Below are 113429 nucleotides of genomic sequence, written 5' to 3' on the forward strand. Positions count from 1 at the left end.
GACGGCCAGCCGAGCAGGTGATCGAAAATGACGACGATCACGGCGATCGCGCGTAGGCCCTCGATGTCGCCGCGAAAGGTGCGCGTGGCGGACTTGCCGCCCGTGCCGGTGGCTCCGGGCGCGGGTTGTCGCCGTTCCAGGGTGGACTGAACGGACATGTAGCCTCCGACTCGGATTGCGGAACTGGCACCTGTTTTCACCCGGCGACTTTTACCCGTCGACCGGACACGTGCTGCGATTATGACGTAATCTCAACTACCGAGGCAAACCCGACCGAATTATTTACCTGCCGGATACGACCTCACCCGTGCGCGTGAGACCGACGTATATACAGGAACGCCACATCGAGCCGCCCCACCCTGCCGACGAGCCTCCCACCTCCTCCGCGCAACTACAGTGATTGAGAAGCCTAGTTTTCGATCAGTATCAATCAGTTTCGACCCCTTTATGACCCCTCTGCTTGGGCCCGGCGCCCCCGTGCTCGCGTTCGACATCGGCGGCATCGACATCAAGAGCGCCCTGGTCGACGCCGACGGCCGCCTGCTCGGGGCGGCGCTGCGGGCGCGCGGGGTGCTGGCGGCGTCTGCGCCGGTCGCAGCATTCGCGCCTGCGGCGACCGCGCACTGTGCTGGCGCCCGCATGTCTCTTGAGGATCCGGCCCCCCACGAAAGCGAGTGACCATGAACCGTGCCGAACGGCTCGCCGATTCGGGGCAAGTCGAGGTCGATGACATCATCACCAAGCTCGGAGTGTCGGCCGCGACCGCGCGCCAGGGCCTCGACACCCTCGCCGAACAGCAGCTGCTCACCCGCACGCGCGGCGGTGCGATCGGGCAATCCGTCGCCTACGACCTGCCGGCACGCTACAAGCAGGAGCGTCACGCGCCCGAAAAACTGCAGATCGCCCGGGCGGCGAGCGCACTCGTGACCCGCGGCGACGTTGTCGGCCTCTGCGGCGGCACGACCAGCACGGCGATTGCCGGTGTGCTCAGTGCCCGCGCGGATATTGCGCAGGCCAGCTCGCACGCCGACCTCACGGTCGTGACGAACGCGATCAATATTGCCGCGCAACTCACGATGCGACCGCAGATCAAGACCGTGGTGACCGGCGGAGTCGTGCACGCGCGCTCCTACGAGCTGGTCGGCGCCTACGCTGAGTCGGTGCTCACCCAGGTGAGGCTTGATCTGGCGTTCATCGGGGTAAACGGCATCGACCCGGTCGTCGGTGCCACGGTGAACGACGAGCGGGTTCGCCCGGAAGGACGCCGCGAGGGCCGCATAGACCGGCAAGGGCGTGGACCCGGTCGCGAGCCCCCGCACAGGATCGGCCTTCGACTCGATCAGCCGGCGAATTTCTGTGGCTACCAGCTCCCCCGCGGCCTGCTTGCTCCGGGCCACGACGATCTCAGCCACGCGCACGCTCCTAAGTGATTGCTTCTGACTCAGGAGTAGCAAATTCAATCATGATTGGTCAGGAAAGCTGCACGGCACCCAAGGCCAGTACAGCGATCAGGGTCCAGGAGAGCAGCCCGACGGCGAGTGCGCGGCCGCCCGTGCGCAGAAGCGTGCCGAGATTGACGGCCGCGCCGAGGGCAAACAGCGCCATGGCCAGCAGTGCGGTTTGCAGCAGGTCGGCGGTCTCGAGCGCCTCGACGGGTAGCGGAACCAGCGTACGCACCAGCATCGCGACGATGAACCCCGCGACGAACAGCGGAACGATCGGTGGCCGCGTCGACCGGATGCTCCGGGTGGCTGGGCCGGGCACCCAAGTGTCACCGGCAGCGGGGTCGACCGAAGTGGCGGCATCCGCTTCGATCACGCCGAGACGGCGGCGCCGGGCGATGGACGCGACGGCCACGATCGGGGCGAGCATGAGCACGCGGGTGAGTTTGACGACGAGGGCGACAGCGAGGGCGGCCGAGCCGGCGATTTGTGCGGTCGCGACGACCTGGCCGACGTCGTGCACGCCGGCGCCGATCCAGTGTCCGAATTGCAGCGCACTGAGCCCAAGCGGATGCCACAACAGCGGCAATACGGCGATTGCAAGAGTTCCGCACAGGGTGACCAGCGCGATCGGGGTGGCGGTCTCCTCGTCTTTCGCCCTGACGACGCCGCTCATGGCCCCGATTGCGGAGGCGCCGCAGATGCTGAATCCGGTGGCGATGAGCAGGGGCTGATGACCGGGCAGGCCGAACCAGCGGCCAAGTCCGAGCGTGCCAGCGAAGGTGATGAGCACAATCGCGACGGTGGTGGCGATGGTCACCCAGCCGAGCGCCATGATGTCGACGAGGCTGAGCTTAAGGCCGAGGAGCACGATTCCGAGCTGCATGAACGGCTTGGTAGCGACCGCGAGGCCGGGTGCGAGGACTCCAGCCAGCAGGGGACGTGCGGCCGGGATCTGGCCGACGATGATTCCGAGCACAACGGCCACGGTGAGCAGCGGGAAGGCGGGCACGGCGGCGTGCACGCCCCAGGCCGAGACGGCGGCGAGGGCCGCCACGAGTACTCCCCGAAGCCACATTCAGTCGAGTTTACGCTCGCGCCCACGGGGTGTCCTGCACGGGGGCCCAGGCCCGGGCCCAGGTTCTAACCTGGGCCCACGTTCACGGGGTGGGCCCGGCCTGCGGGACGGCGTTCGAACGGCCCGCCCCAGGTTACGGAGCTGGGCCCATGATCAATCATGGGCCCAGTTTCTGGGCCCGGGCCGGGTCAGAAGTAGGGGCCCAGGCTATGACCATGGGCCCAGTTTCTAAGCTGGGCCCATGGACGGGGCCCGGGCCCCGTCCGAAGTACTACGGCCGACCGAGCCCGTGATAGGTCCACCCGGCGGCACGCCAGACGGCGGGGTCGAGCGCGTTGCGGCCGTCGATCACGGTTTTCGTTTTCACGAGCGAACCCGCCCAGACAGGGTCGAGGTGTCGAAACTCGGGCCACTCGGTGACGAGCACGACAGCATCCGCTCCCCGCAGTGTGTCTTCGAGGGACTCCTCGTAAGTAAGCTGCGGATGCCGCGCCCGCGAGTTCTCGATGGCCTCCGGGTCGGTCGCCACCACCTCGGCCCCCAGACCGCGCAGCTGCACGGCCACGTCGAGTGCCGGCGAGTCGCGCACGTCGTCGGAGTGCGGCTTGAAGCTCAGTCCGAGCACCGCGACCTTGGCGTTGTAGACCGTGTTGCCGAGGGCCTCGGTGGTCAGGTCGACGACGCGCTGGCGGCGACGCAGGTTGATTTTGTCGATCTCCTTGAGAAAAGCCACGGACTCGCCGCGACCCAGCTCTTCGGCGCGGGCGGTGAAGGCACGAATGTCCTTGGGCAGGCAGCCGCCGCCAAATCCAACGCCGGCACCGAGAAAACGGCGGCCGATGCGGCCGTCGTAGCCGATGGCATCCGCCAGCTGGGTGACATCGGCACCGGTGACCTCGGCGATCTCGGCCATGGCATTGATGAAGCTGATCTTGGTCGCGAGAAACGCGTTCGCGGCGACCTTGACGAGCTCAGCCGTGGCGTAGTCGGTGATGACCAGGGGGGTGTCGGCGGCGAGCGCCGTGGCGTAGATCTCGTTGAGCAGCTCGACCGCGTGCTCGCCGGGCGCGCCCGGGGCGACGCCGTAGACCAGGCGGTCGGGGCTAATGGTGTCCTGCACGGCGAATCCCTCGCGCAGAAACTCCGGGTTCCAGGCCAGCGACGCGCCACTACCGGCGGCGATGACCTCGGCCAGGCGGGCCGCGGTTCCCACCGGAACGGTGCTCTTGCCCACGACGAGATCGCCGTCGGCTAGATGCGGAATGAGCGACTCGATCGACGCATCGACATAACGCAGGTCGGCGCTGTAGCTGCCGGGTTTCTGCGGTGTGCCGACGGCGATGAAGTGCACCTGCGAGCCAGCGGCATCCGCTATATCGGTACTGAATCGCAGACGACCACTGTTCATGGCCGAGGTGAGAACCTCGGGAAGTCCAGGTTCAAAGAACGGGGGTTTGCCGATGGCAAGTTGCGCGATCTTGGCGGCGTCGACATCGATTCCGACGACATCGTGCCCCAATTCGGCCATAGCTGACGCGTGTACGGCGCCCAGGTAGCCACATCCAATGACAGAAATTCTCATATTATCCCTCTCGGTCCACCCAGAGCATAGCGGCAGTGGCAGATTGCCCCAATTCGCGGTCTCTTTCAGAGCGGATGTCCACGCGGCCCGGCCCGCGCGTCGGTCTACGGGTTCCCGAGACCGGCTTACGCCGTCCCGCCGGCGAGCAGAATGGGCGCACCGAAGGCGCCGGCCAGGCGGAACAGTTCGTGCGCGAGCCCGTCGGCCTCGGCGGTCGAACTGGGAATCTGGGAGCCGAACAGTACCCAGAGACTGGTCAGCCAGAGAGAGCCGACAGTGCGGGGCGTGCGCAGGTCGCGCAATCCAGACAGCAGGCTGGACAGTATCGTGCCCCCCTCCGCTCAGGGGCAACGCATTTCTTCGTCCATAATGTAGTCCCGCCCGGTTGGTTTGCCCAGCGGCACCGGCGAGGTCGCCGCCCGCCGCCATTCTGCTGACAAGCGGATGCCCCGGCTGGCCCTACGCGGTCCGCGCCAGCAGGTACGAGTTCAGGGCGTCGGTCACCGGCTGGTCGGCCGGGAACGGCTCACCGTCCAGGGCGACCACTGATACGGCGAGGCGCACGCTGGAGACAAGCCAGGCGGCATCCGCTTGACGAAGTTCATCGAGCGTGACGTCGCGGTATTCGACGGAAGCACCCTGCCCGCTCAGATACTCGAACATGCTCTGCTGCGTGGTTCCGTGCAGAATCGCGCCGCTCGGGGCGGGCGTGACGTATGCACCGTTGCTGCGCAGCACGACGCTCGAGGTCGGGCCTTCCATGACGAAGCCGTCGGTGGTGAGAAAGATGGTGTCGTCGGCGCCGCGGCGGTGGGCCTCGCGAATAGCGGCCATGTTCACCGCGTAGCTGAGGGTTTTGGCGCCCATCAGCAGCCAGGGGGCCTTCTCGGCGACCCCACGCGGGTAGCCGCGGTCGAGGGTCACGACGCGCACGCCGGTCGCGCGCACGGCACTGAAGTCCGCCGCGGCGACCGCGTGCAGCCAGGCGGTCGGTGCCGGGCCGTGCTCGACACCGCGGCTGAGCACGAACTTGAGCGCGATCTCACCGCGCTGCGGAACGCGCGCGACAGCGTAGGCGATCGCGGCGCGCCACTGCTCGGCATTCGGAACCGGGAGATCGCAGATGAGGGCTGAGTTGCGCAGCCGACTGATGTGCGGCTCAACCTCCTGCGGGTGACCGTCGACGACAGCGAGGGTCTCGAAGATTCCGTCGCCACGCTGCGTGCTCAGTTCGCCGACCCGCAGGGCCGGGGCGCTGGATTCCATCTCGTGGAACGTGTCGTCGAAATTCTTCTGCAGTGAATCGGCGGGGACGGGGTCGATCAGTAGCGTGAAGGGCAGTCTCATGCCCCGAGCCTACTTCGCGCGCATCAGGGCGCGTGCGGCGCGTCTCCGGCCGCTGCCCGATGAGGGGCCGTGTGGAAGCCAGAATTAGGACATTCTGCGACCCTTCACCGACGAGCGGCCGCGGCGAGACCGCTAACTCTGGAACGCGACGATCGGGGTGCTCGTGGGCTGGTCGGACCCACCGTTGGGTTCGACGGTGATCCCGACCTGATCGCCGGCGTGCATGGTGCCGTCGAGCACGCGCCAGGCGGTGCCGTTGCCGGTCGAGTCGAAGGTTCCGGCCGAGGCCGGGCCGTCACCGTTGATGTACCAGAGTTGATAGTCCTGATCGCTGGGCAGCGCGGGCAGGTCGTCAACGAGCACGGCGGAGATTCCGAGGGTGTTCGACCAGACCAGCGTCGCTTCCTGCCCCTCGGCCGTGAACGTCGCGGCACGCTGGGAGTCATCGGCCGCGTTGATCTGGGCGAGCCCGGCGGCCTGCTGCGACTCAAATTGGTAGTTGTTGAGGGTCTGGCCGAACAAGGATCCGCCGACGAACAGGGCTCCCGCCGCAGCAGCGGCCAGCAGATACCGCGCCGGCCGCTTGAACCAGCGCGCCTCGGCACGCTCGGTCGCCGACGAAAGGTGTGGGCGGGGCGCATCACCGGGTGCGCTGCCGGAGGACGGCGGCGTAGCGGGCGAGTCCGGAGTCGTCCCGGACGGTGCCGTCCCGGACGCGACCGGGGGAACGACGGGAGTCGTCTCGGAAGCGGAGGCGGCAGCATCCGTTGTGGCGGGGCCAGCGGCGCGCGGCAGTGGCGCGAGTTGCGGGGTCGACGCGAGCATCGACATGAGGTTGGCCTTGAGCGCGCTCGAGGGCTGGACCGGTGCCACGGCGAGGCCGAGGGCCACCGCGGTGTCGTTCAACTCGGCCGACTCGATGCGGGCCCGCTCGGATTCGGCCAGGTGCGCTTCGAACGCGGCCGTGTCGTCGGCGTCGAGGGCGTGCAGGGCGTAGGCGCCGGCGAGGTCGGCCGGGTGCTGCTCGTTGCGGCCGGTCATGATGCCACGCCCAATTCGTCGCGGAGGCGGATCAGTCCGTCGCGGAGCCGTGTTTTCACGGTACCCAACGGGATGTGGAGCATGTCGGCGACCTCGCTGTGACTGAACCCGCCGTAATACGCGAGGCTCACTGCCTGACGCTGCAACTGAGTCAATCGAGTCATCGCCTTCTCCACCCTCTCATGTTCGATTCGTACTTCAACGGTTTCGGCCACGTGATCGTAGGCAACGGCCAGGTCACGGATTCCGATTTTGGTATCGCGGTCACGGCCGGCCTGCGACGACCGAATTCGGTCGACCGCTCGCCGGTGTGCCATGGTGAGGATCCAGGTACTCGCCCCGCCACGCGTGGGTTCGTACCGCGTGGCCGACTGCCAGATCTCCAGAAAAATCTCCTGGGTCACTTCCTCCGACTGCGCGTGGTCGATGAGCAGACGCTTGACCAGGCCAAGCACCCGCGGGGCGATCTGGTCATACAGCTCTCCGAAGGCCGATTGGTCGCCGAGCGCTACTCGAGCGAGCAGCTCCTCCTTGGTGGCAGGGGCTGCCGATGCAAGATCTCCGGCGGAATCAGCTGTCATGAGATCTAGCATGTCAGGTCTCGTCCCGTTCCATGACTAGGGTTCGGTGCGAAGTCGCTAATAGATTGGTCAAGACGCGAAATAAGCTTCGAAACGGATGCCGGCGGCCGGTCTCATCGCGCCCACCGCGGGAATGCAGAAGGCCGGGCCGCAGAGCACCTCTCGGCGCGAGGCCGCTCGAAGCGGCGAATAATGGAACCCGGGATTACTGCGGCCCGACCAGACTCCAGTGTATTCGAGCCGGGCGGCCGGCGTCGAATGTTCGCCGTCGGCGCACAGGGGATTTTCGGGTTGCGGGGTGCGGGCCTCCGGGCCCCCCCCCTACGGAAGCGGGCCCACGATAGATCATGGGCCCACATTCCGGCCCGGGCCCGGCAAAAACAAGGGCGGGGACTACTCCAGGGAGTCGCGGCGCCAGAGGCGCGCGCAGGCCGCGAACTCGGCGGCGGTCGTGGAGAACCGCAGTGCTCGGGTCGTCAATTCCGAGGAGCGGTGCGGCTCGGTCAGCTCGAGGTCGTCGGCGATGCTCGTGGCGCCGAGTGCGGTGACCCGGCAATACGCCGCGCCGCGATCGAGCGCCACAGCGAAATCTCCCGTGAACAGGCCGCGCAGAATCTCATCGGCGAGCACGATGATCTCGGCCGGACCCGTCGGCACCGCGGCACCCGCGACGAGCGGATCGATCGTGGCGGCAGCATCCGTTCCCCGCTGGTACAGGTACGCACAGCCCTCAGGGTCCTGCCGAATCAGCATGCGGACGAGGTAGATGCGCCAGAGTGCGCCGGGCAGACTACGGGGAGTGGCCCGCGACCACAGCTCGGCGACTGCGTCGATGCCGTTTTCGTCGGTGTAGGCGACGAGGCGCTCGACCGTCGCCGGGTCGGGGTTGCTGCGCACCCGGTTGAGCAGGGCCTGCGCGGTCTCGTGCGCGACGCGGCTGATGTTCGCCGGGTCATCGCCGCCCTGGAATGCCTCGAATTTGTTCCCGGAGAACAGGGTGGGCTTGTGAAAGTTGTCGGCCACGGCGGGTTCTCCTTCGGGTTTAGATGGCTGGTTTTTGCTGCCCTCAACGCTACCCAGAAAAGCTGAGCGCGAATCCACGGTAGATTAGAACCTACGGGCCTCTAGCTCAGTTGGTAGAGCAAAGGACTTTTAATCCTTGGGTCGTCGGTTCGAGCCCGACGGGGCCCACAATGATCGCGCAGGTGGCGCGGCAAATGCGCACTGAATCCGCTGGATTCGGTGCGCATTTTGTGTTTCCGCCTCCCGTTTGCCTGCGGTTAGTGGGCCGCTCGGTGGCTACTTCAGGAAATCCGCCGCCACGGCACACTCACGCCCGCTGTATTGCTGGCCCAGCCACGACTGCGCGACCGGCTGTTCTGAATCAGCCACCGCAACCGAGACCGACGTGGTCAGCGGATGCTGCCGGGCGGCTTTCAGAGGTCGTAGCGGTGGCGGATATGACGGCGATCCGGGCTGGCCTGCCAGAATTCGACCTCGGCGGGGTGCAGCGCGTAGAGCTGCCAGTCGGGATTGGCCCGACCATCGGCTCCTGGCCGCTCTTCCCAGTCCAAAGCGGATGCCTCGGCCGTCAGCAGCGAAACCGCTCCGACAACGCGCACCTGCCGCCCGAGAGCCGGCCAGTAGAAGTTCATCGCCGCATGGGGGTTGGCGGCGAGCTCGCGTCCCTTGCGGGAACCGCGCGTGCTCGCGAACTGCCAGGCCCCGCCGTCAACGTTCTTCAGGATGAGCATGCGCGACGACACGCGGCCATCGGGGGTCGAAGTCGCGAGACTGAAGGCGTGCGGCTGCGGCACGCCCGCGGCGAGCGCGTGATCGAGCCACTGCAGAAACAGGTCGACCGGGTCGGCCGGTGCGCTGGACGGATCGAAAGCGGGCAGCAGGTCGGGAAAGTCGGGCAGGGCGCGCAGTCTGCGCCGTAAGGAGTCGCTCACGCCGCGAGCTTATCGTCATGGATGCCGACAGCAACAGCGAAGGAACCGACGTCGCCAACACCGGCCAAACTCGTACTCGCCTACCGCATGCGGCCGCTCGCTCGAGGTCAGCCGAAGACCGACGGCACCCGCAGTTCGCGCTGCACCAGCAGCGCGAGCTCGCGCAGCAGCACCTGGTCGACTTCGGCGAGCGCCCGCGGCTGGGGGTCGAACACGCACAGGGCGCCGACACGCTCCCCCGAGGGTGATTCGATGGGGAACCCGGCATAAAAGCGGATGCGTGGCTCATCCACCACGAGCGGGCTGCCGCTGAACCTGCCATCCGTTCGCGCGTCCTCGACAACGAGAGCACCGGTCCCCTCAATGGTGCGTGCACAGAAGGAATCGGCGCGCGGAATCTCCGTGGCGGCGAGCCCGACCCTGGCCTTGTGCCACTGACGGTCGCGATCGATAACACTGATCACCGCTGATTCGGTGCCGAAGAGCCGCTGAGCCAGGACAACCAGTTGGTCGAAACGGGCCTCTGGCGGGGTATCGAGAATGGCCAGGCCATCAACGGCCGCCTGCCGGGCGCGTTCCTGGCCGGCTGCATCCGTTTGACGCGGATCGGGGGGAGGCACGATACCGACACGCGCGGAGTCGAGGCTGTCGGCCAGGGCGTCGGCCAGGAGCACGGCCCAATCGCGGTAGTCGGCGGGGGTGCGGTGCCGGTCGGTTTCGACCGTCGCTGACGGCGAGAACGGTACGAACGTGGTGCGCGGGGCCCCGGCGGCCAGCCGTGCGGTGACCGCGTTGAGGTCGGTGGCCGAGCAATCGGCGATGCGCACGAGCGGACGTCGAAAGATCTCGATGCTGTGAACGGGCGGAATCCCAAGCAGAAATATCTGGGTACTGCGTGAGGTCTCGCGTTCCAGCTCCTGGAGCAGGGCGGTCAACCGCTCGCGCCATTCGGTGACGCTGGTCAGGTCGAGCGCTTCGTTGAGGCCGAGGATGACGACGACCGCGTCGAAACGGCCGAGCCGGGTGTCCGCAAGCGCCGTCAGCGCATTCTCGGCGGTCATGGTACGGCTGGCCAGGAGGTCGATGTCGACGCCGCGCCCGGTGCGTACCGAGAGTTCGCGGGCGAGCGAGCCGGGTAGGGCGAGCTGATGACTGAGCACCCCCCAGCCGACCGCGGGACCGCAGCCGAGGATCAGCACGCGGTCGCTGTCGATACCGGGGGCGTGGGCCTGCGGGGCATCGCTCGGGCGAGGCAGGTGGCGGTCCGCCCGTTCAGCGGATGCCGTCCAAATGCGCATCACCGGGCGAAGGGCCCACCGGACGAGGTCGTGCATGGGCGCCTTTCGGAACAGGACAAAAGATCATTCTGCCCCGAATGGATAAAATCCCATCATCTTGCCCCAGATTTGCAGCCAATTGGCGGCGAAACCCCCATCAGGGTTTTCTTGGGGTGTCTTCGAGAGAGCGCGCGGCAGTGCCGGCAGCCTCGACCAAGGCTGTTACGGCATCCGCTCCCAACCGGTGTTCGATGGTTTGCCCCCACGCGGAGACGATTTCACGAATGCGTGCGAGCCGCTGCCGGCCCCGATCCGACAAATGCACGGTAATGCGTCTACGGTCGGTCGCGGTTGGCAGGCGGAACGCCGAAGCCGAATCTTCCAGTGAGTCCACCGTTCGACTCAGGCTCGCATTTGCCATGCCGGACGTCTCCGCCAGCTCACCCATGGTCGGCGAGTCGAGGCGGTCCAAGGCTTCCAGAATTCGCCACTGATCCATCGTGGTGTTCTCTTCAGACAGGGCAACGCTCAGTCCGAGTGTGAGGCGCCGTTCCAGGTCAGCGAGGGCCCAGACGAGCTCGGCCAGGGGTGCCACGATTCCTAGCGCACGCGCCCCGCTCCCCAGCTGCTCGGCCATGGTACTCCTCCATGTTCGCGAAAAATAAGGTCCGGGATTCCCGCTACGTGATAATGGTCAGATGGCGCCCCAGGTCAGAGTAGTGCTCTCCAGTGAAGTTTTCCTGTGCGGTCCTACGCAGCAGACACTTCGGCTGGGACTGCTCGCGCCGTTGTCGGGCCTGATGGGCGTGGCCGGCCCAGCCATTATCAATTGCGCGGTTCTGGCGGCCGAAGAAGCGTGCCGTGCCTCGGGAACGACCATCGACCTCGTCCTGGTCGATGCCGGCAGAGCCCCGGAAGACGTCGCGCGCGAGGTGGATCTACTGGTGGGTGCCGGGCTCGTCGACGGGCTGGTGGGTACACACACTTCGAATATTCGTGTGGCCGTCGAGGCACGCGTGAACAATCAGGTGCCCTATGTCTTTACGCCGCCGCACGAGTTTGGGCGAGCGTCGGCCGGATCGGTATTTCTCGGCAGCGACCCGGCCGAGCATCTGCGTCAGCCGATTGCGTGGCTCGCCAAACACCGGCGGGTAGAACGATGGGCCCTCATCGGCAATGATTACGTCTGGCCACGTCAGGTACACGCTGCCGCCACTCGCGTCCTGCGCGATCTGCAGCAGCGCGTCGTCATGGACCGACTCGTGCCGATGGGACACGTCGACGTTGCGGAGCTCGTGGCCGCCGCACAGCGAGCACGGGCCGATGCAATCTTGGTCTCCCTGGTCGGCCGCGATGGCATCGAATTTCATCGCGGGGTCACCGAGCTGGATGCCAGCACGGCGTTCGTTCGACTGTGTACCGCTCTGGACGAGAGCTGTCTGGTCGCGGCGGGCGGCGACAGCAGCGGGGAGCTCTACACCGCAATGCCCACATTTCTGCTGCAGGATGATGACCGGCACCGCCGATTGCTCGAGTCGTACGTCGCTCGGTTTGGACTGACCGCACCGCTGCCCGGCTCCTACGCCGAAGGATGCTACGACGGCGTGCACCTGCTGGCCGCCATGTGTGAAAGTGGCTTGCTCACTACAAACACCGCGACCCAGGTGGCCGAGCGGCTTTTTTCAGACGCCAATCGGTCGGATTTTGCCCAGGCGGGAATCGATCTCAGACGTCGACCCATGAGCATGGCGCGGGCCAGCGGCACCGACCTAGAAGTTGTCAGAACACTGCGCCAGGTGTAGCATAAACAAAATTTCCACATGGAAATAATGACGGCTGTCGATGACGATAGGAAAACGCGTGAACAGCTCCACAACCCCGGGCACCTCTGCAAGTACCACGAGTGCGGGTATTGAACAATTTGGTTACAAGCAAGAGCTGAAGAGAACGCTGACGTTCAGCGATCTGATCATCTACGGCCTCATCTTTATGGTGCCCATCGCACCATTCGCCATCTTCGGCGGCGTCTTTCACGACTCGGGCGGAATGCCGCCGATCGCGTACATCATCGCCCTGGTTGCAATGATGTTCTCGGCGAATTCCTACTCGCAGATGGCCCAGGCCTTTCCGATGGCCGGTTCGGTTTACACCTACGCGGGTCGCGGAATCAACCGCCCAACGGGCTTCATCGCCGGCTGGATGATCCTGCTCGACTACATCCTCATTCCGACCCTGTTGTACTTTGTCGCGGCAATCGCGATGAATGGCATCATCAGCCAGGTTCCCATCTGGCTGTGGCTGATTGCCTTCGTTGCACTGAACACCGTGATTAACTACCTCGGAATCCACCTGGCCGCGGTTGTCATCCGGGTCATGCTGGTGCTCGAACTCCTCGTGCTGGCGATCTTCCTGGTCGTTGGCATCGTCGCAGTCTCGCAGGGCAAGGGTCAGGGTTTCAGCTTCGACGCGTTCTACAACGCTGATACCTTCTCCCTCCCGCTGCTGTTTGGCGCAGCATCCATTGCTGTGTTGTCCTTCCTCGGTTTCGATGGAATCTCCACCCTGGCCGAGGAAAACAGCGGAAGCAGCAAGTCCCTCGGTCGGTCCATGATCGCGGCCCTGTGCCTGCTGGGCGTCCTGTTCGTCGTGCAGACCTGGGTGGCCTCGATGCTGGTTGAAGACCCCGCAGCGCTCATCGCCAATGGCGACCCGGCCGGGGTGGCATTCTATGAAGCGGCCGCCGTCGCCGGCGGACCGTTCATGTATATCCTGACCGCTGCTTCGACGGCCATCGCCTGGGGTTTCGCCAATGCGCTCGTTGCCCAGGCGTCCACCTCTCGCCTGCTGTACGCCATGGCGCGCGATCGCCAGCTGCCGAAATTCCTCGCGAAGGTCAGCGAAAAGCACAGCGTGCCGGTCAACGCGACATTTCTGGTGGCCGGGATCTCGCTGGTGCTCGGATTATTCCTGACCCTCCTACCCGACGGCCTCGGCGTGATCGCGGCCCTGGTCAACTTCGGCGCCCTGACCGCATTCCTGCTGCTGAACGTGTCGGTGGTGTGGTGGTTCATCGTGCGGCAGAAGTCCCGGCGCTGGTTCGTGCACCTGGTCTTCCCTGTACTGGGCTTCGTGGTTCTCGCCTTTGTGCTCTACAACGCGCGAGTGTCGGCGCAGGTCGTCGGCGTGGCCTGGCTGATCATTGGAATCGTCATCGCCTTCGTGCTGTACAAGACCGGCCGGATGAAGGTCAGCACGGCCACGGAGCCTGCGATGGCGGATGCGCGGTAGCTCGATGGCTGCACACAAGCTCGCTCCGCTCCCCGAACAGTATTCCTATGTGTTCGGGGGTCGGGAGCCGCTGCTGAGCGTTCGCCCCGGCGATATCGTCGAGGTGAGCACGGAAGACTGCTTCGGCGGACGGGTCACGACGCCCACAGACGTTCCCAGCCAAATCGTGCCTTTTTCCGAGCTCAATCCTGTCTCCGGTCCGATCGAGGTGATCGGGGCTGAGCCCGGCGACCTGTTGGCCGTGCACTTTGTCTCCATCGTGCCGGCACGTTCCTACGCGATTTCGAGCACCTTCCCGCTCTTTGGTGCGCTCTCCGCAACGCACGAGACGGCGATGCTGCACGAGCCGCTGCCGGAGAGGGTCTGGTTTTACGACATCGATTTGGATGCCTGGACGGCCACCTTTCGTGCCACGAACTCGGATTACACGCTGGCTCTCCCGCTCGATCCCATGCACGGCACCGTCGGCGTTGCTCCCGCCAGCGGCGAGGTGCGGTTGGTCGTGACCCCATCCACCCACGGCGGAAACATGGATACCCCGGAAGCGCGGGCCGGAACGACGCTGTATCTTCCGGTGAATGTGGCCGGCGCGATGCTGTCGCTCGGTGACGGTCACGCCCGCCAGGGTGAGGGTGAGGTCTGTGGAACCGGCCTGGAGTCGGCGATGAATTCCGTCATCGCACTCGACCTGGTCAAGGGTGGCGCTTCGGCCTGGCCGCGGCTTGAGAACGACGAGTTCATCATGAGCACCGGGTCGGCTCGACCTCTGGAAGATGCCTTTCGGATCAGCCAGAAAGACCTCGTGAATTGGGCATCCGACCTCACCGGCCTAGACACGATGGATGCCTATCAGTTGGTCAGCCAAATGGGACTCGCACCGGCCGCAAACGTGTGCGATCCCAACTATACGATGGTGGCGAAGCTGCCCAAGTGGACCCTAAAGGACGCGCAAGCCTACGGCGGCGTTCACGGCCGCCTGCGCGCCGCGGCAGCGGAATACACCGCCGCTCGGTAGCGGGTCTCCGCCAGACCCGGGCCGCCAGTCGCTTAAAACAGCAGCGACACGGCCCGGGCCAGCGTGAAAATAACCAGACCGGCGAGGGCGCCGACGACGGTTCCGTTGATGCGAATGAACTGCAGGTCGCGGCCGACCTGTAATTCGATCTTCGCGGCGGTCTCGGCGGCGGGCCAGCGCTCCACGGTTTCGGTGATGACCCCGGCGATCTCATGGCGATAGTTGGCCACGACATAGCTGGCCGTGTCGGCGAGCCAGCGGTCGATGCGGGAGCCGAGCGCGGCATCCGTTGTCAGTCGTCGGCCGACGTCTTCGAGCGTCGAACGGATGCCGACCCGCAGCGCGCTGGCCGGGTCCTGGAGTGCCTCGGTGAGTGAGGCCTTGACCGCCGCCCAGGTGTCGCCGGCGAACTCGCGCAGTTTGGCGTTGTCGAGCACCTCGGCCTTGAGGGTTTCGACCCGGTTGATCATGGCCGGCTCGTACTGCAGGTCGTGCATGACCTCACTGAGGTAGTCGTCGAGGGCTTTTCGCACCGGATGCTGCCGGTCCTGTCGGGCGGACGCGACGAAGGCGAGCACCTCGCGGTAGGCCTTGTCGTCGACGAGTTTGTCGACGAATCCGGGCAGCCAGGTGGGCAGCCGCTGCGACACCACGCGGCCAAACGCCTGGGGGTGGGCGCGCAGCCAGCCGTCAGCGCGGTCGAGCAGCAGGTCGACGGCCGCGTGCTGCTGCCCACTGGTGACGAGGCGCTCACCCACCCGTCCGAGACTCGGGCCCCACTCGGGCTTGACCAGATGTTCGCGGGCGACGGACTCGATGAGGTTCTTGATGGCGTCGTCGCCGAGCAGGTTGAGGAGCCCCTGGCCGGCCACGGCGAGTTCGTCGGTGAGCTTTTCGGCGTTTTTCTCGTCACTGAGCCACGCGCCGAGGCGGCGGGAAGGGTGCACGGATTCGAGCTTGCCGCGGATAACCGCCTCGGAGAGAAAGTTGGTCTCGACGAACTCGCCAAGGCTCGCACCGATCTCGTCCTTGCGGTTGGCGATGATGTTGGTGTGCGGGATGCGCAGGCCGAGCGGGTAGCGAAACAGGGCGGTGACGGCGAACCAGTCGGCGATGGCGCCGACCATGCCGCCCTCGGCCGCGGCGCGCACGTATTCGAGCCAGGGGTAGCGTTCCTGCAGGGCGAAAGAGACCGTGAAGATGAGCGCCATGAGCACGAGCAGCCCGCCGGCGAGCCGCTTCATGCTGGTGAGCGCGGTGCGGCGGGCGGTGTCCTGCGGGGATTCAACGGGTGGTGCCGTTTCGATCTGGGCCATGGGTCAAGCCTGCCCGATTGTGCGGTGCGGTGTGCGCACATTTGGATGCGGCGTGCCACGGAATCTTCGGGGCGAACCCGGGTCGTGGGTTCTGGCGTGGTTCGCCGCGGCATCCGCTCGCCGAAGCGTGAGTTTCGTGCAGCGAACCGTGAGTCGTGACCCGATTTGACCAATCCAGCGACTCGAAACTTACGGCTCGGTGAGGCGGCGCACAGCGGATGCGTGAGCGCAACTTTAGGGATACCCTAAGGGGGTATCGATCGATTCAGTACCGAGGAAACTATGACGAACCCCAACGAGCACCACGGCACAATCACAAGTCCCGAGCACTCCGCGATGGACCATTCCGCCATGGACCACGGCGCCATGAACCACGCCGGGCACGGTGACCACGTCGGGCAGTTTAGGCGCTTGTTCTGGACCATGCTCGTGTTCGCTGTGCCCGTGGTCGGATTCAGCCACATGTTTTCGATGTTCGTCGGCTACGCGTTGCCGAACGTGGTGGGCATCAGCTGGATCTCCCCCGTACTCGGCACCGTCATGTACGTCTGGGGCGGCCGGCCGTTTCTGACCGGGGCTTTTTCCGAGCTGAAAACTCGCAAGCCCGGCATGATGCTGCTGATCGCGCTCGCGATCACGGTCGCGTTCCTCGCGTCCTGGGGCGCGAGCCTCGGCCTCATCGATGCCGAGCTCGACTTCTGGTGGGAACTCGCCCTGCTGATCGTGATTATGCTGCTCGGGCACTGGATCGAGATGCGGTCGCTCGCGCAGACAACCACTGCCCTGGAATCGCTCGCCGCGCTGCTGCCGGATGAGGCAGAGCGAGTTGAGGGCGACGCCATTGTGGTGGTCTCGCCGAGCGATCTGGTGCTCGGTGACCTCGTCGTGGTGCGGCCCGGCGGGCGCGTGCCCGCCGACGGAGAGATCACCGAGGGCACGGCCGACGTCGACGAGTCCATGATCACCGGCGAATCACGCCCGGTGCAGCGCGCTGTCGGCGACCAGGTCGTGGCGGGCACGGTCGCGACCGATTCCGCCCTGCGGGTGCGCGTGACCGCGGTCGGCGATGACACCGCGCTGGCCGGAATCCAGCGACTCGTCACCGAAGCGCAGGGCTCGTCGTCGCGGGCGCAGCGCATCGCCGATCGGGCAGCCGGGTGGCTGTTCTGGTTTGCGCTCGGCGCCGGAGTGATCACCGCGATCGTGTGGACCGCGCTCGGCCAGCCGCAGGATGCCGTGGTGCGCACCATCACCGTGCTCGTGATCGCCTGCCCGCACGCCCTCGGGCTGGCGATTCCGCTCGTGGTGTCGATCGCCACCGAACGCGCCGCGAAGGGCGGCGTGCTGATCAAGGACCGCCTCGCCCTCGAGAGCATGCGCCAGGTCACTTCGGTGCTGTTCGACAAAACCGGCACGCTCACCAAGGGCGAGCCCACGGTCAGCCACCTCGCCGTCATTCAAGCGGATGCCGCGGCTTCGGTTCCGATCACCGCGGACGAGGTGCTCGCCTGGGCGGCCGCGGTTGAAGGTGACAGTGAGCATCCGCTTGCCCGCGCCATTGTCTCGGCGGCGCGCACCCGCGGGCTGACCGTGCCGCGTGCGAGCGAGTTTCAGACTGCCGCGGCGGTCGGCGTGACCGGCCTGGTCGACGGGCGTCGGATCGGTGTCGGCGGGCCGAATATGCTCGATGAGCACGGGGCGGCGCCGCTGGCCGAGACCGATGCGTGGCAGAGTCAGGGTGCGATCATTCTGCACGTGCTGCGGGACGGTGAAGTCATCGGTGCGATCGGCCTCGCCGACGAGATTCGCGAGGAATCACGGCAAGCCGTTGACGCCCTGCACCGACAGGGCATCGAGGTCGTCATGATCACCGGCGATGCCGAGGCGGTGGCCCAGTCGGTGGCTGCTGAGCTCGGAATCGACCGGGTGTTCGCGGGCGTGCACCCGGAGGACAAGGCGCGCAAGGTCGCCGAGCTGCAGCACGAGGGCCGCCGCGTGGCGATGGTCGGCGACGGCGTCAACGACGCTCCAGCGCTCGCCCAGGCCGATGTCGGTATCGCGATCGGCGCCGGCACCGACGTGGCGATCGCGTCGGCTGGCGTCATTCTGGCGAGCGACGACCCGCGCTCGGTGCTCTCGGTGATCGAGCTGTCGCGGGCGAGCTACCGCAAGATGAAGCAGAACCTGTGGTGGGCGGCGGGCTACAACCTGCTCTCGGTTCCGCTCGCCGCCGGAGTGCTCGCGCCGATCGGGTTCGTGCTGCCGATGGAGATCGGCGCGCTGCTCATGTCGGTGTCCACCGTGGTCGTCGCGCTCAACGCGCAGCTGCTGCGTCGCCTCGACCTACGGCCGGAGTCGAGCGTACGCGAGCGCTAGCGGTCTCGAACAGTGGATGCCCGCGCATCCACTCACCGAGCCGTGAGTTTGCCGCCAGAATCGGGCCGAAACTCACGGCTCGGCGAGCTCGTCGGGCCGAAACTCACGGCTCGGCGAGCGACCGGGGCCCCCGACGTCGGGCTGGTTCGGGCACGCCGCGCTCATCCGGTGACCGGCCTCGATGCGCTGGCCCCAGAAGGTTCCGGCAATGATGAGGATCGCCCCGAGAGCGCCCATCAGGCCGAGTGTTTCGCTGCCGAGCGACACTCCCACGAGCACCGCCCAGATCGGTTCGGAGCCCATGAGCAGGCTGGCCCTGGCCGCCGAGGTGCGGCGAATCGCCCACATCTGGGCCAGAAACGCGAACACGCTGCAGGCCAGGCCCAGGTAGAGCACGCCGATCCAGGCGGTTACATCAAAAGTCGAAATCGCCGCGACCAGTCCGGCAACGTCGAATGCCGTGAACACGACCGCGCCGACGAGCGCCTGCAGCAGGGTAAGGGTGATGGTGCTGTCGCTCCGGCCGCGAGTGAGGTGGCCCATCATGGTCACGTGCAGGGATCGCACGAGTGCCGCCGCCAGAATGAGCAAGTCGCCCACATTCGGTTCGGCGAATCCGTTGCCCGAGACCAGCAGGGCGACGCCGACGACCGCGAGCACCGCCGCCACAAAGAACGGGCGCGGCAGCCAGCGCCGGGCCGCGACCGACTCCAGCACCGGTGTGACGATGATGGTGAGGCTGATGATGAGCCCGGCATTCGTGGCGGAGGTGAACGCGACTCCCTGGGTTTCCAGCCACAGGATGCTCGCCTGCGTCACCCCGAGGAGCAGCCCTAGCCCGAGCGCTCGCCGCGTTGGAAGCCGTTCGCGCCGCACGACCCAGACGATCAGCAGTGCCAGGGCCGCCACCAGAAACCGCAGGGCGAGCACGGCCGACACGCTCGCCTGCTCGGTGAGCACCTTCGCGCTCAGATAGCTGCCACCCCAGACCGCGGCCACGAGCAGCAGCACGAGGTCGACGCGGTACCGCCCGAGATCGTGCGGCAGGCGCGTACGTCGGTTAAAGACTGTGATCATGGGGCAATGCTGCTCGGCGACATCCGCGTTAGGCCGACAGGTCAAACCCGGTAGGACGGATGCCCCAGCGCACGACCCACTGCTCCCCCGGCTCCAGCCAGTGCAGGCCCGCACCGGAATTGAAGGCATCGGCGGGTGCCGTCATGGGTTCGATGGCGATCGCCTGGCCGCGAATCGGCTCGGCGCCGGCGGTGCTCACCGGAAAGATGCGCGGTGTGAACACCTGCACGTAGCGCATGTTCTCGTCGCCCCAGAGGGTGACGCGGCGGCCATCCGCTGCGGTGAGGGTGTGTTCGCCAGCACTTCCAACCCCGCCAAACCCATCGTCAAGATCGAGGTCGCCGACCGCGATGCCCGCGCGAAGGTCAAACCGGGTGTCGTCGACCGGGGTCTCGCCGGTCGGGTTGAGGCGGTCGTCCACGTCGAGGTGGGTCGCGGCATCCACTCTCACGACGAGGTCGCCGGTCGGTACGTCGCCAATTTTCAGATACGGATGCGCCCCCACGGCCACCGGCGCAGCCTCGGCGCCAACGTTGGTCACCCGGTGCGTCACGTTCAGGCCCTCGGCGGTGAGGGCGTAGGTCACCTCGGTCTCGAGGTGGAACGGATAGCCGGACTGGGGGAAGACGGTGGCGCCTAGCGTCACCGAGTCGCTCTGCCGGGACAGTTCACGATAGGCGGCAAAACGCAGCAGCCCGTGGATGGCGTTCTGCCGGGTCGGCTCGGTGAGCGCCAGTTGACGTTTGATGCCGTTCTGAGTCCACTGACCGTCACGAATGCGGTTGGGCCAGGGCACGAGGACGATTCCGGCTGCCATCGGTGGCTGCACGAACTCGTCGAAGGTCTCGACCAGGTCTATGCCATTCACGGAATATGCCCGCAGACCGGCCGCCACCTCCGTCACGACCGCTCGGGTCGTTCCGCTCGGTGTCTGCAGGGTCAGGTCATATTGGATTCCGGTGGGTGCGCGCATCCGATCAGCCTATGGCCGCGGCTGCGCCGCTTGGGCGAGCAAAACGCAGAGCCCGCCCTCGCGCAGCGCTTTCAGTGCTCCAGCGTCTGCAGCGGCATCGGTAATCAGGGTGTGGAAAGCGCTCAGCGGGCCGACCCGACCGAGGTGCACCTGGCCGAGCTTGGAACGATCAGCCACGACGATCACCCGCTCCGCCGCGGCGAGCATGAGCGCCTTGACCCCCGCCTCTGGGAGGTTGATGTTGGTCACGCCGCCGTCCAGATCGACGCCGTTGCAACCGATAAAGGCCAGGTCCGCGTGAATCTGGCTCAGCACCAGGCCGGCGAGCGGATCGACCAGGGAGTGCTGCAGCGGCCTCAGCGCCCCGCCGGTGACGATCACGGTAAATCGGGGGATGGCCTTTTCCAGTTCGAGGGCGATGCTGAGCCCATTGGTGATGATGACCACGTCGTGCAGGTCTTCTCGCGCAACCAGGGCGCGGGCGATGGCGTGGGTTGTCGTGCCGACGTCAAGAATCACGCTCTGCCCGCTCTGCACGAGGGCAGCCGCGATCTGGGCAATCTGCTGTTTGGGAACAACGGATGCTCCGAGCGCCTCCTCGAACGAGGGCTCACGTTCGGCCCGTTGACCCGCACCCGGGGACTGGGCCGGCACCGCTCCGCCGTGTACGCGCCGCACGCCACCCTGAAGCTCGAGGGCATCGAGGTCGGCCCTGGCGGTCACACCGGAAATGCCAAAGGCGCTGCGCAGCTCGCTCACCCGCACAAACCCGCGTTCGTCAACGAGTTGCTGTGCTTGCTCCCGACGAACGTGTGCGGGAAGTGGATCGGGTAGCGGGCTGCGCGTCTCGTCGTTCTCGATCATTCCCCCAGTATCACTTACTTACTTTTACTTTTCAATACGACATATTATGGTTTCGCTTGCGCAAATTTGATATTGTGGCAGTGCCATGACGAACTCAAAGCCCCGCCTCCCCCACTTTGTCGTCGACGAGACCATAGCCCGGCAATCCAGCACCCTGGCCGACGGTCGCGACCTTATCTATTTCGACGACCCCAACACCACCTTGTCGCCCGATCGCGCCCCCGATCTGCGGGAGCCCAGCGAACGCGCGACCACCGCGACGATGCGTCAGGACCCCCTCACCGGGGAATGGGTCTCGATCGCCGCCAACCGCCAAAACCGGGTTTTCCTCCCGCCGGCCACGCAAGACCCGCTCGCACCGCAGTCGCCAGGTAATGCGTCGGAGATCCCGAGCAATTACGACGTAGCCGTGTTTGAGAACAAGTCCCCGTCGTTTGGTCCACTGGTAGCGGATGCTCCCACGGATCTGGCCGATCTCGACCGCATCGGTATCGGTCGCACCCGCCGGTCCGTCGGCCGCTGCGAAGTGGTCTGCTTCAGCCCCGAAAACGAGGGATCCTTTGCGAGCCTGTCGGCAACCAGAGCTCGAACCGTGATCGAAGCCTGGGCCGAACGCACCCACGTACTGTCGCAGCTGCCGGGTATTGAACAAGTATTCCCGTTTGAGAATAGAGGCGAGCAGATCGGGGTGACCCTGCGGCATCCGCACGGCCAGATCTACTCCTACCCCTACGTCACCCCCCGAACGCAGCGCCTGGCCGACTCGCTCGAGAGCTATGGGCCCACCCTGTTCGCCGATATTCTGGCCAGCGAACAGGCCAGCGACCGGGTGATTCTCCGCGGCGAACACTGGACCGCGTTCGTGCCGTTCGCCGCGCGCTGGCCCATCGAAGTGCACATGCTTCCGCACCGCCAGGTACCCGACTTTGCAGAGACCACCCTCGCCGAACGCGACGAGCTGGCCGTGTTGTACCGTCGGCTGCTGCGCGGCATCGATGCGATCTACTCAACCCCGACTCCCTATATCGCCGCCTGGCATCAAGCACCGGTTCGGGTGCATCGCACGGACATCCGTCTAATGCTTCAGCTGACCAGCCCGAGGCGTGCCGAGGACAAGCTCAAGTTCCTCGCTGGCTCGGAGGCAGCGATGGGTGCTTGGATCGGCGATGTCACTCCAGAGGATGCCGCGGCCACGATTCGCGCAGCCGTCGCGCGAGCCGCCGAGGCGGACGCTGCCAACGAAACTGACGGAACACCCTCGTGAATGATCTGGATCGCGCCGCCCAGGCCGACTTCGCGAACCGCTTCAATCGCACCGCGACCGGACTGTGGTCGGCGCCCGGTCGAGTGAATCTGATCGGTGAGCACACCGATTACAACGACGGATTCGTGCTGCCTCTCGCCATCGACCGGCGCACCGTCGTTGCGCTGGCGACGAGGACCGACCGGGTTATTCGCGTGGCCAGTTCTTTCGCCGCCGAGACCGTCGCTGTGTCGCTCGACGAACTGGTTCCCGAAAACCTGAACGGCTGGTCGGCCTACCCGCTCGGCGTAGCCTGGGCGCTGGGACAGTTCGGAGCAGACCTCGCTGTTCTGCCGGGGTTCGACATCTATGTCGACTCCGATGTGCCGGTCGGGGCCGGACTCTCCTCATCGGCCGCGCTCGAATGCGCCGTCGCGGTCGCCCTCAACGAGGTCTGGGGCCTGAACCTCGATCGGCCGACCCTGGCACGGGTCGGCCAGCTCGCCGAGAACCGCGTCGTGGGCGCCCCAACAGGCATCATGGACCAGTCGGCGTCACTGCTCGGCCAGGTCGACGCGGCCGTGTTTCTGGACTGCCGGAGCCTCGCGGCCGAGGTGATCCCGCTCGGACTCAACCCGGCCGGCCTGGAACTGCTGATCATCGACACCCGGGTCAGCCACTCGCACGCAACGGGCGGTTACGCCGCGCGCCGCGCGTCCTGCGAGGCCGGCGCCCGCATCATGGGGGTGCCCGCCCTGCGCGATCTCAGCGTCGACGATCTCCCCCGAGCGCAGGCGCTGCTCGACGACGAAACCTTTCGCCGGGTGCGCCACATCGTCACCGAGAATCAGCGCGTACTCGACACCGTGCAGACCCTGCGAGTGAGCGGATGCGCCGCGATCGGCGATCTGCTCGATGCCTCGCACCGGTCGATGCGGGACGACTTCGAGATTTCAGCGCCGGAGCTCGACCTCGCCGTGGTCACCGCACGGGCGGCCGGCGCGATCGGTGCGCGCATGACCGGTGGCGGTTTCGGCGGCGCGGCCATCGCCCTGACTCCGACTGAATTCGTGCCCGCCGTACAGGCCGCCGTTCTCGCCGCCTTCGCCGCCCACGGCTTCACCACCCCCGACCTGTTCGTGGTGCACGCCGCCGATGGAGCCGCCCGCGACGGCAGTCCGCTCAACTAGCGGAACGAGCGCGGCGCTGACCCGGCGCCGCGGTGCTGTCGCGCACCACCAGGACCGGCTGGATGACCGGGATCAGCTCCGCGGGCTCGCCGCCCATCAGCCGCAGCACCCGGTCCACCGCCAGCCGGCCGACCTCGTTGAAGTCGAGCCGAACGGTCGTGAGGCCAGGTTGAAAATAGCGGGCCTCGCTCATGTCATCGAAGCCGACGACGCTCACGTCGCCGGGCACGTCGATCCCTCGTTCGGTGAGGGCTTTAATGACTCCGAGCGCCATCGCGTCGTTGGCCACCAGGACCGCGGTGATCGTGGGATCCTCGGCAATGGCCACTCCGGCCCGGTAGCCGGAATCGGCTGTCCAATCCTCGGTGCAGAACTCGGGATTGACCGTTCGGTGGCGCCGCGCGAGTTCGGACAGCCATCCGGCGCGCCGTGCCTCCGAAGCCATCCAGCCGGGTGGCCCGCCGACGTGCCAGACCGTGTCGTGCCCCAGATCAAGCAGGTGCCGGGTCGCCAGCTGTGCTCCCAGCGCATCGTCCATCGACACCGCCGTCGAACTCGCGGGTGAACCCTGCTCGAACCGTACGATCGCCACCTCGGGATCCAGCCCCAGCAATACCGGGGCGGCGGCCGTCATCGGCGCGAGCACGATGATCCCATCGACCGCATCGGCGACGAGCGTATCGAGCGCGGTACGGATGCCGGCCGAATCGATCCGGGGAATGGTCACCAGACTGGTCGTATAGCCGTTGCGCCGCGCCTCTTCGGCAACACCGAAGAGCACCAGGGCGGAACCGTGCACTGGAAGGGAATGGGACACCACACCCAGATTCATGGATCGGTTCGTGGCCAGGGCATGTGCGGCCCAATTGCGGTTGTACCGCAACTGCGCAATGGCCCGTTCGACGCGGTCCCGCACCTCGGCGCCCACGTTGCTGTGCCCGTTGACGACCCGGGAGACGGTTTGTTGTGACACCCCGGCGAGTTTCGCAACGTCGATCATGCGTACGCTCTGACCGCGCGGCCGAGGTTCCCTAGCCATGCGACTCCTCCCCTCCGAGGCGACAACCCCGGTCGCCCCATGTTAGCGCACCATGAATAGCGTCAGAAGGGCTCGAAAACCAAGCCGAACAGTCCTCTGACCAATTGTCGATCAGCGAAACCAGGGTAGAAATTGTCAATTGACAGGAAGTGATAGTGCGCTAACATTCAGTAATCGTGATCGGTCATCGACGGCGAGTATCTCGCGCACGTGACCGATCGCATCCGCATGCCGCCAAGGGAGTCGATCAGTGAGCACGACCGCAGAGCAATCGCGCGCAGACGCACCAGCCGGGACCGAGTCCTACGTCATCGGCATCGATTACGGAACACTATCCGGCCGCGCGGTCGTCGTGCGCGTCTCGGACGGCGCCGAACTCGGCTCGGCCGTGCTCGACTATCCCCACGCGGTCATGGACACCACCCTCCAGGCTACGGGCGCGAAGCTGCCACCGGAGTGGGCCCTGCAGGTTCCCCAGGACTACGTTGCCGTGCTGAAGAGCGCCGTTCCGGCAGCACTAGCCAGTGCGGGAATCGACCCGGCCCGGGTCATCGGCATCGGCACCGATTTCACCGCCTGCACGATGGTTCCGGTCATCACCGACGGTACCCCGCTCAACGAGCTGCCGGAGTACGCCGACCGTCCGCACGCCTACGTCAAGCTGTGGAAGCACCATTCTGCGCAGCCCCAGGCCGACCGCATCAACGATCTCGCTACCTCGCGCGACGAAAGCTGGCTGCCCCGCTATGGTGGGCTCATCTCCAGCGAATGGGAATTCGCCAAGGGATTGCAGCTCCTCGAGGAAGATCCCGAGTTATACGAGCGCATGGACCACTGGGTCGAGGCCGCGGACTGGATCGTCTGGCAGCTCACCGGCCGGTATGTGCGCAACGCCTGCACCGCCGGCTACAAGGGAATCTTGCAGGACGGCGAGTACCCGAGTGAGGAATTTCTCGGGGCGCTCAATCCGGCTTTCTCCCGGTTCGCCCTCGACAAGGTGACCCACGAGATCGGCCAACTGGGAGCATCCGCCGGCACCCTCACGGCCGAAGCCGCGGCTTGGACGGGACTACCCGAGGGTATTCACGTCAGCGTCGGCAACGTCGATGCGCACGTCACGGCACCGGCCGCGCGCGCCGTGAACCCAGGCCAGATGGTAGCCATTATGGGCACGAGCACCTGCCACGTCATGAATTCGGATCGACTCGCCGAGGTACCCGGCATGTGCGGCGTCGTTGACGGTGGCATCGTCTCCGGGCTGTACGGGTACGAAGCCGGCCAGTCCGGCGTGGGCGACATCTTCGCCTGGTATGTCAACAACCAGGTTCCCGAACGGTACTTTGCCGCGGCGGAGGCTGCGGGCCTGAGCGTGCACCAGTATCTGACCGAACTGATCAAGGACCAGCCGGTCGGCGGGCACGGCCTGATCGCCCTCGACTGGCACAGCGGCAACCGTTCGGTACTCGTGGACCATGAGCTCTCCGGCCTCGTGCTCGGCACGACGCTCACCACCCGACCGGAGGAGGTCTACCGCGCCCTGCTCGAAGCCACGGCGTTCGGCGCCCGCACCATCGTGGAAACTTTCAACGCCAGCGGAGTGCCGGTGACCGAGTTCATCGTGGCCGGCGGACTGCTCAAGAATGCGTTCCTCATGCAGACCTACAGTGACATTCTGCGGATGCCCATCTCCACGATTGACAGCGAGCAGGGGCCTGCACTCGGCTCCGCCATCCACGCCGCCGTGGCCGCCGGAGCGTATCCGGACGTGCGCGCGGCGGGCGAGGCCATGGGCAAGCTCAACCAGAACGTGTACACGCCCGATGCCGAGTCGGCCACGGCCTACGACCAGCTCTTCGCCGAGTATTCTCTGCTGCACGACTACTTCGGCCGCGGCGCAAACGACGTCATGCACCGACTCAAGGGCCTCAAACGCGACGCCGGCGCGGCGGCGTGACCACCTGCCTCGACGCCGCAATCACCTCACACTTCAACCGCTAGCAGCACAAGGAGCACTCAACCCATGCCTTCTCTCACCACGACCCTCGATCACGTAGAAGTCTGGTTTCTCACCGGCAGCCAGAACCTCTACGGCGAGGAGACGCTGCGGCAGGTCGCCGATCAGTCCAGAGCCATCGCCGACGCGCTCGGCGCGACCAGCGATATCCCGGTGAAAATCGTGTGGAAACCGGTGCTCAAGGACTCCGAATCGATCCGCCGGGCGGCACTCGACGCGAACTCCGACGACGCGGTGATCGGCCTGATCGCCTGGATGCACACCTTCTCGCCCGCGAAGATGTGGATCTCCGGGCTCGACGCTCTGACCAAACCGCTGCTGCACCTGCACACTCAGGCCAACGTGGAGCTGCCCTGGAGCGAGATCGACTTCGACTTCATGAACCTCAACCAGGCCGCCCACGGCGACCGTGAGTTCGGCTATATCCAGACCCGGCTCGGGGTATCCCGCAAGACCGTCGTCGGCCACGTCTCCAACCCGGCCGTGACTCGCACCATCGGCACCTGGACCCGCGCTGCCGCCGGCTGGGCGGCGAGCCGCAGCATGAAACTCGCCCGGTTCGGCGACAACATGCGCTACGTCGCCGTCACCGAGGGCGACAAGACCGAGGCCGAATTGCGCTTCGGGGTGCAGGTGAACACCTGGCCGGTCAATGAACTCGCCGAGGCAGTGCACGCGGCAACGGATGCCGAGATCACCGCCCTGATCGCCGAGTATGAAGAGCGCTACGACGTCGTTCCCGAATTGCGCACCGGCGGCGCACGCCACGAGTCGCTCCGCTACGGCGCCGCGATCGAGATCGGGCTCAAGTCCTTTCTCGAGGCCGGCGGCTTCAGCGCCTTCACCACGAGCTTCGAAGACCTCGGCGCGCTTCGCCAGCTGCCCGGCCTTGCCGTGCAACGACTGATGGAGCAGGGCTACGGCTTCGCCGGGGAGGGCGACTGGAAGACGGCCATCCTCGTGCGCGTGGCCAATGTAATGGGCGCCGGTCTCCCCGGCGGCGCGAGCCTCATGGAGGATTACACCTACGACCTCACCCCCGGGGCCGAACTCATCCTCGGCGCTCACATGCTCGAGGTGAACCCGGCGCTGGCGACCGAGAAGCCGACCCTCGAGATCCACCCGCTCGGCATCGGTGGCCGCGAGGATCCCGTACGCCTCGTCTTCAACGCTGCCCCCGGCACCGCGGTCGTGGTCGCGATGAGCGACATGCGCGACCGGTTCCGTCTCATCGCGAACGTCGTCGAGGTGGTCGAGCCCACCGAGGCACTCCCGAAACTCCCGGTCGGTCGCGCCGTCTGGCGTCCGGAGCCCGACTTCGCCACCTCAGCCGCAGCCTGGCTAACCGCCGGCGCCGCCCACCACACCGTCATGTCGACGGCCGTCGGCATCGATGCCTTCCAGGACTTCGCCGAGATCGCGCGCACGGAGCTCCTCGTGATCGACAAGTCCACCACCCTGCGCGACTTCACCCGCGAGGTGCGCTGGAACCAGGCCTACTATCGGCTGGCGCAGGGCATCTGATCCCGCCGGGCCGAGTTCGGTCCCGAACTCGGCCGCCAGCGGCCCTCGCGATCGGCCTCCCCAATTCCGGGGCGGGCCGCCTGCGCGTTGCGACGAGCGCGGGCCGCTGCCGGTCGCCGGCTCACCGCCCGGGCTCGCTGCCTCCCTGCCGCTGCGCCTCCCGGCCCCGCCTGCCTTGGTACTCGGCCGCCCCCGCTGCCCCGCTCTCTCGCCGCCCCCCCTGCCGCACTGCCTGCCCGGCCGCTCCCACTCCCCGCTGCCTGCCTCGTAGTCTCACTGCCTCGCCGCCTCGCCGCCCCGCCGCCCCGGGCTAGGCTGACGCGTATGACTGCTGACAGCGCCGCCCGAATCATCGTCCTGCCGAATACGCCGGCCCCGAGCATCGCCGAGAGCGCGTTCGTCGCTCCGGGCGCGGTGATCGTGGGTAATGTCACCCTCGCCGACCGGGCCAGCGTGTGGTACAACTCCGTGCTGCGCGCCGAACTGGAGCCAATCACGATCGGGGCCGGCTCGAACCTGCAGGACAACGTCTCCTGCCACGTCGACACCGACTTTCCGCTCACCCTCGGCACCGGCGTCTCGGTCGGGCACGGCGCCGTGCTGCACGGCTGCACGATCGAAGACAATGTACTGGTCGGTATGTCCGCGACCATTCTCAACGGCGCCGTCATCGGCACCGGATCCCTCGTCGCTGCCGGAGCCGTCGTGCTCGGCGGAACCGTGGTGCCGCCCGGATCCCTCGTGGCCGGCGTTCCCGCCAAGGTTCGACGCCCGCTGACCGACGACGAGATCGACAGCATCCGTCACAATGCGCAGAACTATTTGGAACACACCGAGCTGCACCGCGCCGCCCTCGCCCAGCCGTAACAAAACGGATGCCCCGCGCGGCCGCTACTGCCGGTAAATAGGCGACGCGCCGTACGAGGCGCACGACGGCAACGGCGTGTAGCGAAACTCACCGGCGTTAGCTACGGCCGGCCGAACCGTCGGCAGAGTCGCTACGCGGGCAGCGTTCACCGCGGCCCGCCGAGCCTCGTGGCCGCGCCGCTACGCGAGCAGCGACTGCTCGGCGGCCTTGACCACGTTCGAGACCAGCATCGCGCGGGTCATCGGGCCGACGCCACGCGGATTCGGCGACAGGTGCCCGGCGACCGCGGCAACATCGGGATGTACGTCACCGGTCAGACGGCCTTTGCCGGTGACTTCGTTGTGCACGCGGGTGATTCCCACGTCCAGGACGGCGGCGCCCGGCTTGATCCAGTCGGCCTGGATCAGGTGCGGCACTCCGACTGCGGCCACGACGATATCGGCACGGCGCACCTCACCGGCGAGGTCGACGGTCCGCGAGTGCGTCAGGGTGACGGTCGCATCGAGGCCCTTGCGGGTGAACAGCAGGCCAAGCGGGCGACCGACGGTGAGGCCGCGACCGACCACGACGACCTTCTTGCCCACGATCGGCACGTCGTAGCGGCGCAGCAGCTCGACGATTCCGGCCGGGGTGCACGGCAGCGGGGAGCGCAGTTCGCCCTCGATCCCGAGCACCAAACGCCCGAGGTTGGTCGGGTGCAGGCCGTCGGCATCCTTCGACGGATCGATCAGTTCGAGCATCGCGTTCTCGTTGTGGCCGACCGGAAGCGGCAGCTGAATGATGTAGCCGGTCACCTCGCGGCTGTTGTTAAGATCCTTGATGGCGGCACGCACGTCGGCACTGGTCGCCGAGCCGGGCAGGTCGATGCGAATCGATTCGATGCCAACCTCGGCGCAGTCGCTGTGCTTGCCTGCGACGTAGGTCTTTGAGCCGGGATCATTGCCGACCAGCAGGGTGGCCAGTCCGGGCACGACACCGTGCGCGCGCAGGGCCACGATGCGATCGCGAAGCTCAGCCTTGATATCAGACGCGGTCTTGACGCCGTCGAGTGTGATTGCCGTCATTTGCGGTTCCCTACTGTTGTGGTTCAGATCGGTATTGTCGTCCAGGTCACTCGGTCGGGGCCCGGGCCCCGTTCGCGGGCCCAGGTTATAACGTGGGCCCAGGGACGGGGCCCAGGCCCCGGACAAAGGTGCGGCGGGGGTGCATCGCGCTGGTCACTCGCAGGCGGGCACGAGAAGACGGATGCTGCCGGCCAGGCCGGCCGGCAGCATCCGTTCTCGAAGGAGCTACTGCTCCAGCCCGGAGTACAGCGGGAACGCCTGCGTGAGCGCTCCGACACGGGTGCGGAGCGCGGCGATGTTGGCGCCGGGCTTGAGTGCCGCGGCGATGACGTCGGCAACCTCGGTGAACTCGGCGTCGCCGAATCCGCGGGTGGCCAGGGCCGGCGTGCCGATACGTAGGCCCGACGTGACCATCGGCGGGCGCGGGTCGAACGGAACGGAGTTGCGGTTCACCGTGATGCCCACCTCGTGCAGGGCATCCTCGGCCTGCTGGCCGTTGATCTCGGAGTGGCGTAGGTCGGCGAGCACGAGGTGCACGTCGGTTCCGCCGGTGAGCACGTCGATGCCGTGCTCGCGCGAGTCATCAGCGGTCAGGCGCTCGGCGAGGATTCGGGCACCGCGCAGGGTACGCTCCTGACGTTCCTTGAACTCGGGCTCGCCGGCGAGCTTGAACGCGGTCGCCTTGGCGGCGATCACGTGCATCAGCGGGCCGCCCTGCTGGCCGGGGAACACGTTGGAATTGAGTTTCTTGGCCAGGGTCATGTCCCGCGAGAGGATGAAGCCCGAGCGCGGGCCGGCGAGGGTCTTGTGCACGGTGCTCGACACGACGTCGGCGTAGGGCACGGGCGAGGGGTGCAGGCCGGCGGCGACGAGCCCGGCGAAGTGGGCCATATCCACCCAGAGCAGCGCGCCGACCTCGTCGGCGATGGCGCGGAAAGCTTCGAAGTCGAGGTGACGCGGGTAGGCAGACCAGCCGGCGATAATGACCTTCGGCTTGCTCTCGAGTGCCTTGTCGCGCACGACATTCATGTCGACGCGGAAGGTCTCCGGGTCGACTCCATAGGCGACCGGGTTGTACAGCTTGCCGGAGAAGTTGAGCTTCATACCGTGGGTGAGATGGCCGCCGTGGGCCAGCTCGAGACCGAGGATGGTGTCGCCGGGGGTGGCGATGGCGGAGAGGACTGCGGCGTTCGCTGTGGCGCCGGAGTGCGGCTGCACGTTCGCGTAGGCGGCTCCGAACAGGCTCTTGGCCCGGTCGATGGCGAGCTGCTCGGCGACGTCGACGTACTCGCAGCCGCCGTAGTAGCGGCGTCCAGGGTAACCCTCGGCGTACTTGTTGGTGAGCACGGAGCCCTGCGACTGCAGCACGGCGCGCGGAACGAAGTTCTCGCTCGCGATCATTTCGAGGTAGTCGCGCTGGCGGCCGAGCTCCTGCTCGAGCACAGCGGCAATCTCGGGGTCAACGACCGAGAGCGGTTCGTTGAAGGTCGACTTCAAGACGGTAGCGGAATCAGGCACGGAGTTCTCCTTATATATGGATGTTGCGGCCCAGGCGTGCGGCCACTAACCGTGTCAGTCGCTCCCCAATGGTGACCCATCTTCGTGCTACGCCAGTTGCGACTCAACCATTATATCAGCGGATGCCGCCGCGCGCGTCTTTTCGTGGCGCTGGTCGGCGCGGCTCCGGTCGCGCGGCACTCGGCAGCCTCGCGGGCACCGCTAGCTCGGGGCGCCACGACCGCTAATGAGTGCCGCGAGCCACGCTGGGGCGAGCGGGCCGGGTCAGCGGGCAGCGCGGCGATCGCGCAGCTCGTCAACGATGAGCAGGTCGGGCCGCAGGTGCTCGGTCTCGTAGGCGGCCCGACCCACGAGGTGCGCGGCCATCGGCGCGGTCAGCGCCTGAAACACCACGATGGCGACCACGAGGGTGACGGTGCCGACCGAGAAATTGTTGATCGCGACATCCGCTGTCACGGCCATGAGCCCGAAGATCTGCGGCTTGGTCGCGGCGTGCAGTCGAGACAGAACGTCGGGAAAGCGAATCAGCCCTATTCCGGCGGCGAGGCACATCGCAGCGCCGGCGAGCACCAGAATAGCCGTCAGCACGTCGTGCAACAGGGCGCTCATGCGCTGTCCCTGGCCGGCAGAAAGCGGGCGACGCTGAGCGATCCGAGCACCGCGAACAGCGCCAGCACGAGCAGCACCGGCAGGGTGTCGGTGTGCCGGTTGAGCGCCATCTCCGCGGCGAGGGCGCAAATGATCGTCGCGACCAGCACATCGGAGGCGATGACCCGGTCCAGCACGCTCGGGCCGACGACGATACGGTAGACGGCCAGGAGCGCGCCGACCGCGAACATGATCGACGCGACGACGGCCACAATCTGCAACATCATGAGGTTCCCTTCAGGCGAGATGCGCGCCGATCTGCGGGCCGCACCCCGCGCATCCGTTCAACGTCTTCGCTTGAGCCGAACCCGCGCACGATGCGTCGCTCGGTGTCCAGCACCCGGCGGCGAAAACTCTCGATATCGCGAGCGCTCTGCATATTGAGCACGTGCAGGTAGAGGATCGACGATTCCCGGTCGATGTCGACCACGATCGAGCCGGGAACGATCGACGTGGCCACGGCGGTCCAGGTGAGAATGAGGTCGCTGCGGGTGCGCAGTCGAATCTCCAGAATGGCGTTCGACGTGACCAGGCGCGGCTTCACGGCCAGCCAGGACACGTCGATCGAGGCGCGCACAATGTCCAGGATCAGTCGCACGAAGAATACGACGGTGTGCAGCGGATGCAGCCGCCCACTCAGCTGCACCGGCACCAGATAAAACGCCACGGTAACGACGATGCCAACGACGAGCGCGATGAGCAGATTGAGCCAGGAGAATTCGCCCCAGAGCAGCATCCACAGCACGATCAGGGCGATCAACGGCGGAATCTGGTTGCCGACGGCGCCCCGCCGTTCGCGCGGCGTGGTCATCGGGAACCCCCCTCGAAGTTGGTGCCCACGTTGCTATCTTCGATTGAACCGGTACCGTTCGGGAACACGGCATCAATGTAGGTCGACGGATAGCTGATATTGGCGGCAGCTCGGGTGGCCAGGGCGAAGATCGGCCCGGCGAACACCGTCAGCCCCAGGGTCAGCACGAGCATGGAGGAGGTCGCGCCGACCATGAGCGGCGAGATCGTCTTCTTCAGCACGAGCCCAGCGTCCTGCGGGTCTTCCACGAGCTGCGCCGACATTGACGAGGTGTAGTCCTTCACCTGTTTCTTCGGCCGCCAGAACGCCAGGTTCCAAGCCCGGGCGAGGGCGTAGAGGGTCAGCAGCGAGGTGAGCGCGCCGACCCCGATCAGCACGTAGATGAGCGGGTCGGCCACGATCGTGCCGGCCTGAAACAGGGCGATCTTGCCGAGAAAACCGGAGAACGGCGGGATTCCGCCGAGGTTGAGCGCGCCGAGAAAGAACAAAATGGCCACCAGCGGCGACGATTTCAGCAGCCCGCCGAGCCGCGACAGCGAGGTGGTTCCGCCGACCCGATCGATCAGCCCGGCGGCCAGAAACAGGGTCGTCTGCACGGTGATGTGGTGCACGACGTAGAAGATGGTCGCGGCGATGGCGAGCGGGGTGCCGATCGCGATCCCGAACAGCATGTAGCCGATGTGACTGACCAGGGTGAACGACAGCAGCCGTTTGATATCGGCCTGGGCGAGCGCGCCCAAAATGCCCACCAGCAGGGTCAGCGCGGCGACGACCATGAGCGGCGTCGAGAACTGGTTGTCGGGAAAGAACAGCGTCTGGGTGCGCAGAATCGCGTACACCCCGACCTTGGTGAGCAGCCCGGCGAAGACCGCCGTGACCGGGGCGGGCGCGGTCGGGTAGGAGTCCGGCAGCCAGAACGACATCGGAAAGACCGCGGCCTTCACCCCGAAGGCGATCAGCAGCAACAGACCGAGAATCAGCTGAATATCGGCGGGGAGATCGGGCATCCGCTCGGCGATGAGGGCGAGGGTGACCGTGCCGGTGGCGCCGTAGATGAGAGCGATCGCACTGAGGAACAGCAGGGACGACACCAGGCTCACCACGATGTAGGTGATACCCACCCGGATGCGCGCTCCCGTACCGCCAAGGGTCAGCAGCACATAGCTGGCCGAGAGCAGCATCTCGAAACCGACGTACATGGTGAACAGGTCGCCGGCGACGAAGGCGTTGAACAGGCCGGCGGCCAGCACGAGGTAGGTCGGGTGAAAGATCGAGACGGGCGTTTCGAGGTCACCGTCGATGATGCCCTGGCCGACGGCGAACAGCAGCACGCCGAGCAGCATGAGCGCCGAGATGAGCAGCATGATCGCCGACAGTCGGTCGACGACGAGCACGATGCCCCACGGCGCGTCCCAGCCGCCGACCTGCACCACGGCCGGTCCGTGCCGGTCGACTAGGACCAGCAGTACGGCGCTCATCACGGTCGCCGCCCCGAGGCTGAGAACGCTCACGAGAACCTGCAGGCGGCGGCGCTGGCCGAGCATCAGGGCGACCGCCGCACCGAGCAGCGGCAGGCAGACGATCAGGGGAACCAGGGCGGTCATCGCGCGTTCCTCTCGTCTGAAGCGGATGCGCCGGCGCGGCCGGCAGCATCCGCTTTCGACGTGTCTTCATCGCTGGTGGCGCCGTCGCCGCGCTCGAACTCGTCGATGGACTCGGCGATGGCGTCGTCATCGTCGGAGGAGGAACGGAAGGTGGCGTCGGCGTCGCCGGCACTTTCGGTGGCGTGCTCGTCGGTAAGGGTGTCGCCCTCGTCGCCGAGCTGGGCCAGCCACCAGGACCGGTAGATGAGGGCGAGCAGCAGCGCGGTGATGCCGAAGTTGATCACGATCGCGGTGAGCATGAGCACCTGCGGAATCGGGTCGACCATGTCCTGAACGCTCGTGCCGGTGACGATCGGCGAGCTGCCGGGACGTCCGCTCATGATGAAGATGAGCAGGTTGGTGGCGTTGCCGACCAGCAGAAATCCGATCAGCACCCGGGTAAGGCTGCGTTCGAGCATGACGTAGACGCCGGCCGCGTACATGACGGCCATGACGATGACGAGGGTGAGGGAGGCGCTCATCGCGTGCCTCCTCCGTTCGGGATCTCGTGCAGGGGATGGATGTTCAGCCCTGCAGCCGTGTCGGTCGAGGGCTCGGCCGGGGCAGCTGTGTCATCGGGCGCGGGCCGCGGGCCGATTTCGTCGTTCTCGCTCTGCCGATCGATCTCGCTGCCGAGGCTGCGCAGAATGTCGTAGGTCAGGCCGATCACGACGAGGTAGACGCCGATATCGAAGATGGTCGAGGTGCCAAAGGACAGGTCACCGAGTACGGGCACTGTGGCGGTGAAGTAGGCCGATTCGAGGGGGATCCCGTCGAAGAACAGCGAGACGACAGCCATGCCCACGGCGAGGATGACGCCGAGGCCGAGGATCTTGCCCGGGTCGATCGGTGCGGCTTCGCTGAGTTCGTAACGCCCCCCGGCAAGGTAGCGAGCCACCAGGGCGAGGCCGGCGAGCAGCCCGCCAGCGAAACCGCCGCCGGGCAGGTTGTGGCCGGCGAAGAGCAGGTAGATCGACACGATCATGGCCGGGTGGAACAGCAATCGCACGAGCACTTCGATCAGGATCGACCGGTTGCGCGGGTCGTTCTTGCGCCCAGCGAGCAGGAACGCCTGCCGGGTGACGGCGTGCCCCTCGCTGGACAGCTCCGGGTCGGCCACGATGCGGCGCCGGTTGGCGCCCGCGCGCAGGCTGCGGGATTCCTTCAGGCGCGGCAGGACCGAGTAGCGGCCGGAGACGAACAGCAGGCTCGCGACACCGGTCGCGACGACGATGAGCACGGACACCTCGCCCATGGTGTCCCAGGCGCGAATGTCGACGAGCATCACGTTGACGATATTGTCGCCGTGCCCGTCGTCGACCGAGAGGCGCGGCAGGGCTCCGGCGATGCTCGCAAAGTCGCGGGCGCCGAGGGCGATGAAACCGATCGTGCCCATGACCAGGCCGACCAGGCTGCCGATCAGCAGGCGGCGTTTGCGGCGCACCGGTTTGTTGTGCTGGGCGATGTTCGCCGGCAGGCGGCGCAGCACGAGCACGAAGATCACCAGGGTGATCGATTCGACCAGGGCCTGGGTCAGGGCGAGGTCGGGCGCACCATGAAAGGCGAACAGGGCGACGAGGCCGTAGCCGGTGACGCCGGCGAGGATGACCGCGGTCATCCGCTGCCCGACCCGAGCCGCCATCACCGCGCAAATGGCCATGATCAGGGCAATCAATACCTGGCCTGGATAGTCCCAGAGCACGATCGTTTCGGGCCAGGTACGGTTGACGAACGCTGCGAAGCCGAGGGCGACCACGAACACGCTGAGAATCGTGCCGAGGTACTGCGGCAGCCCGCCCTGCTGGGCGAAGTGGGTGACCCGGGCGGCGACCCGGTCGACACTGCGGATGGCCTTACCATAGCCGCGGCTGGCGTCGATAACGTCGGGCACCCTCGCCTGCAATTTCGACACTCCTCGGCGCGCCCGGAACAGCAGCGCACCGAGCAGTAGAACGACGGCGCTGAGATACAGCGCCGGCTCGAACCCGTGCCAGAGCGCGAGATGGTAAGGCGGCTCGGTGATGCTGCCAGCGCCCGGCACGGTGTCGGCGTAGGGCGCGAGCAGCGGGTCGAGCAGCGCGGCGAACAGGCCGAGTCCAATCGTCGCGACGGTGAGCACGCCGGGGGCGAGCAGGGTGTCCCACGGGCTCGCGTGCAGCACGGTGTCCGGCTGTTCCCTGCGCGTTCCAAACGCACCCCAGAAGAAACGGATGCTGTAGGCCACCGTCAGCACGGATCCAACGGCCGTACCGATGAGGGCCGCGTAGCCCCAGCCGGATCCCCCGACGCCGGCATCGAACAGCGAGGTGAAGACGGCTTCCTTGGCGACGAAACCGAACAACGGGGGCAGCCCGGCCATCGACGCGACGGCGACGAGCGCGATCAGCGCGAGCGCCGGGGCGCTGCGGCCGACGCCGCTCAGTTTGCGCCAGTCCCGGGTGCCGGCGCGGTGGTCGATCACGCCGACGACGAGAAAGAGGGTGGCCTTGTAGAGGGCGTGCGCGAGCAGCAGGGCGGCCCCGGCGAGCGCGGTGTCGCGGGTATTGAATCCGATCGCGATCATGAGAAAGCCGAGCTGGCTGACCGTGCCATAGGCGAGCAGCAGCTTGAGGTCGTACTGGCGCAGCGCACGCCAGGCCCCGACGACCATGGTCCAGACGCCAAGCGTGACCAGCACCGGCAGCCAGCCAGCGCTGTCGGCGTAGCCGGGAGCGAGCCGGGCGACGATGTAGATGCCGGCCTTGACCATCGCGGCGGCGTGCAGATAGGCGCTGACCGGGGTGGGTGCGGCCATCGCGGCGGGCAGCCAGAAGTGGAACGGCACGAGCGCACTCTTGGAGAGCGCCCCGACCAGGATGAGCAGAATCGCCCAGGTACCCATCGTGCTGGTCACCGGGTTGGCGACGATATAGGCCAGGCTCGTGGTGCCGGAGGCGACCGAGATCATCACGACGCCCACGAGCATGACCAGGCCGCCGAAGGTCGTCACGATCAGGGCTTGCAGGGCAGCGCCGCGACTCTCCCGTTTATGGGTGTAATGCCCGATCAGCAGGTAGGAGAGCACGCTGGTGATCTCCCAGAACATGAACATGATCACCAGGTCGTCTGCGGTGACCAGGCCGTACATGGTGCCGGCGAAGGCCAGCAGCAGCGCCGCGAACCGGCCGAGACTCGGTTCGTCGTCGGTAAAGTAACGCGCGCAATAGATCAGTACGAGGGCACCGACGCCGGTGACCACGAGGGCGAGCAGCCAGGCCAGGGTATCGACCCGTAAGGAGAGGCTGATGCCGAGCTGCGGAATCCACGGAATGGACTGGGTCACGGCCCCACCCGCGGTGACCGTGGCGGTCTGGGTGAGCGTGTAGGCAAACGCTCCGGCCGGCAGCAGGGCGATCAGGTAGAAGACGCGGGTGCCGACGCGCCGGGTGAGCCACGGCGTGAGCACCGAGAGAACGACAAACGCGAGGAGGAATTGAACCATGCGGCCTCCAGGCTTGTCAGGTCGGGGTGTGAAGGTCTAGTCTACCCGCCGACAAGGGACGGTCTGCCGTCGGCGCCGCAAACGTGCAGCGGTCGCCTCCGGTGCGGTCCCCGTCCTGCACGAAGTCAGAGTGATGAAAACGTCAGGAGCGGCGGCTGCCGACCAGGTCGGTGACGACCACGAGCGTGAGCGCGACGACGAGCAAACCCACGTAGACCAGCGGCACGAACTCGAGCCCGACGGTCTCGATCAGCACCGCGCCGAGCAGCGCGCCGCCACCGATTCCAGCGTTGAATGCGGTGGTATAGAAGGCGGAGGCGGTGTCGCGAATCTCCGGGGACGCAGCGTGCAGCATTCGGGTCTGCATCAACGGTGGCAAGGTTCCGAAGGCCATTCCCCAGAGCACGAAAGCGGCGAGTGCGACCGGCAGAGTGGCACTGAACAGGGCGAGCAGGGTGACGCTCACAGCGCTGGCCGCCAGACCGAGCACGAGGCCGAGCGTCGGACGCGGACCAAAGACGGTGCCGACGAGCAGCAGCCCGATCGCCCCGGCGACACCGTAGGCGAAGAGCAGCGGTGCCAGCTGGCTCGCGGCGACGCCGAGACCGTCGAGCAGAAACGGCGCGATGTAGGTGTAGAAGCTGTAGTGGCCGACCATGGTGATGCCGGTGATGAAGCAGATCAGCACGACAGCGGGAATGGTTGCGTCGCGGCGACCGCCCTGGGGAGCGGATGCGGCGGCATCCGTTGTGGACGTGCTTGTGGAATGCCGGGCGACCGGGGGCAGGAACTTCCAGACCAGGGCGGCGCCGATCAGCATGAGCACGCCGAGGGCGACGAAGGAGAGGCGCCAACCGAGCAGGTGGCCGGCCGCGGTACCGAGCGGCACACCGAACACGAAGGCGAGCGTTCCGCCAGCGACGGTGATCGACACGGCGCGGCCGATTTGCGCCTTGGGCACGAGGTGGGCGGCGTAGGCACCGACCACCGACCAGAACAGGCCGTGGGCGACGCCGCCAAGCACCCGCGCCGCGACGACCAGCTCGTAGGTCGGCGCGATGGCGGTGAGCACGCTACTGAGCGCGAAGATGACGAGCACGATGATGATGAGTCCGTGCCGCGGAAACCGGCGGGTCAGGATCGCGACGGGCGCGCTCGTGACGACGACGGTGAACGCAAACCACGACACGAGCAGGCCAATCTGGCTCTCGGTGACGTTCAGGCTCTCGCTCATCTCCGGCAGCAGGCCGGTCGGCAGCATCTCGGAGGTGACCGACAGAAAAACGGCGGCGGCGAGGGTGATCAGGCCAACCCAGGGGAACGGCTGCGTGGCCTTCGCGGCAGGGGTGCGCGGCACGGTGGGCAGAAAGATGTTGGCGGTATTGGTCATGGATGCACTCATACTGGTGGCTCGGCGGGCGTCCGGTCGTTCGCACCGGAGCCGGCTGCGCGCCGACGTGCGCGCCCGGGGCCGGCTTGTTCAGCGCGACCACGTCGAGTGTACCGGACGGTGCCGGCGGGTCAACTGGGCGGGAAGGCGGCCAGTGCGTCGGGATCGAGCATGGCTCGGGCACACTCGATCGCTCGGGCCGGGGCTGCAGGTCAGCAGCATCCGCTCGCCGGCCCGGTATTCTGGTCGGATGACTTCTCCGCATCACTGGGTAATCACGCTGGTCTGTGCCGATCAGCCCGGAATCGTGCACGCCGTCACCGGCGCGATCGTGCAGGCGCACGGCAATATCTCGGAGAGCCAGCAATTCTCCAACGCCGACACCGGACGATTTTTCATCCGCCTGCAGGTGCAGTCCCCGGTGACCCGACCCGAACTCGAGGCGGCGCTCGCCCCGGTGATCGAGCGCTATGCGATGGCGTCGATCGTCGATGTCGTGGGGCGCCCGCTGCGCACGCTCGTGCTCGCGTCCTCGGCCGGGCACTGCGTCAATGATCTGCTGTTTCGCCAGCGCGGCGGCCAGCTTCCGGTGGAGATTCCGCTCGTTCTGAGCAATCACGGCACCCTGCGCGACCTGGTCGGGTTCTATGGCGTGCCGTTCGAATCACTGCCCATAACGGATGCGGCCAGCAAGGCCGACTTTGAAACTCGCGTCATCGAGGCGGTCGACGAACTCGATATCGAACTCGTCGTGCTCGCCCGCTACATGCAGATCCTCTCGCCGGAGCTGTGCGCACGGCTGGGCGGGCGCGCCATCAACATTCACCACTCATTTCTGCCCGGTTTCAAGGGTGCCAACCCGTACCGCCAGGCGCATGCCCGCGGCGTCAAGCTCATCGGCGCGACCGCACACTTCGTGACCGGCGACCTCGACGAAGGACCGATCATCGAGCAAAACGTCGTGCGCGTCGACCACTCTCGCACTCCGGCCGAGCTGGTGTCGATCGGGCAGGACGAGGAGAGCCGCACGCTGACCCAGGCGGTGAAGTGGTTCGCCGAGAACCGGGTGCTGCTCGACGGTGCCCGCACGATCATCTTCAAGTAGCCGGGGACGGGGCCCAGGCCCGGCCCGGCCTGAACCACCCAGCACCCTCGCGCGGCCCGGGCCCACCTTACGGTCCGGGGCCCATGATCTATCGTGGGTCCGCTTTCCGGGCCCGGGCCCGGAAAGCGACGGCACGACGGATCGGTAAGATTGACGAGTGACAGACACGCGCGCCCTGCCGAAAATCGGCCCCAACGACATGCTCCGGTTCGTGCTCGAACTCTTCGCCTTCATCAGCCTCGGCATCTGGGGCTTCCTGGCCTGGCCGCTTCCCTGGCCCGGGGTGCTGGTCGGACTCGCCGCCCCCGCCTTCGCCATTTTGGTTTGGGCACTGTTCCGCTCCCCCAAGGCGGTGTTCCGCCTCGACCCGTTCGGCAAGGCCTTCATCGAAATCGCCATCTTCGGCGCGGCCGCGATCGCCTGGTGGGACCTCGGATTCCCCATCATCACGGTGATCTTCGCCGTCGTCGCGACGGTCAGCGGCGTCATCTCCGGTCGCACAGAACTCCGCTAACCCGTTGCGCGAGAGCGCAAAAAGTGCCCGATTGAACGTGTCAAACGGGCACTTTTTGCGCTCTCGCGGGGCTAGGCCAACCAGGCCACCGCGGCGGCGACATCCGTTTCGGTGATGCCGTGGCCACCGGGGCGCAGCTCCGACTGCACCTTTGCACCGCGCTCCTCGAGCATGGTCGCGAGCTTCTGCACACTGCCGAGCGGAGCCATCGGGTCGGTTCGACCGTTCAGTAGCAACACAGCGGATGCGCTCAGATCTCCGGCAGCGACCCGCGCGTCGATCCCTCGGTCGGCGTCGAGCGAGGGGGCGAGCGGATGCATGCCGGAGAACGCAATCACGCGAGGCAGCACCGCCGGGTGCAGAAGCGCCGTCGCCAGGGCAATATTGGCGCCGTTGGAAAAGCCGACGGCAACAATCGGCCGGTCGCCGAGCGCGTAGGTGGCGCGCGCCCAGGTCAGAAACGCGGCGAGGTCGTCAGCGCGTCGGGCCACGTCCGCGGTGTCGAACACACCCTCGGACAGTCGCCGGAACCAACGATTCATGCCGTTCTCCTGCACCCGACCGCGCGGGGCGAGTATCGCAGCGGTGGGATCGAGCGCGCTGGCGAGCCCGGCGATCTCCTGCTCGTTGCCCCCGGTCCCGTGCAACATCAGCAGCACGCGGGCGTCGTCCGATCCCGGGCGAAACAGGTGCGGCCACTCGGCCTGCGGCATCGCGTCGCTCATTCGGTGACCGAGGCGGCGACCGGCGCGGCGACCGGCGCTGGAGCATCCACTACCCCCGGGTTGTTCTCGGGCGGCAGCACGATCGGCGCCACCGCGTTCTCGATGGCCTCGCGGCTCGGCTCGAGCCACGGCGGCAGCTTGAGCGAGCGACCAAGCTCGAGCAGCGGCTCGTCGATGTCGAAGCCGGGGGTGTCGGTGGCGAGTTCGAACAACACGCCGCCGGGTTCGCGAAAGTAGATCGAGGTGAAGTACTGGCGGTCCAGGATAGCGGTCACGCCGTAACCGCGGTCGGCGAGCTGTTCACGCCATTCGGCCTGGGTGGCGCGGTCCGGCACCCGGAAGGCCACGTGGTGCACGCTGCCGCCGGCGGTCAGGCCGGGGGTTCCGGAGGGGTCGGCGAGCACGTCGACGAGGTTTCCGGGCGCGCCATCGCCGGCACCAACGCGAGTGCGGCCATCCGTTTCAGAGATGACGTGCATGCCGAGGTCGTCCGTGAGCACCTGAACGGTCTTCGCCGGGTCGGCGACGGTGAGCACCGACGAGTGCTGCCCACGCACCGCGAATTCAGCGGGAACGGATGCGGAATCCCAGGGATTGCGCGGATCCACCGTTGAGGATGCCACCAGGTCGAGCTGAAGCCCGTCGGGGTCTCGCAGCGAGAGCCGCTCCTCGTGGGACGAGCGCCCGGTCACGGCGGATTCCACACCGAGCTTGGCGAAATGGTCCTTCCACCAGCCGATGCTGCCGGCCGGAACGGAGAACGCGGTCGTGGTCGACTGGCCGGCGCCGGTGTGGCCGCTGCGAATGCCGGTCCAGGGAAAGAAGGTGAGCAGCGAGCCGGGCCGGCCGGAATCGTCGCCGTAGTACAGGTGGTAGGTGCCCGGGTCGTCGAAGTTGACGGTTTTCTTGACGAGACGAAGTCCCAGCCCGGTCACGTAGAAGTCGATGTTGCGTTGTGGGGCACCGGCAATCGCGGTGACGTGGTGCAGTCCGGTGGTCTGTACGGTCATGAGGTCCTCCTAGCGAGTTTGATATTCATGCAAACGCATGAACTTGCCGCGGTATTCCCAACCCGACCACTCACGCGCGCTTTCCTGTGGCTATTTCGGGACATCGGCCACCGCCGCCCTGCGGGCGCCCCGCAATCATGCGGAAGTTCGGCGTACGGCATTGGCCTGTCCTGAATAAGCCACGCGCGCGCGACCGACCTGACGCCGCCCCATCGGACTCAGGCGGCGACGCGACGCTCGGACGGCATCCGCAGCGCATAGGCGGCGGCGATCAGCAGGAACACGGCGCCGACGGCAAATCCGGCCGAGAACGAAAAAGCGTCGACGAGCAGGCCGGCAACCAGCGGACCGACGATCGCACCGGCATCCGCGCACATGGAGAACACCGAGACCGGGCGGCCCCCGCGCGCCCCGGCCGCATCGCCGACCGCCGCGGCGGGAGCGGTGCCCATGAAGGCGGCGGCGACCCCGTAGACGCAGAGCAGACCGCCGAGCACCCAGATGTTCGGCGCAAACGAGATGGCAACGATCGCGAGCCCGGCCACAGTGAATGCCCCAATAATGGCAGGTTTGCGGCCGACGGTGTCGACAAACCGGGCAGCCGGCGCAAGAGCGAGCGCCTGGGCGACGGCTGCGGCAGCCAACGCGATCCCGGTCCACGAACTCGTCCCCCCGAGCACGACGACCACGAACAGTGGAATGAGGGTGGTGCGCACCCCGAGCGAGGTCCAGCCCTGCGCGAAATTCGCGAGGCAGGCCGCGCGAAAGCGCTCGTCCCGCAGCACGGTGCGAAACGGCGTGCGCACAGCGGATGCGTCGGCGCTGGCCAGCGCGCTGCCCCGGCCGCCCGAGCGCAACAGGAACAGCCCGACCAGGCCGGCCACGGTGAGGGTTCCGGCGTAGAAGAAGAAGGGTGCGGTCAGCGAGATGGTCGCGAGCAGACTTCCGATCGCCGGGCCGGCCATGCCGCCGATGAGGAATCCGCCCTGGTAGAAGCCGATCGCGCGGGCCCGGCGGCCCGGTTCGGCCGTGCGCAGCAACAGCGTCATGGCCGACACGGAGAACATGGCGGAGCCGATGCCGCCGGCCCCGCGCAGCAGCAACAGTTGCAGGTAGCTGTCGGCCGCCCCGACCAGTCCGCTCGAGAGTGCGACAATGCCGATTCCGACGGCGAGCACGGTTCGTTCCCCGGCCCAGTCGATCAGGCGACCACAGGCGGGGCTGAACACGAACCGCATGAGAGCGAAGGCCGAGACGACCGCGCCGACCTCGAGGTTGCCGACACCGAAGCTCTGCACGTAGACCGGCAGCACCGGTACGACGACGCCGAAGCCCACCATCACGAAGAAGGCGATGACGCCGAGCACGATCACGTCGCGGTTCAGCCGCGGTTTCGGGCTGACGCCCGGTTCGGGTACAGCGGATGCCCGGAGTCGCCCCCGCACCCATCCCGCCAGTCGCATCCCTACAGCCTAAACTGCCAAGCCTCGCAACCCGTTCCCGGCCCGGGCCCACCTTATGAAACCGGGCCCGGGCCCCGTCCAGAGTGCGGTCAGGGACCGGGCACCACTGCCGCGGGGGCTACCGCACGATCAGTAGCGAGCGCGACGCGCTCTTCGCGGCCGCGACCAGGTCGTTGCCGGCATACTGCCCGGCGACCTTGTAGAGGCCACGGCTGAGCTTCGGCAGCGTCACGCTGCCGCGACCGTTCTCATCGAGCGCCACCGTGAAGCGGCGCGTGTCGACCGTGATGGTGGCAGTGTCGCCCACTTCACCCTTGCTGGTGACCGTGATCGACGCGGTGACGCGACTGGAGAAGAACACGGCTCGGTGGTTGAGGCTCACCGCAACCTTCGCGGCGTACTTCAGCACGACCCCGGCCGAGGTCGCCGCTACGCTGGGCCCGTCCGGCACCGACGCAGTGACCAGCACGGTCAGTGTCGTTCCGGCGAGCGCCGCCGTAGGCTTGAACGTCGCCGAGGTCGCGCCGGCGATGTCGACTCCGTCGCTCTGCCATTGGAAGCCGAAGGTCAAACCCGCGGTGGTCCACTGGCCGGGGTCAGCCGTCAGCACCGAACCGATCTCGGGCGTGCCCGAAATGCTCGGCGCCACCGTGTTCAGTACCGGTTCGCTGCCTTCGCTCGCCGCGATGGCGAGAACCGTTGACGCCGAGCTGTCGCCATAGTCGACCACGCCCAGATACGGCGTGTTCGGCACCAGACCGGCCCAGCTCAGCGCGTACGTGATTGGCACACCCTGCGGCCCCTGAATCGTCGGCGGCGTCGCCGCGAACCCGTTCGTGGGCTCGCCAGACGAAACCGCGAACGTGTTCACGTCAAACGTGGTCGTGCCCGAGAAGACGTCCACGATGACCTGATAGAAGCCAGCCTCCGGGTCGCTCAGGTCGACATGCTCATCGGCGGACCCGGTGGCCGACTGCCAGCCGGCGATCGGGTTGCCACCCGGGCCGTCGAGCAGCAGCACGAACAGGTCGAGGTCGGAAGCATCATCCACGGCGTTCAGGTCGAACCGTGCCAGCCGGTCGCCCTGAATCTCTACCTCGTAGGCGAACTGGTCGCCGGTCGTGCCCGCATCGGTGTGCGGGCTGGACGGGTCGTCGGCGTTGTTCTGGTGCACCCCCTTGGCCAGGCCGCTGAGGTTCAGCGCCACCGGCTCCGACCCGCCGGGGGCGACGGTCACATCGACCGTGCCGTCCACGCCGGCGCCAGCCACCTCGGTCGGGGCAATGACGGTGACCGGACGAACCGCGATCGGGCTGTGCACGATGGAGAAGAAGTCGCCAGGGTCACCCGAGCCGCCATCGCCGTAACCCCAGTCCAGCGAGCCGGTGGCGAAGACGTCGAGCGGGGCATCCGTTCTGGTGAACGTCACCGTGTAGCTCTGCGTCTCACCGACACTCGTGAACGTCATCTCGGTTGGAGAAACGACCGCATCGATGCCGCCAATCTCGATCGGAGTGGCGGTGTAGGTGCCGACCTGGACGGCCGTCACCGTGCGGGTGATCGTCTCCGGCGCCGTGAGAGCACCGATCTGGATCGACGCCAGGTTCAGGTTGCTCGGGTCTATCGGTGCAACGCCGGCATCGAACCCGATCCCCTGCAGGTAGGCCAGCCAATCGGCCGGACCACTCTGGTAGATCAACCCCGGAAAGTCCATTGCCGACGGGGTGACTTCTCCGGCACCCTGCGCGAACGGGTCGGTCACGCGCACACCGGCGGAATCGACGGTGTCCAGCGCGGTCGTCATCATGACCGACTTGATCTCGGCGGGCGTCGCGAGCGGCCGCACCCCGAGATAGAGCGCGGCCAGGCCGGCGATGTGCGGGCTGGCCATCGAGGTGCCCGAGAGGAACTGGAACGTCGGGTTTTCCCCAGCCGCGTTGGCACCGTCGGCGAGAATTCCCACGCCGGGGGCCGCGATATCGGGCTTGAGCAGGTCACCGCCGTCGGCCAGCAACGGTCCACGCGAGGAGAATCCGGCAACCTGCGGCACCGGAGTCTGCTCGGCCGTCGTGTTGTCCGGAGTGAACGTGACCGTCGCACCGCCGGTCGCCGCGTAGGCGAAGATCGGGTCGAAGGCTGGCGCATCCAGGTGGATGCTCGGCACCGAGTGCTCGTCCGGGTCGACGTCGAGCGGGGTGCGGTTGACCAGCACCATTCCGCTGCCGCCGGCCCGCAGGACCTCGGCCGATTTGGCGACCCGGTCGTAGACGCCGCGCTCACAGAACACGATCGCGCCGGCCACCTTCGCAGTATCGAGCGAGTTCGGCGCGCAGAGCAGCGCGTCGGCCGGCTCGAAACCGTCGACCGACACGAGATCGGCCCGCACCAGGGAACCCGACAGCGGCGTCGCTCCCGGCTTACGGTCCACGGTGATCGACGCTCCGGCGTAGGCCGAACCGTTGCCAAGGGTGGCCGTGGCTTCGAAGGCCGGAATGGTGCTCGCCGCGACCGTGGTGATCCACGGGGCGACGTTGTCGACGGTCGACGGGCCAGGGCCGGCGTTTCCAGCGGATGCCGCCACAAAGATTCCCGCCGCCGCAGCTCCCAGAAATGCTTGGTCAAACGGTGAAAACGTGGTTTGAGCCGGGCTGCCGCCGATTGAGAAGTTGATCACGTCGACACCATCGGCGATCGCCTGGTCGAGGGCTGCCAGAATGTCGGAGCCGGCGCAGCCGTCATCATCCGCTGTCGTGGCATCGGGGCCGGACCAGCACACCTTGTAGGCCGCGATTTTGGCGGCCGGAGCGACACCCGAGATGGAACCGAAGTCGACGCCGTTGACGTTGGCGGCGACCTCGAAGTTGCCGCCGGCGGTGCTCGCCGTGTGCGAACCATGCCCGTCGCCGTCGCGCGGGGAGACGTACTCGCCGGTCGCGGCCGTGCCGATCTGGTCGGCGCCGAACCCGTCGAGGTAGTACCGCGCACTGACGATCTTGGTGCTGCAGTCGCTCGCAGCGAACTGCTCGCCGGTCTGGCAGGTGCCGGTGAAGGTGCTGCCGTCGGCCTTGTTCATGGTGATCGTGTCACCGTCGAGCCATGGCTCGTCGCCGGGCGTTGTGCCGAGCGCGTCGCCGGCGAATGACGGGTTTTCCGGCGCGATTCCCGAGTCGAGCACCCCGATCACCACGCCCCTGCCGGCTTTGCTCGGGCCACCCAGCTTGGACCAGACCCCGGTCGGGCCGCTCAACTGCAGATAGTCGGTCGACGACTCGGCGGTCATGTGCAGGAGGGTGTCGGGAACCACCGACACCACGTTCTTCTTCGCGGCGAGCGCCGCCGCCTGCTTACCGCTGAGCTCTGCCGAGAATCCGTTGAGCCCGAGCGTGTACGACGCCCCCACCGTGGCGTCAACGGATGCCGCCAGTTCACTCTGCAGGCGAGTCAGGTAGTCCCGGTAAGTTTCGGCCGAGCGACTCTGCGCGTCGAGTTTGGCGCCCAGGCCGGGCATCGTCGCCGAGAACCCGTTGACTCCGCCGCGATACAGGGCGACAGCATCGTCGCTCAGGGTCACAATGTAACGGCCCGCGGTGAAGTCCATCCGCTGCCCGCTGGGCGAGCCGATGCTTCCGGCGAGGCCGGTTGCGGCTGGCGCTGCCAGCGCGGGCGGCGCCCCGCCGACGAGTGTTGATGCGCCCACCAGGGCAATGGTGACGGCGGCGGCGATTGTGGCGCGGCGCCGTGTGCGCGATGTGAACGCTGGCTTCAGCGCAGCATCCGGCGACGACATCGTGCGCCTGAAGAAAGAACTCACGTGGGTGTCCAATCCGATAAGGGTGTGAGGTGGTCTCGTTCCACAACAGAAACAAAAACTGTTCCGATGCACAGTTCGCTCGTGACCGTAGCGCGCTCGGCCACCCCCGGATAGGGGCAGTCCCCAGGTCCCGCAGGCGGGGAGTCTGGGTCAGCTCTGCACGACCTCCGACGTTTCCGCAACGGCCGGCGCACTCGCCGGCTGACGCACCGCCGGCTCACCACCAGCGCGCAGATTCGGGTACCGCAGCGGGTGGGCATCCACTCGTGTACGCAAAAAGGACCCCGACCGAAAACGGTCGAGGTCCTTTGGGCTGGTTCGGGTTACGCCAGGCGGGTCTGCAGGTTCTCAGCGAGCGAGGCGAGGAATTCCTCGGTGGTCTGGTACGTCTGGTCCGGGCCGACCAGGAGTGCGAGGTCCTTGGTCATCTTGCCGCTTTCGACGGTCTTGATGACGACGTCTTCGAGGGTCAGGGCGAACTCAGCCAGGGCCGCGTTATTGTCGAGCTTCGCACGGTGGGACAAGCCGCGGGTCCAGGCGTAGATCGACGCGATCGGGTTGGTCGAGGTGGGCTTGCCGAGCTGGTGCTGGCGGTAGTGACGGGTCACGGTACCGTGGGCTGCCTCGGCCTCGACGATCTTGCCGTCGGGGGTGGAGAGCACGCTGGTCATGAGGCCGAGCGACCCGAAGCCCTGTGCGACGGTGTCGGACTGAACGTCGCCGTCGTAGTTCTTGCAGGCCCAGAGGTAGCCGCCCTCCCACTTCATGGCCGAGGCGACCATGTCGTCGATGAGGCGGTGCTCGTAGCTGAGACCGGCCGCTTCGTACGCCGTCTTGAATTCGGTGTCGAAGATGTCCTGGAAGATGTCTTTGAACCGGCCGTCGTAGGCCTTGAGGATGGTGTTCTTGGTCGAGAGGAACACCGGCACGTTGCGCTCGAGGCCATAGCTGAGCGTGGCCCGGGCGAAGTCGGTGATCGACGAGTCGAGGTTGTACATGCCCATGGCGACGCCGTCGCCGGGAGCTTCGAACACCTCGAAGGTCGACGGCTCGCTGCCGTCCTGCGGGGTGAAGGTCATGCTGAGCGTGCCCTTGCCCTTGAAACGAAAGTTGGTGGCCTTGTACTGGTCACCGTAAGCGTGACGGCTGATGATGATCGGCTTGTTCCAACCCGGCACGAGGCGCGGGATATTGGAGATGACGATCGGCTCGCGGAAGATGGTACCGCCGAGGATGTTGCGAATGGTACCGTTCGGCGAGAGCCACATCTTCTTGAGGCCGAATTCTTCAACCCGCGCTTCGTCGGGCGTGATGGTCGCGCACTTCACGCCGACGCCGTGCTTCTGAATGGCGTGGGCCGCGTCGATCGTGATCTGGTCGTTGGTTTCGTCGCGCTTCTGAATGGAGAGATCGTAGTACTCGAGGTCGATATCGAGGTACGGATGAATGAGCGTTTCCTTGATCGCGTGCCAGATGATACGGGTCATCTCGTCGCCATCGAGCTCGACAACTGTTCCCTCAACCTTAATCTTCGACAAAAATATCTCCTCTTTATTCAGTGTGGCCGTCACGACCACCGTCAAGCTTACTAGAGGCCGGCAACTATCTTGACATCGAGATAAATTTGCGAGATGAATTGCGGGGGTCAAACGCCCTCTCGACTACCGGCTACCCCGGACGCACGTTAGCCTGAACACATGGGTGAGCTGAAGCTGGAAGAATTATCTGCACGAAACATCGTCGCGGCCAACAATCTGAGCCTCAAGCCTGGCCAGGAACAATTCATTGCACCGGTCTCGTATTCGGTCGCCGCCTCGGTGATCAACCCGGCCACCTCGTGGCAGCGCGTGGTGCTCCTCGACGGCGTCGTCGCTGGTTTCATCCACGGCAACTTCGACCCGAACTCCGAGCACGAAGAATTTCGCGCCTGCATCTGGCGCATCAACGTCAACGCGGAGACCCAGGGCCAGGGCGTCGGCAAGTTCGCCGCGGAAGCCCTCGCCACCGAAGCCCGTGAACGCGGATTCGACCACGTCAACGTTATCTGGGAGCCGGGCACCGACGGCCCGGAGGCCTTCTTCCACCGGCTCGGTTTTGTCGATGTCGGCGAAACCCAGTTCGGCGAGGTCATCGGCTCCCTGCAGCTCTAATTTCTTTAGTGAGTGGGCCCGAGGACTTCGTCTCCCGGGTGCTCGGCGTGGTCGATTCGATCCCGCCGGGTCGGGTGATGACCTACGGCGGCGTGGCCGCGCAGCTCGGTTCCCGCGCCGCCCGTGCCGTCGGCCAGGTAATGGCCCGCTACGGCTCCGACGTGGCCTGGTGGCGGGTGATTCGCGCCAGCGGGCATCCGCCGATCGGTCATGCGGCCCAGGCGCTGCCGCACTACGAGGCCGAGCACACGCCGTTGCTGCGGTCTGCCGCTGCCAGCACCATCGAAGCGGATGCCGCCTACCGCGTCGATTACCGCGCCGCGCGCTGGTCACCGCCCACGTAGCGCGCTCGATTGCCGCGCCGCACGCTCGGCTCAATCACAGCGGTCGCCGCGCACATAACGGTGCCAGGCCCCATTCCTGGCCCGGCACCGGCATCTCGCGCTGAACCTTCAGCCTCGGTCGGTGACGCCCTGCTGCGCGGCCTGGGCACCCTGGATCAGGCAATCACCGCCGAGAAACTCGCCGCCGCCTGGCGGGTACTTCTGATGGAGGTGCCGGGGATGAATACCGAGCAGGCCTACAAACGGGCCAGACAGATGCGCGTCGAGCCAAAGATGCCTCCGGCGATCTCACCTGCGACGATCAGATCAACAAGTGGGTGGCTGCGGTTCGCGCCGACCCACCAGACAAATGTGCTTGCGGCGGCCATTCCGGCCAGCCTTCTTTGCCACCACCCCACAGTGACAGCAACGAGCTGAGCGTCGGGAACGTGAACCACGAGCCGCGAAATGCGGTGCGCCAGTTTGCCCAGCATTCCGTCGCTCGCAGCAGCAGCCGCCGCCGCCGCAACAATTGCGATGGCCACCCGTGTGCACGTCGTCAAATTGGTTAAATCGATCAACGAGAAAGTGCTCATATCTGTATGTCTATGTATGAAGTTATGTCGTGTCTAGCTAATACAAACTTCAGGACATAATCGTCATGTCGCCAGACGCATCTCCGAACCCCATGAATACCTCGGCCTCCTGCCCGACGAGTCCCGCCCTGCTCGACTACACAAATTGCCCGGCTTCGCGAGGCGCGGGAGCCCTGGCCGGACCCGAAGTCCCGCGCACTGGCTCAACTGCCGCGCAGCGTTCTCGACCGCCACCGCTGTGGTCTCGAAAGTCCCGCACAGTGGCGCATCTCCAGGGCAGCGCGTCGCAGCGCGCCATCGCCGAGCGGATGCCCACTGCCCGATTTCCCGTGCACTGGCGCAAGTCCCGCGCAATGGCGCAAGTCCCGCGCATTGGCGCAAGTCCCGCGCATTGGCGCAACCGTAGCGCGGCACAAACTCGTTGGCCGGGGCGACGAGGAGGCTCGTCGCCCCGGAGGCCCTTACACCAGGGAGTCGCGCCAGGCGGCGTGCATCGTCGCGAAGCGGCCGGTCCCCGAGATGAGGTCGTTCGGGGTGCCGTCTTCCACGATGCGGCCGTGTTCCATCACGAGTACCCGGTCGGCGATCGCGACCGTCGACAGCCGGTGCGCGATGATCACGGCCGTGCGATCGGCCAGAAGAGTCTGCAGCGCCTCCTGCACGAGGCGTTCGCTGGGAATGTCGAGCGACGACGTGGCCTCATCGAGGATGAGCACCGCCGGGTTCGCCAGAAAAGCCCGCGCAAACGAAATCAGCTGGCGCTGACCGGCCGACAGCCGCCCGCCGCGTTTGTTCACGTCGGTGTCGTACCCGTTCGGCAGGGTCTCAATGAAGTCGTGAGCACCGACGGCGGCCGCGGCAGCGCGAATTTCTGTCGCCGAAGCATCCGGTTTGCCGATGGCGATATTCTCGGCGACTGAACCACTGAACAGGTAGGCCTCCTGGGTGACCATGACGATCGCCCGGCGCAGGTCCTTGGGGTGCAGGTCGCGCAGGTCGACGTCGTCGAGCCGCACCCGGCCATCCGTTGGATCGTAGAAGCGGCTCATCAACTTGGCGAGGGTGGATTTGCCGGCTCCGGTCGATCCGACCAGGGCGATGGTCTGCCCGGCCGGAATGTCGAGGTCGAAGTGCGGGAGAATCTCCCGATCGACCTGATACGCGAACTGCACATTGTCGAATCGCACCCGCCCGCGAGCCTCCCAGAGGTCGACCGGGGCAACCGGATCGGGCACGCCCGGGCGCTCCTCGAGCACACCCGAGATCTTCTCGAGCGCCGCCGCGGCCGACTGATAGGAGTTGTAGAACATCGCCATCTCCTCCATCGGATCGAAGAACCGGCGGGTGTAGAGCAGCGTCGCGAGCAGCGCGCCGATGGCCAGCTGGCCGTCGGCCACCCGAAATCCGCCGACGAGCAGCACAGCCGCGACCGTCACGTTACCGATCAGCACGAGCCCCGGATCAAACACTCCGAACAGCTGAATCACGCGCGCGTTGACCATGCGGTAGCTTTCGACGAGTTTGCCGAACACCCTTTCGTTGTGCTTTTCGGTGCGAAACGCCTTCACCGCGCGAATGCCGGTCATGGTCTCGACGAAGGTCACGATCAGGCTCGCCGAGGCGACCCGGGACTGTCGAAACAGGCTCTGCGAGCGCACCTGGAACCAGCGGGTGAGAATCACCAGCGGTAGCAGCGCGCCGAGCAGCACGAGTCCGCTGGTGCCGTCGAGCAGCACGAGAGCGATCGCGGTGAACGACATATAGAGGATGCCCTGTACCAGCTGGTTGATGCCCGAGTCAAGCAGCTCCCGAATGGCGTCGAGGTCGCTGGTCTGGCGCGAGATGATGCGGCCCGAGGTGTACGACTCGTGAAACTCCAGGCTGAGCTTCTGGGTGTGCAGGAACACCCGCTTGCGCAGGTCGATCAGCACGGCCTGGCTCACGCGGGCGCTCAACACTGTGTACCAGGCGATGAGCAGCGCGCCGAGCACCCCGGCGACGAGATAGATGGCGCCGGTCGCGGCGAGCGGCATCCAGTCTTGCTTGAGCAATGCGGGCAAGCCTCGGTCGATGCCGAAGGCGATCAGCGCCGGGCCGGACACCTGCGCGGCGGTCGAGACGACCACGACCAGCATGGCAAGCACGACCTTGGCGCGCACCGGAAACAGCAACGAACCAAGCAGCCGCAGCGAACGAGCCCGAATCTGTTTGCTTTCGGCCTTGGTGAAGTCGTGGCGTTCCTCGCCCTTGACGCCGCTGACACTCACAGCGATCCTCCCGCTCGGTTCGATTCTCTGCGTTCTTCGTCTTCGAGGCTGGAGATGACGAAGGTGTAGTGCGGGCTGGTGCGCAGCAGCTCCGAGTGCGTGCCGACCGCAGTGATACGGCCGTTCTCGAGCAGCGCCACCCGGTCGGCGAGCATGACCGTCGACGGACGGTGCGCCACGATGAGCGCCGTGGTGTCGACGAGAACCTCGCGCAGTGCGTTCTCCACGAGCGATTCGGTGTTTACATCGAGCGCCGACAGGGGGTCATCCAAAATCAGAACGGATGGCCGCGCCGCGACCGCGCGCGCCAGCGCCAGGCGCTGCCGTTGCCCGCCGGACAGGCTCATGCCTTCCTCGCCGACCAAGGTGTCCACGCCGAGAGGCAGGTCGTGCACGAAACCGGCCTGCGCGATCTGCAGGGCCTGCGCGAGCGCGGCATCCGCTTCGGGAGTGTTTTCGGACAGGTCGGCACGCCCGAGCAGAACGTTGTCCCGGACGGATGCCGAGAACAACGTCGCATCCTCGAATGCCATGGCCAGGTGGCTGCGCAACTCCTCGCGACTGAGTGCCCTCACGTCGACGCCGTCGAGCGTCACAGCGCCTGCGGTCACGTCGTACAGGCGGGTCGTGAGCGCGGTCAGGGTGCTCTTGCCGGAGCCGGTGAGCCCGACCAGCGCCATGGTCTCCCCCGGTTCGAGCACGAGGTCGATGCCGTCGAGCAGGTCGGGAAAGCGCTCCGGCGAATCCGGGTAGCGAAAGTGCACGTTCTCGAAGGCGAGTCGGCCGAGCGGCGCGGCCAGGGTGGACGGCTTGTCGGGGTCGGTGATCTCGTTCGGGGTGTCGAGAATATCAAAGAATCGGTCGGTTGCGGTGCGCGAGTCGAAGGTCATCGACAGCAGAAACCCGATCGACTCCACCGGAAACCGCAGCACGGTTGCGGTGGCGAAGAACGCCAGCAGTTCGCCGCCGCTGAGGTCGCCCTGGCTGGTGAGCCAGACGCCGGTCACGAGGCAGAGCGCGAACGCCACGTCGGGCACGAGCAGCAACCAGAGCCAAATTCCGGCGATGGCGCGTGCCTTCTCGATCTCGGTTCCGCGCAGGCTTTCCGCCTGCGAGGCGAAGTTCTTCAGCGCAAACGAGCCGCGCCCGAACGCTTTCAGGACGCGAATGCCGTGCACCGACTCCTCGACGGCGGTCGCGAGGTCGCCGGCCTGATCCTGGCTGCGGCGCGCGATCACCGAGTACTTCTCCTCGAAGACGTAGCCGTAGATCCAGATCGGAATGGAACAGACGACGAAGATCACGCCGAGCAGCCAGTGCATCCAGAGCAGAATGGCGACGCCGACGACGATGGTGAGAAAGTTGACGACGAGCAGCACGAGTCCGAACGACACCCAGCGGCGAATGAGGTTGAGGTCGCTCACGGCCCGCGAGAGCAGCTGGCCGCTCGGCCAGCGATCGTGAAAACTTACCGGCAGGTCCTGCAGCCGGGCATAGAGGTGGTTGCGCATGCGCGCCTCGATGTGGGTGCCGGGGGTGAGCACAAACCAGCGGCGCAGGGCGATCATGATGGCCTCGAGCACACCGAGAGCGAGCACGATCCACACGGCTGGCCAGATCTGTGATGCGCTGTCGCCGTTGCCGACCCGGCTCAGCGGGCCGTCCACCAGCCAGGCCAGAACCTGTGGGATGGCCAGGGCTACGAGACCGGCGAGCAGCGCAGCCACCATGCCGAGGTAGATGCGCGGCAGGGCCGGCTTAGCGTAGGGGTAGAGCCGTTGCAGGCTGCGGAACGTGTTGGCCCGGCCTGCGGGGACGTCTGCTTCGGACGGCGGTACGAGTGGAGCGGTGGTGGTCATGGTCCAGTCCTGATGATGATGCGGCTGCGCCCCGCGCCCCCGAATTTCAGAGTGGGCGGTGCAGCGAATGACTGTGGTCGCCAGACCAAACAGTACCGGCGACAGGAAAATTGCAAACGACGACACTTATCGGCGCTACAAACGCGTCAGCGGGGTGCCCAACGGCCGTGATGAGTGGATGCTGACGGGACAAGATCGATGCCGGCGTCGGCACCAGGCCGAGCGCGACAAGAAGGTGGCTAGTCGACGAGGGACGCAGTTGCGGCGGGGACCGGGGCGCCGGCGCCAAAGTGAGCGCCGTCGTTCGCAATCAGTGCGAGCGTGATCGGTGCTGTCTTTGTCATGTCTGCCTCCTGGGCGCCTGAAAGTTATGTGTGTCTCATGCCCCCGGATCAGGCAGCCTTCCAGAATATGGGAAACCGGGGGCGGAAGGCAAGGATTTTCTGGTGCGGCAGCATCCGCTTGCCGCGCGTCGCCCACTCGGCAATTCACAGGTAGGTGTCCCGTAGTCTGGGTGCAACGTCTATCGCGGGCATGCCAATTTCTGTGCCATCGCGAGTTCCGGAAGGATTCTTCATGCTGCCCACCCTGTTCGGAATCGATTTTCTCGACTCTGAGTGGCTGATCCATTCGTTTGGATCGTTCGTGCTTCTGGGCGTTGCCGTGGTTGTGTTCGTCGAGACCGGCTTCATCGTACTGTCGTTCCTGCCGGGTGATTCGCTGCTGTTCACGGTGGGGTTGCTCACCGCGACCGGGGTGGTGCCGCTGCCGATCTGGGTGACCTGTCTGGTCGTATTCGTGGCAGCGTTCGCCGGCGATCAGCTCGCCTATGTCATCGGCCGAAAAGCGGGGCCAGCGGTCTTTTCGCGGGAGAAGAACCGATTCTTCAACCCGAAGAACGTCGAGCGCACCAACGCCTTCTTCGCCAAGCACGGCGGCAAGTCGATCATTCTGGCCCGTTTTCTGCCCATATTTCGGGCCTTCGTGCCGGTCGCTGCCGGCGTCGGCAAGATGCGCTACCGCAGCTTCGTGACCTACAACGCGATCGGGGCCTTCGCCTGGGGCGTCGGCCTCACCCTGGTCGGTTACTTCCTCGGCCAGTTCGCATTCGTCGCCAAATACTCCGAGTTCTTCATCATCGGCATCATTCTGCTCTCCGGCATTCCTATTCTCACGGAGCTGGCCAAGGCTGCCCGCACGACGCTCAAGGAGCGCCGGGCTGCCGCGCGGGTGCTGCCGACCATCCCAGCCGACCTGCGCGAGTAGTCGCCGGCGGCGCCGGCCGCAGGCCCGTTCGTGGCCGGAACCCGCGCCGTGCCCGTGGCCGCGCCCGTGGCCGTGCCCGTGGCCGCGCCCGTGGCCGCGCCCGTGGCCGTGCCCGTGGCCGCGCCCGATATCGGCAGCGGTCCGGTAATCGGCGTAGCGGCCACCCGTTTCGGGCGCAGTCCTGAATACGCCCAGGGACTGAAGAGGCTACCGGGCGGCGTGCAGGCGTGCAGCGGCGAGCATCTCGGCGGCCGCGAGCGTCGTGATCTCGCTCGCGCGGGCATCCGTGAAGATCTGCGTCAGCACGGTGCCGATAGCAGCGACGCGGGCCGTGATCTGGCCAAGGTCGGCGTTCGGCTCGCTCGCCATGGCGAGGTAGACGACTCCCCCGGCGTTGACGACGAAATCCGGTGCCCAGAGGATGCCTCGCGCGCCCAGCTGGTCCGCTCCGGCAGGCACCGCGAGCTGGTTGTTGGCGGCGCCGCACACGCCCAGCACGTTCAACTCCGCGATAACGCCGGACGTCAGCACGCCGCCGAGGCCGCACGGTACGAACAGGTCGGCGTGCACGCGGTGCGCGTCAGCGACCGACACCCAGCTCGCTCCGAGCTCTTCGGCCAGGGCGTGCTTGTCGGGGTTGATATCCGTGACGGTGAGCGTGGCCCCGGCCGCGGCGAGGGCTCGGGCCAGGCGTCCGCCAACCTGGCCGAGTCCGGAGATGACGAGGTGGCGGCCGCGTACCTCCCGGCTGCCGAAGAGCGCCTCCAGGGTGGATTCGATGCTCGCGTAGACGCCGGCCGCCGTTGCATCGGCCGGTTCGCCGACGCCGCCGCTCGCGGCGGGCAGCCCGCAGACATGGTTCGTGCGTTCGGCGACGATCGCCATGAGTTCGGCGCTCGTGCCGACGTCTTCGGCGGTCATGTACGCGCCGTTCAGGCTCTCGATCGCGTCGCCGAGGTCGAGCATCGCCAGGCGCTTCTCGGCATCGGTCAGCACGGTGCCGAGCGGCAAGTAGATGACCGATTTGCCGCCGCCGAGATTGAGGCCCGCGGCCGCGTTCTTGAGGGTCATGGCGGCAGAAAGGCGCAGGGCGTCGGCTACGGCGTCGGTCCAGGTGGCGTACTGCCACAGGCGCGCACCGCCGAGGGCCTGGCCGAGCCGGGTGGAATGAACGGCGACCGTGATCAGGAGCCCTGAGCGTTCTCCCGTCGTGATCAGCACTTTCTCGTGGGAAAGTGGAATCTGTGCGAGGGAATCGAGGGCGGCGGCTGGGTGCGTGAGGGTCATGGAAACTCCGTTGTGTCGGGCCTTGTGAGCCGAGTGCGGTGGCGCCGTTATGTGGCACCGCCTCGAACAGGATAACTGGCACGCGCAGCGGGGGGGAACACCTGCGCGGCCCGGGTACGCAAAAAGCACCCTGACTGCGAGATTCAGGGTGCTCTGCGCGCGCTCTAGTGGAAGAAGTGGCGCTCTCCGGTGAAGTACATCGAGACGCCGGCCGCGGTGGCTGCGGCGATGACTTCGGGGTCGCGCACCGATCCGCCGGGCTGCACGACGGCCTTGATTCCGGCGACGAGCAGAACTTCGAGCCCGTCAGCGAAGGGGAAGAATGCGTCAGAGGCGGCGACCGATCCCTCGGCCCGCTCGCCGGCGCGGCTCACGGCGAGGTGGCAAGAGTCGACCCGATTGACCTGGCCCATTCCCACCCCGACGGATGCCCCGGCATGCGCGAGCAGAATGGCGTTCGACTTCACGGAACGGCAGGACTTCCACGCGAATTCCAGGTCGGTGCGAGTAGCGGCATCCACTTCGGGGCCGGCCACGAGGGTCCAGCCGGCCGAGCTGAATTCTTCAAAGCTGTCGGTCTGCTGCACGAGCAGGCCGCCCGAGATCTGGTGCAGTTCGAGCGAGGAACGCTCGTAGTCGGCCGGCAGCTCGAGCAGGCGAATGTTCTTCTTCTGGGTGAGCAGCTCGACCGCAGCCGGCTCGAATCCCGGGGCGACGAGCACCTCGGTGAAGATTCCGTTGACCGTTTCAGCCATGGCGAGCGTGACGACGCGGTTCGCAGCGATCACGCCGCCGAACGCGGAGATCGGGTCGCAGGCGTGCGCACGCAGGTGGGCTGAAGCGATTCCGTCCGGCGCGTTGGGCTTGGCGATGGCGATTCCGCACGGGTTGGCGTGCTTGACGATCGCGACGGCCGGCTCGCTGAAGTCGAAGGCGGCCCGCACCGCGGAATCCGCATCGACGTAGTTGTTGTACGACATTTCCTTGCCGTGCAGCTGTCGGGCCTGGGCGATGCCGCGGCCCCCCTCGCCGACGTACAGCGCGGCGGCCTGGTGCGAGTTCTCGCCGTAGCGCAGAATTGCTTCGCGGGTGACCTCGATGCCGAGCCCCTCGGGGAACGGCGCCTCTTCCTCGTCCTCGTCGTCGTCGGCCGCCGCAAACTCGACGTCCTCATCGAGCGCCTCGACGTCGTCCTGCCACTGGTCGTAGACGTTTTCGGTGAACCAGGCCGACACGCTCAGGTCGTAATCGGCGGTGTGCTCAAAGGCGAGCGAGGCGAGCTTCTGGCGCAGCTTGAGGGTCGAACCGCCAGCAGCGACGGCCTCGATGATCTCACCGTAGCTGGCCGGGTCGACGACGATCGCCACGTTGGCGTGGTTTTTAGCGGATGCCCGCACGAGCGCCGGTCCGCCGATGTCGATCTGCTCGATCACATCAGCCGGTTCGGCACCGCTCAGGGCGGTTTCCACGAACGGATACAGGTTGACGACGACGAGCTGGAAGGCCTTGATGCCGAGCTCGGCCAGCTGCGCTTCATGGGTTTCGAGGCGCAGGTCGGCGAGGATGCCGGCGTGCACGCCCGGGTGCAGGGTCTTGACCCGGCCGTCGAGTGATTCCGGAAACCCGGTGACGGCCGACACGTCGGTGACGTCGTAGCCGGCGGCGCGGATCGTGGCCGCGGTGGATCCGGTGGAAACGATTTCGACGCCATCCGCTTTGAGGGCGGCGGCCAGGTCGAGCAGGCCGGTCTTGTCGCTCACGGAGATGAGTGCGCGCTCGATGGTGATCTGGTCCCGGTTACGGTACGTGCTGGGCGCGTTGGTGTGTCCACTCATGCTTTGGAGTTCTCCTTGAGGTTCATATGTCCGTTTGCGATGTCGAGCACGGCCTGGATGAGTAGGCGTCGTTCGACGATCTTGATGCGATTCTGCAGGGAAGTTTCGGTGTCGCCGGGCTCGATATCGACGCGTTCCTGGACGAGAATGGGGCCCTCGTCGACGCCGTTATCAACGACGATGATGCTCGCGCCGGTCTGCACGGCGCCGGCGGCGAGGGCGTCACGCACGGCGTGGGCTCCCGGAAATTCGGGCAGATAGGCCGGATGCGTGTTGATCAGGTTCGGCGACAGCGCGGCGACGACGCGCGGCGGCAGCAGTCGCATCATGCCGCTGAGTATGACCAGGTCGGGCTGCCACTGCTGAATCTGGGCGAGCAGTTCGTCGCCCCAGGCCGCCCGGTCTTTAAACGACGAGAAGGGAACGGAGAAGGCCGGGATTCCGAATTCGATCCCGAGCTCCAGCCCGTCGGCGTCGCGGTCGGCGCCGATCGCGATGACTCGCGCCGGAAATTCGGCGTCTTCGGACACCTCGAGCAGGGCTCGCAGGTTGGATCCTCCGCCGGAGATCAGCACGACAATAGACAGCACCGTTTGAGCTTACCGTTTGACCGGGAGCCCCGACGGGACTCGCACCCGGCCGGCAAGCATGCCGAGGGCCGCAGCGACACCGATTTCGGCTGCGGCGAGCGCGCCGACCAGCAGCGGATTCGGGCCGACCTCGACGAGGCGGCCGGGGCCCATCGCGCCGGCCGACCACCAGGAGAGCAGCCCGAGCAGCGCTCCGGCGACCACCCCCATGCCGAGGCCGGTGAGAATGTGTTCGATCGCACTTCGTTCGGCCACACGTCGCTCGGGCACATCGGGGAGAGCCAGCCGTTGCCGGGTCACGACCGCGAATGCGAAGCCGATCAGCACCGGAACGAGCAGCCCGATAAATCCGTAGGCCGGCGTGCCCTGCGGCAGCGCGCCGAAGATGGGCAGGCCGGGCAAGGTGCCCACCACGGTGCCGATCGGCGAGACACTGGTGCCGACTCCCATCGCGATTCCCGGGCCAATGAACCAGGCTGCGGCCCAGATGACGAGGTTGGGAATGAGCGCGAGCTGCGCGAGGGTGATCGTGGCGCCGCCGAATACCCCGGCCTGCACCGCCTCGTACAGCCCGATGATGGTCGCATAGTTGAGAGCGATAAGCACGGCCACGGTCGCGGCCGACACGATCAGCACCCCCGCGGCGGCAGCGGTTCCGCCGCGCAGGGACCCGGCGATCACGATGCGGGTGGTATGCGGCAGCTTTCGATACCACGAGCGGATGCGCCGGCTCACCGGATCCAGACGCTCCGCCACTTCCACGGTCTGGCGCCGCCCCAGTTCCGCCCCGACCACAACGCCGACCGCATAGATGAGCGTCGGCAGCAGAAGCCCCTGCAGCTGGTTGGGCGTGACCGTCTCCGAGACGGCGGACAGGGTCACCAGCGCGGCGAGGACGGCGTAGGTGCCCACGGCGACGCCGACGCCGGTCCAGCGGTGCGGGGTTTCGGCGGCGCGACGGCCGGTGTGCATGCCCATGAGTACGGAGAGCATGGCGAAGCCGAGCGGCACGACGGTGACCAGAAAAGGGGTGTCGGCACCCGCCAGGCCGAGCGCGGCCGCCACGTCCGGGCCGAGCTGCACCGTGAGGTCGACACCGTTGCCGAGCAGCCAGATATCGGCCGCGGCCCGCCAGAACACGAACCATTCGACGGACAGGCCGAAGTGGGCGGCCCAGAGTATGGTGAGCGGCACCATGGCGATGCCGATGCCGATGGCGACAACAAGTAATGCCTCAAGAGCGGCGAGCAGGGCGGTCGTTATGCGGTTCATCCGTTGTGAGCCTATATCGCCCCGGTGACAATGCTTGCCAAGGCCGCACGTAGAAAGGGGCCCGCCGGTCACCCGGCGAGCCCCTCAAACGTTCTACTTACAGTGCGGCAAGTGCCTCGCGCAGCAGGGTCGCAGCCTCGCTCGGCGTCTTGCCGACCTTGACTCCGGCGGCCTCGAGGGCCTCCTTCTTGCCCTGGGCGGTTCCGGCTCCGTCGGAGACGATGGCGCCGGCGTGGCCCATGGTCTTTCCCTCGGGGGCGGTGAAACCGGCCACGTAGCCGATGACCGGCTTCGTGACGTGCGCCTTGATGTACTCGGCGGCCTTTTCTTCAGCGTCGCCGCCGATTTCGCCGATCATGACGATGGCGAGCGTCTCCGGGTCGTTCTCGAAGGCCTCGAGGGCATCGATGTGCGTGGTGCCGATGATGGGGTCGCCACCGATACCGATCGCGGTGGAGAAGCCGAGGTCGCGCAGTTCGTACATCATCTGGTAGGTCAGGGTGCCCGACTTGGAGACGAGTCCGACCGGGCCTTTGACGGTGATATTGGCCGGGGTGATGCCGACGAGTGCTTCACCGGGCGTGATGATGCCGGGGCAGTTCGGGCCGATAATGCGGGTCTTGTTGCCCTTTTTGATGGCGTAGGCCCAGAACTCGGCCGAGTCCTGCACCGGGACACCCTCGGTGATGATGACGAGCAGCGGAATCTCGGCGTCGATCGCTTCGATAACGGCGTCCTTGGTGAACACCGGCGGTACGAAGATGATCGACACGTCGGCGCCGGTCTTCTCGACGGCTTCCTTGACCGTGCCGAAGACGGGGAGTTCGACGTTGCCGTGCACGACGGTGGTGCCGGCCTTGCGGGCGTTGACGCCACCGACGACCTGGGTACCGGCCTTGAGCATGAGGGCGGTGTGCTTGGTGCCCTCACCTCCGGTGATGCCCTGAACGATGACCTTGGAATCCTTGTTGAGGAAGATTGACATTGTTGTCCCTTACTTCGCTGCGTGGGCGAGTTCGGCGGCCTTGGCGGCGCCCTCGTCCATAGTGGCGGCCAGTGTTACGAGCGGGTGGTTCGCCTCGGCGAGGATACGACGACCCTCCTCGACGTTGTTGCCATCGAGGCGCACCACGAGCGGCTTGTTGGCGGCGCTTCCAAGCTCGGCGAGCGCGCCCACGATACCCTTGGCGACAGCGTCACAGGCGGTGATGCCGCCGAAGACATTAACGAACACGCTCTTGACCTGCGGGTCACCGAGAATAACGTCGAGGCCGGCAGCCATGACCTCAGCGGATGCTCCGCCCCCGATGTCGAGGAAGTTGGCCGGCTTGACACTGCCGAAGTTCTCGCCGGCGTAGGCGACAACGTCAAGGGTTGACATGACGAGTCCAGCGCCGTTGCCGATGATACCGACTTCACCGTCGAGCTTGACGTAGTTGAGGCCGGCGGCCTTTGCCTTGGCTTCGAGCGGGTCAGCCGCGGCAGCGTCCTCGAGGAGGGCGTGCTTGGGGTGACGGAAATCGGCGTTCTCGTCGATCGTGACCTTGCCATCGAGGGCGATGATGTCGCCCTCTTCGGTGAGGACGAGCGGGTTGACCTCGACCAGGGTCGCGTCTTCACCCGTGAATACGTCGTAGAGCTTGACGAAGACCGGAGCGACCTTGTCGACGAGCTCGGCCGGGAACTTTGCGTCGATCGCGATCTGCTTCGCGACGGCGAGGTCGATGCCGACCGCGGGGTCGACGGCCGTGTAGGCGAGCGCTTCGGGCTTCTCGACGGCGAGAATTTCGATCTCGACGCCACCCTCGTAGCTGGCGAGCGACAGGTAGGAGCGGTTGGACCGGTCCAGCAGCACGGAGAAGTAGAACTCCTGCTTGATGCGGGCGCCTCCCGCCACCATGACGCGGTGCACGGTGTGGCCCTTGATGTCCAGGCCCAGGATGCCCTGGCCTGCGGCCTCGGCGTCATCCGGAGTCTTGGCTACCTTGACACCGCCGGCCTTGCCGCGGCCGCCGACCTTGACCTGCGCTTTGACGACGACAACGCCGCCGAGCTTCTCGGCCGCTGCACGCACTTCGGCGGGGGTGTCGGCGATAATGCCCGGCAGAACCGGTACACCATATTCCTCAAAGAGGTCTCTCGCTTGGTATTCGTAAAGGTCCACGCTGCTCTTCCAATCCGCGTCGTGGCGATCACCTGCCGGTGCCGGTAGATCGCTACATGATGATGGGTAATTGAGATTGTTGGTGACAGCAGTCGTTGCCGCAAAATAGCTCGACATCAAGACATACCGACCATCTGAAACTCTATCGCGTGAATCAGGCGTCGGGTCGCACCCTGAATCCGCGTCCGCCCACGCCAACCGCCCGCGCAAGGCTAGCCACACCTTGCTGGACCAGGCCTCGACACCCTGCCTATCCTTACTCATGACCAATTTGTCTCACGTGGTGGAACCACACGCCGCCGGCCTTGCCTCACGGTTGAACTGGCTGCGCGCCGGAGTTCTCGGCGCGAATGACGGCATCGTCTCTGTCGCCGCCCTCGTCGTCGGTGTCGCCGCCGCGACCACGGATTCCCACGTCATCCTCATCGCCGGTGTCGCGAGCCTGCTCGCCGGGGCGATCTCGATGGCGCTCGGGGAGTACGTGTCGGTGAGCAGCCAGCGCGACTCCGAACGCGCCCTGATCGCGAAGGAAACCTGGGAACTTGAAAACGAGCCCGACGAGGAACTCGCCGAACTCGCCGGCTTCTACCAGGCCAAGGGCCTGTCGCCCCAGACTGCCCAGCAGGTCGCGGTCGAACTGACCGAGCATGATGCCCTCGGCGCGCACCTCGAGGTTGAACTGCACATCACCGAGCAGGACGTCTCTAATCCCTGGCACGCAGCATACGCATCCGCTATCGCCTTCACCGTCGGCGCGGCGCTCCCCCTGCTCGCCGTCCTGCTGCCCCCGGCCGAATGGCGCATCGCGGCCACCTTCGTCGCGGTGCTGATCGCCCTCGTTATCACCGGTTGGCTCAGCGCGCACCTCGGCAACAGCCCGAAACCGCGCGCGATCGCCCGAATTGTCATCGGCGGCATCCTCGCCCTCGCGGTCACCTATGTCATCGGTGCACTGATCGGCGGCAACGTCTAGCGCATCTAGGCTGAAACCATGTCTCGACAATCCATCGTCACCGCGGGTGTGCTCGACGCCGCCCTCGTGCTGTTGTTCGCCGCGATCGGTCGACTGAGCCACGGCGAGACCCTGGCCGGCCTGGGCGTGACTGCCTGGCCATTTCTCGGCGGGCTGATCATCGGCTGGCTGTTGCTGCGCGCCTGGCGCCACCCGCTCAGCGTGGTCTGGACCGGCCTCGGCATCTGGATCGCAACGGTGGCCGGCGGCCTCCTGCTGCGCCTCGCTGGCGGCCAGGGCGTTCAGCTCAGTTTCGCGATCGTCACGACCATCGTGCTCGGCATCTTCCTGCTCGGCTGGCGCGCCATCGCCGCGCTGGTGCGTCGCACTTCTCGCAAGCGGATGCCCGCCCCGGTCTGATACCCCAGCCGTCTCGTACCCCAGAGGTCTCGTTGACTCCTTCACTTGGCGGCGCGAGAGGCGGCATGGGCGGCCGGGAGTATTCTCGGCGCCAGGAGCCAGGACCGACCGCGACGCGCCTGTTTCGCCTGCCGCAGGATGATCTGGAGCATCCGCTTGACGTGATTGCCGGTGCCGATACGGACTGACGGTCAGTAGCTGTCGTCGTTGTCGAAGTCGATGTCGGGGTACAGGTCGGGGTCAAGATCAAGGTCGATACTGCGGTCATCCGCATCCGGCCCCGCCAAATCCTGGTCGTCGTTCTCCCGGTCCAAATCCCGGTCGAGATCGTCGATTTTCCGGTTCTCGTCGCTCCAGAACTCATTGGCATCGCTCATGATCTGCCTCTCTTTGACGTGAGCGCGGATATTTCGCAGGTCACGGCACCCCACGCCCATGGGGCTTCAAGCAGGGCGAGCTATCTGTCCGGGCCGGTCTACTCGGCACGGTGCAGCCCCGGTGTCGCGAGCAATTGGCCGTCGCGCAGCACGGCAAGCACGTCGATGGCGAACCGCGCGGTCATCTCGTTCAGCGTCGCTTCGCCGCCGGCCACGATCGCCGTCGCGAGCACATCTGCCGTGACAATGTCGGCGGCGAACACGCTTACCTGGCGAAACGGCGATAACTCCCCGTTCAGCGCCGTCCAGATGTGTTCGCCGCGTTCCGCGCTGCCCGACGTCGCTACCGCGCGAAGCGGATGCCGCAGCGGCACGCTGGCCAGCACGTCACCTCGGTAGGCCGGATTGACTATCGCCACGACCCACTCCGGATGCTCGGTGACCACTGCCGGAACGGCCACCCCGTGCCCGGTCGACATCGCGCCGTCGCCGAACTCCCACGCTCCAAACCGACCTTTCGGCTCGCCGCTGACCAGAACATCGCCGCCCGCATTTATGGACCAGTTGAGCAGACCCCGAGAGGTCAACGCCGCACCGGCCTCAGCTATCGCAAGAGCCTTCACCACCCCGGAGAGATCGATCACACCATCGGCGCGATGCGGTGTGAACACGCCATTGCTGCGGTCGCGCCAGGTCAGCGCGAGCGCGTAAGCGTCCCGCACACTCGCACTCGAATCCGTCAAACGGATGTCCCCACGCGCGATCCGGCTCAGCTCCGAGTCGTCCCGGTATAGGCTGAACCGCTCATCCCAGCGCCGAAACATCGCCTTGGCGAGTTCTGCGGCTTCGACCCGAGCGCTCTCCCCCACGGTGTGCGCATCGGAATCGGCCAGCCGCAGGCTCACCATCGTGCCCATCGTCTCGAAAGTCAGCGCTGGCCAGGTGCGATCGACCGATGCGCGGGCGGCCGTGCGGGCTGCCACACGGGCGGACTCCACCGCGTGCGGCAGCCCGGGCGCGGGACGCACCGGCGAGCCGGCGAGTGTGCGTTCGTGATCGGATCCGATGGCGGCCACGTTTAAAAGCCCGCCGTGTCGAGGGCTGATTGCAGGGACCGCAGGTAGCCCTGGGTCGTGTAGGTGGCGCCGCTGACGCTTTGCACGTTCGCGGACTGCGCGGCGAGCACCTCGGATCGCAGAATCGGCGCGGCCTGGTTGCTGATGGCGACCGATCGGCCGCCGCGGTTGGTCAGCTGCAGCGGAGTGACCTCGGTGATCGCGCCGTTGGCGATGGTCACCGACACCTGCATGTTGCCGAATTGGGTCTGCACCACCGCGCCGGTGAAGGTTCCGGACTGCGCGGCCGCTGACGCGGCAGCGGCTGTCGCGGCGGCCTGGGCTGTGGCGGCAGTGTTCGCCGCGGCGGTGGAGGCATCAGCGGCATCCGCTGCAGCCTGGGCTGACGCTGCAGTGTTCGCGGCGTCGGCCTGAGCCTTCGCCGCAGCTGCGGCATCAGCAGCCGCTTTGGCCGTGGCGGCGGCCTGCGCCGCGGCATCCGTTGTGGCGGTCACTGTCGCAGCCGTCGCGGTGCCGCCGGTGAAGGCGGTCAGGCTCTGCGAGACGTCGATCGCCTGGGAGCCCAGCTGCCAGCCTATGCCGACGATCGAGACGGAGGCCAGGGTGGCCAGGGCTACTGCACGTGCTCTCACCAGTCGAACCTTTCGTAGTGGATCTGCTTCTTGGGAACCCCGCCGGAACGGGCATCGCGCACGACGGCGTCGGTCCACGGCCGGGGGCCGCAGATATAGATGTCGCTGCTGGTCAGTTCCGGCACGATCTTCTTCAGGGTGATCCCGGCTTTGGCGGCATCCGCTGGCAGCCAGGTGCTGACTCCCTTGGGTCGTTTGCCGGCGATGACGCGCAGCTGCGCGCCGCGCACCCGGCAGAGGTCCGTCAGTTCGTCGACCAGGTAGGTGTCGCCGACCGAGTGCGAGCGGAGCAGCACGGTGGCGTGGCCCGGCGCGAACGAGACCGTTTCCAGCAGGGAGCGGATGGGCGCCACGCCGATGCCGGCCGCGATCAGCACGACCCGCGGCGACGTGCGGGCGTTTTCGGTGAACAGGCCATACGGGCCTTCGAAGCTCACCCGGGTGCCACGCGCCAGTTGGGGCAGCTGCCGGGAGGCGTCCCCGAGACCGCGCACGGTGACGCGCAGGCCCCGCCCGCTCGGGGCGGAGGACAGGGAAAACGGGTGTGCCTGCCACCAGAGTCCGTGCGCCCAGAACCGCCAAATGAAGAACTGTCCTGATGTCGCGCGCAGCTGCTCCAGCTTTCGTCCGGTCAGGGTGATCGAGACCACACCGGGTGCGACCTGCTCGATCGAAGCCACCCGAAGCTGGTGCCGCGCTGAGCGCACTACCGGCAGCAGGAAGCGAAACACGACGATGCTTCCGGCGACCGCAACGTACAGGGCCAGCCAGTAGTAACGGGCGATGGAACCCTCGCTGAGCAGGCCACCGACGCTTAACTGGTGCGGAATGGCGACGAGCACCGAGAGGTAGGCCAGCAGGTGCACAGCGTGCCAGGCCTCGTAGCGAAACTTTCGACGCACCACGACGAGCGAGGTCACGACGACGCCGATCATGAGCGCGAGGCCGAGAAAGGCGAGCGGCATGTCGGGCAGGCCTGTGAACATGTTCCAGGCCTCGATGAAAACATTCACATTTTCAGCGAGCGCGTAACCGGTGATGAGCAGCACGGCATGGCCGAGGATGAGGTAGAGGGCGGGCTTGCCGAGCGACTGGTGCACGGCCATCGCCTGATCGTGCCCGAAGGCGCGGGCGACCGGAGGCAGGCGCGCGGCCAGCACGAGCATCACGAGCAGCAGGTCGGTGCCGACCAGGCCCGCGACAATTCCGAGCGAGGTGAACACGTCGGCCGGGGTCGAAAAGCGGGCGGCTCCCCCGTCGGCGAGAAAGATGGCGATGACGATGGCGACCGACGCCACGCAGAGGATCTGCAGGGTGTCGGCCAGTCGCATCCGCTTTTTGTAGGCCGGATGCAGCAGCGCCGGGCCGGTGCGGGTGGTGCGCGTGTCGAGGCTCATGAATAGAGCATCGAGCCACTGCCCATCGATGGCCTATCGATGACCTGTGAACGGCCTGTGTGTCGTCTATGCCTCATTTTCGCGGGGTAAATGGGGGCGACGGCAGCTTTGAGTGAATCCCGACAGCCCCGTTATCGACTACCCCGGCAGCTCCGGTCGTCTCCGGGCCTGCGCGCGCACGAGCAGCACAATGACCAGGGCGACGACGCTGCCGAGTATTGTCTCCAACACGCGATCGACGAGCAACGCCGGCACCGGCACCGGGCTCGTGAGGTGCACCACGGTGAGGGCGAGCGGGGTCACGAACAGCAGGGCGGCGCCGTAGTGGCGGCCGATCAGAATCTCGGCACCGAACTGACCGAGCGCGACGACCAGAATGAGCACGGCGACCGGCGGGCCCGGCAACAGCACGAGCGCGGTCACAACGACGCCGAGGGTCGTGCCGATCATGCGGTGAAATGCCCGCGAGACGGAGTGCTTCGCGCCGGGCGGCGGCAAGACCGCAACGACACTGACCACGGCCCAATACGGATGCCCGACGCCCGCCACGAGCGCGACCGAACCGGCGGCGAGCGCGCCGGCCACGTTTTGGGCGATTGAGACCCCCACCTGAGCGTCGCGGATCGCACCGGGATGAACGCGCGCAGCCGCACCCGATAAGGCTCGTTGCGGCCGAACAGCGCCGTCAGCGAGTCGAACGCCGCTTAGGCGGCCCAGTCGCGCTGGCCGGTGAGGACGAGCACGCTGAGCGGCAGCGCCGCGGCGACCGCGGCCCGGGTAGCGACCTCGAACTGGAAGCCGCGCAGGGAGCGCGCCCACAGCCACAAGCTTTCGGGCTTGGCGGGCTAGGCGCTAGATCTTTTCGATTGGAGCGATCTTGATCAACAGCTTTTTGGCGCCCGCTGTGTCGAACTGCACGTGCGCGATGCGCTTGGTTCCTTCGCCGGTGACCTGGTTGACCCGGCCCTCGCCGAAGTCGTGGTGGCGGATGCGGTCGCCCGCCGCCAGTTCGAGGCTGCCGTTGTCGCGCACCGTTCCGGTGATCTTGTTCGCCCACTCCGTCTTCGGCTTGCCCGGCGGCAGGCCGGCCGGCTTCGCGCTGGTGCCGTAACCGCTGCGCCCGCCGTAACCGTCGCTCGAACTAGTCAAAGAGTTGCCAAAGCCACCAAAGCCGCCATCGCGGCGCGCGTTCAGAGCGCGCGGCTGGGTGCCGCCGCGCGAGTTGGCCATTCCCGGCGACTGCTTCCAGTCGATCAGCTCGGCCGGGATCTCCTGCAGGTAGCGGCTCGGCATCGCCACGTTGATATCGCCGAACTGGGCCCGGGTCATGGCAAGTGAGAGGTAAAGCCGCTTGCGGGCGCGGGTGATGCCCACATAGAACAGGCGGCGCTCTTCAGCCGGACCGCCCGGCTCGTTCGCCGACATCTGATGCGGCAGCAGCCCCTCCTCAACGCCGGTGAGGAACACGGCCTCGTATTCGAGGCCCTTCGCAGTGTGCAGCGTCATCAACGACACCGTTCCCGACGCGTCGTCGAGGTCGTCAGCGGCGGCCACGAGTGACACCTGGGTGAGAAAGTCGACAAGACCGCCGTCGGGGTTCTCCTTGTTGAAGTCCTTGGTCTGGGCGACGAGCTCCTCGATGTTCTCGGCCCGCACCTCGTCTTGCGGGTCACGGCTGCCCCGCAGCACGGCTAGCAGTCCGCTGCCGCCCAACAGAAACTCGAGCACGTCGGAGACGTTGGAGCCGCCGACCGGCACGCCGTCATCGGTGACCGACGTCGGCACAAGCAGGAGCGCGGCGGCATCGAGCAGTTCGGCCAGTTTGAGGATGGTGCCGGTCACCTTCGGGCCGAGACCCAGTGCGGCGCAATTGCGCATTGCCTGCCGAAAGGTGAGCTCGTTATCGTCGGCAAAGCTCGACAGTGCGGTCTCGGTGGCCGGGCCGATACCGCGCTTGGGGGTGTTCAGAATGCGGCGCAGGGCGAGTTCGTCGACCGGGTTGGCGACGGCGATGAGGTAGGCCAGGGCATCCTTGATTTCGGCCCGCTCATAGAATTTGGTGCCGCCGACCACCCGGTACGGTGTGGCCGAGCGCACCAGGATTTCTTCGAGCGCTCGGGTCTGCGCGTTGGTGCGGTAGAACACGGCCATGTCGCGGTAGGCCATGCCGGCCGCGTGCAGCACCTGGATCTCGTCGGAGACGAACTGGGCTTCGTCGTGCCCGGAATACGCCGTGAAACCGACGATTTTCTCGCCGTCGCCGCCCGCACTCCACAATTTTTTGTCGGTGCGGTCGAAGTTGTGGCCGATCACGGCGTTCGCCGCTGAGAGGATGTTCTGGGTCGACCGGTAGTTCTGCTCGAGCAGAATCACCTTCGCTCCGGGGTAGTCCCGCTCGAAGCCGCTGATATTGCGGGTGTCGGCGCCACGGAAGGCGTAGATGGACTGGTCGGAGTCACCGACCACGGTGAGCGAGGCGCCGGGAATGGCGCCACTGCCGTCGCGCAAATTGCGCACGTGCACACCGTCGTCTTCCATCTCCTGAGCGAGTTCGGCCGTGACCGGCCGGGTGAGCTCGTGCACGAGGGCGTACTGAGCGTGGTTGGTGTCCTGGTATTCGTCGACCAGCAGGTGCCGAAACCGCCGCCGGTAGAGCGCGGCGACCTTGGGGAACGCACGAAACAGGTAGACGGTCTCACCGATGAGGTCGTCGAAGTCGAGCGCGCTCGCGGCACGCAGCCGGGCGGAGTACTGCCGAAAAATCTCGACGAACATGACCTCCTGCGGGTCGCTCATGTTCGCGTTGCGGGCATAGGAATCGGCGTCGGCGAGTTCGTTCTTGAGCTTGGAGATCTTGGCGCCCGCCGATCCGGGCGTGAAGCCGTAGGTGTCGGCGTCGAGACCCTTGATGATGCGCTTGAGCGTGACCTTGCTGTCGGCCGAGTCGTAGATGCTGAAGGTGCTCGACAGACCGATCTTCTCGGCTTCGCGGCGCAGAATGCGCACGCAGGAGGAGTGGAAGGTGCTGATCCACATTCCGTCGGACGCTTGGCCGAGGATGGCGTGCACCCGCTCGCGCATTTCAGCGGCCGCCTTGTTGGTGAACGTGATCGCGAGAATCTGGCTCGGCCAGGCATCCCGCGTTTCGAGCAGGCTCGCCACCCGACGGGTGAGCACGCTGGTCTTGCCCGACCCGGCGCCGGCGATGATGAGCAGCGCCTGGCCGCGGTATTCGACGGCTTCTTTCTGCTGCGGGTTGAGCCCGTCGAGCAGCGGGCTCTGCTGGGCGCTGCCGGTGCCCGCATACCCATTGGAATCGAGAATGATCGGCGTGGCCGAGCGGCCGGCGGTGGCGGGCGCGGATTCCGCGTGAAGAGGTGTGATCATGTCGATTTCCAGTGTAGGCGAGGCCCCTGACACGCGGGCGGGTCGGGTTATGGAGTTTAGCGACGCCCCGACGATTACTGATCGAGTCAACTGGATGGATGATCGCAGGGGCGACAACCGTGAACCCCACCGCGCAGACGTTGACGAGGTCGAGCTTGTCGACGACATAAACGCGGAGGAGGACTATCTCCTTCTTCTCTTGGCCGCTTCCGCCACGCCCAATGGCCGCAACCCCTCCACGCCCCAGAAATCACCATTCAAACGCTTAGCTGAACGGTATTGATCTAAAACCCATGCGGCTCTCGTGGCTGGCCTGCCGCACATCAGGTGCGCGACCAGCGTGTCGAGGGCATGGGCAACATCACGGGTTGCAGTTGTCGCAAAAACGCGGGTCGGCGTAGCTTCGGTCGGTGAACTCGCGAGTGTGGCGATGCGGGCAGATGAGGCATCCATGAGTTTCAGCACGGGTCTCGTTCGTGGGCGCGGAGCAGTCGCTGCAGGGCAGTCCTGCCACCCGCTCTACCTTCCAGAAACCTGGGGTGCCGCAGGCTGGACACAGGGAACGTAGTTTCTGTGCGAGGTCTTCGGCCGCGAGACGGATGTTTTCCATACGCGTCGGATTGGCGTGGGCGCGCACGTCCGTTTCGAGAAACACGTGGCCGTTTTCCGATTGCGCCAGCGCCCACGCAAAGGTGTTTTCCAGTTCCGCCCAGGCGGCGATTCCCTTGCGGATGCGGGGGTCGTGCTCGCTTTCCGGGCGTACGACCACGTGGTGTTCGGGGAACCTCGATTTGAGGGCGAACGTTTCGGCGGCTGCCCAGTCCGCCGTCAGCAGGTGGGAGAAATTCGCTTTGCCTTGCGCCACGCCGACGACCTCCAAGTCGCGCTCACGGTCGATCCAGATCAGGAATTCAACGTTCCAGGGGAACATCCCCATGAACGGATCCTGACCAAACGACCCCTCGCTGGCAAGGCCCAGGGGTAATGCCGACAATTCCATGCCCACGCGCGCTTTCTTGCGTGCTGCCTCAAGCTGTGTGCCGGAGCGGGGGATATCGCGGGTGAAAGTACCGAGTAGATCCGTGTCGTAGCCCACGATGTGTTCGACCCGGCAACCAAGCTCCCGCTCCAACACAGGACCGACCACGCGCTCCTTACCATGTTGGGTCAGCAGAGCGACCCGTTTACCGGAGTAGATGGAGCTCGAGTCCGAATTCCCTGAATCATTGCAGACCACATCTCACCTGCCCTGCTGAGCACGAGCTGTTGGCACAGACTGTTCGTCGACCGGGCCACACCGCACGCGGCTGGCGGTTTCGACCGCGGTGGCTACTCACGGTTGACGGATCCAAGGGCTCTGAGAAGCTCACCAATTTGGTGGTGGCGTTCCAAGGGATGTCGAAGCGGTAAGTCTGGGTAGAGCTGATAACTGTTGCGCCGCCCGTCGCGTTGACGCGTGAGATAGCCATCTGCGACGAGTTCGGCGATTATTCGCTGGGCGGCGCGTTCGGTGATCCCCACTTCTACTGCGATATCGCGCAATCGCATGCCGGGGTCTTGAGAAACGCAGAGTAAAACGTGTGCGTGATTAGTAAGAAAGGTCCAGTCGGCCATCATCTCACCATAGCCGACACACGCTCCACAATGCACGCTATACTTAGCACGTATTGGTCAGCGTGCATTGACGGGGTTGGTCACCATGGAGTCGCGCCGCTTCTTCACACTTCGAGCAGAGTAAATAAGAGAGCCACAATGTGATCGATCCCATCATTCTCTTCTTCCTGCTCGGAGCCGTGGCCGGCCTCCTGCGTTCAGAATTGCGTCTTCCGGCGGCGATTTACGAGTTCGTCAGCATCGTGCTGCTGCTGGCCATTGGTCTCAAAGGCGGCGTGGAACTCGCCAGGCAGCCTTTCGCCAGCCTGTTGCCGCAGATGCTCGCCGTGGTGGCCATGGGTTTTGGCCTCACCCTGGTCGCGTTCCCGGTGCTGCGCTATCTGGGCCGTTTCAAGCGAGCGGATGCGGCCTCTATCGCCGCCCACTACGGTTCCGTGAGCGTGGGCACCTACGCCGTCGCCGTCGCCTACCTCGGCAGCCAGCAGATCTCGTTCGAAGAACACATGCCGCTGCTTCTGGTGCTGCTGGAAGTGCCAGCAATTCTGGTGGGAATTGTGCTCGCACGAGGCATCTCGCGCGAGACCCGGTGGAAGTCGATCGCCCATGAAGTGTTTCTGGGGAAAGGCATCGTGCTGCTCCTGGGCGGACTACTCATCGGCTGGGTAGCTGGCCCGGACGGGCTGTCGTCCATCCAACCGTTATTCGTGGACCTCTTCAAAGGAATTCTCGCTCTTTTTCTGCTGGAGATGGGCTTGATTATGGCCACACAGATGGGAAGCCTGCGCCGACACGGCCCCTTTCTGGTGGTCTTTGCCATCGCAATGCCGCTTTTTTCAGCGCTGGTGGGAACGTGGCTGGGGTGGTCTTTGGGCCTCTCCATCGGAGGAACGACCATCCTGGCAACTCTGGCGGCCAGTGCGTCCTACATCGCGGTACCGGCAGCCATGCGCATCTCTGTACCCGACGCAAACCCCACCCTCTCCCTGGCCGGTGCGCTCGGGATAACATTTCCGTTCAATGTCCTGATCGGGATCCCGCTGTACCACGCACTCGCCGTGTGGGCTCATACGTTCGCGAAAGGTTGAACCCGATGCAAAGCCATACCCGCAAGCTGTTGACCGTTGTCACCGAAGCCGCCCTCGAAAGCACTCTTGTCCGGGATATCGATCGGCTTCACGCCCACGGGTACACCATCACTGACGCTCGTGGCAAGGGGAGTCGTGGTACTCGCAACGCCGGCTGGGAAACAAATGGGAACATCCGCATCGAGGTGGTGTGCGACGCAGCGACGGCTGAAGAAATCGCCGCCCATTTTCAGGAGCATTACTACGACAACTACGCCATGATCCTCTTCGTGAGCGATGTCGAGGTACTCCGACCTGAGAAGTTCTGAGACCCCACTCAGGTTCCTCAGGTTTCGGTGACTGTCCGCTGAGTCTCCACAATCTTTCCTCAGGGCACCCATCTCGGGCGGCACCGAGCGATCCCGCATCCCGTCTCAACGCGCGTCGCCCGGCACTCGACAATTGTGCGAGACCGTCCCGTAACGGATTCGGCTCCCGGGCCACTCTGAGCCCTAAAGCACAGCGCAGCGCGCGCGTTTCACTTCGATTCGTGTTTGCGGTGTCTCGAAACCTACGCGTGTCGGAACACATGGATTACGAGACGCTGGCAGCCGCTCAGAACGCGTCGCGCACGTGCACGGCCAGATCCGGGTGGTCGGCGAATACCCCGTCGATGCCGGAGCCGAGAATGACGCGGAACTCCGACTGCCAGTGTCCGAAGTCGCCCTTGCGGGTACCGCTGCGAAAGGTTTTTGCCAGGAATTTGTTTTCCGGCCGCAGGGTCCAGCAGTAGATCTCGAGCCCGGCAGCGTGGGCTTCGTCCACCAGAGCGGATGCCCCGGTCACGTCACCCGCAGCATCCGTTTCGAGGATGAGCGATTTGGGCACGCTGATGCCATCGACGCCGATATCACTCGTGGCGGTACTGGAGCCCATACTGCTGCGGGACCCGCCAGCCGAGCGGCCAGCGGCGAGGCTCGCGAGCCCGTCGGCCGTGAGGTGGTCGGCGTAGCTGAGCGCGCCGGCGCCGTACTCCGCGACCTGGTCGACGGGGTACCCCTCGTCTTCGATCAGGAAGACGCGTTTGCCACGCACGCCCTGAGCCCGAACCTGGGCGAGCACGCTCGGTTCAAAGCTCTCCACGGTGAGCCGGTCGGTGTTCCAGCCGGCCGCGGAGACCTCGGCCGCGAACAGTTCGGGCAACGGCAGGTCGAGCCCTCCGAAATAGGTGGCGTGCTTGATCTCGGCGACGATCCCGAGCGTTCGGTTGGTCTGCTCGGCCGCGGCGTCGACGAGGTCGAACAGGTCGCGCAGGCGCAGAATCGGGTGCTGGTCGTCGAAGGTCGTATTGCTCTGTCGCAGGGCTGGCAGCCGTTCCCGGGCGCGCAGGGTGCGCAGTTCCTCCCAGGTGAAATCCTCGGTGAACCAGCCGGTGATCGCCTTGCCGTCAACGATTTTCTCGGCGCGGCGAGCGGCGAATTCGGCGCGAGTGGCGACATCCGTTGTTCCGGAGATTTCGTTTTCGTGGCGAATGACGAGCACGCCGTCGCGGGTGGCGACCAGGTCAGGTTCGACGGCGTCGGCGCCGAGCGCGAAGGCCAAATTGAAAGCTGAGCGTGTGTGTTCGGGCCGGTGGCCGCTTGCCCCGCGGTGGCCAATGACGATCGGTTGCATGGTGTCAGGCTAACCGCGCCAGCAGAACGGATGCTGGGGGCCGGCATCCGCTTGCAGCGAAATGGGTGCCAGATCACGGCTTGAATTGCTGCAAATCGGCTGATCCCCAGCACATTCGAATGCGCTCTCGGGTACCTTTAACGCAGTGCCGCACCAGGCGCTGCGTGTCGGTTCGCCCGCGCGCAACCGAATGACCCATCAGCTGATTGTGAGTACAGCAACCCATGGCATCCTCCAACCCCGCTTTCTCCCGCAACGAAGCGTTCGGCGCTCGTGGCGCAGTGGCGTCGTCGCAGGCCCTCTCTGACAACGATCTGCAGTCGATGTACAACCGGCCCGCCGCCGGTTCACAGGACACCGAACGCATGACCTACGAAGACACCATAACCAAGACCGGCCTCGGCTTCGCGCTGCTGCTCGTGGCGGCCATGATCTCCTGGGTCGCCACCCCGGTGCTGCCGTTCCTGTTCATTCTGGGTGCCATCGCCGGCTTCGTGCTCGGCCTGGTCAACACCTTCAAGAAGGAGCCGTCGGCTCCGCTGATCCTCGCCTTCGCCGGGGCCCAGGGCTTGTTTGTCGGTGGCATCTCCCGCTTCTTTGAAGACATCTACGGGGGCGTCGTGATGCAGGCGGTTCTCGCCACTCTCGTCGTGGTCGGCGTCACGCTCGCACTGTTCAAGAGCGGCAAGATTCGCGCCTCGAAGAAGGCCACCAAGATCTTCTTGATCGCCATGATCGGCTACGCCGCGTTCTCGCTGATCAACGTGGGAATGATGATTTTCGGCGGCAGCGATCAGGCCTTCGGCATGCGCAGTGCGAGCATCAGCATTCTCGGCTTCGACATCAAGCTCGGCATCCTCATCGGCCTGCTCGCGGTGCTGCTGGCCGCGTACTCGCTCGTGCTCGACTTCGATTTCATCCAGAAGGGCGTCAACAACCGCCTGCCGCGCAAGTACGGCTGGACCGGCGCGTTCGGCATTATCATGACCGTCGTCTGGCTCTATGTCGAGATGCTGCGCATCTTCGTGCTCACCCGCGAGTAGTAGCTTCCGCTTGATCAGGCGCCCTCGTTCTTTCGGAACGGGGGCGCTTTTTCGTACCCCGCGCACGCCACACTGTGGTTGGCTTGAGTAATGAGTTTCACAGACCTGCACGCGTTGCTCCCGCTTGAAGCCACCGGCATGACCGCAACGTTCGGCTACATCGGCAGCGCCATCGTGCTCCTCGGGCTGGCCTTTGTAGTCATCCGCGCTATCCGCAAATACATCAAGGCCCCCAAAGGCTAAACAAGCGGATGCCCGGTGCAAGAATATCCGTACATACCTGCATGCAAGCTTATTCTTCCATGCATGTCTGCAAGAGTATGCCTACATAGCTAGGGGCTACCCCCGGCCCCGCGAACGAGAGGCCTGAAATGAATACCGTGGCGGTGACGAAATTCCGCGACCTCGGCGCCGTGATCAAGGCCGTTCGCGAGTCCCGAGGCATCCGCCAAGACGACCTCGCTCAGGACCTCGCCATCTCCCGCCAATATTTGCAGGAGTTGGAGAAGGGGCGACCCAATCTCTATATCACCCGGCTCTTTCGCTCCCTGAACACGCTCGGCATCACCATCACCATTTCATACACTCTCAGTGACAAGACCGACGATCATGTCTGACGCACTGTCCGTCTTCCTCCACGAGGACTATCACGGCGTGGTGGAAACCTATCGGAGCGGCCGGCAGCACGACATGCACCGCATCATTTTCACTTGGGACAGCGACTACTGGCCTGGCTCGATCACCCTGACCGAATCGTTCGCGTCTCTTCCGGGTACTCGCCCAGACGCCACCTTGGTCTCCAACTTTTTCGGCGGCTATGCGCCGGACGGCAACCAGCGCGATTTGATTCCGATTGGCACGAGCCTCACGGTCGAGCCCACTCGACGCACATCCTCAAACCGCAACTGCAATCCCGGCCCGGGGGAATCTACAACGAGTTCTATAGCCATGAACTCGCCCGGCACATGGGGCTCTCTCAATTCAGCAGCGAGGTAATAACCCTGGGCCAGACCACGTTCTTGGCTATCGAACGATTCGACCGTCTGGTCTCTGGCCGAAACGTTACCCTCGTACATCAGGAGGATGTCACCCAAGCCCTGGGCCTGGACTGGCGCGACTCCGACGTAAAGTTTCAGGAGGCCCGGTCGCCCATGAACCAGAACAGGCCGAGCGCACTGCGCATCGCCGAGTTGACGGGAACCTTCCGGGAATCAGCGACTGCCACGACGCAATGGTTGCGGCAACTGGTTTTTCACGTTCTCATTGGAAACAAAGATGCCCACGCCAAGAACGTCGGGCTTATCCACGACAGTGATGGCACCAGCATCTCGCAAATTTACGACGCCGTTCCGAACCTCTTCCAGCGTGGCCGGATCAACTGGGATCTGGCGATGGCAATCGACAACGTGTTCGATCACCGCAAGATCACGGTCGAGCGGCTGGTCAATGAGGCTCAATCGTGGTCAGTGCTGCGTAGAGACGTCATCGAGTCCACCATCTACAGCACCATTCACAGGTTCCAAGAAGCGCAATCTGCGCTCACCGCTCCCGCCGGCATCGATCCCGGCGTTGTCGACGGGCTCTCGTGGAATGCCGCCAGACTCGCGGCCGGCACCGAGATCAGCCGGCCGAAGGAACGATGAGCCACGCTTGACCCCCCTCCCTCTGAGGTTGCGTGGAAGACCGGCAGGCTTTGGCGCCCTGGCAACGATGGCGGCCGAGATCGAGCCCAGAACGATGACGATTCCCGCTATCTGAATCGGGGCAAGGTGCTCTCCGGCGATCGCCCAGCCGAGCAGGATCGCAACGACCGGGCTCAGCAGGCCGAGGAAGGCAATGGTGCTCGCCGCCAGACGCGCAATGCCGTGGAACCAGGCGACGTAGGCGAATGCGGTGCCGACCACGGAGAGATACGCGTAGCCGAGGAGGTTGGGCGCGGTCAACGGCGTGGTCGGGAGGCCCTCGAGCAGGAGCAGGACGGGCAGGAGGCTGAGTCCGCCGGCGATGAGTTGCCACGAAGTTGTCGCGAGCAGCGGCGCGGGCTGCCCCCACTTCTTGGAGAGCACGATCCCGGATGCCATGCACAGCGTGCCGCCGAACGCGGCCAGAATTCCGATAGCGTCAAGCCTCGCCTGCGCTTGGAGCACGATGAGACTCACTCCGAAGGCTCCGGCCGCACCGCCCGCCAGCACGCGCCCGGTCAGGCGCTCGTGCATTACTCGACTGGCGAGCACTGCGACCACGAGCGGTTGCAGACCTCCGACGATGGCGGCCACTCCGCCGGGCAGCCGGTAGGCCGCAATGAAGAGCAGGGCGAAGAACGCCCCGATATTGAGCACGCCGAGCACCCAGGATTTCCACCACCAGTCGCCGTGCGGTAACCGGCGGCAGAGAATCAGCAGCAGCAGCCCTGCGGGGAACGCGCGCAGGAATGCTGCGAGCAGGGGCCGATCGGCGGGCAGGAACATCGTCGTCGTCAGATAGGTGGTGCCCCAGAGAATGGGGGCAAGGGCTGTGGTCGCCAACAGCAGGGATCGATTGCTAAGCACTTAGCTATTATAGCTAAGTGCTTAGCAATTGCTAGGCTGGAGCCATGGTAGACCAGGTTGATCGAATCCTTGAGCAGTGGAGCACCGAGAAGCCCGACCTCGATGTCTCCCCGATGGCCGTCATCGGCCGCTTGAGCCGCACCGCTCTGGCGATCGAGACCCGCCTGGCCGCGACCTTTACGCGGTACGGCCTGGACGCATCCTCTTTCGACGTGCTCGCCACGCTGCTGCGGAGTGGTGCGCCGTACCGGATCGCCCCGGCGGCGCTGGCCCGCGATGCGATGATCTCGACGAGCGCGGTGGCCCAGCGGCTGAACAAACTGCAGACGCGAGGTCTGGTCAGCCGCGAGGCGAACCCCGACGATGGCCGCGGCACTCTGGTCGCGCTGACGGATGCCGGTAAGCGGCTCATCGATACCGCCCTGGCCCCGCACGTCGAGACCGAGCGAGCCATCACCGCGATTCTCACCATCGAGGAACAGTCGATCCTCGTGGGGCTGTTGCAGAGGATCAACGCTGCGGCAACGCGCGATTAGCTCAGGTATCGCCCGAGCGAATCGAGCACGTCCTGCCATCCGTCGTAGAAGAATCCATCGCCCTTGGACCCGTCGCCACCGCGCAGATCGAAGGTCATGCTTGTGCCGTTGTCAACGGGCTCGATGGTGATCGTGACGATTGGACTGTCATCCGGTTCGCCGCGCGGCTCGCCCCAGGACTTTCTCCTGCTGACCGGCGCGTGCGAGTATCCGCCGCTACGGACGGCCAACATACACCAGGTCACCTCTCGCAAGCAGGGCAATGTCAACGTCTTGATGGGCAGGCTGGCGGATCAGGGTGTGGTCTACCGGCTACAAAAAGGTCTCTACGAATACACCGCACCGAAGTTTCACGGGTATCTGATTCGGCGACAGCGAAGCACGACCTGGACATGATGCCTCGTTCGATCAGCGGAGCGAACGCAGGTACCGCCTGCGCGCGACCAGTTGCGCGACGCGGAGCAGTGGGTAGAGAGCTCGCCACGGTTGCTGCGGCGCCGCTCTCGTGAGCGAACGCACGGTGAGTCGCACCTCGTCGCCACGGCGGTGCACGATGAACGCCTCCTCACCGCTGACCGGATGCCCGGGCAGGGTTCGATAGGCAAACCCGACCCGGTCCGGCTCATCGACGACGGCCACGACCTCCACCGGCTCGACAACGGTCAGGTTGAACAGGCCTGCAGTGACGATTACACGGTCGCCGGGCGACACCGCACCGGGTGAGTCAACCGCAAACCCGCTCGCGGTCTTCACCCGCCACCGAAGCACATCCCGGGCGGCGCGCTCCCAGACCGCGCCACCCCTCCCCACGACCGCCGACACTTCCGATCGGCGGAATCGTGGGTCGCTGGCCGGCCAGTCGCGAAGGTCAGGGCTGGTCATGATCGGCGTTCTGCCACGGGCCGCTCCCCCATCTCGTGGGCAGGACTGAGTGTGCGCGTCATCTGCCCAGTCAAGCGCATCGGTGCCGGCGACGGCGGTCAATACGTCAACCACCGCAGCACAATCCACCACGATCACGCGCCAGTCCGCTCCTGTAGCTGACCCAAACGCTCGGTTCGGGCGCTCGCGAGCGTCTCCAGTGCAGATACCTCTGCCCGCTCAGCCCGTCGGGCCGCACGATCGAGCACCTCACCAACGGTCGGCCGCGCCACCTCTCGGTCGAGGAGGGGGTGGCGGCATCCGCTTTGGTGCATGGCGAAGCGGATGATGCTGCTCCACGAGTGCGCGCTCGTCACCGTCGGCACGGAGACCTTCGCGCATCCGGTCGAAGTCGCCCGCGCGCTGCTCGCGCGACCCACCCGCTGAGCGCCGCGCGGTCGGGTCGGCCGCCGGTTCCGCCCGCCGCCCGGTAGGCCAGCGCCCCAGAAACGCATGAGCGCGCCCAAAACGGGTGGCCGTTTCGGGCGCGGCTACGAGCGGATGCGGGTGCCGGGCACACAAAAAGGGCCGGCTCACGAGAGCCGGCCCTTCTTTACTTGGGGATTACTCCCACTCAATCGTTCCCGGCGGCTTCGAGGTGACGTCCAGCACCACGCGGTTAACCCCGTCGACCTCGTTGGTGATGCGGTTCGAGATCTTGGCCAGCAGGTCGTAGGGCAGCCGGGTCCAGTCGGCGGTCATGGCGTCCTCGCTCGACACCGGGCGCAGCACGATCGGGTGGCCGTAGGTGCGGCCGTCGCCCTGCACGCCCACTGAACGCACGTCGGCGAGCAGCACGACCGGGCACTGCCAGATCTCGCGGTCGAGGCCGGCTGCGGTCAGCTCGGCGCGCACAATGGCATCCGCTTGACGGAGCAGGTCGAGGCGTTCCTGGGTGATCGAGCCGACGATGCGAATTCCGAGGCCGGGGCCGGGGAACGGCTGGCGCTGCACGATTTCGGCCGGCAGGCCGAGTTCGGCGCCGATCGCGCGCACTTCGTCCTTGAACAGGGTGCGCAGCGGTTCGACCAGTTCGAACTGCAGGTCTTCGGGCAGGCCGCCCACGTTGTGGTGGCTCTTGATGTTCGCGGTGCCGCTGCCGCCGCCGGATTCGACGACGTCGGGGTACAGGGTGCCCTGCACGAGGAAGGCGATCGGATCGCCGTCTGTTTCGGCGGCTTCCTTGATCAGTTCGGCCTGGGCCTGCTCGAAGGTGCGAATGAACTCGCGACCGATGATTTTGCGCTTGGTCTCCGGATCGCTCACGCCCTCGAGGGCGGTCAGGAACTGCTCGCGTACGTCGACCGTTACCAGACGGATTCCGGTGGCCTTGACGTAATCCTCTTCAACCTGGCGGCGTTCGTCCTGGCGCAGCAGACCGTGGTCGACAAAGACGCAGACCAGCTGGTCGCCGATGGCCTTGTGCACGAGGGCCGCGGCCACGGCGGAGTCGACTCCGCCGGACAGGCCACAGATAACCTTGCCGGTTCCGACCTGGGCGCGAATCTTCGCGACCTGCTCGGCGATGACGTTGCCGCTGTTCCAGTCGGCGTTGATACCGGCGGCGCGGTGCAGAAAGTTTTCAAGCACGTGCTGGCCATTTTCGGAGTGCTTGACCTCCGGGTGCCACTGCACGCCGTAGAGCCGCTTCTCGTCATTGGCGAACGCGGCGACGGGAGTCGACACCGACGAGGCGAGCACGGTGAAGCCCGCCGGTGCGGTGGCGACCGAGTCGCCGTGGCTCATCCACACCGTCTGGCTGTCGGGCTGGTTGGCCAGCAGCACGTTGCCTGCGTTGCTCACGGTGACCGGGGTCGAGCCGTATTCGCGGGCCCCGGTGTGGGCGACGGTGCCACCGAGGGCGGTCGCCATCACCTGGAAGCCGTAGCAAATGCCGAGCACGGGCACGCCGAGCTCGAAGATCGCAGCGTCGAAAGCTGGTGCGCCCTCGGCGTAGACGCTGGACGGTCCACCGCTCAAAACGATTCCGCGTGGGTTCTTGGCGAGCACTTCGGCGGCGGTGATGGTGTGCGGCACGATCTCCGAATAAACGGATGCCTCCCGCACGCGCCTTGCGATCAGCTGCGCATACTGCGCGCCGAAGTCGACCACGAGAACGGGGCGATCCAGCCCGGAGTCGGTGATGGGGGCATCCGCTGGAATGGTCATGCTTGGGCCTTCGCCTTCTCGGCAAGTGCCGCGGTCTTTTCGGTATTCTCGGCGAGGAAACGCTTCACCGTGCGAGCAACGGGAACCTCGACGATGAAGGACAGGGTGGGAACGACGCCACCGAGGGCGATGAGCACGAAGCGCCAGAACGGCCAGCGCATGAGGCTCCAGAGGCGAAAGTCGGCGAACAGGTAGAGCACGTAGAACCACCCGTGCGCGATTAGAACGCCGGTGCTGAGGTTGACCGCGGCGACCGTGTCGGTCGGAACGAGCGCGAGAAACCCCTGCGAACCGCCCATCTCGATCTCGTGGCCGAAGCCGTACTTGATGACCATTTCGATGCAGAGCAGCAGCAGGAAGACGCCGGTGATGGTCGATGACACCTGGTACAGCCGCAGCGCACCGGGAATTCTGGAGATATCGGCGGGCTTGGGTAGACGAGGCATGTGCCTAATTCTACGTGAGCGCAGTGAGGGCTTCGGCGTCTTCAATTTCGCGCTCAAGGGCGTCGCGCACCAGGCGGTACCAGAGGAAAACGGCGAAGCCGGCGAAGACGACCCACTCGATGGCATAGAAGATGTTCAGCCAGTTCAGCGACTGGTCGACTTCCGGCACCGGGGAATCGATCACATCAAGGCCGGGCGCTGCTTCGGCATCGACGATGTAGCCGGAATAGACCGACTCGTCGCTGAAATCGGCCCACAGATTGATCAGAGCGGATGGCGCGACCTTAGTCATTTCCATCGAGTCGCCCTCCGGGTCGGGCAACTCCGGGGCCTCCCCGGTGAGAAAGCGTCCGGTCAGCGTGACGGGAGCGTTCGACGGTTCCGTCGCCAATACCTCGATGACCGACTGGGCGGTGGCCCGGTCGGGAGCCCAGCCGCGCGCGACGGCGACGCTGGCGGCAGCATCCGTTTGAAAATGGCTGACCACCCAGAAACCATCGATGCCGCCGTTGAGGCGCGTGGTGATGAGCTGCTCATCGCCGGGCACCCAGGAGCCCGTCGTCGTGACCATTTGGCCGGTCGCGATCTGCGTCACCGTACCGTCGGGCTGCACGACATCGGCGAGCGGTTTGACCTGCTCAGTGCTGCGCTCCACGACCACGCCGGATTCGATGGCGCGCTCCAGCTGCCAGTGTCCGAGCAGGGCGAAGCCTGCTGCGACGCCGAGGGCCAGCAGCAGCGCGAGCACCCAGCGGGGGCGCAGCATCATTTTGATCACGAATAGTCACCTGTGTGGGTTTCTCGCCCGGGTTTGCGTGCCGGTCTGTCGGCGTCATCATCGGGATCTGGGGAGTGCTGACCGAGCGCGAAATCGGCCATTGAATCTAAGTGTTTCGCTTGGGTAACCGTAGCTTCCGTCGCTTGGGAATTGACCGAGTCACGTTTGGCTGCCCGCCGGGTGTGCTCGTCGGCGTCCGTGGCCTGGGCCGCCGTCGCCGCCTCGACGAGGGCGATCTCCTCGTCCCGCATCGGATTGCGCGATGCCTGTGGCGAAACGGATGCCGGCACGCGCCGGCGCAGTGCCGACCCGATCTTCTCCGAATTCGCCGCGAACAGCGGGCCGAGGATGGCCATGGAGAGCACGTACAGGCCGGCGAACGGTTGCAGGCGCGGGTCGAGCCCGGCCGACACCGACAGGGTCGCCAGAATCAAGGTGAACTCGCCGCGGTTGACGAAGATCGCGGCCGTATTGAGGGCTTCGCGTGGCCCCATTTTGTGCAGCCAGGCCAGCAGCGCGCCCGAGAGCAGACTGAGCACAAAGGTCATCCCGATGGCGATGAACACCACACCGATCACCGAACCGAACTGGGCGATATCGAGGGCGAGGCCGAAGTTGAGAAAGAAGAACGCCGCGAAGATATCGCGGAGGGGCACGGCGACACGTTCGATCTTGGCGCGGTAGCTGCTCGCGCCAAGCACGACGCCGATCAGGAACGCGCCGATGGCATCCGTCACGCCGATGATCTCGCCGATGCCGGCGAACAGCACGACCAGGCCGAAGAACAAAATGGTAAACAGTTCGTCGTCCTTGGTGCGCATGAGACGCGACACCACCCGGCCGCCCCAGCGGGCGAGAGAGAACATCGCGACGAGAAAGACGAACGCGATGGACAGCTGCAACACGATCGGCCAGATCTCGGTTTTGCCGCTGAGCACGACGGAGACGATGGAGAGGTAGATCGCGATGAAGATATCACCCACGACGGTCACGCCGAGGATCATCGGTGTCTCTTTGTTGGCCAGGCGGCGCAGTTCGATGAGCAGTTTGGTGATGATCGCGCTCGACGACGTGCCGGTCATACCGGCGATGACGAGGGCTTCGCGAGGGCCCCAGCCCACGAGCATGCCGAAGATGAAACCCGCGCCCATGTTGATGAGCACCCAGGAACCGCCGGAGATGATCAGCGTCTTGGCGTTGCCGAAGAATTCTTCCTGGTCGAATTCGAGGCCGAGGCTGAAGAGCAGCAGGATCAGGCCGAACACGGCGATGAGTTCGATATCGCCGGATTGGAAGTCGAGGGGGAAGAAGTCGGTGTTGGGGCTGGCGAGCACGCCCACGATCATGTAGATCGGGATGGTGGGGAGCCCGATCACCTTGCCCAGGCGGCCAAGAACGTAGGCGACGACGAGCAGGATGCCGAGAACGAGGAGGTCTTCGCCCACGTGCATCGCTTACCCCCCGGGTGGAGCGTCGACGGTCTTCGCCTTCACTTCACCGGTACGAAAGAACGCGAAGGCCTTGACGACCTTTTCCGGCGAGCCGGCGACGACGAGGGTGTCACCGGGGAAGACCTTGAAGTCGGCGGCGGGGGCCGGGTTGGCGGATTCGCCGCGCACCACGGCGACGACGGTGAGGCCCGCGATGCCACGGTCGGCCGGATTGCCCAGGGCCTGGCCGGCGATGTGGTCTTCGTAGTCGACGGTGAACCAGTCGATGCTGAGGCCCGGGATCTGGTCGAGGGCGCTGAGCGACTCGGTGATCTGGGTACCTCCGAGCAGCTCGGCGAGGGTGTGCGCCTCGTCTTCGTTAAGCCGCAGCGAAACCTTGCTCGCGTCCGGGCCGCCTTCATCATCGGCGAAGGTGATGAGGTCGCTGTGGCCAGATCGGTGGGCGATGACGCCGACCTTGCCACCGTCATCCGTGATGAAGGTGTGCAGTACCCCCACGCCGGGAAGTTTGACCCGCCGAACATCAACCATTGTCATGACTCCTGAGCTATAAGGGCAGTTCCCCCATTCTACCGGAGCCGCTTTTGCTCCAGCGCGCTCGGCACCACCCGCACGACTGCGCCCGAGCCGGGTGCCAGGCGCGGAGCGCCGCAGCCGCGCGCTAGGTGGTCACGACGATGTCGGGGGCTTCCAGGCGTACCCGGTCGGCGGACTCGTCGTCCGGTTGCTCCTGCGAAGCCCGCTCGGCGGCGACCCGGGTGAGGTAGAAGCCGACCTCACGGTCGATGCGCTCCTGGTCCCAGCCGAGCACGCCGGCCATGAGCGCTGCGGCGACCGGCGCAGCCGACACCCCGCGATCCCACGCCTCGATCGAGATGCGGGTACGCCGAGCCAGTACGTCTTCGAGGTGCAGCGCGCCCTCGTGCGAGGCCGCGTAGACCACTTCGGCGCCGATGTAGTCGTCGGCGCCGGGCAACGGTTCGGCGAGCGCCGGGGTGGCGCGAATGAGGTCGAGCAGCTCGTCGGTGAGGGTGCCGTACCGGTTGAGCAGGTGTTCGACGCGCACGGTGTGCAGGCCGAACGCCCTGGCGATCTTGCCGCGCTTGTTCCAGGCGGCTTGGTATCCCTCGGCCCCCAGCAAGGGGATGTCGTGGGTCGCCGACGCGGGAATGCGCCCGTCGAGAGCGGACACCGCAGCATCCACTGCATCTTTGGCCATGATGCGGTAGGTGGTCCACTTGCCGCCGGCGATGACGACGAGGCCGGGAACGGAATGCCCAACGAGGTGTTCGCGGGAGAGCTTGGAGGTCTCGTCACTCTCGCCGGCCAGCAGCGGACGCAGCCCGGCGTAGACGCCCTCGACATCTTCCCGGGTGAGCGGAACGCTCAGCACGGAGTTGATGTGCTCGAGGATATAGTCGATATCGGCGGCCGTCGCGGCCGGGTGCGCCTTGTCGAGGTACCAGTCGGTGTCGGTCGTGCCGATGAGCCAGTGTCGGCCCCACGGAATCACAAACAGTACGCTCTTCTCGGTGCGCAGCAGCAGACCCATCGCGCTCTGGAACCGGTCGCGCGGCACCACGAGGTGCACGCCCTTCGACGCCCGCACCTTGAAGGTGCCGCGTTCGCCGACCATGCGCTGGGTGTCGTCGGTCCAGACGCCGGTCGCATTCACGACCTGTTTGGCCCGCACATCGAAGCGTTCGCCGGTCTGCAGGTCGTGGGCGTGCACGCCGACGACGCGCTCCCCCACCTTGATGAATCCCTCGACCCGCACCCGGCTGGCGGCGTGCGCGCCGTAGAACGAGGCGGTGCGTACAAGCGAGGACACATAGCGAGCGTCGTCGACCTGGGCGTCGTAGTAGGTAATGCCGCCGACCAGGGCGTTGTTGGTCAGGCTCGGGATGAGCTTCTGCACCTGACTCTTCGACAGGTGGCGGTGATGCGGCACCCCGGGCGGGCGCCCCCCGGTGTACGAGAAGATGTCGTACAGCAGCATTCCGGCGCCGATGTAGAACCGTTCGGTGAAGCGTTTCTTGAGGGGATACAGGAACCGCACCGGCTTCACGAGGTGCGGCGCGATGCGCTGCAACAGCAGGCCCCGCTCGGTGAGCGCCTCCCGCACCAGACGAAAGTCCAGCTGCTCCAGATAGCGGATGCCGCCGTGCACGAGCTTGGACGACCGGCTCGATGTGCCTGAGGCCCAGTCCCGCGCCTCCAGAATGCCGACGCTCAACCCGCGCGTGACGGCATCGAGAGCGGCCCCGGCACCGACGATTCCGCCGCCGACCACGAGAATGTCGAGCTCTTTGTCTTTGAGCTTGGCCAGGGCCGCCTCGCGCTCCTCCGGCCCTAATCTCGAGGATCGCGTCACTGAATTAGTGACTGCTGAATTAGTCCCTGCTGAAATGTGCGGTACCGAATTGTGGGGGGCCATGACTACTCCTGTTCAGACTCCGTGTTCAAATTCAAGCGGCGTGTAGCAACAACGCTGTTGCAGTACTGAATTGTGGCGGGTGAATCTGGGTACCGGCGGAACGAGCTGACTTCGGTGTTGATCTAAACCGACGCCAGTTCTCACCGATATTGATTTAAGCTGACGTTAGTTCACTCGGTACGGCGCGACAACCACTTCAACCCGTTGAAATTCTTTGAGATCGGAGTAACCGGTGGTAGCCATCGACCGACGCAGCGCGCCGATCAGGTTGGCGGTGCCGTCGGCGACCGGAGCCGGACCGTAGAGGATCTCCTCGAGCGGCGCGACGGTGCCGACCTCGACGCGCTTGCCGCGCGGCAGCTGCGGATGGTGCGCCTCGGCGCCCCAGTGGAATCCGCCGCCGGGAGCATCCGTTGCCCGGGCGAGCGCTGTGCCGAGCATGACGGCGTCGGCGCCGCAGGCGATCGCCTTGACGATGTCGCCCGAGGCGCCCAGCCCTCCGTCGGCGATGACGTGCACGTAACGCCCGCCGGACTCGTCCATGTAGTCGCGGCGCGCGCCTGCGACATCCGCTACGGCTGTGGCCATCGGGGCGTGGATGCCCAGGGTCGCGCGGGTGGTCGACGCAGCGCCCCCGCCGAAACCGACCAGAACGCCCGCGGCTCCCGTGCGCATGAGGTGCAGGGCCGCCGTGTAGGTGGCAGCGCCGCCGACGATGACGGGAACGTCGAGCTCGTAGATGAACTTCTTGAGGTTGAGCGGTTCCTGGTTCTGCGAGACGTGCTCGGCCGAGACCGTGGTGCCGCGGATGACGAACAGGTCGACGCCGGCGGCAACGACGGTTTCGTAGAGTTCTTGGGTGCGCTGGGGCGAGAGAGCCCCGGCCACGGTGACTCCGCCGGCCCGAATCTCGGCCAGGCGCGCGGTGACAAGCTCCGGCTGGATCGGGGCGGAGTACATCTCCTGCATGCGCGCGGTCGCCTTATCGGCGGGCAGGCTGCGAATTTCGGCGAGCAACGGCTCGGGGTTCTCATGCCGGGTCCACAGCCCCTCGAGGTCGAGCACGCCAACGCCGCCGAGCTGGCCCATCATGATGGCCGTGGTGGGCGAGACGACGGAGTCCATCGGCGCAGCCAGCACCGGAATGGCGAACTGGTAAGCGTCGATGGTCCAGCCGACCGACACGTCCTCCGGATCGCGGGTGCGCCGACTGGGCACCACCGCGATGTCGTCGAAGGCGTACACGCGGCGAGCGCGCTTGGAGCGGCCGATCTCGATTTCCATGATTCCAGTTTAGAGGAAGCCACCGGCATCCCCTTTTCCAGCGGATGCCGTCACCCGGCATCCGCAGGCCGCCAGCGCGGGCCGCCTAGACAACGCGAGCGGCGGCCCGGGCCGGAACTACCGACGGTAGTTCGGAGCCTCGACCACGATCTGCACGTCGTGCGGGTGCGATTCCTTGAGCCCGGCCGGGGTGATACGCACGAACTTGCCCTTCTGCTTGAGCTCGGTGATCGTGCGCGCGCCCACATAGAACATGGACTGGCGCAGGCCGCCGATGAGCTGGTAGGCCACCGCGGCGAGCGGGCCACGGAACGGCACCTGCCCCTCAATACCTTCGGGGATCAGCTTCTCGTCGCTCGGAACATCGCTCTGAAAGTAGCGGTCCTTCGAGTACGACGTCTTCGACCCGCGAGTCTGCAACGCGCCGAGCGAGCCCATGCCGCGATACGTCTTGAACTGCTTGCCGTTGACGAACACGAGTTCACCGGGACTTTCCGTGCAACCGGCGAGCAGGGAACCGAGCATGACGGTGTCGGCGCCGGCCACGAGGGCCTTGGCGATGTCACCGGAATACTGCAGGCCACCATCGGCGATGACCGGAATACCGGTTTCGCGCGCGGCCAGCGAGGCCTGATATACGGCGGTGATCTGGGGCACGCCGACACCGGCCACGATGCGGGTGGTGCAGATCGAGCCGGGGCCCACGCCGACCTTGATGGCGTCGGCACCCGCGTCGATGAGCGCCTGGGCGCCCGAGCGGGTGGCGACGTTTCCACCGATCACATCGACGTCAGCGAAGGCCTTGTCCGACTTCAGACGACGAATGATGTCGAGCACGCCGGCGCTGTCGCCGTTGGCGGTGTCGACCACGAGCACGTCCACCCCGGATTCGAGCAGAGCGGTCGCGCGCTGCCAGGCATCACCGAAGAAGCCGATCGCCGCGCCGACGCGCAGGCGTCCGGCGTCGTCCTTGGTGGCGAGGGGATATTCCTCGCTCTTGTCGAAGTCTTTCACGGTGATCAGGCCGGTGAGCTTGCCGTTGACGTCGATCAGTGGCAGCTTTTCGATCTTGTGCTTGGCAAAGATCGCGAGGGCGTCTTCGGGAGCCATCCCGACCTTGCCGGTGATCAGCGGGGAGGTCGTCATGACCTCGCGCACCCGGGTGAGGGCCTTCTTGGCATGCGGCACGAAGCGCATGTCGCGGTTGGTGATGATTCCCACCAGGATGCCGTCACTGTCGACGACCGGCAGCCCGCTCACGCGGAACTGGCCGCACAGGGCATCAACCTCGGCGACGGTGGCGTCGGGCGAAGTGGTGACCGGGTTGGTGATCATGCCGGATTCGCTGCGCTTGACCAGGTCGACCTGTTCGGCCTGATCCCCGATCGACAGGTTGCGGTGCAGAATTCCGAGGCCACCCTCACGGGCCATGGCGATCGCCATGCGGGTCTCGGTCACGGTGTCCATGGCGCTGGAGAGCAGCGGTAGCGACACATCAATGCGCCGGGTCAACCGGGATTTGGTGACCGCCTCGCTCGGAATGACGTCGGTGTGCCCCGGCAGGAGCAGCACGTCGTCGTAGGTGAGTCCGGTGAATCCGAACGGATCTGGCTGATCCATGAAACCCCTTACCTGTAGCTGAAAAACTGAAAATTGTCCGGAAAATCGCGATACCACCCCACGGGACGTGAAGGGAATAGACCGGTCCTTCAATGTTAAGCGTGTTTGGGCTCATCACATTCCGCACACCATTGGCCAGCCGGTGCGGAGTTTCGAAACATATAGGACATAATCGGCAAATACTCTCAACAGAGAAGTTGGCATTAGTCACCCGGCGCCCGCCCGGTTACCCATCGGTCGGCACCAACATGGAGGTCCCGTGCAGCCCACACATACGGCTCAGAGATACGTTCCCAGGATGCTCGTGATCCTGTTTGTGACACTTCTCGCGGCCCTCACCATGGCCACCTTCTCGGCGGGCAGCGCGCACGCCGACGAGGTCGGCACCGAGTTCGATTTCACGATCTCCGGCAACGTGCAATTCGACGGGGAAGCCCTCGGCGACGTAGCGATCGCCGTGTCCGGCAACGGCTACGAGGCCGACACGGTAACGGATGCTGATGGCCGATGGGCCATCGGGGTTCCCGAAAAGAGTACCTATGAGGTCACCCTAGACGAAGAAACCCTTCCGGAGGGCGTCGTCGTCACCGAGGGCAGCAATGTGATCGAAACGGAGTTCGGGCTGACCGACCGTCGCTCGGTCAACTTCTTCCTCGGCGAAGGCGTCCGCAATACGGTGAGCTTCTTCGACCAGTTTGTGAACCGGTTCTTCAACGGCCTGAACTTTGGTCTACTGCTCGCCCTCGCGGCGATTGGCGTGTCGCTGATCTTCGGCACCACTGGGCTGAGCAACTTCGCGCACGCCGAGCTGATCACCTTCGGTGCGCTGATGACGCTGGTGTTCTCGGTCAACTTCGGATTGCCGATCTGGCTCGCCATTCTCATCGCCATTGCGTTGAGCGGCGCGCTCGGATTCAGCCTGGATGCGGTGCTCTGGAAACCGTTGCGCCGTAAAGGCGTGGCGGTGATCCCCCTCATGATCGTGAGCATCGGACTCTCGCTGGCGCTGCGCTACCTGTACCAGTATTTCTTCGGCGGCAGCACGAGTCAGCTGCCCGGCGCGGGCATGGCGGACCTCAAGTTCGGCCCGATCTCGCTCTCCCCGATCGACCTCGCGAGCATGGGCATCAGCATCGTGGTGTTGCTCGCCGTGGCCTACTTTCTGCTGCGCACCCGCATCGGCAAAGCCACCCGTGCCGTCTCCGACAATCCCAGCCTGGCTTCGGCCAGCGGCATCGACGTCGACAACGTCATTCGCATCGTCTGGGTGGTCGGGGCAGCACTGGCCGGGCTCAGCGGGGTGCTCTGGGCCTACTTCCGCCCGGGGGTCAGCTGGGACATGGGCTTTCAAATGTTGCTGCTCGTCTTCGCGGCCGTCACCCTGGGTGGTCTCGGTACCGCCTTTGGAGCCCTCGTCGGTTCCCTCATCGTTGGGCTCTTCGTTGAGCTGTCAACGCTCTGGCTTCCGTCCGACATGAAGATTGTCGGCGCCCTTGTTATTTTGATCCTGGTGCTGCTGTTTCGACCGCAAGGCATTCTGGGTCGTAAAGAGAGAATTGGTTAGGGGTTCACATGGACTGGGGAGCAATCTTTGGCAACGCAGCCGTCGAGCTGATTAGCCCGACCACTGCCGCTTACGCACTCGCCGCCCTCGGGCTCGCCGTGCACTTCGGCTACACCGGCCTGCTGAACTTTGGCCAGGCCGGCTTCATGGCCCTCGGCGCCTATGGTTACGCCATTTCCATCCTGACCTTCGGTTTTCCCGTCTGGGGCGCCTTTTTGGTGGGGGTGGGAGCATCCGTTATTTTCGCCTTGATTTTGGGTATTCCGACACTGCGACTGCGCGCTGACTACCTCGCGATCGTCACGATCGCCGCCGCCGAGATTGTGCGGCTGCTGTTCACGACGAACACCTTCGCCGCAGTGACCGGGTCGGCCAACGGCCTGAGCGGTTACAAGAACGAGTTCGCGGCGCTCAACCCGCTTGCCGAGGGCAGCTACGGATTCGGGCCGTTTGAGAACAACGCCTACGACACCTGGCTGCGCATCGTCGCCTGGTCGATCGTGATTCTCGCGGCGCTGTTCGTCTGGCAGATCATGCGCAGCCCGTGGGGCCGAGTGATCAAGGGCATCCGCGAAGACGAAGACGCCGTGCGTGCGCTCGGCAAGAACGTGTACGCCTACAAAATGCAGTCGCTCATTTTCGGTGGAGTACTCGGCACCATCGCCGGCATGATCTTCGCCCTGCCCCGAGCGGTCGTGCCGTCGAACTATCAGACCACGCTGACCTTCTTCATCTACGCCATCCTGCTGCTCGGCGGGGCTGCGACGGTGCTCGGCCCGATCATCGGTTCGATGATCTTCTGGGTGCTGCTGTCGTTCTTCTCCGGCTTCATCTCCCGGGCCGTCGAGGCCGGCTGGCTGCCGTTCATGACGGCCATTCAGGGCGGCCAGCTGCGCTTCATCCTGGTGGGACTCGCGATTATGTTAATCGTGATCTTTAGACCGCAAGGCATCTTCGGCAATAAGAAGGAGTTGGCTTTTGTCCGATAACGCTGTTTCGGCCGCTCCGCTCGAGCCGCCCGTTCCCACCCAGAAGCCGATCAAAACGACCGGCCTGCACATCGGCGAGGCCGAACCGGGCTGCCGCAAGGTCGACCCGATTCTCGTCGTCGACGGCGTGCGCCGCACCTTCGGCGGCCTGACCGCGGTGAATGTCAACCACGTCGAAGTTCCGCGCGGCGCCATCACCGCGCTGATCGGCCCCAATGGTGCCGGCAAGACCACCCTGTTCAACCTGCTGACCGGTTTCGACAAGCCCGACGCCGGCAAATGGACCTTCGACGGCCGCTCCCTGGCCGGCGTTCCCGCCTACCGGGTCGCCCGCATGGGCCAGATTCGCACGTTCCAGCTCACCAAGGCCCTGGGGCTGTTGACCGTCATGGACAATATGCTGCTCGGCGCCAAGGGCCAGACCGGCGAGAATATGTTCCGCGCGCTGATGCCGTTTCTTTGGCGCAACCAGGAGGAGGAGAACCGGGCCAAAGCACTCGATCTGCTCACCCGGTTCAAGCTCGATACCAAGAAGGACGACTACGCGGCGAGCCTCTCCGGCGGGCAGCGCAAGCTGCTCGAAATGGCCAGAGCGCTGATGAGCGACCCGACCCTGGTAATGCTCGACGAGCCAATGGCCGGCGTAAACCCGGCACTGACCCAGTCGCTGCTCGACCATATTTTGAACCTCAAGTCCCAGGGCATGACCGTTCTGTTCGTGGAGCACGACATGCACATGGTGCGGCACATCGCCGACTGGGTCATCGTGATGGCCGAGGGCCAGGTGGTCGCCGAGGGCGACCCGCACGAGGTCATGAGAAACCCGGCCGTGATCGACGCCTATCTCGGGCAGCACCACGACGAAGACATCGGCGAAGACCAGGCCGCCGAAGCCGAAAACGTCTCAGCCATAAAGGAGTTGCTCGATGACGAACGCTAATCCGCTGGCCCCGCCAGCACCGGCCGAGACTCGGGAAGCGGTCGTCGCGGTCAAGAACGTGACCGCGGGGTATGTGACCGGCGTGAACATTCTCAATTCCTGCTCGCTCACCGCCTACGAAGGCGAACTGATCGGCATCATCGGCCCGAATGGCGCCGGCAAGTCCACGCTGCTCAAGTCGATCTTCGGGCTGGTCAAGGTACGCGAGGGCGAAATTCTGCTCCGCGGCAACAACATCACCAACCTCAAGGCCAACAAGCTGGTCGCACAGGGTGTGGGTTTCGTACCGCAGAACAACAACGTCTTTCCCACCCTGACCATTCGAGAGAACCTCGAAATGGGCATCTTTCTCAAGCCCAAGGGGCTCGTGGAACGCTTGGAGTTCGTCACCGAGATCTTTCCAGAGCTCGGCAAGCGGATGTCCCAGCGCGCCGGTTCGCTCTCCGGCGGCGAACGACAGATGGTCGCCATGAGCCGCGCGCTCATGATGGGCCCGCACGTGCTGCTCCTCGACGAGCCGAGTGCCGGGCTGTCCCCGGTGCGCCAGGATGAAGCCTTTCTGCGGGTGAAGGAGATCAACAAGGCCGGAGTGACCACGATCATGGTCGAGCAGAACGCCCGCCGCTGCCTGCAGATCTGCGACCGCGGCTATGTGCTTGACCAGGGCCGGGACGCGTACACCGGCACCGGACGTGAGCTTTTGAACGACCCCAAGGTGATCGGCCTCTACCTGGGCACCCTCGGGCAGGATTAGCTCCCGAAATAACCCGTACCAGCCCGTGGCGGCGTCCGAGACTCTCTCGGGCGCCGCTTCTGTGTGTGGGCTTGCTGAGCGGATGCTGGCGGCCGGGTCGCCGCATGCGCTCGCGTGAATCAACGCGGTACGCAGAAGGGCCCCGACCGAAGCCGGGGCCCTTCAATCATTCAGCTAAACGGTGGAGCTAGTTGATGCGGGTGTACTTGTTGCCAGCATCGAACTCGTAGATGCCGATGCTAGCGCCGGTCGGGTCGCCGTTCTCGTCGAACGTGATCGGGCCGGAGAAGCCGTCGTAATCGACCTGATCGCCAGCTTTCAAGGCTGCAGCAGCCTCGGCGAAGTCGGTGACCTTGGTGCCATCACCGGTTCCGCCGGAGACCTGACGCAGGTAGCTCGCGATGGATTCACCCGACACGTCGTTGGCCGCGTAGGCGGCCAGGGCGATCAGGATCACGGCGTCGTAGGACTCGGCAGCGTAGCTGTAGTCGGTCAGCGTCGGGTCTACTTCGAGGAGGCGGGTGGTGAAGTCACCGAGCGAGGCGGTGTCGAGGCCGGGCAACGTGCCCTTGGAGCCCTCGATGAGGCCGGCTGCGAAGTCGGCGCTATAGTCGGCGACGTTTCCGTCGACGAAGTACAGCTTGTCGCCGGGAAAACCGGAACCGACGAGCGCCGGGACGATGACCTTGGCCTGGTCGAACGTGACAAGCGCGATCGCGTCGGGATCTGCCGCGGTCACTTCGGCGATCTGCGAGGCGAAGTTGGAATCGCCCTCGTTGAAGAGTACCTCCGCAACCACCTCGCCGCCGGCAGCGGTGAACGCGTCGCTGGTGTACTTGGCGAGGCCGGTTCCATAAGCATCGTTCAGCACGATCAGGCCGAGGGTGGCGTTGCCATCGTCAGCGATCTGGGTGCCGAGCACTTCGCCCTGCAGAACGTCAGACGGAGCCGTACGCCAGTACAGACCGTTGTCGTCGTAGGTCGTGAAGGCGTCCGAGGTGTTGGCCGGGGAGAACTGCACGACGCCGGCGCCGGTGATCTGGTCGATTATGGTTTTGGAGACACCAGAAGAGGCCGCACCGACGATCGCCGAGACGTCCTGCGACAGCAGGTCGGTCACCGAAACGGTGGCGGTGTCGGTCGTGGTGTCACCCGAGTCGCGGAAAATGGCTTCGACGGTAATGCCGAGGCCGGCCGCGTTGATGTCGTTGACAGCCAGCTGTACACCGGCTTCTTCGGGCGGGCCGAGGAACGCCAGTCCACCACTCTGAGGAAGGGCGGTGCCGATCTTCAGCGTCAGGTCGCGGTCACCGGCCTCTACCGTATTGAAGTCTGCGGCATCCGCCGACGGCGCCGCAGAATCACTGGGTGCCGTATCAGCGTCGTTGCTGCAGCCGGTGAGCAGAAGTGCGCTCACGCCGACGAGCGCGACACCGGTAACGAGGGTACGAACGGAGCGGGAGGCGGAGGCCTTCGCGAATACGCTCATGTTGCTCCTTGATAGATAACGAGAGGTAAGTCTGGTCAGCCGATTGACTGCCGTGGTGACAGATTAGGCAATCAACGGCACAGAAACCTACCTGTGCGTGTTACAACCGGGTAAAGCGATCAAATCGTTACGAACGGCGACCGGTCACACCCTGATAATCAATGGTTTGCTCCTGCCCCAGCGCATACACGCACTCGCCCCAGGAGAGGCAGACGGCCGTTCCCGAAATCACCTGCGGCCAGCCGGCATCGAGCGATGCGCCGCCGTCGTCCCCGGTGATCACGGCGGCCAGGGCGGCCGTGATCAGGCCGTCGTAGGCCTCCGCGCCGCCAGCGGTGGCGTTCAGTCCCGGGTCGGCGGTCTTCAGATGCGCGGTGAATGTCTCGTCTGCGGCGAGCGGTGTGCCACCGTTGGCGAAGTCACCCAGTGATACCAGAGCGGCGCTGCCAACGGAGCTGTGCGCATCCGCTGGCAGCGCGGTCGTCGCGTCCCACAAGACCAGGTCAACGCCGCGAGCGGCGAGGTCGGCGTAGGCGGCGGCGAGGTCACCGGCCGAGTTGCGATGCACGAGTTGGATCGGCTGCGTCGGCGTCGCCTGCTCGGCCAGGATGTCGCGCAGGGCGAGCTCGGTGCCTGCCACCTGCGCTGCGCCGCTCGCAGCATTGTCCCCGGTGGTGGGAAAGAGGGTGCCGATGCTCAAGGTTCCGTCACCGCTCGGAGCGGCCGTGACGACCGCGGCCGGGGTCGTGCTCGGCGCGGCCGGGGTCGTGCTCGGCGCGGCCGGGGTCGTGCTCGGCGCGGCCGGGGTCGTGCTGGTGCAGCCGGTGAGGGCCAGGGCGCCGAGCAGAACGACGACGGTGAGCGTGCGACGGGGCATCTAAAATCCTTTGGTACGAGCTGAGGTGACGTGTCGGTTCAGCGTATCGGCTGGGCCGGACGGGGGTTCGGAGCCAAGTCGGACGGTATTAGGCAGGCTCAAGCGAGCTGCGACGGGGTCCGCGGCCGGAGGCGACCATATCGACCATCAGTATGATCAAGGCCACCCAGACCAGGGCGAATCCGGCCCAGCGTTCGAGCGGCATCGCCTCTTTCAGAAGGACTACGCCGACGAGAAATTGAATGACCGGCGCGACGAACTGAATGAGTCCGAGTACCGTCAGCGGCAGGCGCCGGGCGGCGGCGGCGAAGAGCAGCAGGGGAACAGCGGTAATGACCCCGGCCGCGAGCAGGCCAGCCGTGTGCCAGCCGGAGACGGTGCCGAAGGTAAGGCCGGACATGCCGGAAACGACCAGAAGCTGAATGATGGCGACCGGGGCCAGCCAGGCCGTTTCGAGGGTGAGGCCGGTGACGGCGTCGACGTTCGGGCCGACGCGCTTCTTGATCAGCCCGTAGAAGCCGAAGGAGAACGCGAGGATGAGCGAGATCCACGGCAGCGAGCCGTAGCCGACCGCCAGCACGATCACGGCGATAAAACTGATGCCGATGGCCGCCCACTGCAGGCGGCGCAACCGTTCGCGCAGCACGAAGACGCCCAGAAGCACCGTGACGATCGGGTTGATGAAGTAGCCGAGGGCTGCTTCGACGACGTGCCCGGTGGTCGCGGCGATCACGTAGGTCTGCCAGTTGACGAAGATGAACGCACCGGCCAGGCCCATGGTCCAAACCAGACGCGGCTGCTTGAACGGACGCCCGAGCACGGTCCAGGTGCGGGTCACGGTAATGATCAGGGCGCAGAAAACGAGGGAGAACAGAACCCGCCAGGCCACGATTTCGAAGGCGCCGGAGGGGATGAGTAGCAGAAAGTAGAGCGGCAGCACGCCCCAGAGGCCGTAGGCCAGGCCGCCGAAGACGAGGCCGGTGCGGTGGGTGGCGCGAGCGGCCGAATCGGCCGGTGCGGCGGCATCCGTCATAAATATTCTCCCTACCGAGACACTAACTGCGCAAACAAAAACTCCCGAATGGCCAGGCCATCCGGGAGTTTCAGTCTAAAGACCAATTTCAGTCTGAAGGCTAGGTAGTGATGAAACCTACTTAGCGCACGACCACAGCGAGCACGTCGCGAGCGGAGAGGACCAGAAGGTCATCGCCGCCGAACTTGACCTCGGTTCCGCCGTACTTGGAGTAGATGACCTTGTCGCCGACGGCGATGTCGAGGGGAACGCGGTTGCCGTTGTCGTCAATGCGGCCGGGGCCGACTGCAACAACTTCGCCCTCCTGGGGCTTTTCCTTCGCGGTGTCAGGAATGACCAGACCTGATGCGGTGGTCTGCTCTGCGTCGACCTGCTTGATGACGATGCGATCCTCGAGCGGCTTGATGGAGACCGACACGGTTGACCTCTTTCTAAGACTTGGGTTAGCAGACTCACAGCGAGAGTGCCAAGTGAAGTTTAGGGGGGATGCTGGCACTCGCGCAACGTGAGTGCCAGATCGGGCCGTTTGGTACCGTTACAGAATGGATCGAACCGAGCTCGTTGAGCTGCTCTCCCCCGCGAGTTTACGGCTGCTGGATTCCCTGCCGCCCTACGAGGCAAACGGTGATGTGCTGAAGCTCGTGAGCGAGCTGCGCAAGGCCGGGCACGCCCCCGGGCTCGTGTCGGCCGTGTTGAGCCAGTCGCGACTGCGGGCGAAAGCCGTGGCCAAGTTCGGAGAATTTGCCGAGCGGATGCTGTTCACCGAGGCCGGTCTGGAACAGGCGACTCGGTTGCGGGTTGCCGCACTGCACGCCGGGCGATTCGCCGGGCTTGGAGCCGCCCTCGGCCGCGCGCCGCGGGTCGCCGACCTCGGCTGCGGCATCGGCGGCGACGCGATGGCCCTCGCCGCGATGGATCTACCGGTCGTGGCCGTCGACGCCGACGAGGTCACGGCCACGGTTGCGAGCTACAACCTGGCCCCGTTCCCCAATGCCTCCGCGTTGCAGGCCGACGCCGAGACGGTTGATCTGACCGATTTCGACGCGGTCTGGCTCGATCCAGCCCGGCGCACGGGCGGACACAGCAACACCAAGCGACTCACCCGCTCCGAAGATTACTCCCCCTCCCTCGACTTCGCCTACCTGCTGGCAACGACGCTGCCGCTCGGCATGAAGCTCGGTCCCGGCCATGATCGCGACCAGATTCCGGTCGACGCGGAGGCCCAGTGGGTGTCGGTGGATGGCCAGCTGGTGGAGATGGGACTGTGGTTCGGCGCTCTCGCCCGCCCGGGCATCCGTCGATCGGCGTTGCTGCTGACCCGGGATGGCGTGCAGGAGCTGAGCAACGATGCCGACAGCGAAGACGAGCCGGTCGGCGAACTCGGTCACTACGTCTACGAACCCGACGGCGCGGTCATTCGGGCGCGACTGATCGGCGATCTGGCCCGCTCGATGAAGGCCAGCATGCTGAGCGAGGGAATCGCCTACCTGACCAACGACACGCTGACGCCGACGCCGTTCGCAACCGCCTTTCGGGTGCTCGAAACGCTGTCGTTCGACGAGAAGAAGCTGCGGCTCGCGCTGCTCGAGCGCCGCATCGGAACGCTTGAGATCAAGAAGCGCGGCGTCGACGTTGATCCCGCGACGCTGCGCACCCGGTTGAAGCTCAAGGGGCCGGAAGTCGCGACGCTGATCTTGACCCGGGTGGCCGGACATCGGGTCGCGCTGCTCGTGGAGCGCGTGCGCTAACGGTCGGCCTCCAGCAGGGGCAGCACGGTCTGGCTGATGTAGACGAACCAGCCAGCCGCGAGCAGAATCCCGACGATGCCGCTCGCCAGGCCGCTGCTCCAGAGGGCACGCGCCCGATGCTCGGTGGTGCGCGCAATCAAGGCGAGGACGATCGCAACGAGCGCGACCGGCAGGCCGAACACTCCGAGTACGCCGAGCGCGAGCCCGATGAACCCGCAGACGACGGAGGCGACCGAGAGTCGGCGACGGCCGGTGATGCGCCGCACCTCCGCCTCGGTGTACGTGTACGGCACGAACTCGGTGGGCGCAGTGACGGTCGATTCCCAGCTGAGCTGGCCGCCCGGGGGCGCGGGGTCACGGGTGTAATCCCGATGCGTGTCGGAATCCTGGTGCGGTGTACTCATTGCTGTCCTCGTGCTGCGAACCGGGTGGGGTTAGTAGGGCTCGCTCACACCACTGTTGGCGATTCCGACGAGCAGCCCGATGGAACCAATGAGCACCAAAATTCCCACGACGAACCCGAGGTAGCCGACAATCAGACCACCGAGGGCGAGGCCGTAGCCCTTTTCGCCGGTCTTCTTGATCTGGCTCAGGGCGATGTGGCCGGTGATGATGCCCACGATCGAGATCGCGAGGATCGACGTGACGAGGGAGATGATCGACAGAACGTTGTACTTGTCCTGCGGGTTCTGCTGGCCATACGGGTTCTGACCGGTCGCGGGATTCTGGCCATACGCGGGAGCCTGGCCGTAAGCGGGGGGCTGCGTACCCGCCGCCGGATAGCTTGGATAGGCGGGCGCGGCGGGGGGCACGCTGGCACCGGCCGGATTCGAGTTCGTCGGGCCGCTGTTCGTCGGTTCGACGGGGGGCTGGGTGGGATCAGACATCTGCGGTCTCCTTCATAATTTCGTTCGGTGCTCGCCCTGCCAGATTATCCCGTTAGCGGGTACCCGGCGACTGGGCGTTACTCAAACCTGGATCTGCCCGACCGGCAGGGTGGAATCGGCGCCGAATTCGAGGGTCGAGGGCTCATGCCCGGCCATGATGAGTTGCGCGCCGAGGGCGGCGATCATGGCGCCGTTGTCGGTGCAGAGCGAGAGCGGCGGGATGCGCAGGACAACGCCGGCAGCATCCGTTCTCTCGGTGGCGACCTGGCGCAGTCGAGCGTTGGCGATGACGCCGCCGCCGAGCAGCAGCCGCGGCACGTCGTGGTCGGCGCACGCAGCGAGAGCTTTGGTGAGCAGAATGTCGACCACCGCCTCGCGAAAGCTCGCCGCGACGTCGGCTGTCGGCACGGGCTCGCCGGCGTCCTGGCGCTGTTCGACGAAGCGGGCGACCGAGGTCTTGAGGCCAGAGAAGGAGAAGTCGTAGCGGTGCGCGGCCATGTCCTTGGGCTGGCTGAGTCCGCGCGGAAAGCGGATGGCCTTCGGGTTGCCGAGGACTGCGACCCGGTCGATCTGCGGCCCGCCGGGGTAGGGCAGCGAGAGCAGCCGGGCGACCTTGTCGAAGGCCTCCCCGGCGGCGTCGTCGATGGTCTCACCGAGCAGCTCGACGTCGCTGACCAGGTCACGCACAAGCAGCAGCGAGGTGTGCCCGCCCGACACGAGCAGCGCGATCGTCGGGTACTCGAGTGGCTCGGTGTCGTTGGTATTGGAAGCGCCGCGCAGCAGGTCGGCGCCGACGTGGCCGACCAGGTGGTTGACCGCGTAAATCGGTTTGTCGAGAGCGACGGCGAGCGCCTTGGCGGCGCCGACCCCGACCATGAGAGCTCCGGAGAGCCCCGGACCGCAGGTGACGGCGATGGCATCGAGATCACTCAAGCGAATGCCGGCCTCGGCGACGGCCGCGTCAATGGCCGGCACGAGCTCATCGAGGTGGGCTCGCGCGGCAATTTCGGGCACGACGCCGCCGTAGCGGGCGTGTTCGTCCATCGAGCTCGCGATGGTGTTGGAGAGCAGGGTGGTTCCGCGCACGATGCCGATGCCGGTCTCGTCGCAGGAGGTTTCGATTCCGAGTACGAGCGGTTCTGATCGATTCAGGGCGGTGCGGTTCATGGTCGTCACGGATTCTCCGCGGAGGTGGGCACGGCTGATTCTGGGGCGGTGAGCATAGATTCCAATTCTGGAATATTCAGGCGCATGACGATGGCGTCGACGTTGTCGGGCTGGTAGTAGCCGCGGCGCACGCCGACCTCCACGAATCCGAGCCGATCGTAGAGACGCTGGGCGCTGGGGTTGTCGGCGCGCACTTCGAGAAACACCAGCCGGGCGCCGCGTTTGCGGGCCTCGGAGATGAGGGCCTGCATCAAGGTGCGTCCGAGGCCGTGGCCGCGGGCCGAGTCGGCGACGGCGATGGTCTGAATGTCGCCCTCGCTGGCTCCCTGCGGGGCGAGCAGTCCGGCGTAAGCCTCGATATTATCCGGGTCGTCCGGGGGAAAAGCAACAAGGTAATAGCAGGCGGGGTCGCCGAGATCCCGGGCCATCATCGGCTGTGACCAGGCATCGTTTTCAAAGATACTGGTTTCGAGGTGCATGATCGCCGCGAGGTCTGCCTCGTACGCACGGCGCAGCTGCCACGTCATCGGCTGACCCGCTTGGGTCCATTCGAGAGCGTGACGTCGGGTGAGCGCAGGTACAGCGGCTCGTTCGCGGCGAACGGGCGCCGATGGGCATAGTTGAGTTCGGCGACCAGACCGAGTTCCCCGGCCGACACCGTGGCGGCGTCGAGGCGCGGCCAGAGCGCGTGCTGCCAGGCGGGCTCGTCGAGTTCGGCCGGTTTGGCGAGTCCGGGTGGGCCGACGCGCACGGGCAGGCCGACGGCATCCGCTTCGCTGTAAGCACTCCAGTAGATTTCGCGGCGGCGAGCGTCGGTGACGACGACGAGCGGGCCGGTGTGGCCGCGACGGTAGTGGCCGTAGGCGATGGCGTCGTGGCTGATCACCGGCACGAGCGGCTTGCCGGCGCCGAGGGCGAACACGCGCGCCGAGGCGATGCCGACGCGCAGGCCGGTGAAGGGGCCCGGGCCCATGCCGCCGACCACGCCGGAGAGATCCGCCGGGGTGATCTTCGCGTCAAGGAGGCAGTCGAGAATGAACGGGCCGACGATTTCGGCATGGCGCATGGTGTCAGCCTCGCCGCGTTCGGCGATTATCCCGCGGTCAAGGTCGACCACGGCGACACTCGTGCCGGCAGAGGTATCGATGGCAAGTAGCACCCGCTCAGCCTAGCTTTGATGCGGCAGGCGCTGCGCGCGCGATCAGGTCAGCGGAGTCCCACAGGGCGCGTACCCCTGCTCGCCGACGGCGAGCACAATCTTGCCCAGGGAGGAGTTGGCGCGCATGAGCGTCTGGGCGGCATCGGCCTCGGTCCACGGCATGATCCGGTCAACGAGCGGCCGCAATTCCGGTGCATCGAGATCGACTTCCGCGCGCAGGGCGGCGACGAGAACAGCCTTGTCGCTGGTCGAACGGGTGCGAAAGGTGACACCGACGAGGGCAAGCCGTTTATAGGCGAGAGCCTCCAGATCGAGGACTCCTTCGGACCCGCCGAGGCGGCCCACACCGATCAGGCGACCGGCGATGGCTGCTGAGCGGATGTTCTCGGCCAAATACGGTCCGCCGACGTGGTCGACGATGACGTCGGCGCCTTGGCCGTCGGTGAGCGCCAGAACCTCGTCGGAGAACCCCGTCTCCCCCACCACAATGACATGGTCAGCGCCGACCGAGCGGATGAGCGGCGTGGTGTCAGTGTTGCGGGTCGTGCCGATTACGAGCCCGGCACCCAGGAATTTGGCCAGCTGCACACACTGCAGCCCCACTGATGAAGCGGCGGCGTGCACCAACACGATATCGCCGGGCTGCAGTCGGCCATGGGTGCGCAGGGCGTTGTGTTCGGTCATGAGGCCGAGAACGGCGGCGGCACCTTCCGCGTAACTCCACGCCTGCGGAATCGGAATGGCCAGGCGCGCGTCGACCACGATTTGCTCGCTCAGGCCGCCACCGACCAGGGTCATCACGCGATCGCCCACGAGAAGGTCAGTGACGTCCGAGCCCACCTCGATCACCTCGCCAGCGGCATCCAGCCCAACCACGGGCGGAGCACTTCCCGGCACAACCGGCTCATGGGTGCCGGCGCGCTGGGCCAGATCCGCGCGATTGACGGATGCCGCGTGCACGGCAATGCGCACTTCCGTCGGTCCCGGTACCGGAACGGATCGTTCACCCAAAACCAGCTGCGGTCCGGCGCTGCCTTGCTCGATCAGAATTGCTTGCATCAGTGGAAGTTTCCTTTCGTCGCCAGCGGGTCGGGCCTGCTCAGGCCCACCCGCTCGTTTCGTTTGATTATGGCTCAGGCACGTCTGGACAGGAATTCGCCCCAGCGCTTGGGGTGCTGCCCAAGTTTGTTTGACTTAGCACCACTCCGTGGGTAAGACTAAGTGGACTAGTCAGTTATTCACTTTCATTCCGCGGCGTTGCGGACACCAGAGTCATCGTGCTCCGGAGTCTGAACGCCAGACTCAGGAGATCAGCAATGAAGATTCGACGTTCGCGCAAAATTGGTCTATTCGCCGCTGCCATGCTTCCTGTGATCGCATTGACCGCGTGTTCAGCCGCCGACGACGGCGCCACTGCATCGGGCGAGTGCGGCGAGGTGAATCTGCGCCTGTCCCACCAGTGGCCGGATGCTTCGGGAGAAGACGGCGATTTCCGTTCGCTCCTCGCGGCAAACTTTGCGACCGACGTCGAGGCAGCGACGGACGGCCAGGTCAAGATTGAGATCTTCCCGAACAGCTCACTGTCGAAGGCAACCGAGCAGTACGACGCCATGGCTCAGGGCGCCATTGACATGTCGGTCTTTCCGCTCGACTACGCATCGGGCCGCGTTCCCGAATTCAGCGTCACCCTGATGCCGGCCCTCGTGCGCAGCCACGCGCAGGCTCAGGCCTGGCAGACCTCGCCCATCGGCGACAAGCTCGTCGAAACGATGGAAAAGAACGGCGCCAAGCCGTTGGTCTGGGTCTGGAACGCCGGCGGGATCGGAACCAAGGGAGACGCCGTGCAGACACCGGATGACGTGACCCCGGGCATGACCATGCGGGCCGCCGGCGGCTACGTCGAGCACATGCTCACCGATGCCGGTGCCGGCATCACGAGCCTCCCGTCGAGCGAGATCTACACGGCCATGCAGACCGGCGTACTGGACGCCGCCGTCACCTCGGCCGGTTCATTCGCCTCGTACAACTTGCAGGAACAGCTCTCGTCCTACACCTCGCCGACCGATAACACGTTCTGGTTCATGTTCGAGCCTTTGATCATCAGCACCGAGTCCTTTGACAAGCTGTGCACCGACCAGCAGGACGCCCTGGTCGAGGTCGGCGAAAGCCTGCAGGACTTCGCCTACGAGGCATCCGAAGCGGATGACGCCAAGGTCGACAAGCTCTTCGCTGAAGCCGGCGTCGACGTCGTACAAATGGACGATGCCGCCTTCGCCGAGTGGGAAGAGCTCGCGCAGCAGCAGTGGACCGACTTCGCCGCCGACGTTGACGGCGGCGACGAGCTGCTCGAACTCGCCAAGAGTGTCGACTTCGAGTGACGAACGCACAAGCCGCTCGCTGGAAGTACACCCTAGAATTTCGCTGGGCCAACGCAACCTCGAAGATCACCGGTTATCTGAGCGGTTTGGCGCTGCTCGCGGCAACGTTCACGATGATGCACGGCGTGGCCTCCCGCTACTTCTTCGGTCATCCCACGATCTGGCAAACCGAGTTCAGCATCTACCTGCTCATGTTCGTCACCTTCGTTGGGGCAGCTTACGGATTGCGCCACCACGCCCATGTGGGCGTTGACCTGCTGGTGCAGAGCGCCCCGCCACGCGTGCAGCTCATCTTGCGTCTGGTGTCGTCCGTGCTGTCCCTGCTCGTCATCATCGTCGTGGCGTACACCGCGACCGCTATGTGGTGGGAAGCCACCGAGGGCGGGTGGACGAGTTCCACCGCCTGGCGGGCTCCACTTTCGCTGGTCTACGCGATCCTGCCGCTCGGCATGCTGCTGATCGCCTGCCAGTACATCGCCTTCATCATTGAGGGCGTGCAGGGTCTGCTCGGCACGGTGAGCCTCGACCGGGTCGAGCTGCTGAGTCAGTTCAACCCCGAACTCGCCGACCTGCAGGCCGCAGCCGTCGACGAATCATCCCCCTCGCCGATCACGGCACCATCACTCACCGGGAGGTCCTGAAATGGAACCGTTGCTGCAGGGCGCCATTATCGCCGCCATCGCACTGGCTGCATTTCTGCTGGGTATGCCCATCGCATTCGCGCTGGGGTTCACCTCCATCGTGTCGATCTGGCTGTTCCTCGGGCCGAGCCAGGTTGATCTGTTCGGCAAGTTCGTCTTCGATTCGACCAACGACTTCGGGCTGCTGGCCATTCCGTTGTTCGTACTCATGGGCAACGTGTTCGGCGGGTCAACGGTCAGTAAACACCTGTTCGAGGCCGGTGAAGCCTGGTTGTCCCGCGTGCGCGGTGGGCTGGCCATGAGCAGCATCGTGGCCTCTGCGGTATTTGCGGCCATCTCCGGATCCAGCTCGGCCACCGCAGCGGCGATCGGCGGCGTTGCCGTTCCCGAGATGGAGAAGCGCGGCTACTCCCAGCGAGTCGCGGCCGGAGCAGTCGCCGCCGGCGGCACCCTCGGCATCCTCATTCCGCCGAGCGTCACCCTGATCCTCTACGGCATCGCCTCCGAGGAGTCCATCGGCCAGCTGTTCGCCGCCGGTGTCATACCTGGCATCATCATCACGGTCATGTTCTGCGTCTGGATTTACATCGCGACCGGAATCGACCAGCGCCGAGCCACCCGCATCGTCGAGCGCGAATTTGCGGTCGCGGCAGCGAGCGAAGCGGCGGCCGGCCGAACGATGACGCGAGAGGCGGAACCGAGCGGCACCGCAACATCCGTTCTGACCCGCCAGAGTGGGGATATCGTTGCCCCGACGTACAGCTGGCCGACCAAGTGGACCGCGCTGGTGAAGGTGCTGCCGTTTGTGTTCCTGATTGTGGCTGTGCTCGGCACGCTCTATGCGGGCGTCGCGACGCCGAGCGAGGCGGCAGCCGTTGGCGTCGTGCTGGTGTTGCTGCTCGTGGGCGTGGCCTATCGCGGCTTGAAGGGTAAGCAGTTTCTCAAGATTCTGCTCGACACGACCAACCAGAGCACGATGATTCTCATGATCACGGCCTTTTCCGGCGTGATCGCCCTGGTACTGAGCTTTCTGCGCGTGCCCCAGGAACTGGCCAGCATCGTCACCGAGCTGGACGTGAACAAATGGGTCGTCATGATCGTGATCAACCTCGTGCTGTTGGTGATGGGATTGTTCCTGCCGCCGGTGTCGATCGTCGTCATGGTCACCCCAATTCTGTATCCCCTGATCATGGGGCTCGGATTCGACCCGATCTGGTTCGGCATCATCATGACCATCAACATGGAGGTCGGCCTCATCACGCCGCCGGTCGGGCTGAACCTGTACGTGCTCAAGGGCATCCTGCCGCACATCGCGCTCAAGGACATCATCATGGGTTCTCTGCCCTACGTCGGTGTGCTCGGGCTGGCGATTGCGCTGTTCTCGTTCTTCCCGTCGCTGATCACCTGGCTGCCGGACCTTCTCTATTAGAACGGATGCTGTCATGACCGAAAACACCGTCGTCACCTTCGACCTGTTCAGTGCTCTTCTAGACTCGCGGGCCGGTGGTGCGGCGGTGTTTGGGCACCTGGCTGAGGCCGCGGGGTGGTCCCCTAGCGGCACCGAGATCTACGACACCTGGGATGCGCTCAACAAAACCGCCCAGCGGGATTGCCGGGACTGGGTACCCTACGTCGATCTCGCCGCGAGCGCCCTGGCCCGATGCTACGAGCGGCTCGGAATCGTCGGACGCCCGGAGCACGACTGGTCGGTGGTGCTCGAGTCGATGTCCGACTGGCCGCTGTGGCCAGACGTTGCGGAGGTCCTGCCCCAACTGGCGACGCGGTATCGCATCGGCGTGCTGTCCAACGTCGACACGGCCGTGTTCGCCCGCACCCGGGCGGCGCGGTTTTTCGAGGCCGAGCACGTTTTCACGTCGGAACGACTGGGCGTGTACAAACCCAATCCGGCCATCTATGACCGAGCTCAGCAGGCGTGTTCTGCCCTCGTGCATGTTGCCAGCTCGGCACGCGATGTGCGCGGTGCCCTCGAATCGGGGATCCCAGTGATCCGGCTGCGCCGCGACGGCCATCAGCTCGACCCTGCCGGCCCGACTCCGAGCCGGGAGGCTGCGAGTATGGCCGACCTTCAGACCTTGCTGGCCGATTTCTAGCCGCAACGACGTCGTACCCAACGAGTTCCATTGACTTGTGTGCGGAATCTGCGTAAGACTTACTGGACTGGTGAGTTGTTCACCAGGTAACCGTAGCGCTGCGGACAACTGAGTGATCAGTGCTCCTGAGCCGCCGCGCTCGACCCAAGGAGAGCACCCATGGCCATTCAAGGCTCACGACAAATACGTCCGCAAACGGCGGCGACCCTGCCCGCGGTCTGCGTTGTCGAGATCGAGGGGATCTAGACGTGGCCATAGCACCTCCCGATTCGAAGCCGAAATCGTCGGGGCTCTCGGCCCTGATGCGGCCGGTCAACTTGGTCGTGGAAAGATACATTCCGAGTGCGCTGGCGTTCGCCATCACGCTGACCTTCGTGGTGGCTATTCTTGCCTTGATCCTGACCGATGCCGGGCCGGTAGAGGTCATCAACGGGTGGGGTGATGGTCTTTCCGGCCTGCTGGCGTTCATGACGCAGATGGCGCTCATTCTCCTGCTCGGCCACACCCTGGCCAACACCGGGCCTGTGCGCAAGGCACTGGCCAGGCTCGGCGGCCTTCCGAAGACCGTTATTCAGGCCTACCTGTTTGTTTTTGTTATCGCCGCCGTTGCGTCGCTCATCTCCTGGGGGCTTGGCCTGGTGGTTGGCGTTTTGGTGGCTAAGGAAGTTGCCGAACAAGGACGGCAAAAGGGACTGAACCTGCACTTCCCCTTGCTGGTGGCCGCTGGCTATTCCGGATACGTCATCTGGCACATGGGCTATTCGGGTTCCGGTACGCTCACGGCGGCCACCGAAGGTTCGTTCATCGCCGAGCAACTGGGCCGCACCATTCCGATCAGTGAGACCATTTTTTCGTGGTGGAACATGACTGCTGCGGTCGTCACAATCCTCGTCGTGGCCCTCGCACTGGCCTTGGTCGCGCCGCGCCGTGGCGACAAGGTCATCGAATTGGGCTTCGATGCCCGGAACACCGACACAATCGACGATGAAGTCGTGACCCCGGCCGATCGCATCGACGCCAGCCGCATCCTCACTCTGCTGGTTGGCCTTGCCCTAACCGCATACATAGTCATCCACTATGTGCAGGGCGGTACGGCAGGCCTTGATATCGTCAATTGGACCTTCCTGGCGCTGATTTTCTTGCTCGTGCGTAATCCGTTTGAGCTGATTACGTTGGTCAAAAACGCGGCGTCCAATGTCGGTGAGATCCTGCTTCAATTCCCGCTGTACGCCGGAATTATGGGGATTCTGGCCACGACCGGGCTGATCACCGTCTTCTCAGACTTCGTCGTCAGCGTCGCCACGCCCGCCACGTTTGGCGTACTGGCGTTTCTCTCTGCCGGAGTTGTCAACTTCTTTGTGCCATCCGGCGGCGGTCAGTTTGCCGTGCAGGGGCCGATCATGCTCGACGCTGCGCAACGCCTGGGCGTCGACCCCTCGGTGGCTATCATGGCAATCGCCTACGGCGACCAGTGGACGAACATGATTCAGCCGTTCTGGGCGCTGCCCGTACTGGCCATTGCGGCCTTGAAGATGCGCGATATCCTCGGCTACACCATGGTCACCCTGATCGCCTCCGGACTCGTGTTCGGAGTAACGATGCTGCTGGTCGGCTCCGGAGCCTAATCCGAAGTTTCGAGCCTGTTGAGCTCCTCTCCCCCGGTCGCCGCGTGGGACAGGGGCTCAACAGTTCAGTCTGACCGCAAGGGCGACATAGAAATGCCCCGAGCCGGCGACCGGCACGGGGCACCTCTGCACGTGAGCTCTGGCTAGCGCACCTGCCGGCGAGCACATCCCGCGTGGTATCAGTTACGAGGTCAACGGGGCCGGTGCCTGCCGGGCGAACCCGGTTGCTTGCTCGAAGGCGTAGCCGACCTGCAGCAGTTCGAAATCCTCGCCGTGGTTCATTACCATCTGCATACCGACCGGCAGCCCGGAGTCACTGAACCCGGCCGGTACCGATAACGCTGGCAGCCCGGTCGCTGAAATCAGACAGGCCGAACGCATCCAGTCCAGGTAGGTCTCAAGCTCTGAGCCGTCGATCACGGTCGGAAACCGCAAGGATGCGTCAAAGGGAAGAACCTGCGTGCTCGGGCTGACGAACACGTCGTACCGGTCAAAAAAATCCTGCACGTGCATCTCTAACCGGGTGCGGGCCAGAGTCGTCTCGACCCAATCCCGGCTGGTGAGCGCCCAGCCTTTCTCTACGTTCCACCGCACTTCCGGCTTCACGATGGCGCCGTGTTCCCGCACAACGTCGCCGAGTTTCAGGGCGTATTCCATTGCGCGTACATTCGCAAAGACCATATCGGCCTCGCGCAAATCTGGCGCGGCCTGCTCAACCCGTGCACCTAGTTGTTCAAAAACGCCCAGCTGTTTCTCGAGCGTGCGGCGCACTTCCGGTTCAACCGGCACTCCGATGCCGAAGTCCGGAGAATAGCCGATACGGAGGCCGGTCAGGTCCCGCTCCAGCGGTTCGGTAAACCGGGCTGGCGGTACCGGGTTGGTGATCGGGCTGCGCGGATGAGCGCCGCCGATCACGGACATCATGAGGGCGATGTCGGATATTTCGCGGGCCATCGGGCCAACGCGGCCCAGCCACGTGAAAACGTCGGGCGAAGGCAGCATAGGAACGATTCCGGCGGAGGGCCGAAAACCAGCAATGTTGCAGAACGACGCGGGAATCCGAAGCGAGCCTCCCATATCACTGCCGTCGCCGAATGCTTGAATTCGCGCGGCGATCGCCGCTGCCGCACCGCCGCTGCTGCCGCCGGCGCTGAGGCTGGTGGCATACGGGTTAGTCGTCGTGCCGAACACCTCATTGAAGGTGTGTGATCCGGCCGCGAATTCGGGCACATTCGACTTGCCGGTCGTGACGACACCGGCGCTCTTCAGTCGTTGGACAATGAGATCGTCAAAGTCGGGGACGTTGTCCTGGAAGACAGGCGAACCGTGGGTCGTGCGCAGCCCCTTGGTGTTGTGCGTGTCCTTATGGGTCATCGGAATACCATGCAGCGGCGGAAGGTCGACCCCCGACACGGTGAGTTCGTCCGCTGCGGTGGCCGCTGCGAGCGCGGCTTCGCGGTCAAGGGTCACGATGGCGTTGATCGCTGGGTTGACCGCATCAATTTGCGCCAGGTGCGCGTCGAGGGCTTCGCGGGCGGAGATTTTCCGGCCGTGGATTGCCGACGCTAGGCTCCGTGCGGACAGATTGTTGATTTCATTGTCCATGGATGGTCTCCTTGAGTTTGGCCTGGTGGCTGAGGTGCAATCATGACGCAGGTGCCCGCGGCTGCGTCGGCCGAGCCGAGAGCTCGACCCGGCCGGGGTCAGGCGGTGTGGTGCAGGAAGGAACTCACCCGTCGGCTGAATTCCTGTGGGTCGGAGGCGAGTCCCATCGGCGCCTGCCGGGCCGGCTGCGCCAGTGGACGAAGCCCGAGGTCAACGGCAGCCTTGGCAGCGCGCAGCGATGCGGCCGAAACAGTGCTCCAACTGTCTAGCAACGCGGCGAGCTCGGTATCGATCTCATCCTCGGGAACGAGGGTCGTGACCAGGCCGATCCGCTCAGCCCGCTCAGCGGACAGCAGGTGAGTGCCGAAGAGCAGCGCCTTCGCGTGCGACGGCCCTACTCGCAGCGACAACCGGTTCGCGAACGAAGCCGGTGCCAAAATGCCCAGCCGGGCGATCGGCATGCCCAGGCGAGCCGTGCTGCTGACCAGCTGCAGATCGCAGGACAGCGCCAACTGGCATCCGCCACCGGTCGCCACACCCTCCACGACGGCGACCGTGGGCACCGGCAAATTCTCCACTGCCTGCAGGGCGCCCTCAATCGCGGCAAAACTCTGGCTGACGTCGGCGGCGGACGCGCTCTCCCACTCCCGCAGGTCGTTGCCGGCGCAGAACACGGGCCCGGTACCGCGCACGACCACCGCACGCAATTCTGGGCGCTCGGAGAGTGACTGTGCCGCCGCTTCAAGCTCCCGC

The 113429-nt window shown here is 65.7% G+C and carries 107 protein-coding genes, 1 tRNA gene, 2 pseudogenes and 1 riboswitch (2 of these 111 cut by a window edge); of the genes and pseudogenes, 38 read left to right on the forward strand and 72 right to left on the reverse strand.

Going from position 1 to position 113429, the window contains the following annotated elements; translation table 11 throughout:
- Positions 1-158, reverse strand: the beginning of a protein-coding gene (locus tag E3O11_RS02470; protein WP_092449694.1) for an acyltransferase family protein. 2059 nt of this gene lie to the left of the window's left edge; only the first 158 of its 2217 coding nucleotides appear in the window; it begins with the start codon at positions 156-158; the stop codon falls past the left edge of the window.
- Between the two features lie 289 nt (positions 159-447).
- Between E3O11_RS02470 and E3O11_RS02475 the strand changes: the two genes are divergently transcribed.
- Together E3O11_RS02475 and E3O11_RS02480 are read left to right on the forward strand one after the other, a co-directional pair.
- Positions 448-678, forward strand: coding sequence for a hypothetical protein (locus E3O11_RS02475; protein WP_092449692.1), 231 nt, complete (start codon positions 448-450; stop codon positions 676-678).
- Between the two features lie 2 nt (positions 679-680).
- Positions 681-1430, forward strand: a complete 750-nt coding sequence (locus E3O11_RS02480) for a DeoR/GlpR family DNA-binding transcription regulator (RefSeq protein WP_134495387.1) — start codon at positions 681-683, stop codon at positions 1428-1430.
- 40 nt (positions 1431-1470) lie between these two features.
- Here E3O11_RS02480 and E3O11_RS02485 read toward each other — a convergent pair whose 3' ends face one another.
- From E3O11_RS02485 to E3O11_RS02510, 7 genes are all read right to left on the reverse strand, one after another.
- On the reverse strand, positions 1471-2520 hold the full coding sequence (locus E3O11_RS02485) for a YeiH family protein (protein ID WP_092449690.1): 1050 nt from the start codon (positions 2518-2520) through the stop codon (positions 1471-1473).
- 271 nt (positions 2521-2791) lie between these two features.
- Positions 2792-4102, reverse strand: a complete 1311-nt coding sequence (locus tag E3O11_RS02490; protein WP_092449688.1) for a UDP-glucose dehydrogenase family protein — start codon at positions 4100-4102, stop codon at positions 2792-2794.
- A 125-nt stretch (positions 4103-4227) separates the two neighbouring features.
- Positions 4228-4404 (reverse strand): hypothetical protein, encoded by a 177-nt coding sequence (locus tag E3O11_RS17470; protein ID WP_166787467.1) that lies wholly within the window; start codon positions 4402-4404, stop codon positions 4228-4230.
- 157 nt (positions 4405-4561) lie between these two features.
- Entirely contained in the window at positions 4562-5449 is an 888-nt protein-coding gene (locus E3O11_RS02495; protein WP_092449686.1) for an aminodeoxychorismate lyase, read from the reverse strand.
- 132 nt (positions 5450-5581) lie between these two features.
- Positions 5582-6490, reverse strand: a complete 909-nt coding sequence (locus tag E3O11_RS02500) for an anti-sigma factor (protein ID WP_092449684.1) — start codon at positions 6488-6490, stop codon at positions 5582-5584.
- The gene (locus tag E3O11_RS02505; RefSeq protein WP_241979004.1) at positions 6487-7071 is read right to left on the reverse strand and encodes a sigma-70 family RNA polymerase sigma factor; all 585 of its coding nucleotides are present in this window, start codon (positions 7069-7071) and stop codon (positions 6487-6489) included. Before E3O11_RS02505 ends, E3O11_RS02500 begins: the two co-directional genes overlap by 4 nt.
- Positions 7072-7464: 393 nt before the next feature.
- Positions 7465-8094, reverse strand: coding sequence for a DNA-directed RNA polymerase subunit beta (locus E3O11_RS02510; RefSeq protein WP_092449680.1), 630 nt, complete (start codon positions 8092-8094; stop codon positions 7465-7467).
- Positions 8095-8189: 95 nt separating this feature from the next.
- Here E3O11_RS02510 and E3O11_RS02515 point away from each other — a divergent pair.
- Positions 8190-8262, forward strand: a tRNA-Lys gene (locus E3O11_RS02515).
- A 245-nt stretch (positions 8263-8507) separates the two neighbouring features.
- On the opposite strand, the gene E3O11_RS02520 is transcribed toward E3O11_RS02515, so the two are convergent.
- The 3 genes from E3O11_RS02520 to E3O11_RS02530 all read right to left on the reverse strand — a co-directional run bounded on the left by E3O11_RS02520 (position 8508) and on the right by E3O11_RS02530 (position 10940).
- The gene (locus E3O11_RS02520; protein ID WP_092449678.1) at positions 8508-9026 is read right to left on the reverse strand and encodes a pyridoxine/pyridoxamine 5'-phosphate oxidase; all 519 of its coding nucleotides are present in this window, start codon (positions 9024-9026) and stop codon (positions 8508-8510) included.
- Between the two features lie 107 nt (positions 9027-9133).
- Complete coding sequence (locus E3O11_RS02525; RefSeq protein ID WP_092449676.1) at positions 9134-10360, reverse strand: GAF domain-containing protein; 1227 nt, start codon at positions 10358-10360, stop codon at positions 9134-9136.
- A gap of 100 nt (positions 10361-10460) precedes the next feature.
- A complete protein-coding gene (locus E3O11_RS02530; RefSeq protein ID WP_092449675.1) occupies positions 10461-10940 on the reverse strand; it encodes a MarR family transcriptional regulator in 480 nt (159 codons plus the stop codon).
- A 61-nt stretch (positions 10941-11001) separates the two neighbouring features.
- Here E3O11_RS02530 and E3O11_RS02535 point away from each other — a divergent pair, with 61 nt between their 5' ends.
- Genes E3O11_RS02535 through E3O11_RS02545 form a run of 3 tightly spaced genes read left to right on the forward strand, consistent with a single transcriptional unit; the run spans position 11002 to position 14606 of the window.
- Entirely contained in the window at positions 11002-12105 is a 1104-nt protein-coding gene (locus tag E3O11_RS02535) for an ABC transporter substrate-binding protein (protein WP_092449673.1), read from the forward strand.
- Between the two features lie 58 nt (positions 12106-12163).
- Positions 12164-13591 carry an APC family permease gene (locus E3O11_RS02540; RefSeq protein ID WP_233195464.1) on the forward strand — a complete coding sequence of 476 codons (1428 nt, stop codon included), beginning with the start codon at positions 12164-12166 and terminating at the stop codon, positions 13589-13591.
- A 4-nt stretch (positions 13592-13595) separates the two neighbouring features.
- Positions 13596-14606 carry an acetamidase/formamidase family protein gene (locus E3O11_RS02545; RefSeq protein ID WP_092449799.1) on the forward strand — a complete coding sequence of 337 codons (1011 nt, stop codon included), beginning with the start codon at positions 13596-13598 and terminating at the stop codon, positions 14604-14606.
- A gap of 32 nt (positions 14607-14638) precedes the next feature.
- Here the strand turns inward: E3O11_RS02545 and E3O11_RS02550 are convergent, their stop codons facing one another.
- Entirely contained in the window at positions 14639-15922 is a 1284-nt protein-coding gene (locus E3O11_RS02550; protein WP_092449670.1) for a DUF445 domain-containing protein, read from the reverse strand.
- 282 nt (positions 15923-16204) lie between these two features.
- On the opposite strand from E3O11_RS02550, the gene E3O11_RS02555 reads away from it, so the two are divergent.
- Positions 16205-18298 carry a heavy metal translocating P-type ATPase gene (locus E3O11_RS02555; RefSeq protein WP_092449668.1) on the forward strand — a complete coding sequence of 698 codons (2094 nt, stop codon included), beginning with the start codon at positions 16205-16207 and terminating at the stop codon, positions 18296-18298.
- Between the two features lie 72 nt (positions 18299-18370).
- Here E3O11_RS02555 and E3O11_RS02560 read toward each other — a convergent pair whose 3' ends face one another.
- Genes E3O11_RS02560 through E3O11_RS02570 form a run of 3 tightly spaced genes read right to left on the reverse strand, consistent with a single transcriptional unit; the run spans position 18371 to position 21212 of the window.
- Positions 18371-19375: a DMT family transporter gene (locus E3O11_RS02560; protein WP_092449666.1), complete on the reverse strand. Its 1005-nt coding sequence runs from the start codon at positions 19373-19375 to the stop codon at positions 18371-18373.
- Between the two features lie 28 nt (positions 19376-19403).
- Positions 19404-20348 (reverse strand): aldose 1-epimerase family protein, encoded by a 945-nt coding sequence (locus E3O11_RS02565; RefSeq protein WP_092449664.1) that lies wholly within the window; start codon positions 20346-20348, stop codon positions 19404-19406.
- 9 nt (positions 20349-20357) lie between these two features.
- A complete protein-coding gene (locus E3O11_RS02570; RefSeq protein ID WP_092449662.1) occupies positions 20358-21212 on the reverse strand; it encodes a DeoR/GlpR family DNA-binding transcription regulator in 855 nt (284 codons plus the stop codon).
- 85 nt (positions 21213-21297) lie between these two features.
- Here E3O11_RS02570 and galT point away from each other — a divergent pair, with 85 nt between their 5' ends.
- Together galT and galK are read left to right on the forward strand one after the other, a co-directional pair.
- Complete coding sequence (galT, locus tag E3O11_RS02575) at positions 21298-22476, forward strand: galactose-1-phosphate uridylyltransferase (RefSeq protein WP_092449660.1); 1179 nt, start codon at positions 21298-21300, stop codon at positions 22474-22476.
- A complete protein-coding gene (gene galK, locus E3O11_RS02580) occupies positions 22473-23645 on the forward strand; it encodes a galactokinase (RefSeq protein WP_092449658.1) in 1173 nt (390 codons plus the stop codon). The genes galT and galK overlap by 4 nt, the downstream gene beginning before the upstream one ends.
- Here galK and E3O11_RS02585 read toward each other — a convergent pair.
- Positions 23638-24684: a LacI family DNA-binding transcriptional regulator gene (locus tag E3O11_RS02585; RefSeq protein WP_307725685.1), complete on the reverse strand. Its 1047-nt coding sequence runs from the start codon at positions 24682-24684 to the stop codon at positions 23638-23640. The two genes, galK and E3O11_RS02585, sit on opposite strands and share 8 nt — an antisense overlap.
- 250 nt (positions 24685-24934) lie before the next feature.
- On the opposite strand from E3O11_RS02585, the gene araB reads away from it, so the two are divergent.
- The 3 genes from araB (at position 24935) to E3O11_RS02600 (ending at position 29089) form a co-directional block, all read left to right on the forward strand.
- On the forward strand, positions 24935-26638 hold the full coding sequence (araB, locus tag E3O11_RS02590) for a ribulokinase (protein WP_092449654.1): 1704 nt from the start codon (positions 24935-24937) through the stop codon (positions 26636-26638).
- A gap of 66 nt (positions 26639-26704) precedes the next feature.
- The gene (gene araA / locus E3O11_RS02595; protein WP_092449652.1) at positions 26705-28222 is read left to right on the forward strand and encodes an L-arabinose isomerase; all 1518 of its coding nucleotides are present in this window, start codon (positions 26705-26707) and stop codon (positions 28220-28222) included.
- A 324-nt stretch (positions 28223-28546) separates the two neighbouring features.
- Complete coding sequence (locus E3O11_RS02600) at positions 28547-29089, forward strand: gamma carbonic anhydrase family protein (protein ID WP_092449650.1); 543 nt, start codon at positions 28547-28549, stop codon at positions 29087-29089.
- Positions 29090-29252: 163 nt separating this feature from the next.
- Here E3O11_RS02600 and E3O11_RS02605 read toward each other — a convergent pair.
- From E3O11_RS02605 to E3O11_RS02645, 9 genes and pseudogenes are all read right to left on the reverse strand, one after another.
- A pseudogene (locus tag E3O11_RS02605) lies at positions 29253-30154 on the reverse strand (bifunctional methylenetetrahydrofolate dehydrogenase/methenyltetrahydrofolate cyclohydrolase); the annotation flags it as partial.
- A gap of 225 nt (positions 30155-30379) precedes the next feature.
- Complete coding sequence (gene glyA, locus E3O11_RS02610; RefSeq protein WP_277871251.1) at positions 30380-31672, reverse strand: serine hydroxymethyltransferase; 1293 nt, start codon at positions 31670-31672, stop codon at positions 30380-30382.
- Positions 31673-31693: 21 nt separating this feature from the next.
- Positions 31694-31782: riboswitch (ZMP/ZTP riboswitch) on the reverse strand.
- Between the two features lie 154 nt (positions 31783-31936).
- Positions 31937-32281 carry a monovalent cation/H(+) antiporter subunit G gene (gene mnhG, locus E3O11_RS02615; RefSeq protein ID WP_092449645.1) on the reverse strand — a complete coding sequence of 115 codons (345 nt, stop codon included), beginning with the start codon at positions 32279-32281 and terminating at the stop codon, positions 31937-31939.
- A complete protein-coding gene (locus tag E3O11_RS02620; protein WP_233195173.1) occupies positions 32278-32547 on the reverse strand; it encodes an MrpF/PhaF family protein in 270 nt (89 codons plus the stop codon). The genes mnhG and E3O11_RS02620 overlap by 4 nt, the downstream gene beginning before the upstream one ends.
- Positions 32544-33131 (reverse strand): Na+/H+ antiporter subunit E, encoded by a 588-nt coding sequence (locus E3O11_RS02625; RefSeq protein WP_092449643.1) that lies wholly within the window; start codon positions 33129-33131, stop codon positions 32544-32546. Before E3O11_RS02625 ends, E3O11_RS02620 begins: the two co-directional genes overlap by 4 nt.
- The gene (locus tag E3O11_RS02630; RefSeq protein WP_092449641.1) at positions 33128-34735 is read right to left on the reverse strand and encodes a Na+/H+ antiporter subunit D; all 1608 of its coding nucleotides are present in this window, start codon (positions 34733-34735) and stop codon (positions 33128-33130) included. Before E3O11_RS02630 ends, E3O11_RS02625 begins: the two co-directional genes overlap by 4 nt.
- Positions 34732-35256 (reverse strand): sodium:proton antiporter, encoded by a 525-nt coding sequence (locus tag E3O11_RS02635; protein ID WP_092449639.1) that lies wholly within the window; start codon positions 35254-35256, stop codon positions 34732-34734. The genes E3O11_RS02630 and E3O11_RS02635 overlap by 4 nt, the downstream gene beginning before the upstream one ends.
- Positions 35253-38255: a Na+/H+ antiporter subunit A gene (locus tag E3O11_RS02640; protein WP_092449637.1), complete on the reverse strand. Its 3003-nt coding sequence runs from the start codon at positions 38253-38255 to the stop codon at positions 35253-35255. The genes E3O11_RS02635 and E3O11_RS02640 overlap by 4 nt, the downstream gene beginning before the upstream one ends.
- 142 nt (positions 38256-38397) lie before the next feature.
- Complete coding sequence (locus E3O11_RS02645) at positions 38398-39645, reverse strand: MFS transporter (RefSeq protein ID WP_092449635.1); 1248 nt, start codon at positions 39643-39645, stop codon at positions 38398-38400.
- Positions 39646-39895: 250 nt separating this feature from the next.
- Here E3O11_RS02645 and purU point away from each other — a divergent pair, with 250 nt between their 5' ends.
- Together purU and E3O11_RS02655 are read left to right on the forward strand one after the other, a co-directional pair.
- Positions 39896-40750 (forward strand): formyltetrahydrofolate deformylase, encoded by an 855-nt coding sequence (gene purU / locus E3O11_RS02650; RefSeq protein ID WP_092449632.1) that lies wholly within the window; start codon positions 39896-39898, stop codon positions 40748-40750.
- A gap of 157 nt (positions 40751-40907) precedes the next feature.
- Entirely contained in the window at positions 40908-41264 is a 357-nt protein-coding gene (locus E3O11_RS02655; RefSeq protein WP_233195169.1) for a YrdB family protein, read from the forward strand.
- A gap of 71 nt (positions 41265-41335) precedes the next feature.
- Here the strand turns inward: E3O11_RS02655 and E3O11_RS02660 are convergent, their stop codons facing one another.
- The 5 genes from E3O11_RS02660 to E3O11_RS02680 form a co-directional block, all read right to left on the reverse strand.
- Positions 41336-41989, reverse strand: coding sequence for an alpha/beta hydrolase (locus E3O11_RS02660; protein WP_092449630.1), 654 nt, complete (start codon positions 41987-41989; stop codon positions 41336-41338).
- Complete coding sequence (locus E3O11_RS02665; protein WP_092449628.1) at positions 41986-42999, reverse strand: ring-cleaving dioxygenase; 1014 nt, start codon at positions 42997-42999, stop codon at positions 41986-41988. Before E3O11_RS02665 ends, E3O11_RS02660 begins: the two co-directional genes overlap by 4 nt.
- A gap of 218 nt (positions 43000-43217) precedes the next feature.
- Positions 43218-44462 carry an MFS transporter gene (locus E3O11_RS02670; protein WP_092449626.1) on the reverse strand — a complete coding sequence of 415 codons (1245 nt, stop codon included), beginning with the start codon at positions 44460-44462 and terminating at the stop codon, positions 43218-43220.
- Positions 44463-44580: 118 nt separating this feature from the next.
- Positions 44581-48273 (reverse strand): S8 family serine peptidase, encoded by a 3693-nt coding sequence (locus tag E3O11_RS02675; protein ID WP_241991189.1) that lies wholly within the window; start codon positions 48271-48273, stop codon positions 44581-44583.
- Positions 48274-48596: 323 nt separating this feature from the next.
- Complete coding sequence (locus E3O11_RS02680) at positions 48597-49811, reverse strand: NADP-dependent isocitrate dehydrogenase (protein WP_092449622.1); 1215 nt, start codon at positions 49809-49811, stop codon at positions 48597-48599.
- 159 nt (positions 49812-49970) lie between these two features.
- On the opposite strand from E3O11_RS02680, the gene E3O11_RS02685 reads away from it, so the two are divergent.
- Both E3O11_RS02685 and E3O11_RS02690 read left to right on the forward strand, forming a co-directional pair.
- On the forward strand, positions 49971-50423 hold the full coding sequence (locus E3O11_RS02685; protein ID WP_092449620.1) for a GNAT family N-acetyltransferase: 453 nt from the start codon (positions 49971-49973) through the stop codon (positions 50421-50423).
- Between the two features lie 8 nt (positions 50424-50431).
- Positions 50432-50767 (forward strand): MGMT family protein, encoded by a 336-nt coding sequence (locus E3O11_RS02690; protein ID WP_373866153.1) that lies wholly within the window; start codon positions 50432-50434, stop codon positions 50765-50767.
- Positions 50768-51003: 236 nt separating this feature from the next.
- On the opposite strand, the gene E3O11_RS02695 is transcribed toward E3O11_RS02690, so the two are convergent.
- The 3 genes from E3O11_RS02695 to E3O11_RS02705 all read right to left on the reverse strand — a co-directional run bounded on the left by E3O11_RS02695 (position 51004) and on the right by E3O11_RS02705 (position 55468).
- Positions 51004-51342 carry a hypothetical protein gene (locus E3O11_RS02695; protein WP_092449616.1) on the reverse strand — a complete coding sequence of 113 codons (339 nt, stop codon included), beginning with the start codon at positions 51340-51342 and terminating at the stop codon, positions 51004-51006.
- 461 nt (positions 51343-51803) lie between these two features.
- Positions 51804-53609: an ABC transporter ATP-binding protein gene (locus tag E3O11_RS02700; protein WP_092449614.1), complete on the reverse strand. Its 1806-nt coding sequence runs from the start codon at positions 53607-53609 to the stop codon at positions 51804-51806.
- Positions 53606-55468 (reverse strand): ABC transporter ATP-binding protein, encoded by a 1863-nt coding sequence (locus tag E3O11_RS02705; RefSeq protein ID WP_092449612.1) that lies wholly within the window; start codon positions 55466-55468, stop codon positions 53606-53608. Before E3O11_RS02705 ends, E3O11_RS02700 begins: the two co-directional genes overlap by 4 nt.
- 576 nt (positions 55469-56044) lie before the next feature.
- Between E3O11_RS02705 and E3O11_RS02710 the strand changes: the two genes are divergently transcribed.
- Positions 56045-56734 (forward strand): DedA family protein, encoded by a 690-nt coding sequence (locus tag E3O11_RS02710; RefSeq protein ID WP_092449610.1) that lies wholly within the window; start codon positions 56045-56047, stop codon positions 56732-56734.
- Positions 56735-56941: 207 nt separating this feature from the next.
- Here E3O11_RS02710 and E3O11_RS02720 read toward each other — a convergent pair whose 3' ends face one another.
- The 6 genes from E3O11_RS02720 to sucC form a co-directional block, all read right to left on the reverse strand.
- Complete coding sequence (locus E3O11_RS02720) at positions 56942-58021, reverse strand: Glu/Leu/Phe/Val dehydrogenase dimerization domain-containing protein (RefSeq protein ID WP_092449608.1); 1080 nt, start codon at positions 58019-58021, stop codon at positions 56942-56944.
- A 164-nt stretch (positions 58022-58185) separates the two neighbouring features.
- Complete coding sequence (purH, locus tag E3O11_RS02725) at positions 58186-59856, reverse strand: bifunctional phosphoribosylaminoimidazolecarboxamide formyltransferase/IMP cyclohydrolase (RefSeq protein ID WP_092449606.1); 1671 nt, start codon at positions 59854-59856, stop codon at positions 58186-58188.
- Positions 59853-60446, reverse strand: coding sequence for a phosphoribosylglycinamide formyltransferase (gene purN / locus E3O11_RS02730; RefSeq protein WP_092449603.1), 594 nt, complete (start codon positions 60444-60446; stop codon positions 59853-59855). Before purN ends, purH begins: the two co-directional genes overlap by 4 nt.
- A gap of 9 nt (positions 60447-60455) precedes the next feature.
- On the reverse strand, positions 60456-61718 hold the full coding sequence (locus E3O11_RS02735; RefSeq protein ID WP_092449601.1) for a cell division protein PerM: 1263 nt from the start codon (positions 61716-61718) through the stop codon (positions 60456-60458).
- Positions 61719-61815: 97 nt separating this feature from the next.
- The gene (gene sucD / locus E3O11_RS02740; RefSeq protein ID WP_092449599.1) at positions 61816-62703 is read right to left on the reverse strand and encodes a succinate--CoA ligase subunit alpha; all 888 of its coding nucleotides are present in this window, start codon (positions 62701-62703) and stop codon (positions 61816-61818) included.
- A gap of 9 nt (positions 62704-62712) precedes the next feature.
- The gene (sucC, locus tag E3O11_RS02745) at positions 62713-63882 is read right to left on the reverse strand and encodes an ADP-forming succinate--CoA ligase subunit beta (RefSeq protein ID WP_092449597.1); all 1170 of its coding nucleotides are present in this window, start codon (positions 63880-63882) and stop codon (positions 62713-62715) included.
- Positions 63883-64144: 262 nt separating this feature from the next.
- On the opposite strand from sucC, the gene E3O11_RS02750 reads away from it, so the two are divergent.
- Positions 64145-64855, forward strand: coding sequence for a VIT1/CCC1 transporter family protein (locus tag E3O11_RS02750; RefSeq protein ID WP_092449594.1), 711 nt, complete (start codon positions 64145-64147; stop codon positions 64853-64855).
- A gap of 18 nt (positions 64856-64873) precedes the next feature.
- Positions 64874-65254: a DUF3054 domain-containing protein gene (locus tag E3O11_RS02755; RefSeq protein WP_092449592.1), complete on the forward strand. Its 381-nt coding sequence runs from the start codon at positions 64874-64876 to the stop codon at positions 65252-65254.
- 191 nt (positions 65255-65445) lie between these two features.
- Here E3O11_RS02755 and E3O11_RS02760 read toward each other — a convergent pair whose 3' ends face one another.
- The 7 genes from E3O11_RS02760 to E3O11_RS02785 all read right to left on the reverse strand — a co-directional run bounded on the left by E3O11_RS02760 (position 65446) and on the right by E3O11_RS02785 (position 72123).
- Positions 65446-65631 carry a hypothetical protein gene (locus tag E3O11_RS02760; protein ID WP_134479509.1) on the reverse strand — a complete coding sequence of 62 codons (186 nt, stop codon included), beginning with the start codon at positions 65629-65631 and terminating at the stop codon, positions 65446-65448.
- A 98-nt stretch (positions 65632-65729) separates the two neighbouring features.
- Positions 65730-66707 carry an FAD:protein FMN transferase gene (locus tag E3O11_RS02765; protein WP_241991234.1) on the reverse strand — a complete coding sequence of 326 codons (978 nt, stop codon included), beginning with the start codon at positions 66705-66707 and terminating at the stop codon, positions 65730-65732.
- Between the two features lie 2 nt (positions 66708-66709).
- Complete coding sequence (locus E3O11_RS17990; protein ID WP_233195163.1) at positions 66710-67339, reverse strand: FMN-binding protein; 630 nt, start codon at positions 67337-67339, stop codon at positions 66710-66712.
- A complete protein-coding gene (locus E3O11_RS02775) occupies positions 67336-68736 on the reverse strand; it encodes a ferredoxin reductase family protein (RefSeq protein ID WP_241991233.1) in 1401 nt (466 codons plus the stop codon). The genes E3O11_RS17990 and E3O11_RS02775 overlap by 4 nt, the downstream gene beginning before the upstream one ends.
- 138 nt (positions 68737-68874) lie before the next feature.
- Positions 68875-69345, reverse strand: coding sequence for an FUSC family protein (locus tag E3O11_RS02780; RefSeq protein ID WP_166787468.1), 471 nt, complete (start codon positions 69343-69345; stop codon positions 68875-68877).
- A gap of 95 nt (positions 69346-69440) precedes the next feature.
- Positions 69441-69563, reverse strand: a complete 123-nt coding sequence (locus E3O11_RS18395; RefSeq protein ID WP_277871252.1) for a hypothetical protein — start codon at positions 69561-69563, stop codon at positions 69441-69443.
- 25 nt (positions 69564-69588) lie between these two features.
- Positions 69589-72123: an ATP-dependent helicase gene (locus tag E3O11_RS02785; protein WP_092449586.1), complete on the reverse strand. Its 2535-nt coding sequence runs from the start codon at positions 72121-72123 to the stop codon at positions 69589-69591.
- Between E3O11_RS02785 and E3O11_RS02790 the strand changes: the two genes are divergently transcribed.
- On the forward strand, positions 72122-72406 hold the full coding sequence (locus E3O11_RS02790; RefSeq protein ID WP_092449584.1) for a hypothetical protein: 285 nt from the start codon (positions 72122-72124) through the stop codon (positions 72404-72406). The two genes, E3O11_RS02785 and E3O11_RS02790, sit on opposite strands and share 2 nt — an antisense overlap.
- A 78-nt stretch (positions 72407-72484) precedes the next feature.
- Here E3O11_RS02790 and E3O11_RS02795 read toward each other — a convergent pair whose 3' ends face one another.
- Together E3O11_RS02795 and E3O11_RS02800 are read right to left on the reverse strand one after the other, a co-directional pair.
- A complete protein-coding gene (locus tag E3O11_RS02795; protein ID WP_241994619.1) occupies positions 72485-73270 on the reverse strand; it encodes a DUF6671 family protein in 786 nt (261 codons plus the stop codon).
- A gap of 182 nt (positions 73271-73452) precedes the next feature.
- A complete protein-coding gene (locus E3O11_RS02800; protein ID WP_092449785.1) occupies positions 73453-73737 on the reverse strand; it encodes a helix-turn-helix transcriptional regulator in 285 nt (94 codons plus the stop codon).
- Positions 73738-73877: 140 nt separating this feature from the next.
- Between E3O11_RS02800 and E3O11_RS02805 the strand changes: the two genes are divergently transcribed.
- Positions 73878-74822 carry a sodium-dependent bicarbonate transport family permease gene (locus tag E3O11_RS02805; protein WP_092449580.1) on the forward strand — a complete coding sequence of 315 codons (945 nt, stop codon included), beginning with the start codon at positions 73878-73880 and terminating at the stop codon, positions 74820-74822.
- 5 nt (positions 74823-74827) lie between these two features.
- Complete coding sequence (locus E3O11_RS02810) at positions 74828-75130, forward strand: P-II family nitrogen regulator (RefSeq protein WP_092449578.1); 303 nt, start codon at positions 74828-74830, stop codon at positions 75128-75130.
- 286 nt (positions 75131-75416) lie between these two features.
- Here E3O11_RS02810 and E3O11_RS02815 read toward each other — a convergent pair whose 3' ends face one another.
- The gene (locus E3O11_RS02815) at positions 75417-76475 is read right to left on the reverse strand and encodes a glycerophosphodiester phosphodiesterase family protein (RefSeq protein WP_092449577.1); all 1059 of its coding nucleotides are present in this window, start codon (positions 76473-76475) and stop codon (positions 75417-75419) included.
- A gap of 224 nt (positions 76476-76699) precedes the next feature.
- Here E3O11_RS02815 and E3O11_RS02820 point away from each other — a divergent pair, with 224 nt between their 5' ends.
- The 5 genes and pseudogenes from E3O11_RS02820 to E3O11_RS18645 form a co-directional block, all read left to right on the forward strand.
- Positions 76700-77518, forward strand: a complete 819-nt coding sequence (locus tag E3O11_RS02820) for a Bax inhibitor-1/YccA family protein (RefSeq protein ID WP_092449575.1) — start codon at positions 76700-76702, stop codon at positions 77516-77518.
- A 90-nt stretch (positions 77519-77608) separates the two neighbouring features.
- The gene (locus E3O11_RS17475) at positions 77609-77761 is read left to right on the forward strand and encodes a hypothetical protein (RefSeq protein ID WP_158251615.1); all 153 of its coding nucleotides are present in this window, start codon (positions 77609-77611) and stop codon (positions 77759-77761) included.
- 128 nt (positions 77762-77889) lie between these two features.
- On the forward strand, positions 77890-78135 hold the full coding sequence (locus E3O11_RS02825) for a helix-turn-helix domain-containing protein (protein WP_092449573.1): 246 nt from the start codon (positions 77890-77892) through the stop codon (positions 78133-78135).
- Entirely contained in the window at positions 78128-78514 is a 387-nt protein-coding gene (locus tag E3O11_RS17480; protein ID WP_166787460.1) for a hypothetical protein, read from the forward strand. The genes E3O11_RS02825 and E3O11_RS17480 overlap by 8 nt, the downstream gene beginning before the upstream one ends.
- Positions 78445-78972: pseudogene (locus E3O11_RS18645) on the forward strand (HipA domain-containing protein); the annotation flags it as partial. The gene E3O11_RS17480 and the pseudogene E3O11_RS18645, both read left to right, overlap by 70 nt.
- 9 nt (positions 78973-78981) lie before the next feature.
- Here E3O11_RS18645 and E3O11_RS02835 read toward each other — a convergent pair.
- The gene (locus tag E3O11_RS02835) at positions 78982-80067 is read right to left on the reverse strand and encodes a DMT family transporter (RefSeq protein WP_092449569.1); all 1086 of its coding nucleotides are present in this window, start codon (positions 80065-80067) and stop codon (positions 78982-78984) included.
- A 44-nt stretch (positions 80068-80111) separates the two neighbouring features.
- Here E3O11_RS02835 and E3O11_RS02840 point away from each other — a divergent pair, with 44 nt between their 5' ends.
- The gene (locus tag E3O11_RS02840) at positions 80112-80603 is read left to right on the forward strand and encodes a MarR family winged helix-turn-helix transcriptional regulator (protein ID WP_092449567.1); all 492 of its coding nucleotides are present in this window, start codon (positions 80112-80114) and stop codon (positions 80601-80603) included.
- On the opposite strand, the gene E3O11_RS02845 is transcribed toward E3O11_RS02840, so the two are convergent.
- From E3O11_RS02845 to guaB, 10 genes are all read right to left on the reverse strand, one after another.
- On the reverse strand, positions 80600-80836 hold the full coding sequence (locus E3O11_RS02845) for an SRPBCC domain-containing protein (RefSeq protein ID WP_092449565.1): 237 nt from the start codon (positions 80834-80836) through the stop codon (positions 80600-80602). The genes E3O11_RS02840 and E3O11_RS02845 overlap by 4 nt on opposite strands.
- 175 nt (positions 80837-81011) lie before the next feature.
- On the reverse strand, positions 81012-81485 hold the full coding sequence (locus E3O11_RS02850; protein ID WP_092449783.1) for a DUF1990 family protein: 474 nt from the start codon (positions 81483-81485) through the stop codon (positions 81012-81014).
- A gap of 603 nt (positions 81486-82088) precedes the next feature.
- Complete coding sequence (guaA, locus tag E3O11_RS02855) at positions 82089-83693, reverse strand: glutamine-hydrolyzing GMP synthase (RefSeq protein ID WP_092449563.1); 1605 nt, start codon at positions 83691-83693, stop codon at positions 82089-82091.
- Entirely contained in the window at positions 83690-84139 is a 450-nt protein-coding gene (locus tag E3O11_RS02860) for a DUF3817 domain-containing protein (RefSeq protein WP_092449561.1), read from the reverse strand. Before E3O11_RS02860 ends, guaA begins: the two co-directional genes overlap by 4 nt.
- 10 nt (positions 84140-84149) lie before the next feature.
- The gene (locus E3O11_RS02865; RefSeq protein ID WP_170851562.1) at positions 84150-84908 is read right to left on the reverse strand and encodes an SURF1 family protein; all 759 of its coding nucleotides are present in this window, start codon (positions 84906-84908) and stop codon (positions 84150-84152) included.
- Positions 84909-84913: 5 nt separating this feature from the next.
- Entirely contained in the window at positions 84914-86368 is a 1455-nt protein-coding gene (locus E3O11_RS02870) for a cation:proton antiporter (RefSeq protein ID WP_092449557.1), read from the reverse strand.
- A 3-nt stretch (positions 86369-86371) separates the two neighbouring features.
- A complete protein-coding gene (locus tag E3O11_RS02875) occupies positions 86372-86905 on the reverse strand; it encodes a cation:proton antiporter regulatory subunit (protein ID WP_233193339.1) in 534 nt (177 codons plus the stop codon).
- Positions 86906-87029: 124 nt separating this feature from the next.
- On the reverse strand, positions 87030-88742 hold the full coding sequence (locus tag E3O11_RS02880) for a glycerol-3-phosphate dehydrogenase/oxidase (protein WP_092449555.1): 1713 nt from the start codon (positions 88740-88742) through the stop codon (positions 87030-87032).
- 228 nt (positions 88743-88970) lie between these two features.
- Entirely contained in the window at positions 88971-90089 is a 1119-nt protein-coding gene (locus E3O11_RS02885) for a GuaB3 family IMP dehydrogenase-related protein (protein ID WP_092449554.1), read from the reverse strand.
- 117 nt (positions 90090-90206) lie between these two features.
- The gene (gene guaB / locus E3O11_RS02890; RefSeq protein WP_092449553.1) at positions 90207-91709 is read right to left on the reverse strand and encodes an IMP dehydrogenase; all 1503 of its coding nucleotides are present in this window, start codon (positions 91707-91709) and stop codon (positions 90207-90209) included.
- Positions 91710-92007: 298 nt separating this feature from the next.
- Between guaB and E3O11_RS02895 the strand changes: the two genes are divergently transcribed.
- The 4 genes from E3O11_RS02895 to E3O11_RS02910 are packed head-to-tail and all read left to right on the forward strand — an operon-like array spanning position 92008 to position 95956.
- Complete coding sequence (locus E3O11_RS02895) at positions 92008-93273, forward strand: branched-chain amino acid ABC transporter permease (RefSeq protein ID WP_092449551.1); 1266 nt, start codon at positions 92008-92010, stop codon at positions 93271-93273.
- A gap of 8 nt (positions 93274-93281) precedes the next feature.
- Complete coding sequence (locus E3O11_RS02900; RefSeq protein WP_092449549.1) at positions 93282-94262, forward strand: branched-chain amino acid ABC transporter permease; 981 nt, start codon at positions 93282-93284, stop codon at positions 94260-94262.
- A gap of 49 nt (positions 94263-94311) precedes the next feature.
- Entirely contained in the window at positions 94312-95202 is an 891-nt protein-coding gene (locus tag E3O11_RS02905; RefSeq protein ID WP_233195182.1) for an ABC transporter ATP-binding protein, read from the forward strand.
- Positions 95189-95956, forward strand: coding sequence for an ABC transporter ATP-binding protein (locus E3O11_RS02910; protein ID WP_092449545.1), 768 nt, complete (start codon positions 95189-95191; stop codon positions 95954-95956). The genes E3O11_RS02905 and E3O11_RS02910 overlap by 14 nt, the downstream gene beginning before the upstream one ends.
- A 187-nt stretch (positions 95957-96143) precedes the next feature.
- Here the strand turns inward: E3O11_RS02910 and E3O11_RS02915 are convergent, their stop codons facing one another.
- From E3O11_RS02915 to groES, 4 genes are all read right to left on the reverse strand, one after another.
- The gene (locus E3O11_RS02915; protein WP_092449543.1) at positions 96144-97445 is read right to left on the reverse strand and encodes an ABC transporter substrate-binding protein; all 1302 of its coding nucleotides are present in this window, start codon (positions 97443-97445) and stop codon (positions 96144-96146) included.
- 127 nt (positions 97446-97572) lie between these two features.
- Positions 97573-98322 (reverse strand): hypothetical protein, encoded by a 750-nt coding sequence (locus E3O11_RS02920; RefSeq protein ID WP_092449541.1) that lies wholly within the window; start codon positions 98320-98322, stop codon positions 97573-97575.
- 88 nt (positions 98323-98410) lie between these two features.
- On the reverse strand, positions 98411-99355 hold the full coding sequence (gene rarD, locus E3O11_RS02925; protein WP_092449538.1) for an EamA family transporter RarD: 945 nt from the start codon (positions 99353-99355) through the stop codon (positions 98411-98413).
- Positions 99356-99476: 121 nt separating this feature from the next.
- On the reverse strand, positions 99477-99773 hold the full coding sequence (gene groES, locus E3O11_RS02930; RefSeq protein WP_092107311.1) for a co-chaperone GroES: 297 nt from the start codon (positions 99771-99773) through the stop codon (positions 99477-99479).
- Between the two features lie 124 nt (positions 99774-99897).
- Between groES and E3O11_RS02935 the strand changes: the two genes are divergently transcribed.
- The gene (locus tag E3O11_RS02935; protein ID WP_092449536.1) at positions 99898-101103 is read left to right on the forward strand and encodes a class I SAM-dependent methyltransferase; all 1206 of its coding nucleotides are present in this window, start codon (positions 99898-99900) and stop codon (positions 101101-101103) included.
- Here E3O11_RS02935 and E3O11_RS02940 read toward each other — a convergent pair.
- The 6 genes from E3O11_RS02940 to E3O11_RS02965 form a co-directional block, all read right to left on the reverse strand.
- The gene (locus E3O11_RS02940) at positions 101100-101507 is read right to left on the reverse strand and encodes a hypothetical protein (protein ID WP_092449534.1); all 408 of its coding nucleotides are present in this window, start codon (positions 101505-101507) and stop codon (positions 101100-101102) included. The genes E3O11_RS02935 and E3O11_RS02940 overlap by 4 nt on opposite strands.
- Before the next feature lie 30 nt (positions 101508-101537).
- Complete coding sequence (locus tag E3O11_RS02945) at positions 101538-101990, reverse strand: DUF4190 domain-containing protein (RefSeq protein WP_092449532.1); 453 nt, start codon at positions 101988-101990, stop codon at positions 101538-101540.
- 81 nt (positions 101991-102071) lie between these two features.
- Entirely contained in the window at positions 102072-103157 is a 1086-nt protein-coding gene (gene tsaD / locus E3O11_RS02950) for a tRNA (adenosine(37)-N6)-threonylcarbamoyltransferase complex transferase subunit TsaD (protein WP_092449781.1), read from the reverse strand.
- 5 nt (positions 103158-103162) lie between these two features.
- On the reverse strand, positions 103163-103684 hold the full coding sequence (rimI, locus tag E3O11_RS02955) for a ribosomal protein S18-alanine N-acetyltransferase (RefSeq protein WP_092449530.1): 522 nt from the start codon (positions 103682-103684) through the stop codon (positions 103163-103165).
- Positions 103681-104316: a tRNA (adenosine(37)-N6)-threonylcarbamoyltransferase complex dimerization subunit type 1 TsaB gene (gene tsaB / locus E3O11_RS02960; RefSeq protein WP_092449528.1), complete on the reverse strand. Its 636-nt coding sequence runs from the start codon at positions 104314-104316 to the stop codon at positions 103681-103683. Before tsaB ends, rimI begins: the two co-directional genes overlap by 4 nt.
- Positions 104317-104358: 42 nt before the next feature.
- Positions 104359-105375, reverse strand: coding sequence for a zinc-binding dehydrogenase (locus E3O11_RS02965; protein WP_092449526.1), 1017 nt, complete (start codon positions 105373-105375; stop codon positions 104359-104361).
- Positions 105376-105632: 257 nt separating this feature from the next.
- On the opposite strand from E3O11_RS02965, the gene dctP reads away from it, so the two are divergent.
- The 5 genes from dctP (at position 105633) to E3O11_RS02990 (ending at position 111071) form a co-directional block, all read left to right on the forward strand.
- Entirely contained in the window at positions 105633-106694 is a 1062-nt protein-coding gene (gene dctP, locus E3O11_RS02970; RefSeq protein ID WP_092449524.1) for a TRAP transporter substrate-binding protein DctP, read from the forward strand.
- Positions 106691-107335 carry a TRAP transporter small permease gene (locus E3O11_RS02975; protein WP_092449523.1) on the forward strand — a complete coding sequence of 215 codons (645 nt, stop codon included), beginning with the start codon at positions 106691-106693 and terminating at the stop codon, positions 107333-107335. Before dctP ends, E3O11_RS02975 begins: the two co-directional genes overlap by 4 nt.
- Position 107336: 1 nt before the next feature.
- On the forward strand, positions 107337-108764 hold the full coding sequence (locus E3O11_RS02980; RefSeq protein ID WP_092449521.1) for a TRAP transporter large permease: 1428 nt from the start codon (positions 107337-107339) through the stop codon (positions 108762-108764).
- Positions 108765-108777: 13 nt separating this feature from the next.
- The gene (locus E3O11_RS02985; RefSeq protein WP_092449520.1) at positions 108778-109446 is read left to right on the forward strand and encodes an HAD-IA family hydrolase; all 669 of its coding nucleotides are present in this window, start codon (positions 108778-108780) and stop codon (positions 109444-109446) included.
- Between the two features lie 302 nt (positions 109447-109748).
- Positions 109749-111071, forward strand: coding sequence for a short-chain fatty acid transporter (locus E3O11_RS02990; protein WP_092449518.1), 1323 nt, complete (start codon positions 109749-109751; stop codon positions 111069-111071).
- Positions 111072-111254: 183 nt separating this feature from the next.
- Here E3O11_RS02990 and E3O11_RS02995 read toward each other — a convergent pair whose 3' ends face one another.
- Positions 111255-112676: an amidase gene (locus tag E3O11_RS02995; RefSeq protein ID WP_092449516.1), complete on the reverse strand. Its 1422-nt coding sequence runs from the start codon at positions 112674-112676 to the stop codon at positions 111255-111257.
- Between the two features lie 98 nt (positions 112677-112774).
- Positions 112775-113429, reverse strand: the 3' portion of a protein-coding gene (locus tag E3O11_RS03000; protein ID WP_092449514.1) for an enoyl-CoA hydratase/isomerase family protein. It continues 107 nt past the right edge of the window; the window shows 655 of its 762 coding nt (coding positions 108-762); its start codon lies beyond the right edge, outside the window; the stop codon is at positions 112775-112777.

It is taken from the genome of Cryobacterium levicorallinum, from assembly GCF_004402405.1.
GTDB lineage: Bacteria > Actinomycetota > Actinomycetes > Actinomycetales > Microbacteriaceae > Cryobacterium > Cryobacterium levicorallinum.

What these genes read in the sequence shown, in the direction of transcription:
- E3O11_RS02475 (WP_092449692.1), top strand. Translation starts at nt 448, where the DNA reads ATGACCCCTCTGCTTGGGCCCGGCGCCCCCGTGCTCGCGTTCGACATC.
- E3O11_RS02480 (WP_134495387.1), top strand. Translation starts at nt 681, where the DNA reads ATGAACCGTGCCGAACGGCTCGCCGATTCGGGGCAAGTCGAGGTCGAT.
- E3O11_RS02485 (WP_092449690.1), bottom strand. Translation starts at nt 2,520, where the DNA reads ATGTGGCTTCGGGGAGTACTCGTGGCGGCCCTCGCCGCCGTCTCGGCC.
- E3O11_RS02490 (WP_092449688.1), bottom strand. Translation starts at nt 4,102, where the DNA reads ATGAGAATTTCTGTCATTGGATGTGGCTACCTGGGCGCCGTACACGCG.
- E3O11_RS02495 (WP_092449686.1), bottom strand. Translation starts at nt 5,449, where the DNA reads ATGAGACTGCCCTTCACGCTACTGATCGACCCCGTCCCCGCCGATTCA.
- E3O11_RS02500 (WP_092449684.1), bottom strand. Translation starts at nt 6,490, where the DNA reads ATGACCGGCCGCAACGAGCAGCACCCGGCCGACCTCGCCGGCGCCTAC.
- E3O11_RS02505 (WP_241979004.1), bottom strand. Translation starts at nt 7,071, where the DNA reads ATGACAGCTGATTCCGCCGGAGATCTTGCATCGGCAGCCCCTGCCACC.
- E3O11_RS02525 (WP_092449676.1), bottom strand. Translation starts at nt 10,360, where the DNA reads ATGCACGACCTCGTCCGGTGGGCCCTTCGCCCGGTGATGCGCATTTGG.
- E3O11_RS02530 (WP_092449675.1), bottom strand. Translation starts at nt 10,940, where the DNA reads ATGGCCGAGCAGCTGGGGAGCGGGGCGCGTGCGCTAGGAATCGTGGCA.
- E3O11_RS02535 (WP_092449673.1), top strand. Translation starts at nt 11,002, where the DNA reads ATGGCGCCCCAGGTCAGAGTAGTGCTCTCCAGTGAAGTTTTCCTGTGC.
- E3O11_RS02545 (WP_092449799.1), top strand. Translation starts at nt 13,596, where the DNA reads ATGGCTGCACACAAGCTCGCTCCGCTCCCCGAACAGTATTCCTATGTG.
- E3O11_RS02550 (WP_092449670.1), bottom strand. Translation starts at nt 15,922, where the DNA reads ATGGCCCAGATCGAAACGGCACCACCCGTTGAATCCCCGCAGGACACC.
- E3O11_RS02555 (WP_092449668.1), top strand. Translation starts at nt 16,205, where the DNA reads ATGACGAACCCCAACGAGCACCACGGCACAATCACAAGTCCCGAGCAC.
- E3O11_RS02560 (WP_092449666.1), bottom strand. Translation starts at nt 19,375, where the DNA reads ATGATCACAGTCTTTAACCGACGTACGCGCCTGCCGCACGATCTCGGG.
- E3O11_RS02565 (WP_092449664.1), bottom strand. Translation starts at nt 20,348, where the DNA reads ATGCGCGCACCCACCGGAATCCAATATGACCTGACCCTGCAGACACCG.
- E3O11_RS02570 (WP_092449662.1), bottom strand. Translation starts at nt 21,212, where the DNA reads ATGATCGAGAACGACGAGACGCGCAGCCCGCTACCCGATCCACTTCCC.
- galT (WP_092449660.1), top strand. Translation starts at nt 21,298, where the DNA reads ATGACGAACTCAAAGCCCCGCCTCCCCCACTTTGTCGTCGACGAGACC.
- E3O11_RS02585 (WP_307725685.1), bottom strand. Translation starts at nt 24,684, where the DNA reads ATGGCTAGGGAACCTCGGCCGCGCGGTCAGAGCGTACGCATGATCGAC.
- araA (WP_092449652.1), top strand. Translation starts at nt 26,705, where the DNA reads ATGCCTTCTCTCACCACGACCCTCGATCACGTAGAAGTCTGGTTTCTC.
- E3O11_RS02600 (WP_092449650.1), top strand. Translation starts at nt 28,547, where the DNA reads ATGACTGCTGACAGCGCCGCCCGAATCATCGTCCTGCCGAATACGCCG.
- mnhG (WP_092449645.1), bottom strand. Translation starts at nt 32,281, where the DNA reads ATGAGCGCCCTGTTGCACGACGTGCTGACGGCTATTCTGGTGCTCGCC.
- E3O11_RS02620 (WP_233195173.1), bottom strand. Translation starts at nt 32,547, where the DNA reads ATGATGTTGCAGATTGTGGCCGTCGTCGCGTCGATCATGTTCGCGGTC.
- E3O11_RS02625 (WP_092449643.1), bottom strand. Translation starts at nt 33,131, where the DNA reads ATGACCACGCCGCGCGAACGGCGGGGCGCCGTCGGCAACCAGATTCCG.
- E3O11_RS02630 (WP_092449641.1), bottom strand. Translation starts at nt 34,735, where the DNA reads ATGACCGCCCTGGTTCCCCTGATCGTCTGCCTGCCGCTGCTCGGTGCG.
- E3O11_RS02635 (WP_092449639.1), bottom strand. Translation starts at nt 35,256, where the DNA reads ATGAGCGCCTCCCTCACCCTCGTCATCGTCATGGCCGTCATGTACGCG.
- E3O11_RS02640 (WP_092449637.1), bottom strand. Translation starts at nt 38,255, where the DNA reads ATGGTTCAATTCCTCCTCGCGTTTGTCGTTCTCTCGGTGCTCACGCCG.
- E3O11_RS02645 (WP_092449635.1), bottom strand. Translation starts at nt 39,645, where the DNA reads ATGACCAATACCGCCAACATCTTTCTGCCCACCGTGCCGCGCACCCCT.
- purU (WP_092449632.1), top strand. Translation starts at nt 39,896, where the DNA reads ATGACTTCTCCGCATCACTGGGTAATCACGCTGGTCTGTGCCGATCAG.
- E3O11_RS02660 (WP_092449630.1), bottom strand. Translation starts at nt 41,989, where the DNA reads ATGAGCGACGCGATGCCGCAGGCCGAGTGGCCGCACCTGTTTCGCCCG.
- E3O11_RS02665 (WP_092449628.1), bottom strand. Translation starts at nt 42,999, where the DNA reads ATGACCGTACAGACCACCGGACTGCACCACGTCACCGCGATTGCCGGT.
- E3O11_RS02670 (WP_092449626.1), bottom strand. Translation starts at nt 44,462, where the DNA reads ATGCGACTGGCGGGATGGGTGCGGGGGCGACTCCGGGCATCCGCTGTA.
- E3O11_RS02685 (WP_092449620.1), top strand. Translation starts at nt 49,971, where the DNA reads ATGGGTGAGCTGAAGCTGGAAGAATTATCTGCACGAAACATCGTCGCG.
- E3O11_RS02695 (WP_092449616.1), bottom strand. Translation starts at nt 51,342, where the DNA reads ATGAGCACTTTCTCGTTGATCGATTTAACCAATTTGACGACGTGCACA.
- E3O11_RS02705 (WP_092449612.1), bottom strand. Translation starts at nt 55,468, where the DNA reads ATGACCACCACCGCTCCACTCGTACCGCCGTCCGAAGCAGACGTCCCC.
- E3O11_RS02710 (WP_092449610.1), top strand. Translation starts at nt 56,045, where the DNA reads ATGCTGCCCACCCTGTTCGGAATCGATTTTCTCGACTCTGAGTGGCTG.
- E3O11_RS02720 (WP_092449608.1), bottom strand. Translation starts at nt 58,021, where the DNA reads ATGACCCTCACGCACCCAGCCGCCGCCCTCGATTCCCTCGCACAGATT.
- purH (WP_092449606.1), bottom strand. Translation starts at nt 59,856, where the DNA reads ATGAGTGGACACACCAACGCGCCCAGCACGTACCGTAACCGGGACCAG.
- E3O11_RS02735 (WP_092449601.1), bottom strand. Translation starts at nt 61,718, where the DNA reads ATGAACCGCATAACGACCGCCCTGCTCGCCGCTCTTGAGGCATTACTT.
- sucD (WP_092449599.1), bottom strand. Translation starts at nt 62,703, where the DNA reads ATGTCAATCTTCCTCAACAAGGATTCCAAGGTCATCGTTCAGGGCATC.
- E3O11_RS02750 (WP_092449594.1), top strand. Translation starts at nt 64,145, where the DNA reads ATGACCAATTTGTCTCACGTGGTGGAACCACACGCCGCCGGCCTTGCC.
- E3O11_RS02755 (WP_092449592.1), top strand. Translation starts at nt 64,874, where the DNA reads ATGTCTCGACAATCCATCGTCACCGCGGGTGTGCTCGACGCCGCCCTC.
- E3O11_RS02760 (WP_134479509.1), bottom strand. Translation starts at nt 65,631, where the DNA reads ATGAGCGATGCCAATGAGTTCTGGAGCGACGAGAACCGGAAAATCGAC.
- E3O11_RS02775 (WP_241991233.1), bottom strand. Translation starts at nt 68,736, where the DNA reads ATGAGCCTCGACACGCGCACCACCCGCACCGGCCCGGCGCTGCTGCAT.
- E3O11_RS02790 (WP_092449584.1), top strand. Translation starts at nt 72,122, where the DNA reads ATGTCGATTTCCAGTGTAGGCGAGGCCCCTGACACGCGGGCGGGTCGG.
- E3O11_RS02785 (WP_092449586.1), bottom strand. Translation starts at nt 72,123, where the DNA reads ATGATCACACCTCTTCACGCGGAATCCGCGCCCGCCACCGCCGGCCGC.
- E3O11_RS02800 (WP_092449785.1), bottom strand. Translation starts at nt 73,737, where the DNA reads ATGGCCGACTGGACCTTTCTTACTAATCACGCACACGTTTTACTCTGC.
- E3O11_RS02810 (WP_092449578.1), top strand. Translation starts at nt 74,828, where the DNA reads ATGCAAAGCCATACCCGCAAGCTGTTGACCGTTGTCACCGAAGCCGCC.
- E3O11_RS02815 (WP_092449577.1), bottom strand. Translation starts at nt 76,475, where the DNA reads ATGCAACCGATCGTCATTGGCCACCGCGGGGCAAGCGGCCACCGGCCC.
- E3O11_RS02820 (WP_092449575.1), top strand. Translation starts at nt 76,700, where the DNA reads ATGGCATCCTCCAACCCCGCTTTCTCCCGCAACGAAGCGTTCGGCGCT.
- E3O11_RS17475 (WP_158251615.1), top strand. Translation starts at nt 77,609, where the DNA reads ATGAGTTTCACAGACCTGCACGCGTTGCTCCCGCTTGAAGCCACCGGC.
- E3O11_RS02825 (WP_092449573.1), top strand. Translation starts at nt 77,890, where the DNA reads ATGAATACCGTGGCGGTGACGAAATTCCGCGACCTCGGCGCCGTGATC.
- E3O11_RS17480 (WP_166787460.1), top strand. Translation starts at nt 78,128, where the DNA reads ATGTCTGACGCACTGTCCGTCTTCCTCCACGAGGACTATCACGGCGTG.
- E3O11_RS02840 (WP_092449567.1), top strand. Translation starts at nt 80,112, where the DNA reads ATGGTAGACCAGGTTGATCGAATCCTTGAGCAGTGGAGCACCGAGAAG.
- E3O11_RS02845 (WP_092449565.1), bottom strand. Translation starts at nt 80,836, where the DNA reads ATGTTGGCCGTCCGTAGCGGCGGATACTCGCACGCGCCGGTCAGCAGG.
- E3O11_RS02850 (WP_092449783.1), bottom strand. Translation starts at nt 81,485, where the DNA reads ATGACCAGCCCTGACCTTCGCGACTGGCCGGCCAGCGACCCACGATTC.
- guaA (WP_092449563.1), bottom strand. Translation starts at nt 83,693, where the DNA reads ATGACCATTCCAGCGGATGCCCCCATCACCGACTCCGGGCTGGATCGC.
- E3O11_RS02860 (WP_092449561.1), bottom strand. Translation starts at nt 84,139, where the DNA reads ATGCCTCGTCTACCCAAGCCCGCCGATATCTCCAGAATTCCCGGTGCG.
- E3O11_RS02865 (WP_170851562.1), bottom strand. Translation starts at nt 84,908, where the DNA reads ATGATGCTGCGCCCCCGCTGGGTGCTCGCGCTGCTGCTGGCCCTCGGC.
- E3O11_RS02870 (WP_092449557.1), bottom strand. Translation starts at nt 86,368, where the DNA reads ATGCACGTGGGCGAAGACCTCCTCGTTCTCGGCATCCTGCTCGTCGTC.
- E3O11_RS02875 (WP_233193339.1), bottom strand. Translation starts at nt 86,905, where the DNA reads ATGACAATGGTTGATGTTCGGCGGGTCAAACTTCCCGGCGTGGGGGTA.
- E3O11_RS02885 (WP_092449554.1), bottom strand. Translation starts at nt 90,089, where the DNA reads ATGGAAATCGAGATCGGCCGCTCCAAGCGCGCTCGCCGCGTGTACGCC.
- guaB (WP_092449553.1), bottom strand. Translation starts at nt 91,709, where the DNA reads ATGGATCAGCCAGATCCGTTCGGATTCACCGGACTCACCTACGACGAC.
- E3O11_RS02895 (WP_092449551.1), top strand. Translation starts at nt 92,008, where the DNA reads ATGCTCGTGATCCTGTTTGTGACACTTCTCGCGGCCCTCACCATGGCC.
- E3O11_RS02900 (WP_092449549.1), top strand. Translation starts at nt 93,282, where the DNA reads ATGGACTGGGGAGCAATCTTTGGCAACGCAGCCGTCGAGCTGATTAGC.
- E3O11_RS02910 (WP_092449545.1), top strand. Translation starts at nt 95,189, where the DNA reads ATGACGAACGCTAATCCGCTGGCCCCGCCAGCACCGGCCGAGACTCGG.
- E3O11_RS02915 (WP_092449543.1), bottom strand. Translation starts at nt 97,445, where the DNA reads ATGAGCGTATTCGCGAAGGCCTCCGCCTCCCGCTCCGTTCGTACCCTC.
- E3O11_RS02920 (WP_092449541.1), bottom strand. Translation starts at nt 98,322, where the DNA reads ATGCCCCGTCGCACGCTCACCGTCGTCGTTCTGCTCGGCGCCCTGGCC.
- rarD (WP_092449538.1), bottom strand. Translation starts at nt 99,355, where the DNA reads ATGACGGATGCCGCCGCACCGGCCGATTCGGCCGCTCGCGCCACCCAC.
- E3O11_RS02935 (WP_092449536.1), top strand. Translation starts at nt 99,898, where the DNA reads ATGGATCGAACCGAGCTCGTTGAGCTGCTCTCCCCCGCGAGTTTACGG.
- E3O11_RS02940 (WP_092449534.1), bottom strand. Translation starts at nt 101,507, where the DNA reads ATGAGTACACCGCACCAGGATTCCGACACGCATCGGGATTACACCCGT.
- E3O11_RS02945 (WP_092449532.1), bottom strand. Translation starts at nt 101,990, where the DNA reads ATGTCTGATCCCACCCAGCCCCCCGTCGAACCGACGAACAGCGGCCCG.
- tsaD (WP_092449781.1), bottom strand. Translation starts at nt 103,157, where the DNA reads ATGAACCGCACCGCCCTGAATCGATCAGAACCGCTCGTACTCGGAATC.
- rimI (WP_092449530.1), bottom strand. Translation starts at nt 103,684, where the DNA reads ATGACGTGGCAGCTGCGCCGTGCGTACGAGGCAGACCTCGCGGCGATC.
- E3O11_RS02965 (WP_092449526.1), bottom strand. Translation starts at nt 105,375, where the DNA reads ATGCAAGCAATTCTGATCGAGCAAGGCAGCGCCGGACCGCAGCTGGTT.
- dctP (WP_092449524.1), top strand. Translation starts at nt 105,633, where the DNA reads ATGAAGATTCGACGTTCGCGCAAAATTGGTCTATTCGCCGCTGCCATG.
- E3O11_RS02980 (WP_092449521.1), top strand. Translation starts at nt 107,337, where the DNA reads ATGGAACCGTTGCTGCAGGGCGCCATTATCGCCGCCATCGCACTGGCT.
- E3O11_RS02985 (WP_092449520.1), top strand. Translation starts at nt 108,778, where the DNA reads ATGACCGAAAACACCGTCGTCACCTTCGACCTGTTCAGTGCTCTTCTA.
- E3O11_RS02990 (WP_092449518.1), top strand. Translation starts at nt 109,749, where the DNA reads ATGCGGCCGGTCAACTTGGTCGTGGAAAGATACATTCCGAGTGCGCTG.
- E3O11_RS02995 (WP_092449516.1), bottom strand. Translation starts at nt 112,676, where the DNA reads ATGGACAATGAAATCAACAATCTGTCCGCACGGAGCCTAGCGTCGGCA.